The organism is Streptomyces sp. QH1-20 (assembly GCF_041283565.1).
GTDB lineage: Bacteria > Actinomycetota > Actinomycetes > Streptomycetales > Streptomycetaceae > Streptomyces > Streptomyces syringius.
This window is the reverse complement of record NZ_CP166299.1, coordinates 571230-684159: the sequence shown is the minus strand read 5'-3', so window position 1 is coordinate 684159 and position 112930 is coordinate 571230. Positions and strand designations below refer to the sequence as shown.

At 69.3% G+C, this 112930-nt stretch carries 101 protein-coding genes and 5 pseudogenes (2 of these 106 only partly in view); 62 read left to right on the top strand and 44 right to left on the bottom strand.

Going from position 1 to position 112930, the window contains the following annotated elements; translation table 11 throughout:
- The 6 genes from AB8O64_RS03210 to AB8O64_RS03185 form a co-directional block, all read left to right on the top strand.
- Positions 1 to 363, top strand: partial view of a PP2C family protein-serine/threonine phosphatase gene (locus AB8O64_RS03210; RefSeq protein ID WP_370417749.1) — the end only. It extends 777 nt beyond the left edge of the window; 363 of the gene's 1140 nt are visible here — the last part of the coding sequence; the start codon falls outside the window, past its left edge; its stop codon occupies positions 361 to 363.
- Positions 364 to 797: 434 nt separating this feature from the next.
- Positions 798 to 2786 (top strand): RICIN domain-containing protein, encoded by a 1989-nt coding sequence (locus tag AB8O64_RS03205; RefSeq protein ID WP_370417748.1) that lies wholly within the window; start codon positions 798 to 800, stop codon positions 2784 to 2786.
- A gap of 70 nt (positions 2787 to 2856) precedes the next feature.
- Positions 2857 to 3441, top strand: coding sequence for a hypothetical protein (locus tag AB8O64_RS03200; RefSeq protein ID WP_370417747.1), 585 nt, complete (start codon positions 2857 to 2859; stop codon positions 3439 to 3441).
- Positions 3442 to 3494: 53 nt separating this feature from the next.
- The gene (locus AB8O64_RS03195) at positions 3495 to 4349 is read left to right on the top strand and encodes a papain-like cysteine protease family protein (RefSeq protein WP_370417746.1); all 855 of its coding nucleotides are present in this window, start codon (positions 3495 to 3497) and stop codon (positions 4347 to 4349) included.
- A gap of 40 nt (positions 4350 to 4389) precedes the next feature.
- The gene (locus tag AB8O64_RS03190) at positions 4390 to 5262 is read left to right on the top strand and encodes a hypothetical protein (RefSeq protein WP_370417745.1); all 873 of its coding nucleotides are present in this window, start codon (positions 4390 to 4392) and stop codon (positions 5260 to 5262) included.
- Positions 5263 to 5456: 194 nt separating this feature from the next.
- Positions 5457 to 5999, top strand: a complete 543-nt coding sequence (locus AB8O64_RS03185) for a hypothetical protein (protein ID WP_370417744.1) — start codon at positions 5457 to 5459, stop codon at positions 5997 to 5999.
- Between the two features lie 31 nt (positions 6000 to 6030).
- On the opposite strand, the gene AB8O64_RS03180 is transcribed toward AB8O64_RS03185, so the two are convergent.
- A complete protein-coding gene (locus tag AB8O64_RS03180) occupies positions 6031 to 7164 on the bottom strand; it encodes a hypothetical protein (RefSeq protein ID WP_370417743.1) in 1134 nt (377 codons plus the stop codon).
- A 128-nt stretch (positions 7165 to 7292) separates the two neighbouring features.
- Here AB8O64_RS03180 and AB8O64_RS03175 point away from each other — a divergent pair, with 128 nt between their 5' ends.
- Entirely contained in the window at positions 7293 to 8144 is an 852-nt protein-coding gene (locus tag AB8O64_RS03175) for an alpha/beta fold hydrolase (RefSeq protein ID WP_370417742.1), read from the top strand.
- A gap of 59 nt (positions 8145 to 8203) precedes the next feature.
- On the opposite strand, the gene AB8O64_RS03170 is transcribed toward AB8O64_RS03175, so the two are convergent.
- Positions 8204 to 10315 (bottom strand): CHAT domain-containing protein, encoded by a 2112-nt coding sequence (locus AB8O64_RS03170; RefSeq protein ID WP_370417741.1) that lies wholly within the window; start codon positions 10313 to 10315, stop codon positions 8204 to 8206.
- 30 nt (positions 10316 to 10345) lie between these two features.
- Positions 10346 to 11044 carry a hypothetical protein gene (locus AB8O64_RS03165; RefSeq protein ID WP_370417740.1) on the bottom strand — a complete coding sequence of 233 codons (699 nt, stop codon included), beginning with the start codon at positions 11042 to 11044 and terminating at the stop codon, positions 10346 to 10348.
- A gap of 152 nt (positions 11045 to 11196) precedes the next feature.
- Here AB8O64_RS03165 and AB8O64_RS03160 point away from each other — a divergent pair, with 152 nt between their 5' ends.
- Positions 11197 to 11520, top strand: a complete 324-nt coding sequence (locus tag AB8O64_RS03160; RefSeq protein WP_370417739.1) for a CU044_2847 family protein — start codon at positions 11197 to 11199, stop codon at positions 11518 to 11520.
- Between the two features lie 105 nt (positions 11521 to 11625).
- Here the strand turns inward: AB8O64_RS03160 and AB8O64_RS03155 are convergent, their stop codons facing one another.
- Together AB8O64_RS03155 and AB8O64_RS03150 are read right to left on the bottom strand one after the other, a co-directional pair.
- Positions 11626 to 13080 (bottom strand): serine hydrolase domain-containing protein, encoded by a 1455-nt coding sequence (locus tag AB8O64_RS03155; protein ID WP_370417738.1) that lies wholly within the window; start codon positions 13078 to 13080, stop codon positions 11626 to 11628.
- 106 nt (positions 13081 to 13186) lie between these two features.
- Positions 13187 to 13648, bottom strand: coding sequence for a VOC family protein (locus AB8O64_RS03150; RefSeq protein WP_370417737.1), 462 nt, complete (start codon positions 13646 to 13648; stop codon positions 13187 to 13189).
- Positions 13649 to 13780: 132 nt separating this feature from the next.
- On the opposite strand from AB8O64_RS03150, the gene AB8O64_RS03145 reads away from it, so the two are divergent.
- From AB8O64_RS03145 to AB8O64_RS03135, 3 genes are read left to right on the top strand one after another with little or no spacing between them, the layout of a single operon-like run.
- Positions 13781 to 14641, top strand: a complete 861-nt coding sequence (locus AB8O64_RS03145; RefSeq protein WP_370417736.1) for an ABC transporter ATP-binding protein — start codon at positions 13781 to 13783, stop codon at positions 14639 to 14641.
- Positions 14638 to 15621, top strand: a complete 984-nt coding sequence (locus tag AB8O64_RS03140) for an iron-siderophore ABC transporter substrate-binding protein (RefSeq protein WP_356455801.1) — start codon at positions 14638 to 14640, stop codon at positions 15619 to 15621. The genes AB8O64_RS03145 and AB8O64_RS03140 overlap by 4 nt, the downstream gene beginning before the upstream one ends.
- 4 nt (positions 15622 to 15625) lie before the next feature.
- Positions 15626 to 17692 (top strand): iron ABC transporter permease, encoded by a 2067-nt coding sequence (locus AB8O64_RS03135; protein ID WP_370417735.1) that lies wholly within the window; start codon positions 15626 to 15628, stop codon positions 17690 to 17692.
- A gap of 220 nt (positions 17693 to 17912) precedes the next feature.
- Here AB8O64_RS03135 and AB8O64_RS03130 read toward each other — a convergent pair whose 3' ends face one another.
- A complete protein-coding gene (locus AB8O64_RS03130) occupies positions 17913 to 18494 on the bottom strand; it encodes a TetR/AcrR family transcriptional regulator (protein ID WP_370417734.1) in 582 nt (193 codons plus the stop codon).
- Between the two features lie 67 nt (positions 18495 to 18561).
- On the opposite strand from AB8O64_RS03130, the gene AB8O64_RS03125 reads away from it, so the two are divergent.
- Complete coding sequence (locus AB8O64_RS03125) at positions 18562 to 19044, top strand: SRPBCC family protein (RefSeq protein WP_370417733.1); 483 nt, start codon at positions 18562 to 18564, stop codon at positions 19042 to 19044.
- 217 nt (positions 19045 to 19261) lie between these two features.
- Positions 19262 to 19894 (top strand): carbonic anhydrase, encoded by a 633-nt coding sequence (locus AB8O64_RS03120; protein WP_370417732.1) that lies wholly within the window; start codon positions 19262 to 19264, stop codon positions 19892 to 19894.
- 110 nt (positions 19895 to 20004) lie between these two features.
- Here AB8O64_RS03120 and AB8O64_RS03115 read toward each other — a convergent pair whose 3' ends face one another.
- On the bottom strand, positions 20005 to 21084 hold the full coding sequence (locus AB8O64_RS03115; RefSeq protein ID WP_370417731.1) for an alpha/beta hydrolase family protein: 1080 nt from the start codon (positions 21082 to 21084) through the stop codon (positions 20005 to 20007).
- A gap of 115 nt (positions 21085 to 21199) precedes the next feature.
- On the opposite strand from AB8O64_RS03115, the gene AB8O64_RS03110 reads away from it, so the two are divergent.
- Both AB8O64_RS03110 and AB8O64_RS03105 read left to right on the top strand, forming a co-directional pair.
- Complete coding sequence (locus tag AB8O64_RS03110) at positions 21200 to 21793, top strand: GNAT family N-acetyltransferase (RefSeq protein WP_370417730.1); 594 nt, start codon at positions 21200 to 21202, stop codon at positions 21791 to 21793.
- Positions 21794 to 21875: 82 nt separating this feature from the next.
- On the top strand, positions 21876 to 22721 hold the full coding sequence (locus AB8O64_RS03105) for a PaaX family transcriptional regulator C-terminal domain-containing protein (RefSeq protein ID WP_370423777.1): 846 nt from the start codon (positions 21876 to 21878) through the stop codon (positions 22719 to 22721).
- 107 nt (positions 22722 to 22828) lie between these two features.
- Here AB8O64_RS03105 and AB8O64_RS03100 read toward each other — a convergent pair whose 3' ends face one another.
- Positions 22829 to 24073 carry a HEAT repeat domain-containing protein gene (locus AB8O64_RS03100; RefSeq protein WP_370417729.1) on the bottom strand — a complete coding sequence of 415 codons (1245 nt, stop codon included), beginning with the start codon at positions 24071 to 24073 and terminating at the stop codon, positions 22829 to 22831.
- Between the two features lie 211 nt (positions 24074 to 24284).
- Here AB8O64_RS03100 and AB8O64_RS03095 point away from each other — a divergent pair, with 211 nt between their 5' ends.
- The 5 genes from AB8O64_RS03095 to AB8O64_RS03075 all read left to right on the top strand — a co-directional run bounded on the left by AB8O64_RS03095 (position 24285) and on the right by AB8O64_RS03075 (position 29684).
- A complete protein-coding gene (locus AB8O64_RS03095; RefSeq protein WP_370417728.1) occupies positions 24285 to 26165 on the top strand; it encodes a right-handed parallel beta-helix repeat-containing protein in 1881 nt (626 codons plus the stop codon).
- A gap of 93 nt (positions 26166 to 26258) precedes the next feature.
- A complete protein-coding gene (locus tag AB8O64_RS03090; RefSeq protein ID WP_370417727.1) occupies positions 26259 to 26765 on the top strand; it encodes a hypothetical protein in 507 nt (168 codons plus the stop codon).
- 46 nt (positions 26766 to 26811) lie between these two features.
- Positions 26812 to 27663 carry a YwqG family protein gene (locus AB8O64_RS03085; protein ID WP_370417726.1) on the top strand — a complete coding sequence of 284 codons (852 nt, stop codon included), beginning with the start codon at positions 26812 to 26814 and terminating at the stop codon, positions 27661 to 27663.
- Positions 27664 to 28050: 387 nt separating this feature from the next.
- Positions 28051 to 28860, top strand: a complete 810-nt coding sequence (locus AB8O64_RS03080; RefSeq protein ID WP_370417725.1) for an SDR family NAD(P)-dependent oxidoreductase — start codon at positions 28051 to 28053, stop codon at positions 28858 to 28860.
- A gap of 191 nt (positions 28861 to 29051) precedes the next feature.
- Entirely contained in the window at positions 29052 to 29684 is a 633-nt protein-coding gene (locus AB8O64_RS03075) for a hypothetical protein (RefSeq protein ID WP_370417724.1), read from the top strand.
- On the opposite strand, the gene AB8O64_RS03070 is transcribed toward AB8O64_RS03075, so the two are convergent.
- From AB8O64_RS03070 to AB8O64_RS03060, 3 genes are read right to left on the bottom strand one after another with little or no spacing between them, the layout of a single operon-like run.
- Complete coding sequence (locus tag AB8O64_RS03070) at positions 29572 to 30924, bottom strand: MFS transporter (RefSeq protein WP_370417723.1); 1353 nt, start codon at positions 30922 to 30924, stop codon at positions 29572 to 29574. The genes AB8O64_RS03075 and AB8O64_RS03070 overlap by 113 nt on opposite strands.
- Positions 30921 to 32930 (bottom strand): PEP/pyruvate-binding domain-containing protein, encoded by a 2010-nt coding sequence (locus AB8O64_RS03065; protein ID WP_370417722.1) that lies wholly within the window; start codon positions 32928 to 32930, stop codon positions 30921 to 30923. Before AB8O64_RS03065 ends, AB8O64_RS03070 begins: the two co-directional genes overlap by 4 nt.
- Complete coding sequence (locus tag AB8O64_RS03060) at positions 32927 to 34300, bottom strand: acetyl-CoA carboxylase biotin carboxylase subunit family protein (RefSeq protein ID WP_370417721.1); 1374 nt, start codon at positions 34298 to 34300, stop codon at positions 32927 to 32929. The genes AB8O64_RS03065 and AB8O64_RS03060 overlap by 4 nt, the downstream gene beginning before the upstream one ends.
- 318 nt (positions 34301 to 34618) lie before the next feature.
- On the opposite strand from AB8O64_RS03060, the gene AB8O64_RS03055 reads away from it, so the two are divergent.
- The gene (locus tag AB8O64_RS03055; protein ID WP_370417720.1) at positions 34619 to 35911 is read left to right on the top strand and encodes a PAS domain-containing protein; all 1293 of its coding nucleotides are present in this window, start codon (positions 34619 to 34621) and stop codon (positions 35909 to 35911) included.
- Between the two features lie 226 nt (positions 35912 to 36137).
- Here AB8O64_RS03055 and AB8O64_RS03050 read toward each other — a convergent pair whose 3' ends face one another.
- The 3 genes from AB8O64_RS03050 to AB8O64_RS03040 all read right to left on the bottom strand — a co-directional run bounded on the left by AB8O64_RS03050 (position 36138) and on the right by AB8O64_RS03040 (position 39827).
- On the bottom strand, positions 36138 to 37265 hold the full coding sequence (locus tag AB8O64_RS03050; RefSeq protein WP_370417719.1) for a family 2 encapsulin nanocompartment cargo protein terpene cyclase: 1128 nt from the start codon (positions 37263 to 37265) through the stop codon (positions 36138 to 36140).
- Positions 37266 to 37627: 362 nt separating this feature from the next.
- Positions 37628 to 39139, bottom strand: a complete 1512-nt coding sequence (locus tag AB8O64_RS03045) for an MFS transporter (RefSeq protein WP_370417718.1) — start codon at positions 39137 to 39139, stop codon at positions 37628 to 37630.
- Positions 39140 to 39236: 97 nt separating this feature from the next.
- The gene (locus tag AB8O64_RS03040) at positions 39237 to 39827 is read right to left on the bottom strand and encodes an NADPH-dependent FMN reductase (protein WP_370417717.1); all 591 of its coding nucleotides are present in this window, start codon (positions 39825 to 39827) and stop codon (positions 39237 to 39239) included.
- Positions 39828 to 39999: 172 nt separating this feature from the next.
- On the opposite strand from AB8O64_RS03040, the gene AB8O64_RS03035 reads away from it, so the two are divergent.
- A complete protein-coding gene (locus tag AB8O64_RS03035) occupies positions 40000 to 40956 on the top strand; it encodes an Lrp/AsnC family transcriptional regulator (protein ID WP_370417716.1) in 957 nt (318 codons plus the stop codon).
- A gap of 404 nt (positions 40957 to 41360) precedes the next feature.
- On the opposite strand, the gene AB8O64_RS03030 is transcribed toward AB8O64_RS03035, so the two are convergent.
- Genes AB8O64_RS03030 through AB8O64_RS03020 form a run of 3 tightly spaced genes read right to left on the bottom strand, consistent with a single transcriptional unit; the run spans position 41361 to position 55353 of the window.
- On the bottom strand, positions 41361 to 42185 hold the full coding sequence (locus AB8O64_RS03030; RefSeq protein ID WP_370417715.1) for a hypothetical protein: 825 nt from the start codon (positions 42183 to 42185) through the stop codon (positions 41361 to 41363).
- Entirely contained in the window at positions 42182 to 44041 is a 1860-nt protein-coding gene (locus AB8O64_RS03025) for a class I adenylate-forming enzyme family protein (protein WP_370417714.1), read from the bottom strand. Before AB8O64_RS03025 ends, AB8O64_RS03030 begins: the two co-directional genes overlap by 4 nt.
- On the bottom strand, positions 44038 to 55353 hold the full coding sequence (locus tag AB8O64_RS03020) for an amino acid adenylation domain-containing protein (RefSeq protein ID WP_370417713.1): 11316 nt from the start codon (positions 55351 to 55353) through the stop codon (positions 44038 to 44040). The genes AB8O64_RS03025 and AB8O64_RS03020 overlap by 4 nt, the downstream gene beginning before the upstream one ends.
- A 425-nt stretch (positions 55354 to 55778) precedes the next feature.
- On the opposite strand from AB8O64_RS03020, the gene AB8O64_RS03015 reads away from it, so the two are divergent.
- Both AB8O64_RS03015 and AB8O64_RS03010 read left to right on the top strand, forming a co-directional pair.
- Positions 55779 to 56285 carry a hypothetical protein gene (locus AB8O64_RS03015; RefSeq protein ID WP_370417712.1) on the top strand — a complete coding sequence of 169 codons (507 nt, stop codon included), beginning with the start codon at positions 55779 to 55781 and terminating at the stop codon, positions 56283 to 56285.
- Entirely contained in the window at positions 56260 to 56412 is a 153-nt protein-coding gene (locus AB8O64_RS03010; protein ID WP_370417711.1) for a hypothetical protein, read from the top strand. The genes AB8O64_RS03015 and AB8O64_RS03010 overlap by 26 nt, the downstream gene beginning before the upstream one ends.
- On the opposite strand, the pseudogene AB8O64_RS03005 reads toward AB8O64_RS03010, so the two are convergent.
- The 4 genes and pseudogenes from AB8O64_RS03005 to AB8O64_RS02990 all read right to left on the bottom strand — a co-directional run.
- A pseudogene (locus AB8O64_RS03005) lies at positions 56357 to 56848 on the bottom strand (MFS transporter); the annotation flags it as partial. The gene AB8O64_RS03010 and the pseudogene AB8O64_RS03005 sit on opposite strands and share 56 nt — an antisense overlap.
- Before the next feature lie 221 nt (positions 56849 to 57069).
- Positions 57070 to 57870, bottom strand: coding sequence for a GNAT family N-acetyltransferase (locus AB8O64_RS03000; protein WP_370417710.1), 801 nt, complete (start codon positions 57868 to 57870; stop codon positions 57070 to 57072).
- A gap of 61 nt (positions 57871 to 57931) precedes the next feature.
- Positions 57932 to 59458, bottom strand: coding sequence for an amino acid permease (locus tag AB8O64_RS02995; RefSeq protein ID WP_370417709.1), 1527 nt, complete (start codon positions 59456 to 59458; stop codon positions 57932 to 57934).
- 79 nt (positions 59459 to 59537) lie between these two features.
- The gene (locus AB8O64_RS02990; protein WP_370417708.1) at positions 59538 to 60557 is read right to left on the bottom strand and encodes an asparaginase; all 1020 of its coding nucleotides are present in this window, start codon (positions 60555 to 60557) and stop codon (positions 59538 to 59540) included.
- 1047 nt (positions 60558 to 61604) lie between these two features.
- On the opposite strand from AB8O64_RS02990, the gene AB8O64_RS02985 reads away from it, so the two are divergent.
- The 5 genes from AB8O64_RS02985 (at position 61605) to AB8O64_RS02965 (ending at position 65061) form a co-directional block, all read left to right on the top strand.
- Positions 61605 to 62684 carry a TerC family protein gene (locus AB8O64_RS02985; RefSeq protein WP_370417707.1) on the top strand — a complete coding sequence of 360 codons (1080 nt, stop codon included), beginning with the start codon at positions 61605 to 61607 and terminating at the stop codon, positions 62682 to 62684.
- Between the two features lie 61 nt (positions 62685 to 62745).
- Entirely contained in the window at positions 62746 to 62958 is a 213-nt protein-coding gene (locus tag AB8O64_RS02980) for a hypothetical protein (RefSeq protein ID WP_370417706.1), read from the top strand.
- A 106-nt stretch (positions 62959 to 63064) separates the two neighbouring features.
- Positions 63065 to 63325 (top strand): DUF6256 family protein, encoded by a 261-nt coding sequence (locus AB8O64_RS02975; protein WP_370417705.1) that lies wholly within the window; start codon positions 63065 to 63067, stop codon positions 63323 to 63325.
- Positions 63322 to 63462: a DUF6256 family protein gene (locus AB8O64_RS02970; protein WP_370423776.1), complete on the top strand. Its 141-nt coding sequence runs from the start codon at positions 63322 to 63324 to the stop codon at positions 63460 to 63462. The genes AB8O64_RS02975 and AB8O64_RS02970 overlap by 4 nt, the downstream gene beginning before the upstream one ends.
- A gap of 612 nt (positions 63463 to 64074) precedes the next feature.
- Positions 64075 to 65061 carry an NAD-dependent epimerase/dehydratase family protein gene (locus AB8O64_RS02965; RefSeq protein ID WP_370417704.1) on the top strand — a complete coding sequence of 329 codons (987 nt, stop codon included), beginning with the start codon at positions 64075 to 64077 and terminating at the stop codon, positions 65059 to 65061.
- 135 nt (positions 65062 to 65196) lie between these two features.
- Here AB8O64_RS02965 and AB8O64_RS02960 read toward each other — a convergent pair whose 3' ends face one another.
- Together AB8O64_RS02960 and AB8O64_RS02955 are read right to left on the bottom strand one after the other, a co-directional pair.
- Entirely contained in the window at positions 65197 to 65490 is a 294-nt protein-coding gene (locus AB8O64_RS02960; protein ID WP_370417703.1) for a DUF1330 domain-containing protein, read from the bottom strand.
- 240 nt (positions 65491 to 65730) lie between these two features.
- Positions 65731 to 65874: a hypothetical protein gene (locus tag AB8O64_RS02955; RefSeq protein ID WP_370417702.1), complete on the bottom strand. Its 144-nt coding sequence runs from the start codon at positions 65872 to 65874 to the stop codon at positions 65731 to 65733.
- 139 nt (positions 65875 to 66013) lie between these two features.
- Between AB8O64_RS02955 and AB8O64_RS02950 the strand changes: the two genes are divergently transcribed.
- Both AB8O64_RS02950 and AB8O64_RS02945 read left to right on the top strand, forming a co-directional pair.
- The gene (locus AB8O64_RS02950; protein ID WP_370423775.1) at positions 66014 to 66310 is read left to right on the top strand and encodes a winged helix-turn-helix transcriptional regulator; all 297 of its coding nucleotides are present in this window, start codon (positions 66014 to 66016) and stop codon (positions 66308 to 66310) included.
- Positions 66311 to 66374: 64 nt separating this feature from the next.
- Positions 66375 to 67244, top strand: a complete 870-nt coding sequence (locus AB8O64_RS02945; RefSeq protein WP_370417701.1) for a PhzF family phenazine biosynthesis protein — start codon at positions 66375 to 66377, stop codon at positions 67242 to 67244.
- Between the two features lie 621 nt (positions 67245 to 67865).
- On the opposite strand, the gene AB8O64_RS02940 is transcribed toward AB8O64_RS02945, so the two are convergent.
- The 4 genes from AB8O64_RS02940 to AB8O64_RS02925 form a co-directional block, all read right to left on the bottom strand.
- On the bottom strand, positions 67866 to 68681 hold the full coding sequence (locus AB8O64_RS02940) for an aldo/keto reductase (protein WP_370417700.1): 816 nt from the start codon (positions 68679 to 68681) through the stop codon (positions 67866 to 67868).
- 16 nt (positions 68682 to 68697) lie between these two features.
- Positions 68698 to 69663, bottom strand: a complete 966-nt coding sequence (locus AB8O64_RS02935; protein WP_370417699.1) for a Gfo/Idh/MocA family protein — start codon at positions 69661 to 69663, stop codon at positions 68698 to 68700.
- Positions 69664 to 69748: 85 nt separating this feature from the next.
- The gene (locus tag AB8O64_RS02930; protein WP_370417698.1) at positions 69749 to 70570 is read right to left on the bottom strand and encodes a VOC family protein; all 822 of its coding nucleotides are present in this window, start codon (positions 70568 to 70570) and stop codon (positions 69749 to 69751) included.
- A 153-nt stretch (positions 70571 to 70723) separates the two neighbouring features.
- Entirely contained in the window at positions 70724 to 72235 is a 1512-nt protein-coding gene (locus tag AB8O64_RS02925; RefSeq protein WP_370417697.1) for an MFS transporter, read from the bottom strand.
- A 62-nt stretch (positions 72236 to 72297) separates the two neighbouring features.
- Between AB8O64_RS02925 and AB8O64_RS02920 the strand changes: the two genes are divergently transcribed.
- From AB8O64_RS02920 to AB8O64_RS02910, 3 genes are all read left to right on the top strand, one after another.
- Positions 72298 to 73278 carry a helix-turn-helix transcriptional regulator gene (locus AB8O64_RS02920; protein WP_370417696.1) on the top strand — a complete coding sequence of 327 codons (981 nt, stop codon included), beginning with the start codon at positions 72298 to 72300 and terminating at the stop codon, positions 73276 to 73278.
- 466 nt (positions 73279 to 73744) lie between these two features.
- Complete coding sequence (locus AB8O64_RS02915; RefSeq protein WP_370417695.1) at positions 73745 to 74149, top strand: VOC family protein; 405 nt, start codon at positions 73745 to 73747, stop codon at positions 74147 to 74149.
- Between the two features lie 64 nt (positions 74150 to 74213).
- A complete protein-coding gene (locus AB8O64_RS02910) occupies positions 74214 to 74621 on the top strand; it encodes a VOC family protein (protein WP_370417694.1) in 408 nt (135 codons plus the stop codon).
- Between the two features lie 327 nt (positions 74622 to 74948).
- On the opposite strand, the gene AB8O64_RS02905 is transcribed toward AB8O64_RS02910, so the two are convergent.
- A complete protein-coding gene (locus AB8O64_RS02905; protein WP_370417693.1) occupies positions 74949 to 76967 on the bottom strand; it encodes a hypothetical protein in 2019 nt (672 codons plus the stop codon).
- Positions 76968 to 78019: 1052 nt separating this feature from the next.
- Between AB8O64_RS02905 and AB8O64_RS02900 the strand changes: the two genes are divergently transcribed.
- Positions 78020 to 78619 (top strand): hypothetical protein, encoded by a 600-nt coding sequence (locus AB8O64_RS02900; RefSeq protein ID WP_370417692.1) that lies wholly within the window; start codon positions 78020 to 78022, stop codon positions 78617 to 78619.
- Between the two features lie 518 nt (positions 78620 to 79137).
- Here AB8O64_RS02900 and AB8O64_RS02895 read toward each other — a convergent pair.
- Entirely contained in the window at positions 79138 to 79305 is a 168-nt protein-coding gene (locus tag AB8O64_RS02895; protein WP_370423774.1) for a class I SAM-dependent methyltransferase, read from the bottom strand.
- A gap of 158 nt (positions 79306 to 79463) precedes the next feature.
- Between AB8O64_RS02895 and AB8O64_RS02890 the strand changes: the two genes are divergently transcribed.
- The 7 genes and pseudogenes from AB8O64_RS02890 (at position 79464) to AB8O64_RS02860 (ending at position 82949) form a co-directional block, all read left to right on the top strand.
- Complete coding sequence (locus AB8O64_RS02890; protein WP_370417691.1) at positions 79464 to 79805, top strand: hypothetical protein; 342 nt, start codon at positions 79464 to 79466, stop codon at positions 79803 to 79805.
- Positions 79739 to 80314: a hypothetical protein gene (locus AB8O64_RS02885; protein ID WP_370417690.1), complete on the top strand. Its 576-nt coding sequence runs from the start codon at positions 79739 to 79741 to the stop codon at positions 80312 to 80314. Before AB8O64_RS02890 ends, AB8O64_RS02885 begins: the two co-directional genes overlap by 67 nt.
- A gap of 103 nt (positions 80315 to 80417) precedes the next feature.
- Positions 80418 to 80831: a hypothetical protein gene (locus tag AB8O64_RS02880; RefSeq protein ID WP_370417689.1), complete on the top strand. Its 414-nt coding sequence runs from the start codon at positions 80418 to 80420 to the stop codon at positions 80829 to 80831.
- Between the two features lie 198 nt (positions 80832 to 81029).
- Positions 81030 to 81920: an RNA polymerase sigma factor SigJ gene (gene sigJ / locus AB8O64_RS02875; protein ID WP_370423773.1), complete on the top strand. Its 891-nt coding sequence runs from the start codon at positions 81030 to 81032 to the stop codon at positions 81918 to 81920.
- A 70-nt stretch (positions 81921 to 81990) separates the two neighbouring features.
- Positions 81991 to 82449: a carboxymuconolactone decarboxylase family protein gene (locus tag AB8O64_RS02870; protein WP_370417688.1), complete on the top strand. Its 459-nt coding sequence runs from the start codon at positions 81991 to 81993 to the stop codon at positions 82447 to 82449.
- Between the two features lie 80 nt (positions 82450 to 82529).
- Positions 82530 to 82657 (top strand): annotated as a pseudogene (locus AB8O64_RS02865) (IS5/IS1182 family transposase); the annotation flags it as partial.
- Positions 82658 to 82772: 115 nt separating this feature from the next.
- Complete coding sequence (locus tag AB8O64_RS02860; protein ID WP_370423772.1) at positions 82773 to 82949, top strand: hypothetical protein; 177 nt, start codon at positions 82773 to 82775, stop codon at positions 82947 to 82949.
- A 97-nt stretch (positions 82950 to 83046) separates the two neighbouring features.
- On the opposite strand, the gene AB8O64_RS02855 is transcribed toward AB8O64_RS02860, so the two are convergent.
- Positions 83047 to 83889, bottom strand: a complete 843-nt coding sequence (locus AB8O64_RS02855) for a hypothetical protein (RefSeq protein ID WP_370417687.1) — start codon at positions 83887 to 83889, stop codon at positions 83047 to 83049.
- A gap of 313 nt (positions 83890 to 84202) precedes the next feature.
- Here AB8O64_RS02855 and AB8O64_RS02850 point away from each other — a divergent pair, with 313 nt between their 5' ends.
- Positions 84203 to 84571 carry a hypothetical protein gene (locus AB8O64_RS02850; protein ID WP_370423771.1) on the top strand — a complete coding sequence of 123 codons (369 nt, stop codon included), beginning with the start codon at positions 84203 to 84205 and terminating at the stop codon, positions 84569 to 84571.
- On the opposite strand, the gene AB8O64_RS02845 is transcribed toward AB8O64_RS02850, so the two are convergent.
- The 3 genes from AB8O64_RS02845 to AB8O64_RS02835 form a co-directional block, all read right to left on the bottom strand.
- Entirely contained in the window at positions 84522 to 85052 is a 531-nt protein-coding gene (locus AB8O64_RS02845) for an IS630 family transposase (RefSeq protein ID WP_370417686.1), read from the bottom strand. The two genes, AB8O64_RS02850 and AB8O64_RS02845, sit on opposite strands and share 50 nt — an antisense overlap.
- Positions 85049 to 85588 carry a winged helix-turn-helix domain-containing protein gene (locus AB8O64_RS02840; protein WP_370417685.1) on the bottom strand — a complete coding sequence of 180 codons (540 nt, stop codon included), beginning with the start codon at positions 85586 to 85588 and terminating at the stop codon, positions 85049 to 85051. Before AB8O64_RS02840 ends, AB8O64_RS02845 begins: the two co-directional genes overlap by 4 nt.
- Positions 85589 to 86490: 902 nt before the next feature.
- The gene (locus AB8O64_RS02835; RefSeq protein ID WP_370423770.1) at positions 86491 to 87405 is read right to left on the bottom strand and encodes a polyprenyl synthetase family protein; all 915 of its coding nucleotides are present in this window, start codon (positions 87403 to 87405) and stop codon (positions 86491 to 86493) included.
- Positions 87406 to 87754: 349 nt separating this feature from the next.
- On the opposite strand from AB8O64_RS02835, the gene AB8O64_RS02830 reads away from it, so the two are divergent.
- A complete protein-coding gene (locus AB8O64_RS02830) occupies positions 87755 to 88714 on the top strand; it encodes an ROK family protein (RefSeq protein ID WP_370417684.1) in 960 nt (319 codons plus the stop codon).
- A 363-nt stretch (positions 88715 to 89077) separates the two neighbouring features.
- Positions 89078 to 89842, top strand: a complete 765-nt coding sequence (locus AB8O64_RS02825) for a glycosyltransferase (RefSeq protein WP_370417683.1) — start codon at positions 89078 to 89080, stop codon at positions 89840 to 89842.
- Here the strand turns inward: AB8O64_RS02825 and AB8O64_RS02820 are convergent.
- The 4 genes from AB8O64_RS02820 to AB8O64_RS02805 all read right to left on the bottom strand — a co-directional run bounded on the left by AB8O64_RS02820 (position 89823) and on the right by AB8O64_RS02805 (position 93421).
- Positions 89823 to 90698 carry a class I SAM-dependent methyltransferase gene (locus AB8O64_RS02820; RefSeq protein WP_370417682.1) on the bottom strand — a complete coding sequence of 292 codons (876 nt, stop codon included), beginning with the start codon at positions 90696 to 90698 and terminating at the stop codon, positions 89823 to 89825. The two genes, AB8O64_RS02825 and AB8O64_RS02820, sit on opposite strands and share 20 nt — an antisense overlap.
- Positions 90699 to 91147: 449 nt before the next feature.
- A complete protein-coding gene (locus tag AB8O64_RS02815; RefSeq protein ID WP_370417681.1) occupies positions 91148 to 92392 on the bottom strand; it encodes an NAD(P)-binding domain-containing protein in 1245 nt (414 codons plus the stop codon).
- Positions 92389 to 92676: a hypothetical protein gene (locus tag AB8O64_RS02810; protein ID WP_370417680.1), complete on the bottom strand. Its 288-nt coding sequence runs from the start codon at positions 92674 to 92676 to the stop codon at positions 92389 to 92391. The genes AB8O64_RS02815 and AB8O64_RS02810 overlap by 4 nt, the downstream gene beginning before the upstream one ends.
- A gap of 265 nt (positions 92677 to 92941) precedes the next feature.
- Positions 92942 to 93421, bottom strand: a complete 480-nt coding sequence (locus tag AB8O64_RS02805; RefSeq protein WP_370417679.1) for a hypothetical protein — start codon at positions 93419 to 93421, stop codon at positions 92942 to 92944.
- 249 nt (positions 93422 to 93670) lie between these two features.
- Between AB8O64_RS02805 and AB8O64_RS02800 the strand changes: the two genes are divergently transcribed.
- Positions 93671 to 94336, top strand: a complete 666-nt coding sequence (locus tag AB8O64_RS02800; RefSeq protein ID WP_370417678.1) for an IS5 family transposase — start codon at positions 93671 to 93673, stop codon at positions 94334 to 94336.
- A 333-nt stretch (positions 94337 to 94669) separates the two neighbouring features.
- Here the strand turns inward: AB8O64_RS02800 and idi are convergent, their stop codons facing one another.
- A complete protein-coding gene (gene idi, locus AB8O64_RS02795; RefSeq protein WP_370417677.1) occupies positions 94670 to 96070 on the bottom strand; it encodes an isopentenyl-diphosphate Delta-isomerase in 1401 nt (466 codons plus the stop codon).
- The gene (locus AB8O64_RS02790; protein ID WP_370417676.1) at positions 96063 to 97073 is read right to left on the bottom strand and encodes a polyprenyl synthetase family protein; all 1011 of its coding nucleotides are present in this window, start codon (positions 97071 to 97073) and stop codon (positions 96063 to 96065) included. Before AB8O64_RS02790 ends, idi begins: the two co-directional genes overlap by 8 nt.
- A 56-nt stretch (positions 97074 to 97129) precedes the next feature.
- Here AB8O64_RS02790 and AB8O64_RS02785 point away from each other — a divergent pair, with 56 nt between their 5' ends.
- Positions 97130 to 98140, top strand: coding sequence for a hypothetical protein (locus AB8O64_RS02785; protein ID WP_370417675.1), 1011 nt, complete (start codon positions 97130 to 97132; stop codon positions 98138 to 98140).
- Between the two features lie 192 nt (positions 98141 to 98332).
- Here AB8O64_RS02785 and AB8O64_RS02780 read toward each other — a convergent pair whose 3' ends face one another.
- Positions 98333 to 99685: an MFS transporter gene (locus AB8O64_RS02780; RefSeq protein WP_370417674.1), complete on the bottom strand. Its 1353-nt coding sequence runs from the start codon at positions 99683 to 99685 to the stop codon at positions 98333 to 98335.
- An 82-nt stretch (positions 99686 to 99767) separates the two neighbouring features.
- On the opposite strand from AB8O64_RS02780, the gene AB8O64_RS02775 reads away from it, so the two are divergent.
- A complete protein-coding gene (locus tag AB8O64_RS02775) occupies positions 99768 to 100703 on the top strand; it encodes a LysR family transcriptional regulator (RefSeq protein ID WP_370417673.1) in 936 nt (311 codons plus the stop codon).
- Between the two features lie 380 nt (positions 100704 to 101083).
- Complete coding sequence (locus AB8O64_RS02770) at positions 101084 to 101227, top strand: hypothetical protein (protein ID WP_370424070.1); 144 nt, start codon at positions 101084 to 101086, stop codon at positions 101225 to 101227.
- A 117-nt stretch (positions 101228 to 101344) separates the two neighbouring features.
- On the opposite strand, the pseudogene AB8O64_RS02765 reads toward AB8O64_RS02770, so the two are convergent.
- Positions 101345 to 101617 (bottom strand): annotated as a pseudogene (locus AB8O64_RS02765) (DUF4158 domain-containing protein); the annotation flags it as partial.
- A 218-nt stretch (positions 101618 to 101835) separates the two neighbouring features.
- Between AB8O64_RS02765 and AB8O64_RS02760 the strand changes: the two are divergent.
- The 3 genes and pseudogenes from AB8O64_RS02760 to AB8O64_RS02750 form a co-directional block, all read left to right on the top strand.
- Entirely contained in the window at positions 101836 to 102681 is an 846-nt protein-coding gene (locus tag AB8O64_RS02760) for an NAD(P)H-binding protein (RefSeq protein WP_370417672.1), read from the top strand.
- Positions 102682 to 102752: 71 nt separating this feature from the next.
- Positions 102753 to 103046 carry a hypothetical protein gene (locus AB8O64_RS02755; RefSeq protein ID WP_370424069.1) on the top strand — a complete coding sequence of 98 codons (294 nt, stop codon included), beginning with the start codon at positions 102753 to 102755 and terminating at the stop codon, positions 103044 to 103046.
- Positions 102965 to 103741, top strand: a pseudogene (locus tag AB8O64_RS02750) (transposase); the annotation flags it as partial. The gene AB8O64_RS02755 and the pseudogene AB8O64_RS02750, both read left to right, overlap by 82 nt.
- Before the next feature lie 66 nt (positions 103742 to 103807).
- Here the strand turns inward: AB8O64_RS02750 and AB8O64_RS02745 are convergent.
- Both AB8O64_RS02745 and AB8O64_RS02740 read right to left on the bottom strand, forming a co-directional pair.
- On the bottom strand, positions 103808 to 104023 hold the full coding sequence (locus AB8O64_RS02745; RefSeq protein ID WP_356451657.1) for a hypothetical protein: 216 nt from the start codon (positions 104021 to 104023) through the stop codon (positions 103808 to 103810).
- Between the two features lie 542 nt (positions 104024 to 104565).
- Positions 104566 to 105123, bottom strand: coding sequence for an IPT/TIG domain-containing protein (locus tag AB8O64_RS02740; RefSeq protein ID WP_370417671.1), 558 nt, complete (start codon positions 105121 to 105123; stop codon positions 104566 to 104568).
- 539 nt (positions 105124 to 105662) lie between these two features.
- Here AB8O64_RS02740 and AB8O64_RS02735 point away from each other — a divergent pair.
- From AB8O64_RS02735 to AB8O64_RS02720, 4 genes and pseudogenes are all read left to right on the top strand, one after another.
- Complete coding sequence (locus tag AB8O64_RS02735) at positions 105663 to 106265, top strand: hypothetical protein (protein WP_370417670.1); 603 nt, start codon at positions 105663 to 105665, stop codon at positions 106263 to 106265.
- Between the two features lie 49 nt (positions 106266 to 106314).
- The gene (locus AB8O64_RS02730; RefSeq protein ID WP_370417669.1) at positions 106315 to 106563 is read left to right on the top strand and encodes a hypothetical protein; all 249 of its coding nucleotides are present in this window, start codon (positions 106315 to 106317) and stop codon (positions 106561 to 106563) included.
- A 381-nt stretch (positions 106564 to 106944) separates the two neighbouring features.
- A pseudogene (locus tag AB8O64_RS02725) lies at positions 106945 to 107421 on the top strand (transposase family protein); the annotation flags it as partial.
- 31 nt (positions 107422 to 107452) lie between these two features.
- Positions 107453 to 108319: an RICIN domain-containing protein gene (locus AB8O64_RS02720; protein ID WP_370417668.1), complete on the top strand. Its 867-nt coding sequence runs from the start codon at positions 107453 to 107455 to the stop codon at positions 108317 to 108319.
- A gap of 583 nt (positions 108320 to 108902) precedes the next feature.
- On the opposite strand, the gene AB8O64_RS02715 is transcribed toward AB8O64_RS02720, so the two are convergent.
- Positions 108903 to 109475 (bottom strand): hypothetical protein, encoded by a 573-nt coding sequence (locus AB8O64_RS02715; protein ID WP_370417667.1) that lies wholly within the window; start codon positions 109473 to 109475, stop codon positions 108903 to 108905.
- Positions 109476 to 109523: 48 nt separating this feature from the next.
- Between AB8O64_RS02715 and rpmF the strand changes: the two genes are divergently transcribed.
- The 6 genes from rpmF to AB8O64_RS02685 form a co-directional block, all read left to right on the top strand.
- Entirely contained in the window at positions 109524 to 109694 is a 171-nt protein-coding gene (gene rpmF / locus AB8O64_RS02710; RefSeq protein WP_370417666.1) for a 50S ribosomal protein L32, read from the top strand.
- A gap of 5 nt (positions 109695 to 109699) precedes the next feature.
- Entirely contained in the window at positions 109700 to 110869 is a 1170-nt protein-coding gene (locus AB8O64_RS02705; RefSeq protein ID WP_370417665.1) for a GTP-binding protein, read from the top strand.
- A 399-nt stretch (positions 110870 to 111268) separates the two neighbouring features.
- Positions 111269 to 111733: an STAS domain-containing protein gene (locus AB8O64_RS02700; protein WP_370417664.1), complete on the top strand. Its 465-nt coding sequence runs from the start codon at positions 111269 to 111271 to the stop codon at positions 111731 to 111733.
- A 111-nt stretch (positions 111734 to 111844) separates the two neighbouring features.
- The gene (locus tag AB8O64_RS02695; protein WP_370417663.1) at positions 111845 to 112231 is read left to right on the top strand and encodes a hypothetical protein; all 387 of its coding nucleotides are present in this window, start codon (positions 111845 to 111847) and stop codon (positions 112229 to 112231) included.
- Positions 112232 to 112517: 286 nt separating this feature from the next.
- On the top strand, positions 112518 to 112727 hold the full coding sequence (locus tag AB8O64_RS02690; RefSeq protein ID WP_370417662.1) for a hypothetical protein: 210 nt from the start codon (positions 112518 to 112520) through the stop codon (positions 112725 to 112727).
- A 122-nt stretch (positions 112728 to 112849) separates the two neighbouring features.
- A protein-coding gene (locus AB8O64_RS02685) for a hydrophobic protein (RefSeq protein ID WP_370417661.1) crosses the window boundary here: on the top strand, positions 112850 to 112930 show its beginning. Its footprint extends 93 nt past the window's final position; the window shows 81 of its 174 coding nt (coding positions 1–81); its start codon is at positions 112850 to 112852; the stop codon falls past the right edge of the window.

Genomic DNA, 112930 nt, shown 5'->3' with positions numbered 1-112930 from the left:
AACCGTGGTCATCCTCCTCCGCTGGTGCTGCACCGGGGCAAGGTCCGGGCATTGATGCCCGCCTCCGCGCTGCCGCCGCTGGGCCTGGAGGACTTCATCACCGGCATTTCGGGCCAGGCGGAAAGCTATCCGTTCATGCCCGGTGACCGTCTGCTGTTGCACACCGACGGTGTCATCGAAGCCCGCAATCGCGACAATGCCTTCTTTCCCCTTCCCGAGGCCATGGAAGCGGTGCGCGCCCGCACTCCGCGGGAGTTTCTGGAACAGCTGCATCAAGCGTTGATCCGGCACACGGAGGGCGTGCTGGAGGACGATGTGGCGATGCTGTACATCGACCGGGACGAGGAAGAAGCCGGCGCGTAACGCGGCGACCGGATTGCCCGAGGTCGGCCGCAATTGCGGTCCGTGTGCCGTCCTTTGGGCCGACACCGCGGATTTCCCGGAAAGTTGATCAAGGGTGATAGAGCCGCCACGCTGCGCGAGCGCACACAAGCGGATCCAGTCGTTCCGTGGTAACGATCTTATTAACTAACGCTCATAAAGTCGCTGCGCATTGGAATAGACCTTTACCGCCGGTACGCGCAAGTCGCCTATGTGCACCGGAACTTGATTGTTTCCTGGATGACGCGCGTGTCCTCATAGGAATCCTGCTCAACATTTCACCCCGTCAAACGTCGCTGTTTGACGGGGTGTTCGTTCTGGCACACTTCCGGCCACCCACAACTCCCCCACGGAAATGAGGTGTGGCCTTGCCCGGTCGCAGAAGACAGGCGCAGCAACGACGACGAAAACGCGGCATGCTCATCGCCGCGATCGCCGTCACCACCGGAGCACTCATCGGCACGGCGGCCCTCGGTGGCGTCTTCGACAACGAACCGCCCCGGCCGCAGGCAGCCGCCGCCCAGGCGCTGGCCGACGGTCCGGCTCCGGCCCCCGCGCACGACAGGACACCGGAACCGGTCACCCGAATACCCGCCGACGACCCCACCCGCGGCCTGGTCCACAAGGGCCTGCGCCCCGCACCCAAGGGCGACCGCTGCGTCGGCGTCCTGCGGACCGCCGACGGTCGTTGCACCCACGGCCCCGACAAGCCGCCCAAGGGCGTGGACATCACCAAGGACACGCCACCCGCCGCGAAGACACAGGACGCGGCCGAAACCCCGGGCCGTCCCGACACCGCCAAGGCACCCCAAGAACAGCCGTCCGCCGGCACCACGGCCTCCGTCGACGCCCGCCAGGCGGGCACCGCCGCCACCAGGACACCTCCCGCCGCCCCCACCCGGCGCACCGCGAACGCGAAGGCGGCACCGGCCGGCCAGACGGTGCAGTGCGACGGCGACGGCAGCACCGGCAACCGCGTGCAGGTCGTGTACGTCCACGCCCCCGGCAACGACCGGTACGCCGAGTACCTGGCCTCGTTCCGCAAGTGGGCCGCCGACGCCGACACCATCTACTTCGCCAGCGCGCAGGAGACCGGCGGCGTACGGCACATCAGGTACGTGACCGGCGCCGACTGCGCCCCCTCCGTACTCAACGTCGAGGTGCCGAGCTCGGCACTGGCCGAGTTCGGCGCGATGAACTCCGCGCTCGCGGCGAAGGGGTTCGACCGGCGCGACCGCAAGTACATGATCTTCGCGGACGCCAAGGTCTACTGCGGTATCGGCACCTTCAGCGGCGACGAGCGGCCCGGTGCCGCCAACCTCAGCAACTTCGGCCCCTCCTACGGCCGTACGGACGCCGGATGCTGGGGCGGTTCGACCGCCGCGCACGAGCTGGGGCACAACCTCGGAGCGGTGAACAACAGCGCCCCGAACACCAGCCGCGCCGCGCACTGCACCGACGAGTGGGACGTCATGTGCTACTCGGACGCGCCGTACTACCCCGCCATGCGCGATGTCTGTCCCGAGCGGGGCCACGACGAACGCCTGGACTGCAAGCACGACGACTACTACCACACCAGTCCACAGCCGGGCAGTTACCTGGCCACCCACTGGAACGTCGCGAACAACCAGTTCCTGATGACCGGCGGCGGCACCCGGCCGGACCCCGATCCGAGCCCCACGCCGACACCGAAGCCGACCGGCAGCACCGGACCGTCGACGGGCCCCGTCCCGGTCGTCGGACAGCTGACATCCGACTCGGCCGTGGTCAGCTGGCCCGCCGCCCCCTCCGCCGCCTGGTACGGGCTGCTGCTGAACGGCAGCCACGCGGGATGGGTGCAGACCAACTCGGCGCGCATCCACCACCTGCGGCCCGACACCGACTACACGATCGCCGTCGCGGTCCGCGACCAGGCCGGACGCGACGCCCGGCCCGGCCGTACGGTCTCGTTCCACACCCCGCCCGTCGGCAGCACCACCACCAAGCCCGGCACGCGGTACACGCTGACCAACGGGCACACCGGACTGGCTGCCGAGATCTGGGGCGGCAAGACCGCGGACGGCACCGTGCTGGTCGCCTCCCAGCCCAACGGCTTCACACCGCAGCAGTGGTACCTGGACGACGCCGGTGGTGGTGTGCGGCTGCGTTCGGTCGCGTCCGGCAAGTGCCTGCAGCTCGGCGGGGACGCCAGCCCCGGCCAGTGGGTCGCCCAGCAGCCCTGCTCCGGCAGCGCCGCCCAGCAGTGGCAACTGACCAAGTCGGGCGACGGTCTTCGTCTCACGGCCCGTGACAGTTCCCTCGTCCTGGGCGTCGGCAAACGGCCCTACTACGGGGCCTGGCTGCTGGAACTCCAGAAGCCGGACAGCTCCGGCTACCAGGCATGGACCCTGCGGAAGTCCGCCTGAACCACCCCCGGGTGGCAGGGGTTCGTGCGGGCCCCTGCCACCCTCCCCACTCACACCGGAGCCATCCCTCATGCCCGATCGCCGCTTCACGGCAGCGGCCGCCGCTCTCACGGGTCTGTTGGTCCTGGGTCCTGCCGCAACGGCACACGCCCACGGCGACACCATCCATCTGACCGTCACCGGCGTGGCCGCCGGCCACCCCACCACCAAGGCGACCTGGGAGGACGACGGCCACCCCGTGAACGAGAAGGTCTCCGGCACCCTCACCGCGACCTCGGCCGACGGCACCACGCTCGGCCCCTGGCGGTTCGTACCCGTACCCGGACAGCCGGGAACGTTCACCACCGCCGAGGCACTGCCCGCCGGTGACTGGACCGTCACGGCACAGACGGCCTTCCCGGCGCTCGGCCGCACCGAATCGCGGGCCGAGGTGACCGCGGCGTCCCTGGCCCGCCCCACCGGCACACCGGCCGGACCGCCCGCCCCGTCGCGAGCGCCCTCCGCCGCGGCAGCCGAGGCGCCCGCATCCGCGTCCGCATCCGACGGCGGACGGGGGCCCGGCACCGTGACGCTCGGCGTCACCGCCCTGGCCCTCACCGCCGTCGGCGTATCAGTCGCGTTCTGGCTGCGGCGCCGCCGCTCCCACCACGCCTGACCGACACCCGACCACACACCTCACCGACACCTGAACGACAGAGGAACCCCCCCATGCTCGGATCCCGTAGGACCGCCCGCACACCGGGCCGCAGAAAGACTCTCCTCTCCACGATGGCCGCCGTTCTGTCCGGCGGACTCCTGCTGGGCGTCGCCCCCGAGGCCCAGGCCGCGACCACCGGCACCGTCACCGGCGGGCAGGGCAACTTCCAAACCGTCAACCAGCGCTCCCAGCCGTCCCTGTCCGCCAACGTCACCGGCACCTCACGGGTCGGCGACCGCGTCCCGATGTCCTGCCGCACCACCGGCGACGTCGTCGAGAACAACTCCCGCTGGATCTGGTCCGGCACCTTCTACATCGCCGACGCCTTCATCCGGGAGGACACCGGCGGGCTGCCGGTCTGCGCCACCAGCCGGCCCGCCGCACAGAAGCAACTGAACATCGGCATGCAGAAGCAGGTCCGCGACCAGTGGTGCTGGGACGCCTCCGGCCTGACCATCGCCAACTACTGGGGCTACACCAACTACAACCAGTACGACTTCTGCCGCCTGGCGGCCCAGGGCAACAGCGGACTGGACTGCAACAACCGGCCCGCCACCCTGGGCGACATGGCCAACGGCCTGCGCAACATGGGCTTCCGCAACAGCGGCACCGATCTGTACCGCAACGCCTCCTTCGGCGAGACCCAGAGCGAGATCGCAGGCGGGCGCCCGTTCGCCGTCCGCATCGGGTGGAACTCCGGCGGCGGCCACATGAACGTCATCTACGGCTACGACAGCACCAGCAACATGGTCGCGGTCGGCGATCCCTGGCCCAGCACGCAGACGTACACCTGGTGGAACTACTCCTCCTACTCCGGAAACAACTCCTTCCGGTGGACCCACTCGCGCATCGGCATCCACAGCTAATCGGCATCCACGGCCAGAGGAGAAAACCACCATGCACCGTATGACCGGACGCGCCGCCACCCTGTTCGCGGCCGCCGCCGTCACCACCCTCTGCGGAATCGTTCCCGCGCAGGCCGCCGACGGACCCACCACGACCGGCCGACCCGCCGCGAGCGACTACGCCGCCGCCCAGAAGGTACTGGGCTCCGGCAAGGTCCACGACACCGTCTCGCGCTTCCTGACGGCCGCCGAGCAGCGGACCCCGGCCACCGGCGCGGACGGCGGCACGGCCGGCGCCCCGCGCGGCCTGGCTCCCGCCGCCGCGCCCGGCTTCGACCTCAAGAAGCCGGTCCCTCTGTACGAACTCGCACCCGAGTTCGTCACCGGCAAGACCGAGCCCACGGCCGGGTCGGCCCTGCGGCTGTCCTACCTCGCCTCCCGCGTCTCGGCCGCCAACGGCCGCCAGGCCGCCGTCCTGCTCGCACCGGGGAAGCCGGCGGACTCGGGGAAGGGCTCCCAGGACTGGCAACTGGCCGGCATCCGCGACGGCGACACGGACATCAGCGCCGCCGAACGCGGCACCGACCAGGCGCGAACCTTCATGGAGCCGCAGATCCACGGCTGGTACCGGCTGACCGGCAACGGCTCCGTCGAGCCGCTCAACAAGGAGGCCCGCACAGCCCTCCAGGGCAAGCCGCGCGTCACCCTCGCCGCGTACCAGCGACTCGTCGCCAAGCGCTACGGCGACAAGCAGCCCGGCTCGTCCTACGACCGCAAGGGCCTCGCCGGCGGTTACGCCCTCGCCGGTGACCAGCCCGCCACCGAGCCCTCCCGCGCGTCCGCCCCGTGGCTCCCCGCCGCCTCCGGCGCGGCCGTGCTCGCGGCATCGGGCGCGGGCGTCCTCCACCTGCGCCGCCGCCGACGCTCGGCCTGACCCGCAACCCGCCCGGCGCTCCGGTCCCCTCAGCGGGGGGCCGGACCGCCGGGCGGTACGGGCGTGGGCGCGACCGGAGTTGCGCGCGCTCTCCCTCGGCCGTCCGCGTCCCTTCCGCACCTCCGCACGCTCGTATCGACGGCGGGGGAGCCGGGCATCGCATCCTTCACGTCACTCACCGCGAAGGAGCCCTCATGGCCGTCAGCAGATCATGGCTGTGTGCTGTCGCACTGGCAGCCCTCACCGCGTTCGGCACGACCTCGCCGGCCACGGCTTCGCCCTCCGGCGAGCCCTCCGACGAGTCGTTCGCGCAGGTGCAGTGCCACGGGACGGAGTCGGTCACCTATCATCCGGGAGTCACCCTCGCGCCCCGGAGGATCGACATCGCGACCGACGGCCGGTTCGGCTCGTGCGTCGACAGCCAGGGCAAGGTGACGAGCGGGTCCTATGGAGAGCGGTTCACCGTCTTCGCGGGCTGCAACAATCTCCTCGACGGATTCGAGCAGCAGCGGACCTTTACGTGGAACACCGGTGACACCAGCGTCGTGAAGGCCACCGGCAGCAGCACCGCCGTCGCCGGCCAGGTGATCACCACGATCAAGGGAACCGTGACGCAGGGCCGCTTCCACGGCCGCACGGTGGTGCAGGTCATCACCATTCCCCAGCCGGACCTGGCACGCTGCCTCACCACCGGACTCACCGGCGCGACGGGGGTGACGACGCTCGCCATCACCTGAGGCCGCTCGCGCGTGCCCTGGCCCCGGGCCGTCAACGACTGCGCTCGAACCACCGCACGATGGCCTCGGCGGCCTGGCGGGTACCGCCCTGGCCGAAGCGGTCCGTCAGCGCCCGGGCCCTGCCCGCCGTGACGCCGAGTCCGGCGGTCAGTTCCGCCAGCCGGCCTGCCAGCAGGGCTCGTAGCCGCCGCTCGTCGGACACCTCACGCACGACGCGGCTGATCGCCTGTGCGACCACGGGCGTGGGATCGCGGTAGTCGACTGGCCGGCCGACGTCTTCCCAGTCCAGGTACGCGTCACAGTAACCGTGCCGGCACAGGAGACGGGCCTGCGCGGGCTGACTGTCGTTGGCGGCCGGTAGCCACAGGGTGGGTACGCCGGTCGCCGCGGCGTCGTAGATGTTGCCGAGACCCGAGGTCATGCAGGCGTACGCGGCGGTGCCCATGAGCTCGAGCATCGTGGCGTGATCGTAGGTTCCGACGTCCGGGTCGTCGAGCCCGGCGGCGATGGTCCGGCTCGTCGCCACGATGAGGGACAGGTCGGAGGGCACGCTTGCGCGGACGGCCGAGAGCATGAGGCGTGCGTAGGCGACGGCGTCGTCCGGCAACCAGCACGGGTTGTGCAGGCCGCCCAGATTGACCAGGACGTGCCGACCGGGTCGCCAGTCGCGTCCGCGGGTGATGACGGGAGGAACGATCACGGCGCGTCCGCGCAGTGCCGGATCGGCGGCGACGCGCTCCCGTACCCCGAAGAAGTCCTGCGCGAGGTACAGCACCGCTTCATGAGCCACATCCGGCATGGCGGGCCAGTACCAGGTCAGCGCGTCGTAGACGGCCACGTCGAGCCCGGCGTCCCGGGCCAGCTCGGCCATCTCGAAATCCATGGCCGTGACGAACAAGTCATACCGCGGCGCCATAGCCCCCAGGATGGCGCGCAGTTCGTCGGGCGACCGGCCGGTCGTGTCGTGGACGGCGTGGTACGGCGGCTCCTTTTGCAGGTCCAGGGTGTGCCCGCCCCCGATGTAGGCCAGCCTTTCGCAGACGGGAGCGAGTTCCGCGGCGAGTATCGCCATGGCGGCCGCCGGCCCGAAGCCGAAGGGCTGGGCGTTGAAGAGCAACCGTGGTGCTGCGGCGGTGTGGTGACCGCCGTTCGGGCGAGCGGGCATGGCATCACGTCTCGGGATGTCGCGGAGCCTCGTGGCCCTACGATTCTGGCGCGCTCCGCTCCGGCTGGCTACGCTGTGGTGGCAAGCCGTGACTCGGCGGCGTCGCGTCGGCTCGACCCTGGAGGGTGATGAGCACGCCGGAGACGGGAACGCTGGCGGTAGCGGGCGCCAGGCTTCACTTCGAAGTACGAGGCGCGGGCCCGCTCCTGCTGCTCATCGCGGGTGGTAACTCCGACGCCGCCGTCTTCGATCCCATGGCCGCCGCACTCGCCGAGAACCACCGCGTCCTGACCTACGATCCACGCGGCAATTCGCGCAGCCCGCTCGACGGGCCGCCCGTCGACCAGCGGATCGACGTACACACCGACGACGCGTATCGCCTGCTCGGCCACGTGGCCGCGGCGGGGGAGTCCGTGCGGGTGTTCGGCAGTTGTTCGGGCGGGCTCGTCGCACTCGAACTCGCCGTCCGCCACCCGGACCGCATCCGGTCGGCCGTCGTGCACGAGCCGCCCGCGCTGGCGCTGCTGCCGGACGCCGAGGCCCACGCGCTGTTCATCGACGATGTCCACGAGACCTTCCGCCGTGACGGCGTCGCGTCGGCGATGCGCAAACTCAACGCCCTCTTCGGCGGCCGCCCCGCACCGGTCCTCCCTCAGGCCCACGACAACACCGCGTTCTTCCTCGCCCACACGATGCGGCCGTTCACGCGTGTCGTACCCGACTTCACGGCAGCGGCCGCGGCTGCGGCGGCGGGGCGGATCGTGGTGGCGGCGGGACGCGCGTCGAGCACGCAGATCATCCACCGCCCGGCAGCCGTACTCGCCGAGCGGATCGGCCAGGGACTGAAGGAATTCCCCGGCGGCCACATCGGCTACGCGAAATGGCCGATCCAATTCGCGGAGCGGCTCGTCGAGGTGTTCGCGGCCATGCCGGTTGCAGAGCTCCCGTGCGGCGAAGGGCGCGGTGGTGCCGCGACATGACCCCGGTCCCGCCCCAGGGAGCCCCTGTGGTCGGCGCGACCGCAGGGGGCGGGAGCGGATCACGCATTAGTTTCAGGAAGCCGCGTACTGTGCACCAGCTTGTCTTCGCCCGCGCTCGCGAGGTATTGACCGTCGGGATAGAAGGCGACTGCGTTCACTGAGCGCTTGTGTTTGATCTGCAGCAGTGAATCTCCCGTGTCGGCCAGCCACACGCATACGGCACCGTCCGCGCTCCCGGTGGCGATCAGGCTGCTGTCCGGGCTGAACGTCAGGGCCCGCACACCGCTGCGGTGCTCGATGCAGAAGAGCGGGGTGCACGTTTGTGCGTCCCATATCTGGACCGTGTGGTCTTCGCTGCAGGTCGCAATTCTCTGTCCATCGGGAGAGAACGCAACACCGAGTACCAAGTCCTCGTGGGGGATCCGTACCTTCTGCTCGCCCGTGCCCGTGTTCCAGACGTAGGAACTTCTGTCCTCGCATGCTGTGAGCAGGAGCTGTCCGTCAGGACTGAACTTGACGTCTCTGACCGCGCGGGCGTGAGGTAGTGACAATACTTTTGTCCCGGTAGTGAGATCCCATATATGGGCCGCGGCATCCGCACTTCCAGTGGCCAGGTGCCTTGCGCTGAAATCGAAGTCCACTGCATTGATGAAATGCCCGTGGGCCAGCTCGAGCGAGAGGTGCTTGGTGGCCGTGTCCCAGATGCGCGCGATGTTGTCCGTGCTTCCAGAGGCCAGTTTTCTGCCGTCGACGCTGAATGTGGTCGCGTTCACCATCGTGCTCCAACCGCCGAACCGATGGTCCCATGTCACCTGGCCAGTGATGACGTCCCAGATCCGCAGTGACTTACGGGCTCCAGTGGCAAGCAGCCGGCCTTCTGGATGGACCGCCATGCTCACAACCCAACGATCAGTGTCGATCTCTGGTCGTGGCGCGATACGGGCTGGGGGAGCTGTTGGTGAGGGGGTGGGGGTCGGAGGGACGGGTTTCCCAGGAGATTCCCCGCCCCGATTTCCCTTCTCTCGTGGAAGGTCGATATCCTCGACTATTTCCTCGGGGGGAGGAGTCCTCTTTCTCGGGCGGGTGAAGTCGAAGAGCCGGGCGTCGCTGCTGCGTTGGTACAGGACGGGTGTGAAGCACTCGAGGCTGTCGTCCTTGTTCGCCCGCAGTGCGATGCGGCCCGTGCGCACTGCCTCGTCGACCGGCCGGTTGGCCGCGAGGGCCAGGTAGAGGGATCTGGAGAACAGAACGGCCCCTTTGTCGGTGACAGGGAACTGCATGGCCACGACCGCCGGCACTGTGTGCTCCAGCTCGGCCGCCGTGCTGGAGAACAGCTCCTGGGTGTTCGATGTCCCGGTCTCGCAGCTGTTGAGCACGACGAGGCGTGGCGAGGGTTCGGCGACACTGATCAGCGAGCCGAGAGCGTCTGCGTGCAGCGGGTCTTCCCGCCCCAGCTCGTCGGCGAAGAGGATCATTCCCTGGCGGCGCCGTTCGTCGAAGCGCCCATGACCGATGAAGTGCAGAACATGGCAGCCGCCGAGGAGTGCCTGGAAGAGGTGTTCTTTGGTCTGGCCTGGCACCCAGTCGAGCTGGACCGTGCCCTCGTCGATGAGAGGCTTCAGCGCGGCAGTCAAGCCCTTCTGCTCGTCCTCTGCAGCCAGTGCGCCCAGAGAGCCGGGAAGAGCCACCATGCCCAGGATGCGAAGAGGTGGCTCCACGCGAAGTGGCGAAACCGGCTCCAGGACTTCGACATAACGAATGATCGGGTGATGTAGGCACAGGTAGCCACCCAGCTTCGGGTCGTGGAGAAACTCCCAGGGAAGTGCGGCGAGTTCGGGCGAGCGGACGCGAAGGACGATGCGCAGTCTCTGGTCCCGATCTTTCGCCTTCTGCCTGCTGGATAGGTAAAGCGCCTTGGTTGCGTTTTGGAATACCGCATCGAACAGAGCGCCGCCGACCTGCCGAACAGGCATCTCAAGTTCACTTCCCGCGCCTCGCGAGCGCGCTGCGGACCCGAGGACCGCCGCCTCCAGCGTGGGGAGCCGGCTCAGTAGCTCGTGAACATCGAGGTCGACGGTGGCAGAGTCCTCACCGCACGGCGACGACACCTCGATGCTGTAGCCGCCGGGCGCCTCGCTCATCTCGACCACGAAGTCGAAGTCCGCTGGCATTGCAGCCCTTCTCCCTCTGACCGGGTCAGTTCATTGCGCGGGGGTCTGGGTGGGTGTCACAGGTTTGGAGCCCTCCGGTCCTTTGGGTTGTGAGGTGTCGCTGGCCCAGGTAAGGAAGTGCTCGAAAGTCTGGGGGTCTTTGTGAGTGGCTTGTACGACGATATTGAATCGTCGGTCGGTGTAAGTGGCCACTGCGACGCCGTCAGGGGTTTCCCCGCAGGCTACGTCTCCGACTGTCTCGGATGGGTCACTCAGGGTGTAAGTCGTCTTGCCGCCTTCCCTGAATTGGTCCTTGCTGGCGCATTCGCTCTCAGGAAGGCTCCCTGCTTGGGTGTCCTTCATCCAGTAATCCTGCATGGCGTTTACGTCCGGGAACAAGATGTAGAAGACGGCTTGATCCGGGACGCCGTCCCTCGCCTCGGTGCACACCATTTGAACCGCTCCCTTGGGAGCTTCGCTGTGTTCGGTGCACTTGAGGTTGTCGGTCACTGCAGTGGGGATGTGGGACTTCAGGTCCGCCAGCGTTGGTCCGTGTTTCTCCCTTTCCAGCGCCAATTGCAACCCTCCGGTGACAAGTAGCAACACGCCGAGTACGGCGAGGATGATGCGAGGTGCCCGGTGCATCTTCGGGATGGTCATCAAACGCCGGGAGATGCCGCTGCCGATCAGCGCGAGCACCAGGAGAAGAATGCCGATGACGATGAGTATGATCTTGATGGCGAGAGGCATCGCTCAACTCCTTCGTGAGTGAAGCTGCCTACTTCGCGGGTCGAAGCCCGTCGGCCCTGCCCTCGCCCGGAGTCGTGGATGGCGAGTAGCAGAACCATCAACTACATCCGTTTACCTAGCGATTTCCGGCACTTCGTGCTAATTCATAGTCTATGAGCATCGTGGAGTTCGCGCTACGAGATGGTGGCACGCTGCTGGTCAGGGTCTCTGATGAGCAGGCTCAGAGCCCCCTCACTACTCGAGGTGCGTCGGCGTCCGCGGTCATTGAACGGGCGGAGGGGACCTTCGAGTCCGTCATGGGTGCGGTTCGGGCGGTGACCCGTGGTGTGGCCGCACAGGTAGAGGATTCCGTGCAGCGGCCGGATGCACTCACGGTGGAGTTCGGCATCGAGCTGAGTGCTCAAGCGGGGGCGGTCATCACGGCAGCTGGAGCCTCGGCTCACCTGAAGGTCAGTCTGACGTGGAACAAATCGTGAGCAGCAACCACCTGTGATGTGTGCGCCTTTAGTTTGGCTGGTCTTCCGGGTACCGGCCAGCGAGGGCGACTCGGGTGTGAGCTCCACAGGCGGTCGCGCAGCCGGTCACGCCGTCTTGGGCCCGCAGCGCATGCCGATGTAGACGCACGGCGTGCCGTCCCGCAGGGTGGAGAAGACGACGGGCGCGTAGTCCTCGCTGAACGCCGCACCCACCCCCGTACCGGCGAAGACCGTTTCCGTCACCGGCAACAGGTCGATGTGAAGGGGCTCGGAGAAGTCCTTCATGCCGTCGACGAACTCGTACATCATGTGCCCGGCGCCGTCCCGCTCGGTCACGGTGATGACCACGCCCTCGCGCCGGTACGTGCCGACGAGCGGAGCGAAGTCGACCACCGGCGGCTGGGCCGGTGGGGCGAAGGGCTCCGGCATCGTCACGCCGGCCAGCTCGGCGAGGAGTTCACGGTAGAGCGCCGCGTACAGCTCGCGCGCACCGCCGCCGTTGGTGAGCAGGGCGACCGCGACGCCCGCCGACGGCACGACGCGCAGGTATCCGTACTGCCCGATGGAGGCGCCGTCGTGGCCGTAACCCCTCACGCCGTTCCAGTCGTACAGGGTCCAGCCCAGGCCCCAGCCGTCCGAGCTGACCGTCCACTTGTCGGGACAGTCGACCACTTGCCGCTGCATCAACGCGACGGTCTCCTCGGACAGCACGCGCGTGCCGTCCTGTGCCACACCGCCGGTGAGGTGCAACCGTGCGAGCCGCGCGAGGTCCCCGGCCGTGGCGATGACCCTGCCGTACGGGCCCGCCGAGCGCGGCATCAGGTCCCAGGACGGCGCCGGGTCCGGGTCCTGGCCCGGCTCGCCCAGGTGTCCCATCGCCGCGCGGAACCGCAGTGCCTCCTCGGGCAGCGTCATGGTGTGCGTGAGGCCGAGCGGGGTGAGGAGCAGGTCCTTCAGTGCCTCGTCCCAGACCTTGCCGGTCAGCACCTCGATGATGCGGCCGAGCACGTTGTAGCCGACGCTGCTGTAGGAGATCGCGGTGCCGGGCGGGCAGTCGAGTGCCACGCCCCGCGCGGCCTCGACGTACTTGGCGAGGCAGTCGTCGCCGCGCCCGCTGTCGTGGGTGAAGTCGCAGGTGAGGCCGCTCGTGTGGCTGAGGAGCCGGCGCGCGGTGATTGTCCTGGTCGCCTCGGGGTCGGCGACCGAGAACTCCGGCAGTACGTCCACGACCGGTGCGTCCAGGTCCAGTTCGCCCGATTCGGCGAGACGCATGATCAGGGTGGCGGTGTAGATCTTGGCTATCGAGCCCATCTGGAAGACCGAGTCGGTCGTCGCCGCCACGCCCGTTCCCCGGTGCAGTACGCCACTGGCCAGTTCGTGGACGGTGCCGTCGACGAGAATCGCCAGCGACGCGGCCGGGACGTGGTGCTTGGCGCGCAGCTCGTCGAGGCGGGCCTGCCAGTGTGCGAGGTCCAGTGTGCGGCCCGCCGAGTCCCGGGTCCCCCATTCACCCTTGGCGTCCCAGTTGCCCTGCTCGTCCCAGCGCACGTTCTCCGTCATGCCTGCCCCCACTCGATGCGTACGACGTTTCCTCAGCGCGCACACTGTACGCATCGCGGAACGCTGTACGCAAGAGGAGTCGGCAGTCGCAGGGGCTGAGCTGTTGTCAGTCCAGGCAGAACTCGTTGCCCTCGGGGTCGGTCATCACGAGATAGCCGGTGCTCATCGGGGGAGCGGGCTCGTCGCGTCGTACCCGTTTCGCTCCCAGCGCGACGAGCCGCTCGCACTCGGCCTCCAGTGCCGCCATCCGCTCCTCTCCCCGCAGTCCGGGAGCCGCGCGGACATCGAGGTGGACGCGATTCTTGGCGACCTTGTCCTCCGGCACCTGCTGGAAGAACACTCGGGGGCCGTGCCCGTCGGGGTCCTCGATGGCCGATCTCGCGTTGCGCTGTTCCTCCGGTACGCCGGCCCGGGCGAGGAAGTCGTCCCACGCTGCCAGCGGGTCGGCCCCCTCGGGCAGGTCGACCCCGGGCGGGCCCGGGTGGACGTAGCCCAGTACGTCGCGCCAGAAGGACGACAGCGCTCGCGGGTCATGGGCGTCGAAGGTGATCTGGATCTGGCGGCCCATCGGTTGCTCCGTTCGTGGCGGCCATGCTCAGCGACACATCCAGAGTCTCCCCAAATATGGCGAGATTTCATCTTGCGGTTGGCCGGGAACCCTTGTTTCGGCGCGCTCTAAGGTTAGGCTAACCTTCGCTCCGTGAACGTTGCTGAAGAGACCTCCGACGCCAGGCGTGCCCACGGTCATGAGCTGTCGGCCATGGGCGTCACCGTGGCGTACGAGGGCGTCGACGTCGTGCACGACGCGTCGTTGACGCTGCGGCCCGGCCAGGTGACCGTCCTGGTGGGGCCGAACGGCAGCGGGAAGTCGACGCTTCTGCGGACGCTCGCGCGGCTGCAGCGACCCCGGACCGCCACCCTCGTCATCGACGCCGACACCGACGGCCTCGCACTGTCCCCTCGCGAGTTCTCACGCCGGGTGGCCCTGCTGACCCAAGGGCGCCCGACCCCCAGCGGGCTGACGGTGCGGGACGTCGTGGAGTTCGGCCGCTACCCGTACCAGGGTCGTTGGGGCAAATCTGACCCGGGAGGCCGGGCCGCTGTGGACCGTGCGCTCGCCATGACGGGCATCGAGGAACTCGCCGAACGCGGCGCCGAGCACCTCTCCGGAGGACAGCTCCAGCGCGTGTGGCTCGCGGGCTGCCTCGCGCAGGAGACCGGCGTGCTGCTTCTCGACGAGCCGACGACCTATCTCGACCTGCGGTACCAGGTCGAGCTCCTCGACCTCATGCGCGATCTGGCGGACGACCACGGGATCGCCGTCGGCGTCGTCCTGCACGACCTCGACCAGGCCGCGGCCGTCGCCGACCGGATCGCGCTGCTCCACAAGGGCCGGATCATCGCCGACGGCCTCCCCGAGGACGTCCTGACACCCCGGCAACTCACCGACACGTACGGCATCCGCATCGAGGTCGACCACGACCCCACCACGGGCCGGCTGCGCACCCGCGCGATCGGCCGTCACCACACGCGTAACGAAAGGCTCAGCACCACCTCATGAGACGCCTCCTCCTCACCGCGGCCGCCACCGCCGCTGCCCTCGCCCTGACCGCCTGCGGAACGACCGAGCCCGCCGCGGACGACGCGAAGAAGAAGACCGCCGAGCCCATCACCCTCACCGACGCGAAGGGCGCGAAGGTCGAGCTGGACGGCCCGGCCAAGAAGGTCGTCGGCACCGAGTGGAACGTCGTCGAGAGCCTGGTCTCGCTGGGCGTCGAGCCCGCCGGCGTCGCCGACGTCAAGGGCTACAAGACGTGGAACACCGCAGTCCCGCTCAAGAACGACCCCAAGGACATCGGCACCCGCGGTGAGCCGAGCACGGACACCATCGCCGCCATGTCGCCGGACCTCATCGTCGCCACCGACGACCTCAAGCCGGCCGTCGTCAAGCAGCTGCGCAAGGTCGCCCCGGTCCTGGAGGTGCACACCGCCGACGCCTCCGACCCGATCGGGCAGATGACCAAGAACCTCGACCTCATAGCCAAGGCCACCGGCACCACGCAGCAGGCCGAGAAGCTCAAGAAGGACTTCCAGGCGAAGCTGGGCGAGGGCAAGAAGGCGCTCGCCGACGCCGGTCACGCCGGGGCGAAGTACGCCTTCGCCGACGGCTACGTCGTCTCCAACCAGGTCACGATCAGGCCGTTCACCAGCGGTTCGCTCATCGGAGCGGTCAACGAGAAGCTCGGTCTGAAGAACGACTGGACCGTCGAGGGCGACAAGAGCTACGGGCTCGGCTCCACCGACGTCGAGGGCCTCACCAAGCTCGACGACGACGTGCAGTTCGCCTACATCGGCAGCGACGGCGACAAGAACAGCACCCCGTTCTCCGGCGTCCTGGCGAAGGACTCCGCGTGGACGTCGCTGCCGTTCGTGGAGAAGGGCAACGTCCACCGGCTGCCCGACGGCATCTGGATGTTCGGCGGCCCGCAGTCGATGGGCAAGTACGTCGACTCCGTCGTCGAGGCCCTGAAGAAGAAGTAGCACCATGACCGTCACCGCCTCACCTCCCGCAACCCGTCCGCCGGCGGCCGCCTCCCGGACGGGCGCGGCCACGGCGGTGGCCGTTCTGGTCCTCCTCCTGGTGGGCCTCGCGCTCGCCGACATCACGCAGGGCACCGCCGCGGTGGGCGCCCCCGAAGTCTGGAAGGCGCTCACCGGCCGGGCGGACCCGGGCGACGCGTCCGTCGTCATCTCCTCCCGGCTGCCGAGGGTGGCCGCGGGGCTGCTCGTCGGCGTCGTACTCGGCATGGCGGGCGCCGCCCTCCAGGCGGTCAGCCGCAACGTACTCGCCTCACCCGACACCCTCGCGGTCAACGCCGGTTCCTACCTGGCCCTCGGCCTGGTCTCGGTCGCCGGCGTGTCACTGCCCCTCGTCGCCCAGTCCGGCGTCGCGTTCGTCGGCGGCCTCGCGGCGGCGGCCGTCGTGCTCGGCCTGTCCGGCCTGGGCGCGGGCACCGTACGACTCGTCCTCGCCGGCAGTTCCCTCACCCTCGGCCTGACCGCCGTCACCGAGGGGCTGCTCCTGCTGTTCCCCCAGCAGACCGAGGGCCTCTTCCAGTGGAACCAGGGCAGCATCGCCCAGCACGGGTTCGACGCCGTGCTCCAGACGGCGCCGGTCGGCGTCGTCGGCCTCGTGGGGCTGCTGCTCGTCGCCCGTCGCGTCGACGCCCTGGCGCTCGGCGACGACGCCGCCCGGGGCCTGGGCGTCCCCGTCCGCGGTACCCGGATCACGGTGGTGGTGCTCGCGACGCTGCTCTCCGCGGCGGCCGTCACGCTCGCCGGCCCGATCGGTTTCGTCGGCCTGTGCGCCCCTGCCCTGGTCCGCCCCGTGGCCCGCAGGCTCCGCGCGTTCACCCGTGCGCGGGCGAGCATTCCGCTCGCGGGCCTGGCCGGTGCGGTGCTGGTCCTCGGCTCGGACGTGCTCCTGCGTGCCCTTGTGCCGGCGGACGTGGCCGTCTCCGTGCCGACGGGCGTCGCCACCAGCGTCGCGGGCGCCGTGCTCCTGATCGTGATGGCCACCCGGGTCAAGGACACCGCCGGCGCCACCGCGACCGAACGTCTTCGCATCAGGAGCAGGGCCGTCTTCCTGACCATCACGGCCGTACTGGCGGTGGCGCTCGTCGGCGTGATGATCGCCGCCGTACTGCTGGGCGACAGCAAACTGTTGCTGGGCGACGTGGTGAACTGGGCCCAGGGCAGGGCGGGCCGGACCGTCGGCTTCGTCCTCGACACCCGGGTGCCCCGGGTCCTCGCGGCGCTCCTCGCGGGCGCGGCGCTCGCCCTGGCCGGAACGCTCGTCCAGGCCGTGACCCGCAATCCGCTCGCGGAGCCCGCCACCCTGGGTGTCTCCGGCGGGGCTTCCCTCGGTGCCGTGCTCGTCGTGACGACGGTGCCGTCGGTCGGCTCGTGGGGAATCGCCGGAGCCGCGTTCGCGGGCGCCGCGGTCATCTCCCTCGTCGTCTTCGGACTCGCGGCGCGGGGCGGTTTCCAGCAGAACAGGCTCGTCCTCGTCGGGTTCGGCGCCGCCACCGGGACCTCCGCCCTGATCAGCCTGCTCATCGTCCTCACCGATCCGTTCAACGCGACGAAGGCCCTCACCTGGCTGTCGGGCTCGACCTACGGACGGACCCTGCCGGACGTGGCACCGCTCGCGGCCGTACTCGCCGTGGGGCTGCTCGTCGCGGTGCTGAACCGCACCGAACTCGACCTGCTGTCACTGGACGAGGACACCCCCCGGCTCCTGGGGCTCGACCTGGCACGGGGGCGCCTGGCCTTCCTCTCCCTGGGCGTCCTGCTCACCGCCACCGCCGTGGCGGCCGCGGGCCTGATCGGCTTCGTGGGTCTCGTCGCACCGCACGCGGCCCGGGCCCTGGTGGGCCGCCGGCACGCCCGGGTGGTCCCGGTCTCGGTGCTCCTGGGCGCGGTGCTCGTCTGCACCGCGGACCTGGTGGGCCGAACCGTGATCGCGCCGTCCCAGCTGGGCGCCGGCCTGATGACCGCGGTCATCGGCACGCCGTACTTCCTCTATCTGCTCATGCGCGGCCGCCGGTAGGACGTGTACGCCCTCGCCCGCGCCGACGACGCCGGGGAGCCCGAAAGGGGCTCCCCGGCGTTTGTGCGTGGCCTTGCAGGATCGCGACGCCGCTGGCGAAGACCTGCCCCGCGACGGCCTGGTATCGGACCGTACGGGGTACACGACCGCTTCCCGGCCAGGTTCCGCTTGCGTACTACCGAGGCTGCTCCCGGCCGACACCCCTGGACGCAGGGGCGTGTCAGGTGAGGAGTGCCGCCGTGCACTCCTCGGCGAGGTCCTCCGCGTGGGCGGGGAGGACCTCGCCCGCCCGTAGGTGGCGGCGGACGAGCGAGAGCGGCAGATCGATCACGGCGAGGGAGACACGTTCCCGGGCCGCGGTGTCCGTGGCGCCCAGGGCGGTCGCGAGGCCCGCGACCGCCTCCCGCACCCGCCGATGGCCGCGGTCGGCGCGGTCGGCCTGCTCGCCGGGCCACTCGGCGCGGCCGAAGTCCCGGGCGCCGTAGAGGAGGAGAGCGGCCTCCTGTGGATGCGCGCGGCTCCAGGCGACGACGTGGCGCGCTGCCGCGCTCCCCGCCCGCCGGGGGTCGGACTCACCTTCGAGGGCGGCGAACCAGCCCTCCTGGAAGTGTTCGACCGTCCGCAGCCACACCTCGGCCAGCAGGACGGTCCGCCCGGCGAAGCGGTGGTACACCGAACCGCTCGGAGCCCCCACCTCCTTGGCGACCGCGGACATCGTCACCCCGGCCGGCCCGGAGGCCGCGGCGAGCCGTACGGCGGCGTCGAGGAGCTGGTCGAGATCGAAGCGGGGTGGTCGGGCCATGAATCAGAGGGTACTCTCCACAATATTAGAGAGTGCCCTCTATATTGTGTGGTGAGACGGAGGAACCATGGACGTCCACAACGTGCACGAGCGCTTGTTGCCCGTGACGGAGCGTGAGGCGGGTGCGCTGATCGACGGCCTCGCGAGTGAAGGCGACCGGCTGTGGCCGCGCGGACCCTGGCCGCCGATGGAGTTCGACCGGCCTCTCGGACCGGGGGCGGCCGGCGGCCACGGCCCCGTCCGCTACAGCGTCGCCGCCTATGTCCCCGCCACGTGGGTCCGCTTCACCTTCACCGGGCCGCGCGGCTTCCACGGCTTCCACGAATACGCCGCCCTGCCCGCCGGCGACGGGCACACCGTGCTGCGCCACACCCTTTCCATGGCCGCCCGCGGCCCGGCCCGCCTCGCCTGGCCGCTCCTGTGGCGCCCGCTCCACGACGCGTGTCTGGAGGACAGCCTCGACCGGGCCGAACTCGCCTGCACCGGGGCGGTGGCGAGGCCCGCGCGCTGGAGCCCGTACGTCAGATTGCTGCGGGCCCTCGTCCGCTGACGCCGGCCGCAGGCCACCGGGAAGGGGCGCGTCCTTGCCCACGCCGCAGCGCAGGGGAGTGCGGCGCGGGCGCGGCCGCCCGGCCGTGGTCAGCGGAGTGCTCCGGGGGTGATTTCCGGCCATGGCAGGGCATTCCCCTTTCCCCTCCTTCCGGGGAGGGAGCGGGGGGCGGACCGGGTGATCCAGGCGCCCTGGGCCGCGTCGTATTCTTCCGCCCATGACTGATTCCCTCACTGCCCAGGGCGCTTTCGAGATGTTGATGGCCGGGAACAAGCGGTTCGTCGCCGGTTCCCCGGAGCATCCGAACCAGGATGCCGCGCGTCGCACCGAAGTCGCGCCGGGGCAGAATCCGTTCGCTGTGATGTTCGGATGTTCCGACTCCCGTCTGGCCGCCGAGATCGTTTTCGACCGTGGTCTTGGTGACTTGTTCGTCGTCCGTACGGCGGGGCATGTCACGGGTCCGGAGGTGCTCGGCAGTATCGAGTACGGGGTGAGCGTGCTGGGCTGCCCGTTGGTCGTGGTGCTGGGGCATGACTCCTGCGGTGCGGTCGCGGCGACCCGGTCCGCGGTGCAGGACGGTACGACCGCGGGCGGGTATGTGCGGGACGTCATCGAGCGGGTGACCACCAGTGTGCTCGCCGCCCACGCGGCCGGCCGTACCGAGGAGGAGGACTTCATCGCCGAGCACATACGGCACACCGTCGACCTGCTCCTGGACCGTTCCCGGACCCTGGCGGAGGCGGTCGCCGAGGGCCGGACGGCTGTGGTGGGCCTGTCCTACCGGCTGGCCGACGGCACTGCCCGCCTGGTCACCGCCAAAGGCATCGACATGAAGACCGACGCAGCCTGATACGGCTGGGCGAAGACGACCTGCCCGGTGTGTGCCCCCGCGGTGACTGCGGGGGCACACACCGGCCGACCTGGCGGCCCGGCCCACCCACCACGGTGCCACCGGTCAACTCACCGGCGGGTGAGAGGCAGTGCGGCGCCGCTGCCTCGGCCGAGTGCCATGAGGAAGCGTGGTTGGTCCTCCAGGAATCCGTCCGCGAAGAGTGAGCGGGGGGAGAGGAGCGCGGTGAGCGTGGTGTTGAGGTCCGACTCTTCGATGGACTGCTTGAGCAGCGAATGGGTCGCGTCCGGATAGCGCTTGACCGTCAATGCGCCGCCTGTGTCCAGCACCTCGCGGTAGACGCGCTCCGTGTCGGCGGTGTCCACGTTGATGTCGTGTCCCGCGAGGGTCAGCAGCACCGGTATGCCGCGCAGGGCGCGGAGGTCCCGCGTGGCGTCCGCGGTGTAGTTCTTGGAGATGAAGCCCCAGCGGCCGGCGGTCATGCCGCCCGCTTCCCCGCCCATGGCCTTGACGTATTCCTCGAAGGTCGCGCGGCGTGCCAGCAACCGGCGGGTGGTGTCGCTCTTGGCGACCTCGGCCCCGGTGCGGGCTGCCGACGCGCCGTCGGCGCGCAGCTCGGCGAGGAGGTGGTAGCGGCCCTGCCGGAGCCAGTTGATCGCGGGCGAGACGGCGATGACGAAGCTCACGGACGTCTTGGAGGCGATCTTCGGCAGGACCCAGCCTGCCTGGCTGGCGCCCCAGAGCCCGATCCGGTCACCGTCGATATCCGGGCGGGCGCGTGCCCAGGCGATGGCGGCGGTTGCCTCGTCGGCCCGGTCGTCCATGGACTGGTCGAGCCAGTCGCCGGGTGCGCCTGCGACGCCGGGCTTGTCCCAGGCCAGGGAGGCGTACCCGGCTTTGGCGTTCGCTTCCCACAGGGGCTTGTAACCATCGTCGTGGGTGGCGTCGAGGGGGCCGTCGCCGTGGACGTACACGACCAGGCCGTGGCGCTCGCGCCCGTTCTTGGGGGTGGCCAGTACGCCGTTGAGGGTGTGGCCGCCGTGACGGATCGAAACCCGCTGCTCGTCCATGTCGTAGGAGTTCTGCCACAGCACCACACCGAGGAGCCCGGCGGCCACGACCAGGACCGCGACGCATGACCACACGATGATGCGGAGCCCGCGCCGCCGGGGCTGGATCTTCCAAGACATGAGATCTGACCGCCTCTGGTGGGGTTGGGCAGGACATCAAAACTATCACTTCAAGCACGACCGTCGAGAGGGTGATAGTTTTGAGTCGAGGTTACAGCGAGAAGGGGGCACGGACATGGCACTCGACGCGACGGACACCGGCACGGGGCCGGTGACGATCCGGCGAGGGGTTCCGGCCGGAGCCGAGCGGCGGGCCGCCGAGCTGTACTGGGACGCGTTCGGCCGCAAACTCGGCCCCGCCCTGAACCCGCCGGACAAGGCGGTGGCCTTCATCGCCGCCCATCTGAACGCCGACCGGGCGGTGTGCGCGCTCCTCGACGGGCGGCTCGTCGGCCTCGCCGGCTACCAGCTCGGCGGCCGGGCCTTCACCGGGGGATCGGCCTCCGACGTGCTGCGCGCGTACGGACATCTGCGAGGGCTGCACCGACTTCCGCTCCTCGCCCTGTTCGAACGCCACCCGGCCCCCGGGCAATTGGTCATGGACGGCATCGCCGTGGACCCCGGCCTGCGCGGCCGCGGCGTCGGGAGCCTGCTCATCGAGGAAGTGGCCGCCGTGGCGGCGGAGCAGGGCCACCGGGAGATCAGACTGGATGTGATCGACACCAACCCGCGGGCCAGGGCCCTGTACGAGCGGCGCGGCTTCACGGCCGTGCGGACCGAGCGAACGCCCTACCTGCGCGGACTGCTGGGGTTCGGTTCGGCGCGGTGACCACCATGCGTCGCGCCGCCGGAACAAGAGGAGCGAGAGAGCTGTGAGCGCCGGGACGGACCACGTCGAGGTCCCCACCCGCATGCTCGTCCACGCGCTGATCCGCGAGGACGGCACCGTCGCCGCGGACGAGCTGTACACCGTCGCCAACACTCTGGGCATGAGCGACCAGCAGGTACGGCTGTGCGTCAAACGCCTCGTGGCCGAAGGTCGGTTCACCCACGAGGGCCGCGGCCGCAAGGCGGAACTGCACGCGACCGAGGACACCACGCGAGCCCTCGCCCCCGACGCGGACTTCCTCCGGCACGCATTCCGGCAGGACGCCGGACTCGCGCCCTGGGACGGTGTCTGGCACCTGGCCGCCTTCGCGGTACCGGAATCGGCGCGCGCTGCCCGGGACGCCCTGCGCGAGACGCTCGTCCACCTCGGGGGTGCCCCGCTCCAGGGGGGACTGTACGTCTGCGCCAACAGCTGGGAACCGTACGTCGAGGAAGCGGCCCACCGCCTCGGCGCCCATGGCGCGCTCACCCTGCTCACCACGACGGACCTGCGCAGGGGCGACACCCAACAGCCCGCCGAACTCGCCGGCCGTCTGTGGCCCTTGCAGGAGATCGCCGACCGCTACCACCGCCTCAGCCGCATCACCCGGCCCCGCCTCGACCGGCTCACCGGCCCCGACTCACTCTCCCCGTCCGAGCTCCTCACCATCGCGGTCGAGCTGGCCGCCGAACTCACCCGCGCCATGGAGCCCGACCCGCTGCTGCCGCCTGAGCTCCTTCCCCTGCCCTGGCCCGGCACCCAGGCCCGGGAGCTCATCGCCCGGTGCTGGGCGGCCCTGCGCGCACGAGACCGAAGCGAAGCCGGCCCGGTCCTCTTCCGTCTGTACGCCGATGTCACCCGAGAGGCAGCGGACCGGGCCACGCGCTGATGACGAGCCGACGGCTCAGATCGGGGACTGCTGGGCGCGATGGCCGGCGTGACGAAACATCAGGTCGCGGATGTGACCCCCTCGCCGGACCACCGGCCGTCGGACGTTCACTCGGCGGGGTGCAGCGCCCGATCGTGGTACCAGACTTTATGGAATTCCGCGAAGTAGGGCGAGTCGTGGTCGACGGTGCCGAGGTCACGTAGTACCTGGTCACCGCGTGGGTCGTCACGCAGGAACAGCGGGATCGCCGCCGCGACCCGTACGGCCTCGTCCTCGTCGTTCAGGCATGCGGCAAGTGCGTCCGAGGAGGCGGAGGAATCCTTGGGGGCCATGCTGAGTGTCCTGCATGCCCCCTCGCGTATCAGGGCATCCGCGTCCCGGGCGCACGCCATGACAGTGGCCAGTGCTTCGGGGTTCCCCTGTGCGACCAGCCGCTGGAGGCCGGAGATCGCCCAGCGCCGGACCTCCCGGTCGTGGTGCCGGGTGAGCGCCGGCAGTGGCTGCTCGGCCCGGGGATCCATGGCCTCGGCCAGGCCGGCGGTGAGTGCCCGCATCACCCGTGGATCCTCCTCCCGCGCTGCCCAGGGGAGGAAGAGGTCGACGAGCGGCACATCAAAGAGGTCGTCCTCGCTCTCGTCGAAGAGGTTGATGAGCCGCATCACCTCGGCGCCGCAGTACCGCTCCAAAGGGTTCGCGCGGTCGCGCAGGGCAGCGGCCTCCGCCCAGACGGCGGGGGCGTGCCGCCCCTGGAGCGTGAGCGTCGTCGCCGGCCACACCGGCTGGTCGACGTCCGGCTCGGTCAGGGCGCGGCCCATCAACTCCTCGAAGCCCGGTGCGATCCCGTACCGGGGCTCCAGCTCGGTGAGGATCGCAGTGTGGCCGTTGCGGACCGTCAGGCCACCGAGTGACAGTTCTTCACAGGGGTTCCCCCACCCGTCCAGGACGGCTCTGCGGACGACCGGATCCGACGTGCCGCTCCTGCGGCGCAGCTCGGCTTCGGTACCCGTGAGGTGCCAGTGCCGAGCCAGCTCCAGGGCATTGCGCCCCTCGGCGTCCGTGAGCCCCAGGTCTGCTTCGCCGCTGATGAGCACGGACGTGATCTCACAGGCGCCACGGTCGACCGCGCGCAGGAGAGGCGTATGGCCGTCCGCGGCGGTGCGGTTCAACCGGACCGGCCGGTCCGACATCCTCAGCTCTTCGACGACCGCAAGGTCGAAGGCGTCCACGGCCAGACACAACGCCGGAGTGCCGTACTCGTCAACCGCGTCGGGGTCGGCGCCCGCCGCCAGTGCGGCCGCCACCGCCTTGGCGTCCCCGCTCCGTACCGCCGCTATGAGCGGATCCTCACCCATGCAACCGCCTCTCTTCACCCGATGACGACGCGCCCTTCCAGTGCACCGGACCTGAGTGTCGCACCCGGCGAGACCTGCCCCGTCAGGCAGCCACACCGATCCCCTCACCTCACCTGCGTGGTCCCTCGTGCGACTCGCCACCCACCCCGCTCCTCGTCGCCGATGGAGCACCCCGGCATGCGAGAGACCACGGCCCGGCACACCATGGAGCATGGCTTCTGCTGATCCCGACCGCACGGTCTTTGTCACCCCCGAGTCGCACGCCAGCGGTGTCATGACCGTGCAGGCGGCGGTGGACTCGGTCGCGGAGGACGGCGGCACGGTCTGTCTCGCGCAGGGCGTCTACCACCTCGGCGCGGAACCCGTACGGATGCGGGCGGCACGGTCGGTGCGGGTCCACGGGCAGGGCCCCGGCACCCTGCTCATCGGTGCGAGGGGCGGCTTCGACATCACCCTCTCGGCCTTCGTCACCCTGGAGGACTTCGCGCTGATCTCGAGCGGCCACCGGCCCGGGATCAAGGTCTCCATCACGGCCGTGGTCACCGTCCGGCGGCTCACCGTGCTGATCACCGGCGGTGGAGAGGGCAGCGGACAGGGCTCCGCCATCCAGCTCTTCCACGCGTCCCTGCGCACCCGCATCCAGGACTGCGACATCGCGAGCCGTATCGGTATCGAGGCCCGGGAGTACCTGGACGACGAAGGCGGCGTTTTCAGGGCACACCTGCTGACCACCGATCTGGAGATCAGTGGCAACCTGCTGATGTGCTCGTGGTCGGGCGTGCAGTTCAGCGGCAGTGCGGCCCACATGCTCCGCAACACCATCCGCGGCAACACGGTGATGTTCGCGCAGGGCGCCGGTCTGCGGTTGCTGGGCGCCCTCTCGCCCTGGGCCTCCTTCGACATCACCGACAACCACGTGCAGAGCAAGGGGGTCGGCATCGAGGTGGGGGCGAGCGGATACACCGTCCGGGACAACACGGTCACCGGCGACCCGGACCCGGACTCGGACCCGGAGACCGGCTCGGGCCACGGGATCGTCCTGCGGAGCGGCGAGTCCGGCGTGCTGCGCGGCACCACCCGCATCGCGGGCAACCGCATCAGCCGGATCGGGGGCGTGGGCATTCTCGTGCGGGTGCCCACCGGCGACCTCGACGTCTCGCACAACACGATCGAAGGAGCCGGCGAGGGAGGGATCGTGGTCACGGAGCGGGGCCGGCTCGCCGACGCCGTGATCGTCGGCAACACGCTGCGGGACATCGTCACCCACCGGTGCGGCGAAACCGTCGGCACCAACGGCATCCGCGTCGTCGGCGCTACCCGCGCACTCGTCGGATCCAACACGGTCCGCAATCTCACCACCGAGTTCGACGACGGGGAAGAGGGCGAGGAGGCCGGCGGCCCGGACCACAGGACCGGGGTGGCCGTGCTGGCCTGCCGGGAGTCCCGGATCCACAGCAACACCGTCGAGCGGATCGGCCGGGCCGATCCCGACGAGGACGAGCGGTGCCTCGGCATCCACGTCTCCGTCTTCGCTCGCACCACGATCGAGGACAATGTCTGCCGACGGGTCCCTGAGGACGTCGACGACGACGGGCACACTCCGTGGAGCGGCCTGTTGGTGGGCGACGACCCCGGGGGCGACGAGGGGGACGAAGGGGGCCCCGGCACCCCGGACATCCGCACCGGCCACATCGGCCCGTACGTCTCCGTCGTCGGCGACCGGGTCTCGTACCTCATCGGCCGCCACACCGCGTTCGCCCACGCCTCGCAGGACGTCAGCGCGATCGTCTCCGCCAACACCTTCACCGGCGCAGCCCAACACCCCGCAGCGCGGATCGACGTGGCCGGAGACGCCGTCGTCTCCGCCAACCAGTTCCGCCAGCACGGCGACTCGGACCCGGCCGCGCTCACCGTGCGGGCCAGGACCGCGACCGTGACCGCCAACCGTGCCAGGGGCGGCCTTCCGTCGATCCACCTCGACGTCGACCCGCGATGGCTCGCGGTGCTCGGCAACATCACCAGCGGCGGCATCGACCCGGAGGGCGACATCGACTCCAAGTGGCTGAAGCTCAATGTCAAGGGTGTGCTCTGACGACGGGGCCGATACCCCGTCCGCCCCCCGAGGGACCGTCCGCTCCCTCCCGCCCACGACCTCCACGATGCAACCGCCGGAAGGACCGCACCGATGCCGATCGTCGTCGTCGAGCAGGAGAAGACCGTCGCCGCCCTGGCAGCCCGGCTCGTGGAGGCCACAGCATCCGAGGCGGCGAAGGAAGGAGCCGCTCAGGCGATCCGCGAGGCCAACCCGGGCCTCGACCTCGACCGTCTGCGACCGGGGATGATCGTGGTCGTGCCACGGCTGGCGGAGGCGCGCGACGACGTCCCCGACGTCGTGGACGGGACACTGGACGGCTACTTCGAGCAGATCCACAGGGAACTCGTCACGTTCATCCAGACCGCCCAGAGTGCCCTTGAAGCCGACAAGGCCGAACGCGCGGCGGCGGCCGAGGTGCTCGACGCCGAGGAGGTGCAGGCCGCGGCCCAGTACGACCCCGTGCTCCGGAACAACCTGGAGCAGGCCCGCCGGACGCTCGCCGCCGACGGACAGATCGCCGTCGAGATCACCGAAAGCCTGATCAACGGCACCGAGCAGTGGTTCACCGACCTCGACGACCTGAGCACGCTGTGGTGAGGACGCGATAGGGGCCGTTGTCAGTGGTCCCGTGCATGATCACCCCATGACACAGAACACCACCGACGCCTTCCACACGCTCGCCCGCGAACACCTGCCCGAGGAGATCGCCGAGCGGTGGATCGGACTGCTGCGGCCGGGGCTGGGGCTGACGAAGGCCACGGACCCGGAGGCGGACGCGCTCGTCGGCCGGCTCGGCGGGCTGCCGGAGCTCCCCGAGGGCGAGGAATGGCCCGTATGGGAGGGACACGGCCCCCTCACCTTCACCGCTTCGCTCGACTGTGCCGCGCTCCCCTCCACGGCCCTCGACATCGCCCTGCCGACCGACGGCACCTTGTTCTTCTTCTACTTCGACGGACAGCTCGATGACGGCCGTGCGGTGGTCTCGCCCTACGAGCCCGACAGTCAGGCGGGAGCGCGCGTGCTGTACATACCGGCGGGCGTCCCCCTCGTCGAACGGTCGGCGCCCGCGGGCATCCGGCCGTATACCGAAGTACGGCTGACGGCACGCATGGAGACGACGGCCCCCTACCCCTGGCACCCGGTGATCTACCGGGAGTTCGCGCCGATGCCCGACGAGCACCCGTTGTGGGACGACGACTTCCGGGAGGCCGTGTGGGACCTCCCAGGCGCGGAACACCTCGTCGGAGGCCACGCCGACCCGGTACAGGACGATGTGGAGTCCGAGGTCGCCCGAGCCGCCCTGGGCAACCCGCCGGCCGACGACCCCCGCATCAACGAGGAGGCGCTGCGCTGGACGCTGCTCGCCCAGATCGACTCGGACGACGACGCCGGAATGATGTGGGGCGACTGCGGTGCCCTGTACTGGCTCATACGCCCCGAAGACCTGGCCGCCCGCCGCTTCGACCGCACCCTGTTCACCTGGCAGTGCAGCTGAGGTTCGGGGGAGCATGCACCCACCCCCTGGCTGGACTTCCCGGTGCGACCGCCGTGGCCGACCCCGTATCAGGGCGGCGTCAGGAATGCGGAGGGTCGGTTGAACCCGGAGCTGTGGGCTCGTTGAATGAATGACGTGAACAGCTCTTTGCGCCATGACGACCGGCCGCCTCATACGGCGTCGCCGAGTCCTGCGCGCTGTTCGCTGCCGGTGCGGTGAACGCGGTGCTTCAGCACACCGCATTCCGTCGGCGGAAGCCGTCGCACCTCGTCAGTTACCTGCTCGCCGGCGTTCCCTGAGCGCTTGGCGACGCCTTCTCGTTCGCACGACGACCCCTCCCTCCAGTGGGGTGCTGTCGTCTTTGCCCATATCCCGGAGTGGATCACCATGTCTTCTGTCTTGCCCGCCCCCAGGACCGTGCTGGTCACCGGCGCCACCTCAGGAATCGGCTGGGAGACCGCCCGATTGCTCGCCGGGCAGGGCTGCACCGTCATCGCGCACGCGCCGGACGTGGCAACCGGGCAGAACGCCATGGACCGACTGGTGGCCTCCGGAGTCGACGCCTCGCGCCTGTGCCTTGCCGTCGCGGACTTCTCCCGCCTCGACGAGGTGCGGAGCATGGCCGCCCGGGTCGCCGACGGGCACCCCGTCCTGGACGTCCTGGTCAACAACGCGGCTGTCGTCGCTCCCGAGCGCCACACCATGACCGCCGACGGCAATGAACTCTCTCTCCAGGTCAACTTCCTGGCTGCCTACCTCCTCACCCACGAGCTGTCCGGCCCCCTGTCCGCCCGCCCCGGCAGCCGCGTCGTCAACGTCTCCTCCGCCATGCACCGCACGGCTTCCATCGCCTGGAACGACCCCCACCGCGCCAAGCGCTACTCCCGGCTCGCCGCCTACGCCCAGTCCCAGCTCGCCCTGACCGTCTCCGCCCGGGAAAAGGCTCCCTGGACCTCCGTCAGCGTGCACCCCGGTATCTGCGACACCGCTCTGCTCCCGCTCTACGCGCACGAGGGAGACTCCGCCGTCGAGGGCGCCGAGCGCGTGGTGCGCCTGTGCGACCCGGCCACCGAGGTCGTCCCCGGCGCCTACTACGACCGCACCGCGCTCTCCCCGGCAGCCCCGGTGGCCATGGAGGACCGCACGGTCCGCCGCCTGTGCAAGCTCGCCGACCAACTGGTCACCAAAGCCACCTGAAGGCCACAACCCGAAAGCCCGGAACCCGAAAGAAGATGGAGACCGCACAGTCGGCGACCGATTACGGATGGTCGCGGCCGGCTGCCCGCTGCCCCCGGCCTCCGAGGATGGCCCCGCGAGACCCGGGTGACACGCGGTGTGCACGGGTAAGTCGTCGTGGACCGGTGTGCACGACGAAAGGGCGACGACCTATGAACAGATCCGCCTCCAAGGGCTCCGTGCGGGCAGGCCTCGCGCTGAGCGCGGCTCTGGTGTGGGCCGTGCTCAGCGCCACGGTGAGCACGGCGCTGCCCGAAGACGCGAGCGGAGTCACGAGAACGGCTGCCGCCGAGCGTGACCGGGCCTGCCCCATCGTGTACTTCGACCTGGGCGAGACCCTCGTGCACACCGCCGGCGACGGCAGCACTGGCTATCAGCCCGGCGCGGCCTCTTACCTGCGTGCCCTGCGCCTACGCCGCATTCCCGTCGGCCTGATCACCAATGTGCCGCCCTCCTGGGGCACGACCGACGCCGAGCGCGCCGCCAGACTGCGGCAGGAGGTCGACGCCACCTGGCGGGGGCCCGCGCCCTTCGCCTGGGAGGACTTCGGCGACCGCGTCCTCACCCCGCGTACCGAGGCGGAACGCAAACCGGCCCCCGCTCTCTGGCAGCGGGCGAAGGCCGGCTCGGGCCGCTGCCGAGTGGTCTATCAGGCGGAGACGGCCGAGGAGGTCAGAGCGGCTTCCTCGCTCGGTTTCGTGCCGTACCAGGTCGGTCGGCCGCACCGGCCCGCGTTTCTCCCGGTCCGGCTGGTCGAACTCCTTGACCGGCGCCCTCCCGCTTGACCACCCCGCTGCGCAAAAGCAGTTGGAAGACCCCGAGCAGCACCGCCGTGGCGAGCGCGCTGTGCCACAGCAAGGCATCCAGGCGCCCGGCGGCGAGATAGGCGCCCGCGGCGATCGCGGCCAGTGCGCACACCGCGCGATCCACGATGCTCTCGACCGAGAGCAGCGTGGCGCGCGGGGCGTGCGCGGGCACCGCGTCGTTCACCAGCTTGCGTTGGATGGGGTACGCGAAGCCGGTCGCGGCGGCGAACAGGCACAGCAGCGCGACGACCGCCCACGGCCCGCCGAACGTCATGGCCGCCAGGCTGCCCGCCAGCGCGAGGCTGAGGACCGAGACCCAGGCGACCGGTGGCAGGCGGCGGCTCAGCCACTGCGGACGGGCCGATGCCACCGCCTCCGCCACCGTCATCGCCGCCATCACACTGCCGTGCGAGGCTTCCGCGATGCCGTGGTCCAGCAGGATCGGCTGGAAGAGGTTGACCTGGCAGATCCGGGAGAGCGTGAAGATCGCCACGCCCTGCACCATCACCAGGGTCAGCCATCGCGAGGAGACGACACAGCGCAGCGCGGCGCCCGCGTCCCGCAGGAACGCACCGCCCCCGCGCCCTCCGTCCGTCTTCCCCGTACCGGCGCCCGCCCCCGCAAGGCGGGGCAACGCGACGGCGCAGGCGAGGGAGCCCGCCGCGCTGGCGGCGCTGAGCACGTACGGGGTCGGATGCGCCACGGCCATCAGGGGCCCGACCAGTGGCCAGCACACGACCTTCGCGACGAGCCCCAGCGCCCGAGCGGTGCCCTCCGCCCTCAGGTAGTGCTCGTCGCACTTCTCGGCGCGCAGACCGTCGTACAGGTAGGCGCTGGCCGCTCCCGAGGTGAGTGAACGGCCCGCGGCGATGGCCAGGAAGTGGACGAGGAAGCCGGTGTAGGAGGCGCTGACCACCGGAGCCAGGTTCGCCGCGGTCATGACCACCGCGCCGGCGAGCAGGCAGTTGCGGGTGCCGATCCGGTCGGCGATCAGGCCCGTCGGGATCTCGAACAGGCAGAAGGCCACGTAGTAGATGCTCTGGATGCCGAAGATCTGCCCGTCCGACAGCCCGGCCGCCTTCTGGTAGGCGTAGAACACCGGCATCCACCACAGCAGGTTGAACAGCAGCTGGAAGCCGTAGTTGAGCCGGATGATCCGGCGGGCGGTGACGGTCAGGCCGGTGGTGCCCGCCCCCCGCCGGCTGGAGCGCGCCCTCACAGCGCGTACGGGCGGACCTGGACCAGCCGGAAGTCGCCCCGGTCGGTCATCAGCCACTCGATGTCCAACGGCCGGTCCACGTCGGACCCGCTGAAGTGGGACTGCAGGAGGCGCCCGGTCAGGCACAGGTCGGCGAGCCGGGCGCGGGTGGCGGCGGAGAGCCCGTCGCCCGAGGAACCCAGGGCGACGGTACGGCCGCCGCCCTCCACGGTGTTGTACAGGTACTGCTGCGGCAGGACCTGACCCTCGACCACCCGCTCCGGGGAGCCGGGGGAACAGTTGAGGTAGACGTTGCGGAAGTCCTCGCGACGGGTCGGGTCGCAGGTCACCAGAACGCCGCCGAGCGAGGCGGGGACGTACTCCTGGACGATGACGCCCATGTAGGTGTCGTCCAGGGAGATGCCGACCTGGTGGCGAAGGCGCACGCTGCGGGGCGAGAGCAGTGAGGCCCACACCTGGCGTACGGCGTCCAGGAGTTCGTCGGCTCCGTGGGCGGTGGTGACGGAGTCGTAGACGCCCGCCGCGGAGAACCCCGGAAGGTCCTCGGCGTTGGACGAGGAGCGCACCACCAGGCGGCCGCGCGGGTCGGCGGGGGCGGGAAAGGCCTGGCTGATCTGCCGGGTGACCGACTCGGGGACGGGTGTGTGCCGGATCAGGTGCTGGAGTTGCAGGCAGAGCGAGTCCAGGACGTCGGTGGCGTCGAGTTCGAGTGCCATCTTGAGCTTGCCGATGCCCTGCTGGAGGGCGGGGGAGGAGGCCAGGAAGTGCTGCTGGAGCGCGAAGGGCAGTGCGACGCCTTCGGGGGCGCCGACCGTCGTGGCCACGAAGGCGGCGGCAGCGGCGCGTAATTCGGCAAGGGAGGGCGCGTTCAGGCCGAGGCGGGCCGCGAGATGCCCGTAGAGGTCCTCGCGCGGCGGGCGGGGCCGCCCGTAGAAGGCGGTCAGGTCGGCCGTGCGGCTGTCGAGTACGTGGTGCAGCTCGCCGAGGTTGGCCGCCTTGGTGCCGTAGCGGTCGCGGTCGGCGCTGCGCAGCCGGTGCAGGGCCAGCACGGGAACGTCTTCGAGCAGCGGCGGTTCGAGGCGTATGCGCTGCTGGTGCCAGGCCGGAGCCCGCAGGTCGGGTGCGTGATCGAGCCGCTCGAGGGATATCTCGTCCTCGCGGACGCGATAGCGGACCCACGCGCCGTCCAGGCCGTCCTTGTCGACGAGCTGTTCCAGGTCGCGCACGATCGCGTTGGGAATGCCCCAGCCGGAGGCGAGGACGTTGGTGTGCGAGAGCGGGGTGATCGGGGCGGTGTTGAGGAATCCGGCCACCCGGGGAACGTCGTCCGGCAGACAGGGCATGGCCACGATGTCCGCCCAGCCGAGACCGGCCTCCGCCGCCGCGTACTCCTCGCGCGTACGGAAGAACCGCAGCCGCCCGGTGGCCTCGCCGGGATTGAGCGGGGCGCGGGTACGGGAACCGAAGAGCTCGTGGCTGAGGATGCGCGGCACGCGCAGTTCACTGATCGCAGCCAGCTCCTCCTCCTGCCCGTGGTTGGCGGGTTTGAGGAGCAGCGGCAGCCTGCCGTCGACCCGTGCGCGTACGAACTCGTAGAAGAACGCGAGGAGGTCGCCGTGCATGGTGTCGGCCTCGGTCGTCTCCAGGACGAGGAACGTGCGTTCGCGGCCGTCCGTGACCTGCTCGGTGTGCAGGGACAGCACACCGAGCAGGAAGCGACGTCCGGGGTCCATGTAGACGGAGGCGTTGAAGGCGTCGAGGTCCGCGTCGAGCGCGGTCAGGTCCATGCCCAGAATGCGGGTGGCGATGTAGTTGACGTGGAAGGGGTGCGCGGCGGTGTCGAGCAGGTGCCAGGTGTTCTCGGCACGGTCGACGACGACCTTGAGGTACGGGTGTCCCGCCAGGACCCCGGAGAGGGTGCGGAAGAGCGGCAGGGAGAGGTTCTCGCCGACGACCGTGCGGTCCGTGACCGGTTCGGCGGCACCGGTGAGCAGCTGGGCGGTCATGCCGAAACCTCCTCGGGCTGAGCGGCGGGCAGCACCCGGGGCAGGGCGTCCACCAGGGTCTCGAAGTCGCGGAGCACGGTCCGCGCGTCGGCGGCGGAGAGCAGGCACAGGGCCGCCATGGTGTTGGCACCGGCGGCCGGGTCGTACACGGGCACGACACTGCCGTCGGCGAGCGAACTCTCGTCGACCACCGACAGGCGGCTGCCTGGGCTGAGGGTGATGTCCGCCGAGACGGCGTGGAAGTCCCAGACCTTGCGGACGGGCCAGGCCCGGCCGTGGCCGTCGACCGCGAGGACGACGAGGGAGCCCGCCGCGCCGCGCGCCTGCGCCGGGGTGAGGACCTGCTCGGGCCACGCGACCGGGTGTCCGAGGAGGTGGTCGACGAGCATGCCGACGAGGTCGAGCCCGAAGACCTCCTCGATCTGCGGCACGGTCATCGCGCCGCCGAACCGGGCGGCCGTCTCGATCAGCCACATGCTGCCGTCGGCGCCGAGCTTGATCTCGGTGTGGGTCCCGCAGTCGCGCAGGCCGAGGGCGTCGACCGCGCGGCGGGCCAGGTCCACGATCCGGTCCTGGGCGTCCCGGGCCAGCAGGGCGGGGGTGATGCTCGCGCGTTCGGTGAACGGCTCGACCGTGGGCATCCGCCCGCTGAGGCACACCGGGTGGAAGGTGCCGTTCGCCACGACGCCCTCGACACTGACGTAGTCGCCCCAGCCGGGCTCGTCGAACCAGTCCGACGCGGTGCCGGTGACGATCTGCTCGACCACGTAGTCCGCGTCGGCCTCGGCCACATGCAGCTCCGCGTAGCCCAACTGGGCCGATTCGGCCATCACGTCACGGGAGCGGGCCCAGGCGGCCGACACCTCGTGCGGGGAGCGGATGATCTGGTGCGCGGTGGAACCGGCGCTCCAGGCCGCCTTGAGGAGCAGTGGGCCGGGCAGGGAGCGAGCTGCCGCGTGCAGGTCGGCCTCGGTGCCCACGGGACGGAACTCGGGCTGCGGCAGACCGTGTCGCTGCCAGGTGCGGCGCATCAGCCGCTTGTCGCGGGCGAGCGCGGAGGCGCCGCCCGCCCCCGCGAGACCGAGCGCCTCGCACGCCTCGGCGACGGCCACGACCGCGTACTCGGAGAAGGTGAGCACCGCGTCCGCGCCCACGGCCTCGGCTCGCGCGACGATCAGGGACACCAGGTCGGAGCGGTGTGCGCCGGCAGGCGTCACGACCGAGGCGCACAGTCTTCGGGCGGAGCCTGCCACGGCGGGAGGAAGAGCGCTGAGCGCCAGCAGGTGCACTTCCGCCTTCGCGGCCGTCCGCGACAGGACGTGACCGAGCGGCGGACCACCCTTGGCATGCACTAACAGCACCTTGCTCACTGAAGTTCGTCTCCAATCATCCGGTTTTCGACGGATCGCCGTATGCGGGGGAACGTGCGGTGAGTCCGGTGGCTCTCCGGCCCGCGTGGCGGGGCGTGTTCACCCGCTCACTCCAGGGGACCAGGCCAGGGCCGCCCGCGACGCCTCCGTGGACCCCCAAGACTCAGGCATTTGCCTGAGTTCCGGGGAACCTCCGCCTCCGCAGCAGCTTTCGGCGCGACGGCACCCGGCCGAGTACCGGGCATGTGCGGAGTGGGGGCGGGATATCCAACGTCATATGACTGCGCGTCAGCCAGTCGTATACGGACGGAGAGCGCTGTGGACGATTCCGGTCTCAAGGCACTGCTCGAGCACCTTCCCGTGTTCTGGTGGGAAGCCGACGAGACGTGGCAGGTGCTGGAACAGGGAGGCGGCGCCTTCACCGACACCGGCACGGCGCGGCGCTTCCTGGACCGGCTGCGTCGGGAACTCCCCGCCCCGGGGTACTCGCCGCAGGAGGGCCGCCGACGGATCCGGTTCGACGGCCGCGCCTTCGACGTCAGCCGACTCCCGGGCGAGGGCCGGGCGCGCGGCCTCGCGGTGGAGGCCGACACCGCCGACCCCCGCACCGAGGCCCCGCGCGGACACGCGGCCTTCGCGGACCTGGTGGACCTCGCCCCGGCCGCCGCCTTCATCCGCGACAAGGACGGACGCTATCTGTGGGCCAACCACGCCTACGGGCACCTCTACGGCACGGTCCCGGAACAGGTCGTCGGCAAGTACATAGAGGACCTCGATGAGCCCGCCGAGGCCGACCGGTTCCGCACCCTCGACCAGGAGGTCCTCAGCCGGGGTACGCCGTTACGGCACACCCTCGGCTACCGGCGCCAGGACGGCAGCGCGGGCCGGGTGGTGGGCCACCGCTTTCCCGTACGGGAGAACGCGCAGACCTGCGTCGCCGGAATCTACGTGGACGTCACGGACCACCTGCGCGCCACGGTCCAGTGGCAGGAGGCCGAGGAGAACCTGGAGGCCCTGCGCGACCACAGCGGCCTGCCCTGCGCGCTGCTCTCGGCGAACGGGCGCGTGGTCGAGGCGAGCGCGGCGGCGGCCGAACTGTTCCGGCTCAGCCCGCACGACCTGGTCGGCCGCCGCGCGCACACCCTGCTCGCCCCGGAACCCGATCTCGACCGGCTGCACCGGCGCTGGAACGGCCTGATAGCGCGCCGCACCAGAAGGTTCGAGACATCCGCGGTGCTCGTGGACGCCCAGGGGCTGCGGCGCCGCGCGCGGCTCCACCTGACGACGATCGGCCACTCCGGCACCCGGGCCCGGCACGTCTGGGCCGTCGTCACCCACCAGAGCCTCGCCCACGAGGCGCATGCGCCGCTCACCGCCGCGCAGGTCCGCATCCTCTCCCTCCTGGCGGAGGGCAGCAGCAACGGCGACATCGCCACTTCGCTGCAGTTGTCCCGGCAGACGGTCGACTACCACCTCAGCCGCCTGCGGCATGTCCTGGGGGCGGCGACCCGCCCGGCCCTCGTCGCCCGCGCCTACGTCCTCGGCATCCTGGCCCCGTGCGCCTGGCCGCCGCGCTCCGCGACGGCGGCCCATCCACTCAGCGCTGTCTGAGGGGCAGGGCAGGCAGCGGCGAGCCTTCCGCGGTGCGAGGTCGCGTGGGCCCTGCGTGTCGGGGGCTGTCGGGGTGTGCGTGTCCGGGACGCGGTCCGGGGCCGCCACCGGGATCTCCCGGTCGGTGTCTCGCACCGGCAGCCCTCGTAGGCCGACCATGTGGCGACCACGGTCCGCCACGTGGGCCGGCTTCTCGTCCGGTCCGCTGTACCGCCTGCGCGGACCCTTATGCGCTGGTGGCATAGCGGCCGGTTGTGGCGTGCCATTCGTGGTTGCCGCCGAGCCATGCGTGGAGTCCGTCGAGGTAGCGCCAGAGTTCCGGTGAGGGGATGGTGGCGGTGAGTTCCTTGTGTGCGGCTTCGAAGCTGTGGACGAGCCGGTCGTGATAGTCGGCGCTCAGGTGGACTGCTTCCCGCGTGGTGCAGCCACGCTCGGCGGCGATGACGTCGGGCAGGCCGCCGTCGCCGATGCCGGGTTCGGACTCCTTGGCCATCGAGTACAAGTCGTTGAGGACGATGCTGGCACTGGCCGCCAGCATGGTCGCCCGTCGTACCGGCGGGTGGGCGTAGAGCGTAGCGGGCAGCTCGTATCCGCCGATCACGTCGATCAGTGTCATGCACGGCAGGAAGCTGTTGACCTGCCGTGCCGCCAGGTACTCCCACACAGCGGGAGTCGTTTGGGTGGTTCGCCAGCCGGCTTCGCCGTTCATGGCCACGAACATGGCCACGGTCTCGTGGCGGACCCTGCCCACCTGTGCGGGGGTGGCGAAGCCGGCGACCCTGTCGATGTAGGACCGCAGCGCCACCAGGACGGGATCCGAGGTGAGCGTCTGCTCGAGCTGCTCCTGGTATCCCCAGCTGCCCACCAGGTAGGCGGGGTCCAGAGCCGTCTGAGCGAGCGTGAGACGGTTTCCGACCAATGCGGTGTCGGATCCGGTGCGTTCGTCATCGCAGTAGTAGTCGTCCACCGCGAACAGGGCCGCCATGCACTGCGCGGCCAGCAGGAGCCGGTCAGGGTCGTCGCAGTCGGGATGGATGAGCATGGCGTAGCGGCCGTAATCACAGGCGCGGACCCTGTCGAGTTGCCCTGGGAAAATCCCCACTCGTCGCACCCAGGCGAGCAGCCTTTCGTTGACCTCAGCCCCCAGAGGCTCGTCCACCCGCACCGGTCCCGGACAGTACAGAGCAGGCACGCCCGATCCCCGGGAAGGCTCCGAGGCCGGGGACGGGGATGGCCGGCCGATACGAGCCGCCGAGGTCCCCAACCCCTTGGGCCCCAGGGGGAACGGAGCCCGGCCCTGATCTGCCGCCCTCAGGACGTGTCCGGGAAGCAATGCCCGACCTACCGAATCCATCACGGCCTCCTCGCAGGCTTCGAGGGGTGATCACCCCGGACCGCAATGCAGAACGAGAGACCGGCGACGGAGCAGGGCGATAGTCACCTCGCCGGCCCGCGGGTCTCGCCGGCCGATCCTCAGCACAGCACACCGCCACGGTGCGCCTCAGGGATACCGTCGATCTCACCCCCCTGGAGTGAAGATCACCAACAGTGCTGCTCGGACGGCATACGCTGCCGGCTACGGGTGAAGTTGTTCGTCCCGGACCACGACCGCCTGGCCCTTCTCGTGGTGACCGGTGATGACACGGCGGATCGCCATAGCTTCTTTCCTTGCTTCGGTGGGTGGGCGGCGTGGGGCCGCACGCGGGGCGGCGGGGGTCAGGTGTGCTCGGCGGTGGCGCGGCTGCGCTTGTGCCGGGCCTGCTGGCCGTCTTCGGCGTGCGCGGCGCGGCGCGGGTGGTGGGTGATCAAGGCAGCGGCGGCCAGGGCGGCGAGGGTGAGGATGCCGACGGCCCACCACATGGCAGTGGTGTAGCCGTGGACCAGGGCCTCGTCGTGCAGGGGGCCGCCCGGCTGCGTGCCGGGGTGGCGGCGGGTGTAGGTGGCTGTGGCGTCGGTGGCGATGGTGTTGAGCAGGGCGGTGCCGATCGCGCCGCCGATCTGCTGGGAGGTGTTGACCATGGCCGAGGCGACGCCGGCGTCCTGGGGTGCGACGCCCTGGGCGGCCAGGCTGAAGGCGGGCATGAACGCGGTGCCCAGGCCCAGGCCGATGACGAGCAGGCCGGGCAGCACCACGGTGGCGTAGGAGCCGGCGGGGGTGATCTGGGTGAGCCAGGCCAGGCCGGCGGCGGCCAGCAGGAAGCCGGGGGCCATCAGCGCGCGCACCGCGATGTGTGGGGCCAGGCGGGGGCCGATCCGGGTGGAGCCGGCCACCATGCCCAAGGTCATGGGCAAGAAGGCGGCACCGCACTGCAGCGGGCTGAAGGCGAGCACGTTCTGCAGGTAGAAGGTGAGGAACAGCAGCAGGCCGAACATGCCGATCACGGCCAGGCCCATGGCGAGGTAGGCGCCGCCGCGGTTGCGGTCCCACACCACCCGCAGCGGCAGCAGCGGGGACTTGAGGCTGCTCTCCAGCACTACGAACGCGGCCAGCAGCACGACACCGGCGCCGATCAGGCCCAGGGTGGCGGCCGAGGCCCAGCCGTGCGTCTCGGCCGTGGACAGCCCGTACACCAGGGCGACCAGCCCGAGTGAGGCCAGCAGCACCCCGGGGACATCCAGACGGGCGCCGCGCGGGCGGTCGCTGCTGCGTCCGGGCAGGACGGCCAGCGCGCCGAGGGCGGCGACGGCGGCAAAGATGATGTTGACGAGCAGGGTCCAGCGCCAGTTCAGGTACTGGGTGAGCACCCCGCCCAGCAGCAGGCCGATCGCGGCGCCGCCGCCGGCCAGCGCGCCGTAGATCCCGAACGCCTTGGCGCGTTCCTTGGTCTGGGTGAACATCACCGAGATCAGCGACAGCGCGGCCGGGGCCAGCAGCGCGCCGAAGACGCCCTGCAGGGCCCGCGCCCCGATCAGCATCGCGGTGTTGAGTGCTATTCCGCCCAGTGCGGAGGCGGCGGCGAACCCGATCACGCCGGTGACGAAGGCCCGCTTGCGGCCCCACAGGTCTCCCAGCCTGCCGCCGAACAGCAGCAGCCCGCCGAAGGCGAGGGCGTAGGCGGTGACGACCCACTGCCTCGCGCCGTCGGAGAACCCCAGGTCGTGCTGGGCCGAGGGCAGGGCAATGTTCATGATCGTGCCGTCGAGAACGACCATCAGCTGGGCCAGGCAGACAAAGACCAGCGCCGTCCAGCGCCTGGGGTCCGCCTGCGCGGAGGTGGATACGGACACAGCAACGTCCTTGGTGGAGAGAGGTGACAGCAGGACGGCTCCGGGGCCCAAGGGAAGATCACGGAAGGCCGGGACCGTCCTGCGGCTTGGGCTCGGGTCAGGCGTAGGGGTGGGCCTCGCGGGCGGTGCGCAGCGCCCGGGCCCACCAGGTGAGCTGTTCCAGCAGGCCCTTGCTCGCGATGTTGCAGCCTTCGTCGGTGGGGCGGCCTTCGGCGTCGAAGCGCTCGGGGTAGTTGGCGAAGGTGACGACCTCGCGGATCGGGGCGGCGTGCAACTCGCCGAAGACCAGCCGCAGCTGCTCCGCGGCGCGCAGGCCGCCCGAGACGCCGCCGTAGGTGACGAAGCCGACGGGCTTGGCCTGCCATTCGGTCTGGTACCAGTCGATGGCCGCCTTCAGCGGGGCGGGGAAGGACCGGTTGTACTCCGGCGTGATGACCACGAAGCCGTCGGCCGCCGCCAGCCGTCCGGCCATCGCCGTGACTTCGGCGGGCCGCTCGGCGGTCAGGTGCATCGGCAGCCGGTCGACATCCAGATCGATCACATCGACGCTCAGATCGGTGTGCAGGGCGGCCTGGCCGGTGAACCAGGCGGTGATGGTCGGAGCGAAGCGCCCCTCGCGGGTGCTCGCCACCAGCACGGCGATACGCAGCGGACGCTCAGCAGTGGCAGGGGCGGGGGTCGACGTCATGGAAATGCCTTCCTGGATTCGGATCTGCACTCCGCACACCCCAGGGGCCCGACGGATCACTCCGTCGCCCCCCTGGGTGAGCGGGATGCCTCCACCCTTCAGGCCACCGGTGTGGATCCTCGCCCCATACCCTTGTTCACGCAAAGATCTGGCATACGACCGGGAGGAAACAATGGATTCCAGCATCCTTGACGAGGTCGATCAACGGATCGTCCAGGAACTCAGGCGCGACGGCCGCGCACCCTTCAGCCAGATCGCCCACGGCGCCGGAGTCTCCGAGCACACCGTCGCCCGCCGCTTCCGCCGCCTGCGCGAACGCGGCCTGCGCGTTTCCGGCCAGCTGGTACCTCAGTACGTCGGGCTGACCCGCTGGCTCCTGCGCCTGAACTGCACCCCGAACGCCTCAGCCAAGATCGCTGATGCGCTGGCCCGCCGCACCGACACGTCCTGGGTACAGATCGCGTCCGGAGGCACCGAGCTGAACTGCGCCGTCGACATCCGCTCCGCCCGCGAACGCGACGTCCTGCTGCTGGAGAAGCTCCCCAACACCCCTCGCGTGGTCTCCGTCAGCGCGCACTGCCTCCTGCACATCTTCGGTACCGCACCCGAGGACACCTCGCCCGCCCCCGAGACGCCCCCCGGCAGCACCCAGGCGCTGCCCACGCCGACCCACCCCGCTGCCGAGCCCGTCGAACTGGACTCCGTGGACAACAAACTGCTGTCCGCCCTCGCCCATGACGGCCGCGCCACCCTTCCCGAGCTGGCCGAGGCCACCGGCCGCTCAGCAGCAGGCGTCAGCCGCCGGCTGGAGCGGTTGCGCACGTCCGGGGCGCTGCGCTTCGTCACCGACATCGACCCTGAACTCCTGGGCCAGCAGATGCTGGTACGGCTCTGGCTCCGCATCGCGCCCGGAGCCCTGGGCGCCGTCGGCAGAGCCCTCGCGGCCCACCCCCAGATCCCCTTTGCCGCCGCGACCACCGGCCCTTCCAACCTGGTCGCCACCGGCCACTTCGCCGATGCCTACCAGCTCTACCACTACCTCGATCACGAGCTCGGCACCCTGGCCGGCGTGCAGGCCATCGAGACCGCACCCATCCTGCGCGATGTCAAACGCCTCACCCACGGCTGACCCCGACCCCGCCGCCCTCGCCGAGATGATGAGGTCCGAGCAGGAGCGGACCAGAAAACCGGTGTTGCTGTCAAAAGCCTTGACAGGCCGTGATTGGTAGTTCGCAGCCGGCCGAATCGACCCGACCTCCGAGGAGCTGCGCGAGAGGCTGCGGGCCTGGGGGGGGGGAGGTCCTTCCGGTCGGCGTCAGTGCTCAAGAGCGACATCGTCCACCACCTAGGCCTGACCTGCAGACGCAACGAGGCCCAAGCCGACGTCCTGCGCCGGTGCGTACCCTGCTGGCCGCTGCACGGGAGGCCGGAGCTGAGGGGCGGTCCGGGCTGAGCACCGAACAGCGTTACGCGGACAGGCATTCGGCGCCCACGTCCCGACTGGCCGGGCCGATCGTGTCGGCCCGGCCTTTCCTACCGTGGCGACTGTCGGTCTCCGCCCGTGCTACGACGAGTGAGTCCCGGCGGAGGCGCAGAGCCGGTCGATGGGGGTTCAATGATGTCGGCGCAGGTGGTGGCCGGGTTCTTGTCCTTGGCGAGGAAGATGGTCTGCGCCATCATCCGGTACCCGGACATCCCCTCGCGCAGCGTTTCGATGGATTCCTCCGGGTGCACCGAGTCGATGACCGCGTTCGGTCCGACCGCGTTGAACTGGTGTGATACTCCGCGCGGGATCTGCATGTCGACCCAGGAGTTCGGCGGCACGATCACATTGTGCCGGTCCCGGTGCACCCCGGCGGGGGTGCCGGGCAGCGCGTCGGTGAAGGTGGTCAGTGGGCCGGTCCAGCTCTCCGCTGCGGGGCGGACCGTGATCGGGGACAGGCTGGAGACCCGGATCGTGGTGTCCGGGCCCGTCATCATGCGGACGAACCGCAGACCGGTGTGGAGGTGCATGCGCGAACATATGTCGCGTTCGTTGGTGTCGTAGAAGTCCATCACGTAGCGGTCGGCGAAGAAGCCCTCGAAGGGGGGCTCCAGCATGAAGACGTCGCCTTCTTCGAACTCCTGAGCCCGTTTGAGCGCACCGGCCGGGGTCGGGCTCTTCTCCTCCGTGCGGTGCGCCGCCCGGACCAGGCCGGCGAGGGCGTCGACCACGGCCAGGGCGGCGTTCGGTGGCAGTTGCACCACGGGAGTCAGCTGGTTCTGGCCGGGATCCTGGTGCCGCTGGACGTCGAGGATCTCGTCCTCGTGGTCGGGGGATTCCTTCATGCGTCCGGTCGTTTCGATGCCGTGTGTCATCCAGTCGCTCCAGCGTGATCGTTCGGTCCGGAATCCGGCTGTCGTGCCCACAGCACGCCGCCCAGGTCGTGTCGCCCGGCGCGCAGGACCGAGCAGCCCGTGGTCGGGAATCCCCGGTCGCGCAGCCGGGTCAGCCACGTCCAGCGGTCCGTCCGGCCTCCCTCGGTGGATCCGTTCAGGAAGGACAGCAGTGGGCCCAGCGGCCACACCGGGCGGTCGGCCGCGGGCCCGTGCGGGAGGACGAGCAGCGAGCCGTCCCCGAAGCGGGCCTCGGCGCCCAGCGGCACGGGTGGGCCCTCGAAGCCATGGCGGGCCGCCACGTCCGCCGTCAGTTCCGCGTGCTCGGACAGGGGCCATTCGGTGAGGAGCGTCCTGTGCCAGCGGGCCTTGGCTCGGGACAGTTCCGCATCGTCCTCGTCGTGCCAGTGCTGCCGCATGAAGTCGAGGGCGTCGAAGACGACTTCGTCCTTTCCCTCTGAAGGGCGGTCTCCTGTCCAGGCGGCCAGCGCGCGCAGGCCGGGGTGGTCGGCCCCTGTGCGCAGCAGGTCGTGCGCGGTGGCCGCGGCGTGGCCCAGCAACCGTTCGTATCGTGCGGGAGCCAGGCGGCGCGCGGTGAGGCCACGGCTCATCGCCATGCGTCGGGGCTTGCCGGTGGAAGTCGCCAGGAACCCGCCGAACTGGATCGCTGACGGCCGCAGCGACGCCCGCTCGTACACGTCGCGCACGGCGGAGACCGGCTGTTCCGTGACGACCAGGCCGATGTCCTGGCCGAGTGTCGGTTCGTCCACCGCGACCGCTGCGAACCGGCCGGACAGACCGGCCTCGCGCCAGCCGTGCTCGAGGTCGAGCGGGTAGTGCTTCTCCCCACCCCGGTTGATCCGCTCCCCGGCGCGGCCCCGGAGGACCAGCAGGCCGTCCCGGAGTTCGCCCAGGTCGCCGGTGCGCAACCAGCCGTCGTCGGTGACCGTGGCCGCCGTGGCGGGCTTGTCCTGCCAGTAGCCGGTCATCAGATCCGGCGTCCTGACCCACACTTCACCGGACTCCAGGCGCAGTTCGGTGTCCGGCAGCGGTGCCCCGACCGGGGGCGTGTGCTCCAGGTACTGGTCGCGGAACTCGGGGTCGTCGAGCTGGGGCATGGTGAAGCTGAAGTTGACTGCCTCGGTCAGGCCGTAGCCCTGCCGTAGGCGTGGGCCGTAGCGGCGGTGGAACCGCCGGGCGAGGTCGCTGGTCAGCGGGGCGGCCGCGGTGATCAGGTATTCCAGGCCGTCCGGCCAGTCGGGACCGGCCTCCAGCAGGTCCGCCAGGAGGGCGGGCACGATCGAGGCGGTCCTGGCCCCGGCGGCGTCCAGGGCCGCGAAGTAGCCGGCCGGGTCGAAGGTGGCCTGCAAGGTGAGCGGCGCGCCGGTCAGGTGTGTGCCGAGGAGCGACATGACCAGTGCGTTGCAGTGGTACAGCGGAAGGCACGTCCCGTGGGGGCGCTGCGGTGTCAGTCCGTGCAGTGCCGCGGTCTTGGCGGCGTTGCCCAGGACGGCGCGCCGGCTGAGCATGACCCCTTTCCGCGGGCCGGTGGAGCCGGAGGTGAACATGATGAAGGCCAGGCCGTCCGGGGAGGTGTGGATATCGGGCAGGCCGGTGTGGTGCAGCCCGTGGGCATCCACCAGGGCCGCCGCGGAGACGCGCTCGGCGATGTCCGCGGCGGCCCGGTCGGTGGTGCGGGGGTGCAGGGGGACCGCGACGAGGCGCAGGTCGAAGCAGGCGAGCAGCGTGTCCGCGAGTTCGTGGCCGTTGGGCAGTCGGATCACCACCCGTGCACCGGCGGGGAGTTCGGCGAGGGCGCCGGAATCGGTGCGGATCAACGCTGCCTCCTGAGCAGGTCGCGGAGCTGGATCCCGACTTCGTGCACGTGCTGCGGCTGCATCGCCTTGTAGTGGCGCGCGCTGACGTACCCGACGGTGAGGTCGCCACCGACACGGGGCCGCCACAGTTCGTGGTTCGGGACGCGGCGCGGGCCGTCTCCCGTCGCTTCGATGTAGGTGGCGTCGCCGGGGTAGCGCGGGGGCCGGTAGGCCCGCGCGAGCTTGTCGTGGTGACGCGAGACGGCGATGACACGGCGAATGTCGTCCTCGGTGAACCGGGCGAACACGCTTCCTTCCCGGCGCAGCAGGGCCGAGACGGTGGCGAAGTCGAGAGCCGTCCTGGCGAAGCGTTCGTCGTCCAGGCCCGCGGCCGTCAGCAGCACCCGGTGGACGCGCTGCTCGTTGATGGGCTCTTCCGATGCGGCCGCGGCGTCGGCGGCCGTGTCCACCAGGCACAGCGAGCCGGCCGGCTCACCGAGCTCGTGCAGCCGGACTGCCATCGCGTAGGCCACCAGCCCGCCGAAGGACCAGCCGACAAGGTGGTACGGGCCGGGGTGGACCGCACGCATCAGGTCCACATAGCGCTCGGCCATCGCTTCGACGCTGCCGGGCAGGTCGCTCACGCCACCAGGGCCCTCGGCCTGGATGCCGTACACCGGGTGGTCCCGGTCGATGTGCCGCAGCAGCCCCGCGTAGAGCCAGCTGATCCCGCTGAGCGGGGGCGCGCAGAACACCGGCGCCGCCGACCCGCCCGTGCGGAACGGCACGAGGTGCGTGGCCTCCTTCTCCGGCGACGCCTGGTTCAGGAGACGGGTCAACGCGGCGGGGGTGGCCGCCTCGAAGACGTTCCGGATCGTCGGTTCCAGCCCGAGCACCGTCCGTATCCGGTCGGTCAGCCGCGCCGCCAGGAGCGAGTGTCCGCCCAGTTCGAAGAAGTTGTCACCGGGACCGACCCGGGGCAGGTCCAGCACATCGGCGAAGAGCCCGCACATGAAGTGCTCGTGCAGGTTCTCCGGAGGTGGCGAGTCTGCTGCGGGGGTCCAGTCCGGTTCGGGCAGCCGGTCGCGCAGCAGCTTGCCGTTGATGCTGAGGGGGAGCTCGTCCAGCCCGATCAGGCGGGCGGGCAGCATGTAGTCCGGCAGGTGCGCGGCCAGGTGGGCGCGCACCGAGCGCAGGTCGGCGTCGGCGGGGACGACGTAGCCGACCAGGCGGCGGTCGTCGGCCTTCCGGTCGTACACCGCCACCGCGGCGGCGTCGACGTCTTCGTGGCGGGCGAGCACGTCCTCGATCTCACCCAGCTCGACGCGATGGCCGCGGACCTTCACCTGATCGTCGGTCCGGCCGTGGAAGCGCAGGACCCCGTCGGCGGTCCACGACGCGAGATCGCCGGTGCGGTACATCCGGTGCCCCTCCGGTCCGAAGGGGTCCGCGACGAATCGGGTCGCCGTCAGCCCCGGCCGGTGCAGGTACCCCGTCGCCACACCGGCCCCGGCCAGGTAGAGCTCGCCGGTCGTGCCCGGGGGGACCGGCTGCAACCGGGTGTCGAGGACGTAGCACCGGGTGTTCCACAGGGGACGCCCGAGCGGCACCGTGGCGCCCGCCGCGCGGCCGACCGGGTGAGTGGTCGACCAGACGGTGGTTTCCGTCGGGCCGTAACAGGCCAGCAGCGACGCCGTGCGGTCGGCCAGCGCCCCGGCCAGCTCCGCGGGTACCGCTTCGCCGCCGATGACCGCGCGGATGTGGCGCAGCCGGCTCGGCCCCCGGGCCATGAGCGTCTGCCACAGTGACGGGGTCGCCTGCATCACGGTGACCTGGTGCCGGTCGAGCAGTGCGGACAGTTCGTCCGGCTCGCGCAGCGCGCCCTGGTCGGCGAGCACCATGGTGGCGCCGGTGACGAGGGGCAGCCACAGCTCGGGCTGGGACATGTCGAAGCCCGCGGGCGCGGCGGCCAGAACCCGGTCGGCCGCACCGACCGCCAGCTGCTCGCGCAGTGCGAGCACCAGGTTCGTCTGCGCGCGGTGGGGCACGACGACGCCCTTCGGCTGCCCGGTGGAGCCCGAGGTGTACATCACGTATGCCGTGTTGTCCGGCACGACGGCCGGTTCCCGGGCGCCTGCGGTGACGCTGAGCCCGTCGTCGTCGCGCATCACCAGCAAGGGGCGGGCGTCGGCCAGCAGCGCCGCTGTCCGCTGCGGCGGCAGCGCGGGGTCGAGGGGCAGCGAGGCGGCACCGACCGACTGGACCGCGAGGAGTGCGGCGGGCAGGTCGGGGTCACGCCCCAGCCGCAGTGCGATCAGACGGCCCGGACCGGCCCCGCGGGCACGCAGCTCCGCCGCGATGCGGGCCACCCGCTCGGACAGCTGCCGGTAGGTGTGCACGGTGTCCCCGTGCCGTACGGCCGGTGCGTCGGGAGTGCGGAGCACCTGTGCCGCGAACAGTTCGGCCACGGTGGTCTGGGGCACGTCGTGGGCGGTGGCGTTCCAGCGGCTGATCATCTGCTCCCGCTCGCCGGTGACGAGGACGGGGAGGTCGGCGATCGGGCGGTCGGGCTCCGCCGCCACCGCCCGCAGCAGCCGTTCCAGCCGTGCGATCAGCAGACGGGCGGAGGCGGGGGTGAACAGTTCGGTGTCGTACTCCAGCTCGCCGTCGACGCCGGCTTCCGCACCGTGGTCGCTGTGGTGCGGGCGCAGACTCCACAGCAGGTCCATCCGGGAGGCGCCGCCGGGCGCGGCGACCGGCTCCACGCGCAGCCCCGGCAGGTCGAACGCGACGGGCGGTGTGTCCTGGAAGGCCAGCATCACCTGGAAGACGGGGTGGCAGGCCAGCGAGCGCGGCGGGTTGACCGCCTCGACCACCGCCTCGAACGGCACGTCCTGATGGGCGAAGGCGTCGAGATCGGTGGTCCGTACCCGCTCCAGCAGTTCGGTGAACGTCGGTGTTCCGCTGAGGTCGGTGCGCAGCACCACCGTGTTGACGAAGCAGCCGACGGTCTCGTGCAGCGCCTCGTCGTGCCGCCCGGCCACGGGTGTGCCGATGGGGATGTCCGCACCGGCGCCGAGCCGTGACAGCAGCACGGCGATCGCGGCGTGCGTCACCATGAACAAGCTGGTGCCGGTGGACCGTGCGAGCCGGCCCAGCCGCGCGTGCAGGTCGGCGTCCAGGGTGAAGCCGACGGTCTCCCCGCGGTGCGCGGACACCTGGGGCCTGGCGTGGTCGAACGGCAGCGCAAGCGCTTGCGGGGCGCCGCGCAGTGTCTCCTTCCAGTACGCGATCCCGGCGCTGAGGTCGGTGTCGCGCTGCCAGAGGGTGTAGTCCGCGTACTGCACGGGGCGGCTGGTCCACTGGGGAACCTCGCCCGCGACGCGCGCCCGGTACGCGGTGGACAGGTCGCGGGACAGCGGGGCCAGTGACCAGCCGTCGGCGGCGATGTGGTGAAGAAGGATCAGCAGCACATACTGCTCGGGTGCGGTCTCGAAGAGCGTGGCCCGGACCGGGAGTTCGCTGCCCAGGTCGAAGACGTGCGCCGCCGCTCCGGCGAACAGGCCGGGCAGCTCGGCCTCCGACGTGGTCACCACCTCGAACGGCGGCTCCTGCGCGCTGCCGATGCGCTGGTGCGGCTCGCCGTCGGTCTCGGCGACGGTGGTGCGCAGGCTCTCGTAGCGGGCGAGCACGTCGCCGAGGGCCGCGCGCAGGTGCCCGGCCGCCAGGGGGCCGCTCAGCCGGATCGCGAAGGACATGTTGTAGACCGAATTGGGGCCGGCGAACCGGCTGAAGAACCACAGCCGGCGCTGCGCGGGGGAGAGCGGGATCAGCTCCGGCCGTACGGCCGGAGCGAGCCCGGCACGCGAGGTGCCGGCCGGCTCCGGCAGGCACCGCGCCAGGTCGGCGACGACCGGGGCGTCGAAGAGGGTACGGATGCTCAGCTCGGAGCCCGTCTCCGCCCGCACCCGGTTGATCAGGCGGGTGGCCAGCAGCGAATGCCCGCCCAGATCGAAGAAACTGTCCTCCGCACCGACCTCGGGGACACCCAGCGTCTCGGCGAACAGCGCGCACAGGAGCCTTTCCCGATCGGTCGACGGCGGGCGGCTCACCGGCAGCGCGGACTCCGGTCGCGGCAGGGCTCTGCGGTCCAGCTTGCCGTTGCCGGTCAGCGGGATCCCGTCGACCGGCAGGATGAACGCGGGCACCATGTGCGCGGGCAGGACCGTCCGGGCGTACTCGCGCAGCTCACCGGGTGCCGGCTCGCCCTTCGTCACGGCGTAGCAGAGCAGCCGGCCGCCGTCGGCATCCGCGTCCGCGAGCACCACGGCGCGCTCCACGGCGGGGTGCCGTTCGAGGACGCGTTCGACCTCCCCGGGCTCGATGCGGTAACCGCGGATCTTCACCTGATGATCCGTCCGGCCCAGATACTCCAGCGCGCCGTCGGCCCGGCGCCGCGCGAGGTCCCCGGAACGGTACATACGGGCACCGGGCGCGCCGAAGGGGTCGGCGACGAAACGGCTCGCGGTGAGCCCGGGACGCCCCAGGTACCCCCGCGCCACCCCGGGACCGGCCACGTAGATCTCACCGGGGCAGCCCGGCGGGACCGGCCGCAGCATGTGGTCCAGCAGGTGCAGCCGCAGGTCGGGCAGGGCGGTGCCGATGACGCCGGCGGTCTCGTCGGGGTCGATCAGCTCGGTGTAGGTCGCGTGCACGGTGGTCTCGGTGATCCCGTACATGTTGACGAGCTTCGGCCGGCCGGGGCCGTGCCAGGAGCGGATGCGCGTGACCTCCAGCGCCTCGCCGGCGAACACGACGACCCGCAGCGCGGGCAGTCGGCCCGGCTCCGCTTCCGCTTCGGCCCGCATGAGCTGGTAGAACGCCGACGGGGTCTGGCTCAGTGCGGTGACCTGCTCCCGGGCGAGCAGGGCCAGGAGCTCGCGTGGTGACTTGGCGACGTCGTCGGGCACCACCACCAGGCGGCCACCGCGGCCCAGCGCCGTCCACAGCTCCCACACCGAGACGTCGAAGGCGTAGGAGTGGAACAGCGTGTGCACGTCGTCGTCGCCGAAAGCGAACCGGGCGTCGGTCACCGCGAGCAGCCGCCCGACATTGTGGTGCGAGACCACGACACCCTTGGGCGCTCCGGTGGAGCCCGAGGTGTAGATCACGTAGGCGACGCTGTCGGGGTCCACGGCCAGGCCGAGATCGTCCGCCGGGTAGCGGGCGGCCGGATCGGTGTCGTCGAGCACGATCTGCGGATCCGGTACCGCGAGCGGCTCGGAGGTCACCACGAGGACGGGAGCGGCGTCGGCCAGCACCTGCCGAATCCGTTCCTCTGGGTGGGCGGGGTCCAGAGGCAGGTAGCCGGCTCCCGACTTCAGCACGGCGAGCACCGCGACCACGAGGTCCGTGGAGCGGCCGAGGACCAGGGCCACCAGGCGTTCGGGTCCGGCCCCGTGCGCGACGAGGAGCCGCGCGAGACGGTTCGCCCGCGCGTTGAGCTCCCCGTACGACAGGGTGGTGTCCCCGCAGGTGAGGGCGGGGGCGGCCGGCCTGCGGCGCACCTGCTCCTCGAACAGCGCGGGCAGGGCGACCGGTGTGGTCCGCGCCCCGGTGTCCGCTGGCTTCTCCTGTTCGTCCGGGAGCAGCAGACCGAGCTGCCCCAGCCGCGCCTCCGGATCCGCAGTGATCCGGCCGAGCAGTGCGCCGAGGCGATCGAGCAGGCGCTGGGCTCCCTCCTCGTCGAGCAGGTCGGCGCTGTGGTCGAGTCGGAGCCGCAGGCGGCCGCGGCCCGGCATGGCGATCAGCGTCAGGGGGTAGTGGGTGCCGTCCCTGCCCTGGACGTCCCGGATGTCGAGACCGGGCACGAGACCGCGCAGCGCGTCCTCGTCGATGGGGTAGTTCTCGAAGACCACGACGGTGTCGAAGAGTTCGGCGTGCCCGGCGATCGACTGCAGCCGCGTCAGATCGGCGTGCTGGTGCTCCAGCATGGACAGCTGCTGGGCGCGCAGCTCGGCGAGGCACTCGGCGACCGACCGGCGGGGATCGAGGCGGACCCGCACCGGAAGGGTGTTGATCAGCAGGCCGACGATGTGTTCCGCGCCGGGCAGTTCCGCCGGTCTGCCGGAGACCGTCGCGCCGAACACCACATCGTCCCGGCCGGTCAGGGCACCCAGCAGGACGGCCCACGCCAGCTGTACGACGACGTTGGCGGTCAGCCCGTACTGCCGGGCCATAACGTCGATCCGCGCGCTGGTGGCGTCGTCCAGCTCCGCTGTCCGCCGGTGGCGGGCCGCGGCCGAGCCGCGCCCTCCCGCGCTGCCGACCAGCGTCGGATCGTCCACGGAGGACAGCAGGGCGCGCCAGGCGGCCTCGTCCGCGCGGGCGTCCCTCGTCGACAGCCAGTCGAGGAAGTCGCGGTACGGCGTCGCGGGCGGGAGTGCGTGGCCGGCGTAGAGCGAGAACAACTCCTTGATCAGGATCGGCATGGACCAGCCGTCCAGCAGGAGGTGGTGGGTGGTCAGGACGAAGGTGTGCCGCGCGTCGGCGTGGTGCAGCAGGGCCGCGCGGACCAGTGGGGGAGTGGCCAGGTCGAACCGTCTCCTGCGGTCGGCGTCGAGGAAACGCTCCAAATCCTCGTGTGCGGGTATCTCCTGCCATTCCACGGAGAAGTCCGGGACGACCACCTGGACCGGACGCCCCGACGGACCCTGCCGTACGCCCGCCGAGAGCTGGGGATGGCGCAGCAGCAGGCGGTGGAGCGCGTCGCGCAGCGCGGCGGGGTCCAGGGCTCCGCCGAGCTCGAAGACGAACTGGACGAGGTACGGGTCGGTGCCGTCGTGGTCGTAGAGCGAGTGGAACAACAGTCCCTGGGCCAACGGCGGCAGGGGCAGCTCGCCCGTCGCCCGGGAGCGGCCCCGCCGCGCCAGGGCTTCGAGCACGTCGAACCACCGGCGCGCGAGTGCGGCGACCTGCTCTTCGGTGAGCAGTTCACCGGGCCAGGACCAGTGCGCCACGAGCCGGGGTCCGTCCGGATGATCGGTGATCAGCGCGTCGAGTTCCATGGTGTGGCCCATCGCCAGCTTGCCGCCGGTGGCCGGGCCGAGCACCGAGGAGTCGGCCGGCACCGCCCAGTCGCCGTCACCGCCGACGTCGAACCGGCCCAGGTAGTTGAACGCGAACTGCGGTGACGGCCGGGCGGCCAGCGCCGGAGCGGTCTGCGGGTTGAGGTAGCGCAGCAGACCGTAGGTCAGACCGGCACGCGCGGCGTCCCGTACGCAGGACCGCACCCTGGCCACCGCGCCGTCCAGCACGGCCGGATCGGTGCGGGCGTCCGCCCAGGAGCAGCCGGGATCGAGCACCACGGGGCTCAGGGTGGTGAACCAGCCGACGGTGCGGGACAGGTCCAGGTTGGCGGCGAATTCCTCGCGCCCGTGGCCTTCGAGGTCCACCAGCAGTGCGTCCGGGCCCTCCCGCCAGTCGGCGGCGGCCAGGGCGAACGCGGTCAGCAGCAGTTCGTGCACCGAGCAGTCGAAGGCCGCGGTCGCGTCGCTCACCACGCGCGCGGTGAGCGCGCCCGGCAGGGTGACGGAGTGCCGGCGCCGGGTGTCCTCGGTGTCCACCGCGCCGTCCAGTGCACGGGCGGCGACGGGGGGATCCTCGGGTACCGCCCGCCACCGGGAGAAATCCCCCAGGACGGAGGGGTGGTGCGCGTACTGGACCAGGGCCTTCGCCCACTGGGGGAAGGAGGTCCCCGTCGGTTGCAGCTGGGGCGTGCGCCCGTGCCGGACGGCCTCCCACGCGGAGCGGAGGTCGTCCTGGAGGATGCGCCAGGAGACACCGTCGACACCGAGATGGTGCACGGTGAGCGTCAGCTCGCCCGGTTCCGCCGGCCCGGGATCCCGCCAGCTCGCGCGGACCACATGCCCCTTGCCGGGGTCGGGCATGGTGCCCGGCCGGCTCAGCTCGACGGTGACGCGCGGCAGCACTTCCATGGACCACAGCCCGTCCACCGCCCTCAGCGACAGCCGCAGCATGCCGTGGTGATCGACCAGTGCCTGCACCACCGCGCGCACCTGCGCTTCGGTCATGCCCGCCGGAGTACGCACGGTCAGGGACTGGACGAAGCCGTCGACCGGGCCGCCGCGTTCGCGCAGCCAGTGCATGACGGGCGTCAGCGGCACCGTGGGGTCGTCCGCGTCACCCAGCGCGATCCGCTGCCCCGGTTCCGGCACCACTCCGATGCCGTCGGCGAGCGCGGAGACGGTGGGCGTACGGAACACGTCCGGGGTGCTGACGGCCAGACCGGCCCGCTGCGCCGCACCGGCGAGCTGGATCGCCTTGATGCTGTCGCCGCCGAGCTGGAAGAAGCCCTTGTCGAGCGGAACGCTCTCCAGACCGAGGACCTCGCCGAACAGCTGGGCCAGCCGGTGCTCGACGGCGGTGCGGGGAGCCCTGCCCACGTCGGTGCCGCCGGCCTCCGGGGCGGGCAGGGAGAGCCGGTCGAGCTTGCCGTTGCGGGTCAACGGCAGCCGGTCCACCGCCACCACGGCCGACGGCACCATGTACGGGGGCAGCCGGTCCGCCACGCTGCTGAGCAGCCGTGCCGTGTCACCCGACGGGGCCACGTAGGAGACCAGCCGACGCACTCCCGGACGGTCCTCGCGCAGGATCGTCGCGGCCTGCCGCACGCCGGGCTCGGCCAGTAACGCGGCGTCGATCTCTCCCGGTTCGATCCGGTAGCCGCGGAGCTTGATCTGGTCGTCGGCCCGCCCGGCGAACTCCAGCCGCCCGTCGCGGTTCCAGCGGGCCAGATCGCCCGTGCGGTAGACGCGGGCACCGGGCGGGCCCGACGGGTCCGCCACGAAACGCTCGGCGGTCGCGGCCGCCCGCCCGAGGTAGCCGCGCGCGACCCCCACACCCCCCAGGTACACCTCGCCCACCACGCCGGGCGGTACCGGCCGCAGCGCGTCGTCGAGCAGCAGCACCCGCTTGCCGTCCAGCGGCGTGCCGATGGGAACCGAGCCGGCGTCCTCCGGCAGCTCCCCGACGGCGAACCTGGTCCCGAACACCGTGGTCTCGGTGGGCCCGTAACCGTTGACGACGGTGAGGTCCGGCAGCGCGGACCGCACGGCGCGCACCGCCGCCGGGGACACCACGTCACCGCCGGTCCAGACCTGGCGCAGCCCGGCCAGGCAGGCGGGGTCCTCGGTGGCGAACGCGTTGAACAGCCCGGCGGTCAGCCACAGTCCGGTGATCCCGGTGGTGGCCGTGATCCGGGACAGTGCGGGCGGGTCCAGCCTCCCCGGCGGGGCGACGACCACCTCGCCACCGGTCAGCAACGGCACCCACAGTTCCAGGTTGAACGCGTCGAAGGCGTGCGGCGAGTGCAGCAGCACCCGGTCCGCGCCGCCCTCGGACCACCACCGGTCGGCGGCGAGCGCGGCCAGGTTGCCCTGCGTGATGGCGACCCCTTTGGGGCGCCCCGTGGATCCGGAGGTGAACATCACGCACGCCGGCGAATCCGGCGTCGCCCGGGGCTCCCCGGCCGTGGTTCCCCGCGCCTGTACGTCCAGCTGCCGGACGTCACGGTCGCGTGCCGACGCGACGATGCGATCGTTCTCGGTGTGCCGGTCGGTGAGCAGCACCCGTGCTCCCGCGTCGGACAGCACCGCTTCCTGCCGGGTGACCGCGTCGTCCCGTTGCAGGGGAACATAGGCCGCGCCCGCCTTCACCACCGCGAGCGCCGCGACGACCAGGTCCACCGATCGTTCGAGCAGCAGCGCGACGGTCTGCTCCGGGCCCGCACCGGCTTCGGTGATCGCGGCGGCCAGTGCGGAACTTCGCGCGTCCAGCTCGCGGTAGGTCAGCCGCTCCCCGGTCTCGGCCGAGCGGACCGCGATGGCGTCGGGCGTGCGGGACGCCTGTTCGGTGAACCGGCCGACGGCCGTGCCGGCGGGCGGTGCCGACGTGCGGGCCCCCGTGCCCAGAGCGGCCGCGCGCCGGCGCTCCTTCGCCGTGGTCGCCGCCACTCGCACCGGTGGTGTTGCGCGGTCGGCCCCCGCGACCTGCCACAGCACGTGCAGGAAGCGGTCGGCGACATCCTGCAGCAGCTCCTCGCTGTGATTGGCGGGATTGGCGTCGAAGTCGAGGCGCAGCACACCGTCGCCGCGGTCGTAGGCGACGATCGAGAGGTCCTCGGACGGCGGCGCCTGCAGGTTGTGGACGGTCGCCGTCGTCGGACCGAACCGCAACGGCCGGTCGAAGCGCTGGATGTTGAGCACCGGACCGAAGAACCTCCGGCCGTCCTCCGGATAGCCCAGCTCACGCCGCAGGTGCTCACCCCGGTACCGCTGGTGACGGCGCACCAGCCGCAGTTCGTCGCCGACCCGGTCGAGCAGAGCGCCGAGGGGGGCCGCCGGATCGACGGGCAACCGCAAGGGGAGGACGTTGGCCGACATCGCGGGCACGGCCTGGGTGAATTGGGCCGGACGGCCGGCGACCGGCAGGCTCAGGACGACGTCGCGGCTACCGGTCACCGCGTGCAGATAGACCGCGGTCGCCGCGGTCAGCAGCCGGGTCCAGCGGTGCCCGAGCCGTCGCGCACCGTCCCGCAGACCGGCGAACTCCTCCGCCGACAGCACCCTGGTCAGCCGCAGCGAGCGGTCCGTGGCCGCGGCCGCATGGGTGCCGAGGCTCAGGAAATCCGGCCGCCCGGCCAGTCGTTCCAGCCACCAGTCGCGGTCCGCGGTGCGTTCGGCGGCCTCCCGGTAGGCGGCCTCGGCGTGCACCAAGGGCCGCAGCCCGGCCCAGCCGCTCTCCGGGACGGCGCGCCCGTCGTGCAGAGAGCTGTAGATCTCAGCGACGCGCTCGGCGAACAGGGCCATGCCCGCCCCGTCCAGAGCGATGTGATGCACCCGGTGGAACACCATCGAGCGGTCGTCCGTCACCCGCAGCACGGCCCCCAGGAACAACGGCCCGGTGTCGCTGCCCCCGGCCTTGGCCATCTCGGCCCGCATCCACTCCAGGGCGGCGGCGTCCGGGGCGGACGCTCCCCGGAGGTCCACCACTTCGACGGTGTGGTCCGGGTCCCGGAGAAGCCGTTGCACCGGTGAAGAGGCCGTCGCTTCGATGAAGCGGACGTTGACCGCCTGGCAGTCGGCAGCCGCTCGGGTGACCGCGGTGGCCAGGAGGCCGGCGTCGACGTCGCCGTCCAGGACGAGGTATTCAGCCCATTGGTAGGCACCGGGACGGTTGAGCCCGGCACGCTCGGCCAGCCAGACCCCGAGTTGAGCCTCGGAAAGGTGTAATTCAGGGCAGTGATCGGGCATGAGTATGAGCATCCCTATCGGTCTTGCCGGCGCGACGCCGGCGACTGCCGTCGGATGGGGGTTGTTTGATCAAAGGTGGCCCGCTCCATCGAACACAGCAGGCAATGGGAGAGTAAAGACGCGGCAATATGGGCTATCTCACGTTTACTTGAGTCCTTCGCGGCGTGTGAAAGGGGGAGTGCTGAGCTCGCCGCCTCAGGAGACGGAGTACGCCGATTGCCGTCATGGGAACGTGCGTTGACTGGAGGAATGCGCGGCGCTCCGGTGAGACGTTCCGCGTAGGCCAGACAGGCCAGTTGAGCTGGTCCCGGGTCCGCCCGCGGCGTGAGCTTCAACAGAGCGAGGACGGTGCGCGGGCTCCGGCGGTCGGCACCGGTGGGTGCACTCGCCCACCGGGCCCGGCGGCTGCCCCCTACCCATGTGCCGTGCTGCCGGTGCGGCACCGGGCGCCCCTGGCCACCATGGCGGCCACGACCGCGTGCGGCGCGCTGGTACCACCCTCGGGCCTCCTGCTGAGCCCGCTCATCGTGGCCCCCGCCATGATCACCGCCTACTCCTACGCGCTCACCGTACGCAACGAACGGCGCGTGGTCGGCACGGTGTTGCTCACCTCCGCGGCCCTGCTGGTCGCCTCCCTCCCCTTCCTCGGTGCCCTCTCGTGGCAGGAGGCAAGCAGGCTGGGATCGGTGACGGCGTTCCCGCTGATGGCCGGCGTACTCGGACACTCGGTGCAGAACCGACGGGCCTACCTGGCGGCCGTGGAGGAGCGGGCCCGGCGTGCCGAGCAGAGCCGGGACAGCGAGGCGCGCCGGAGAGTGGCCGAAGGACGGGTGCGCATCGCCCGGGAACTGCACGACCTCGTGGCCCATCACCGCCTACCGCATCATCCAGGAGGCCCTGACCAACGTGACCAAACACGCCGGCACCCATAGCGCCCGGGTACGCCTCGCCTGGCACCGCGATCGCGTGACCATCACCGTCGCCGACGACGGAAGGGACGACACAGTCCTTCCGCGAGCGGCCCGGCAAACAGCGTCCCTACCATGCCGCCGCCCGTGAACAGTGCCATGACCAGCCCGATCGCCACCTGTGACTCCCGTGCGGGGAGGTGTGCGCGCACCAGGATGAAGGAGAGGGGCAGCGCACCCACCATGACGCCCTGCAATACCCGGCCGAGCAACAACACCGGCAGGTTCGGCGCCAGGCCGGCCAACAGGCCACCGGCCGACACCACGGCCATCAGCAAGACCAGCACCCGCTTCGCGCCGTAGCGGTCGCCGAGTCTGCCTGCGGCGGGTGCGACGACTGCGCCGGTGACGAGTAACGTGTTGCCGATCAACGCCCCTTCGGCGGGAGTGACCCCCAACTCACGTTGCAGCAGCGGGAGCGCAGGCTCCACCACTGACTGCGGGGTGCCGAGGGCGAGCGCCAGGGCACCGAGGGCACCGACCGACAGCCTCCCGATGCGAACCGGGGAAGGCACAGCAGCGGACATGGACAACTCCAGACACCGTGAGGCAAGGGGAAGGCGCGAGATCCACGCGCCTCCAACCCTTCCCTCCGGCGCCTCGCCGGGCGTCGTCCCCCGCTACCGTCTCCTCGTGGTGCCCCCGGACCAGCCGCTCACGTGTCCTGGTGTCTCTGCCCTACAGGCCGACTTGGCGGCCGGTCCGACCTTCCTCGGACCGGGCCCCTGACGAGATCCGCCTCACCGGATCAGCCTTTCAGGCCGTAGAAGTGGATTCGTGTGTTCGGCTGGAATCCGATGCGCGGGTATACGGGTGCTCCGGCGGCGGTGGCGTGCAGTGTGGCGCGGGTCAGTCCGGTGGCCCGCGCGCCTTCGTGCAGCGCTTTGCGTGTGACCGCTTCGCCGTAGCCCTTGCGCTGCCACTGCGGGTCCGTGGCGACGAATGCGACGAACAGGCGGCCTTGTGCCTCGATCGTGGCGGCGCACGCCACCGGTTCGTCGCCTCGCATGGCCAGGTAGGCGTGCACCTCGTTCTTCCAGAGTCTGGATCCCACGAGGCCGTCGCGGCCCTCGTCCAGAGGGAAGCCGTAGGCCCGTGATTGGAGGTCGGCGTAGGCCTGCAACTGCTCGTCGGTGCGAACGCGGGCGAATGTCAGATCGGGGTGGGACGGCTCGGGGATGGGGAGCAGATCGCCGGCCATGCCCGTGCCGGGGAAGGCGTACTGGAGGCCGGCCTGCTCGGCCGTCGTCTCCAGTGCGGTGCGGGCCTCGTCGTCGAGGAGGTCTTCGAAGAGCCATACGAGGCCCAGGTGTTTCTTTGTCCGCATGATGCCCGCGGCCTGGCTCAGACGGCGCCCGAGGAGGTCTGCTCCCGCTTCCGTCTCGGTCAAGGTGATGCAGTTGAAGAACCCGAACCGGCTGTCGGCCCAGCGGATAGCGATGCCTGGAAGGTCGCGTACGTCCGCGTCCGGGGCGCGGTCGAGCACCATGGTCCGCCAGACCGTGGTGAGCTGTTGTACCGATTCTATGGATTCCTCGGAAACGGTCACGGTGCCTCCATGACTTGTTGTGCCTGGCAAGCTCTACGTGCGGCGTGCGGTTCTGACGCCGTCAGATGATGTTTTCGGCCTCTTCGGTCTGGTCGTGGGCGTTCGCCGTGCCGGAGCGGGGGACACCGTAGGAGCGGCGTCCGAAGCGCCACCACAGGGCGGCCATGAGGAGGGCCACCAGCAAGGCGACGGGCGTGTAGTTGAAGCTCGTGGCGGTGACCGGGCTGGACTGCGGCAGCAGGAACAGCACCGTGACCCCGGCTGCCCAGAGCACTGCTACCCAGCCGATCGATCGGCTCCAGCGGCCCAGGTGCCAGGGCCCGGGGGTGAACCGGTCCGGGTGGCGCAGTCGCAGCAGCACCGGGATGGCGTAGGCCGGGGTGAAGCCCACGACGGAGATCGCGGTCACCGCCGCGAATGCCGTGGCGGAATACAGGGACGGCAGGGCCAGGACGAAGGCGATACCGACGGCGAGCCAGACAGCGTTCGCCGGGACGGCCGTACGGCGGCTGACCTTCTGCCAGTGCGCCGAGCCGGGCAGGGCGCCGTCCCGGGCGAAGGCGTAGATCATGCGGCTGGCGGAGGCCGTGACGGTGTAGCCGCACAGGAACTGCGCAACGATGATCACCAGCAGCAACGCCTTCGCCGTCGCCACACCCAGCGCGTCCAGGAAGATCTGTGCCACCGGCACCCCGGTCTCGCTGCCCAGCGTCGCGGCGTAGTCCTGGACGGCGAACAGCAAGGCGGCCAGCAGGATACCGCCGGCGACCCAGGAGACTGCCACCGAGCGGACGATCCCGCGCGCCGCGGCCACGGAAGCCCCACTGGTCTCCTCGCTCAGGTGGGCCGAGGTGTCGTAGCCGGCCAAAGCGAAGCACGGCAGCAGCATGCCCAGCAGGACCACGTACACGGGGCTCGACCAGCCGGTGTTGTTGGTGAACTCGGAGAACACGAAGCCGGCCGGCTGGTGGTGCGAGGGGACGAGGGTCAGGGCGCCGACGATGACGACGGCCCCGGCCAGGTGCCACCACGCGCTCAGGGAGGTCAGGACGTTCATCAGCCGGGTGCCGAAGAGATTCAGGACCGCGTGCAGCGCGAGGATGACCGCGAAAAGGACCAGTAGAGACCCTGGGGTCGCCACGAAGCCGAACTGCAGGTTCGCCCAGGCGGCGGTGAAGGTCGCGATGCCGTAGTCCTGGGCCGCGATCCCGCCGAGCAACCCCAGAAGGTTGAGCCAGCCGGTGTACCAGCTCCACCGCTCACCGCCGAGTTGGCGGGCCATGTAGTACAGACCACCGCTGGTGGGGTAGCGGGAGGTGATCTCGGCCAGTGCCGCGGCCAGGCACAACACCAGCGGTCCCACGGCGAGCCACCCCCACACCACCACCGCGGGCCCACCGCTGTTCAGGCCGTAGCCGAATAGCAGCAGCGTCCCGGACATGATGGAGATGACCGACAGAGAAGCGGAAAAATTGCCGAAGGCGCCCATGCGCCGGCGCAGTTGCTGGGTATAGCCGAGCTCCCTGAGTACGCGCTCGTCGTCCAGTAGCTCGGACCGCTGCGATCGTGCACGTGCTGATGAACGCATCGAGATCCTCCGCGCAGGGAAGAACAGAAGGGGGCAGGGTGGCTGCTGGGCCGTCAGAAGGTGAGCTCGGTGTGGCGCATCACCCGCGGCCCTCCGCTGTGGTGCCCAAGGGGGCGAAGGCCCGGCGGATCCCCGCATGGTGGGCGCCGGTGCGCAGCAAGATGGTGAGCAGCAGGCGGGCCTTGAGGGGGTCGAGGTGGCCGGCGCCGATCAGACCGCGCCCCAGCAGGTCCTTCTCGGACCCCGGGAATCCGTAGGTGCGGGTCAGGGTCGTGCCGCTGCCGGTGCGGGAGGCGAGTACAACCGGGATACACCGTGCTGTTTCCTCCAGGAGAGGTACCCATGCGGCGGGGACGTGTCCGGCTCCGAACGCGGCGATCACCAGACCGTCGGCGTGCTCGGCCATGGCACGCAGCATCACTCCGTCGTCACCGAGGCCGGCCACATACAGGCCGACCCGGGCCGGGATCCGCATCGGGGCGGTGACCGGAGGCGGGCGGTGGGCGGGCACGGCCAGAAGCCGCACCTGTCCCTCGACAACGGTGCCCAGCGGACCGGTGCCGGGGGCGGTGAACGCCGCGGTGCTGGTGCTGTGGGTCTTCCTGACGCGGGCGGCGTCGAAGATCTGATCGCTGAAGACGACCAGGACGCCCAGGCCACGGGCCTGGGGGCTGGCGGCGAGGGCGACCGCGGCCAGCAGGTTGGCGGGCCCGTCCGCCCCGGCCATCTCCGGATGCCGCATCGCCCCCGTCACGACCACGGGCGCGGTGCCGCCGTAGAGGAAGCTCAGCAGATAGGCGGTCTCCTCCAGGGTGTCGGTGCCCTGCGTGACGACGACCCCGTCGAGGGTGCCTTCGGCGTCCATCGCCCGTAGCGTGTCCGCCAGTTCGTTGATGTCGTCAATCGACAGGGACGCCCCAGGGGCGCTGCGGAATTCCAGGGTCTTCACTTGGGCGACGACGTCCTCGAGCTGGGGCACCGCGGCGAGGAGGTCGTGCGCGCCGAGAGCCGGGCGCACGCCACCCTCCGGTGCGGAGGTCATTGTGATGGTGCCGCCGAGCGTCACCACGAGCACCGTGGGAGGCAAAGAGGTGTTCACAAATGTCCTCGCAGAGCGGTCCGGACAGGGCGGCAGCGAGCCTAACGGGAGCCTTCCGCCCTGCCCAGGGCGCCTACGAAGCCCTGGGGCCGATCCAGTTCGAAGTGATCAACCTGCTGCGCGGCTGGAGCATGCTCGCGGTGCCGGGCCGAGGTGAGCTCGGCCGAGCGGGTGGTCAGTCACCCCCGGTTCAGGCAGAGGCAGCCGGCCGGCGCCTGCAGGCGCGCCGAGGGGGTGATCCCGTCGATGATGCTGTGCGCCCGGGCGCGACCGATCGCCTTCCTCGTAGGAGGCGCCATTTCCATCATGGCCACGGTCAGGAGCAGCAGGACCGTTCGGAGCCTGGCCCGCGAGGAAACGGCGGCGTGTGCGACGAGCCGCCGATCGAACCACCCGAGGAGCCCCCCCCGTGGAATCGCGGGCGCATGGTGACTCTGCGCTTCAAGGGCGCGCGCTGGGGGCGCGTGCTGGATCTATTGCACTAATTACCCATGTAAGAGCATGAGACGACTATCTTGCTGTCTGTATATGCAAGGTAATCTCTGAGTAAAGACGCTGCGGTCGGCGGGGCTCGCGCGCCCACCCCTGAGGCCGTGGCACGCATGACGTTTGGCCGACGGGCCTCGTCGGCCCTGCCAGTGGAAACGTTTGAGGGTCCTGCTCCGGGGCCGCCCGACAGAACTCGACTTCTCGCAGGCCTGCCACCTCAGCCACCCCTGGCGTGCCGCCCCGGAAACGTCGGCGGCGCGCCACCGCGTACAGGGAACGGAAGCTGTGACGGTCAGGCACCCGAAGGCGGTGACCACAGCATGACCCGCGAGACCCGCGAAGCCCATGCCTCGCCCCGCCCACGCAGTACACCGGCGCAACCGGTGCACTGCGGGCGGCACTGCTGGGCTCAGGCGCCGAAGAGTCGGCGGATGCGGTCCGGCCAAGGGGCGGCGGCGGAGTCAGGATCCCCGTTCCTGGATCGCCCAGTGGCGCAAAATACCGCAGACTCCTTATAAGGTCCGCGCGTGAGCGCGGGTCACCAGGGAAGTGATCAGCGTGCTTGACGTTCCGTTCTGGCTGTGGGCAGCGTTCGCCGCGACGGTGGTGATCTCGCTGACGGTGGACCTGCTGGCCCACCGCTCGGCGCACGTCATCGGCTTCAAGGAGGCCGCGGCCTGGAGCGGCCTGTGGGTGGGCCTCGCCCTGGTCTTCGGTGCCGTCGTCTTCCTCGTTCTCGGTGCGACGGCCGGGACGGAGTACACCACCGCGTGGCTGCTGGAGAAGAGCCTGTCGGTCGACAACCTGTTTGTCTTCGCCGTGATCTTCGCCTACTTCAAGGTGCCCCGCGCGTACCAGCACCGGGTGCTGTTCTTCGGCGTCATGGGCGCCTTGGTCTTCCGCGCGGTCTTCCTCTCCCTTGGTGTCGCTGTGGTCAGCCGTTTCACCGCGGTGCTGTTCGCTTTCGCCGCCGTCCTCTTCTACAGCACGTACAAGCTCCTCAAGGACGAGGAGGAGAGCTTCGACCCGGGCAAGAGCTTTGCCGTCCGGCTCCTGCGCAAGATCATGCCGGTGAGGGACGAGTACGCGGGGATGAAGTTCTTCGTCAGGGAAGGCGGTAAGCGGGTGGCCACCCCGCTGCTCGCGGTGGTCGCCGCGATCGAGGCTGCCGACCTGATCTTCGCCGTCGACAGCGTCCCCGCCGTCCTCGCCGTCAGCGACGACGCCTTCATCGTCTATACCAGCAACGCTTTCGCCATCCTCGGCCTGCGAGCCCTGTACTTCATGCTCGCCGGCCTCCTGGACCGCTTCCACTACCTGAGCAAGGGCCTGGCGATCATCCTCGCCTTCATCGGCGTCAAGCTCATCCTCCAGGCCTCCCACAAGACGATCAGCTCCAGCGTCCCGGAAATCCCCTCACCGATCAGCCTCGCGGTCATCGTCGTCGTCCTGGCCGCATCCGTGATCCTCAGCCTGCGCCGCCCCGCCACACCCCACGCCACCGGCGCGCCGGGCGAGGAGGGCGCCTCCAGGCCCGACGCGACAGCCTCCGAGAACTCCGGGAGCCCCCGGCCCGATGACAGCGCACACCCGCGCCAGGACCGGGGACCGGATGATCCGCCCCGCCCGACGAGCTGATCGACAGCCGCTGCCTCTGTGGCCTCTCCATGTGCCGACTACCAGGATCTATGGTTAAAGAATGAGTAAAGTCCAGCATGAGACCGGTCCTCAGGGAGAGCTTCTCTGCCCGGTCTGCAAGCAGCCCCTGACCAGGACGATCAAGAGGCGGCACAAGACCCTGGGCGTCTTCGTACCCGTCTGGACTCCCAGCCGCTGCCACAACGCCGACTGCTCCGAATACCTGGAGGATCCGGAACCCGGCCCGGAAGATGACCAGCCCCAGAACCGCTGACTCAGCCCCGCCCGGGCTCGGCCCCTGCTCGTCGTGGCTGATGATCGACCGACAGCTGTGGTGGTCGAGGACGAAAGCACGGGGAATCGCAAGGGCAGGGCACCCGGTGATCGGCCGTCTCGTCTGGGCCGTGCTCTTCGGCGCGATCTTCGCCTGGGAAGGCATCGGCCTGCCCATCATGCGCCGCCGCCCGGCCAGGCCCTGGTCCCCGGCACGACGGCCTACTCCCGCCCGGCCGGGGAAGGGCTGGGCCGCCGCCTTCGCCCGCCAGGTCCTCGGCACCGCGCTGGGCGGGTACGTCCCCCTGATGGCCGTAGCAGTCGGCTACTACCGCGGCGTCGCCCGCCTGGGAATACCGGCTTCCTGACCAGCGCGCTCACCGGCACCGCCCTCCTGGCCGGTACCACCCTGCCCGCGTTCCTCCTCGCCTCCTGGGCTGCCACACACCGGCGAAGCCGGGACCGCCCGAGCCCTGGACACCTGCCCGGCAAGCGCAACCGATGACGTGATCGCCACGCGAGGACCCGTCCCAGCGCGCAGAATTCTGGGCCGGAGAGCACCGTTCCACTGCCCGCGGGCCTGCCCAGCTCTTAGAGCGTGTCTGACGGGTCGCGTGACCGGGCTGCGCTGACGTCGTTCCGGGCGGTGTGGGGCGGGGCGATCTTTTGATTCCGGTGCTGGATCGCGTCCGCGACGCGTCCCCCCTGTGGGGGTGCTGAATCGATCCACCACCCTTCTGTTCGAAGGTGCCTCACTGCCAAGTGCCCCGCCGATCAAACCCGGAGACGCCAAGTCAATCGCACTGGCACGTCTTGGCACCTGACCCATCGGACACTGCCTAAGCCGACGTGTCCTTACGAAGCGATCTCTGTTCGCTCATCCCCATGAGTGGTCGTGTGCTCGAGGGACGCTGGGCGGCCCATCGGATCCCGATAGTACGAAGGACCGGAATCAACCCGCCAACACGGTAAGGAGCCCTTCACATGGCCAGTTGAGCAGCACAGTTGGCCACAGTGCCGGACCTGTGTGAACTGTTGGTATGGCGTCTGGCCTGGCCCCCTACGCCCTCGGCGAAGCAGTGACGCGCAGGCTCACAGTTCATGTTGAGTGAGCGTTATGAAGATTTTGGTATTGGGTGGAACGGCGTGGGTGGGCCGCGAGTTCTCGCGGCAGGCACTGGAGCATGGGCATCAGGTGACCTGTCTGGCCCGTGGGGAGAGCGGCGAGACAGCCGAGGGCGCGGTGTTGGTCGTCGCCGACAGGAACGAGCCGTCGGCGTACGAGAGCCTGGCGGGTCGGGACTGGGACGCCGTGGTCGAGGTGTCCTGGCAGCCAGGCTTCGTCCGCGCGGCGCTGGCGGCGCTCGGCGAGCGGGCGCGCCACTGGGCGTACGTGTCGTCGGTCAGCGCCTATGCCTCGCATGCGCAGTCGAACGCGGACGAGTCGGCGCAACTGCTCCCGGCGACCGAGCGGGACACAGTCGGCCACGGGGAGTTCGGGCAGGCCAAGGTGGCCTGCGAGGAAGCTGCGGCAGCCGCAGTGGGAGACCGGCTTCTCATTGCGCGTGCGGGACTGATCGGTGGTCCCGGCGACCACAGCGGCCGATCCGGGTACTGGGTCGCCCGCGCCGCCCGCGAGCCGCTGGCCCCGCTGCTGGTGCCGGCCTGCCCGGACAGGCCGACGCAGGTGATCGACGCGCGAGACCTCGCCGCCTGGCTGCTCGACTGTGCGGAGAAGGGGACGACCGGAACGTACAACGCGGTCGGCCCGATTGTGCCCTTCGGGGAGTGGGTCGCCCTGTCGCGCAAGATCGGCGGGCACACCGGGCCGGTGGTGGAGGCGGACGACGACTGGTTGCTCGGGCAGAAGGTGGTGCAGGCCATGGGCCCGGAGTCGCTCGCGCTATGGGTGGCCGACCCGGACTGGGCCGGCTTCTGTGCCCGCAACGGCGCTGCGGCGACGGCGGCCGGCCTGCGGCACCGCCCCCTGACAGAGCTGCTGGAGCAGACCCTGCGCTGGGAGCGGGAAGCGGGTCTGGACCGGCCCCGCCGGTCCGGCCTGAGTGCCGAACGCGAACGCCAGCTCCTGGAAGCACTGAGGTGAGGCGAGGCGCCGCGGGAGCCACACCACTCCTCACCAGGGGTAAGCCGCGGCGCCGGCGCAGTCGTCCGGGCGAAGGCAGTCGGGCGCAGGATGCTGACCTGCGGCGACTAAGTCGGGTGTCCGACTGGACCTCGGTCAGTCGATGCCTTCGACGATGCGGAAGTCGCGCTCGACGCCGTCGGACAGGGCGACCAGCGCCTCTTGGTAGGCCGCACTCACGTGCGCCGCGACGGCCTGCTCGAAGCTGTCGAACTCGACCAGGACGGTGCGCTCGGCGATTCCAGCGTCGTGTGCGACGACCCGACCACCACAAACGAAGGTTCGACCGCCCCCGGCCTGGACGGCCGGAGCGGCCAGTTTGTTGTAGGCGGCCAGCTTCTCAGGGTCTGAAATGGTGCGGTAGACGCTGACCCAGTAGCCCTTGGGCATGGAACCTCCAGTGTTGGGATGAGTGCATCTGACTTACGGGTTGGTCTCGGACGAGCGTCGGCGGGCGAGATCGAGGCTTGTCAGCGTCGTGATCGCCATGGTGCCGATGCCGACCAGCGCCGCGGTGGTGTAGGCGCTGTCATCGGGGAAGAGGTGGCCGGGGCCGGTGCCCGCGGCGAGGATCGGGCCGCCGATGGCGCTGCCCAGGGAGTACCCGACGCTGCGGACGGCGCCCCCCCATCAGTGCATGGCGCCGGCCATCGGGAGGTTTTTGGCGAACATCCGGAACAGTCCGATCGGCGGCACGTCCCCGGGCATCATGCGCGCGAGCAGCGCGCCGGCCGGGTCGGTGTACGGCGGTTCCAGCAGGGCTGTTCGCGACATCAGCGCTCCCGTTGAGTTTGTTTCGAAATTCGAAACACGGCACGGATGCTAGTGTTTCGAATAACGAAACACAAGGAGGGTCATGCCGACACCGCGCCCAGGAACGCCGGTTCGTGGATCGACGACCGGCCGTCCGATCATGGCCGCGATGGACCTCTTCGGCCGTCGGTGGGCGCTGCGCATTCTCTGGGAGCTGCGTGCGGGCCCGCTCGGCGCCCGCACGCTGCTGGCACGGTGCGAGGGACTGTCATCCAGCGTCCTCTACCAGCGGCTTCGCGAACTCACGACAAACGGGATCATCGCCCCCTCAGCCGACGGCTACGAACTCACTCGCCTGGGGGCGGCACTCGGTCACGCCCTGCAACCGCTCAACGAATGGGCGATCACCTGGGCGCAGGCGCAAGAGCAGAACGATCAGAATCCTGCGGAGGTATGAAGGTGGAGCCGGCGGTGGGCGGGGGAAGCGGACGCTGGTCCGGCGCAAGGATCACGGCACTGCGATGAGTCGGCACGGTCTGCCCGTCACGATCGTCCGCGCGTGTCTGCGCGACGGCCAAGGCGGTAGTCCCACCGCGGTGCTGGACGAGGCGCCGTTGAGTGACGATGAACGCCGTCGTGTGCCGGTTCGGATGGGAACCTCGCACGCCGTTTTCGTGTCGGTGCACGACAGCCGACGAGGCGGTCCGGTCGTATCCCTCCGCTTCTTCACCGCCGAGGGAGAACTGCCCGCGTGCGGTCATGGGACGGTTGCCGCTCTGGCCTTCCTGGCCGAGCGCGCCGGGGGCCGGGAATACCGAGCCACCATCCACGCGGCAGGGCGCGTATTCCCTGGTTGGTCCGTACGGGAGAACACACAGGTCAATGCCGCCTTCGATCCCGGTCCCGTAGACCTCCGCAGGCCCACAGCGACCGAGTGCGACCTTGTCCTGCCCGCACTCGGTGTCACCTCGGGCACACTCGCTCCTGGTATCCGCGCCGCCTCAGTGGGGCGGTCGCGGTTGCTGGTTCCCCTTACTACGCGGTCCGCTCTCACCACCCTCAGCCCGGACTTCGAACGGCTCCGTGCCGCCTGTGACCGTCTCGGTTTCCTGGGCTGCTACGCCTACTCGGTGCCCACGCCCACCGGCCGCGTCGCGGCCCGCATGTTCGCCCCGTCGATCGGCGTCGCGGAAGACATCGCCAACGCCAACAGCACCGCGTGCCTCGCTGCACACCTGGCCGGCCAGGGCATCAGCGACATCGCAGTCGACATGGGTGACTCCCTCGGCAGTCCCTCCACGATCACCGCCACCGCACGGCACGACGCGTCAGGGCTGCTGGTCCACTTGGGTGGCGCTGCGGAAGTCACACGCAGCATCCGCATGCCATAACCGGTCCGTAGCTCATCAGCGGCCGGCACGTCAGGCGATCGTCACCCGCCCTGTCCTCCCGCAGCAACGAGCGACGACAGCGGCTCCTGCCACCAAGTCCCCTGCTCCGCAGCCCCCTTCGTCGCCCGCCGCTTCCGCAGCTCGTCTCCGCGCCCGGCCGCCGACCTGAACGTGAGCCTGTCGCACGCCGGCCGACGTCATCGGCGTGCCGATCGGCTCGTTCGTCGGTCAGTACACCGGCTGGCGCGGCTCGTTCTGGGCACTGGTGCTCCTCTCCGCCCTCACCCGTCCGACTGGATTCACTGTCAGAAAGGCCGAAGCGACTGGGTTCGCTGTCAAACGCCCGTACCTGCAAGCAGGCTCGATCGGGCCTCGATTGGATGACGAGTTTGGCGCCTTCCAGAGTGCAGCAGCGGCGGCCTTCGGCCTGGCTGACAGCCACCATCACGCCGGGGTCGAAGACCACCGAGGACTTGCCGGAACGGGACACCCCGGTGAACACCGTGATCACCCCCTTGGGGATGCGCAGCGAGATGCCCGCCCTTGAGGCTGTGCGCGCGGGCAAGGATGATCACGATCTCACTGTGCGGGGGCCTGAGCAGGCCGACCATGGCGTTGATCCTATGGTCCGGGCGTGGCGGAGAGTGCGGCTGTGTGCTGGTCGAGAGTGTCGATGGTGTGGAGTTCGGCAGCGCTGAGGGTGAGCTGGGCGGCGGTCAGGTTGTCGCGGATGTGGTCGGGCCGGGTGGAGGACGGCAGGGTGGTCACCCGCCGGGCCAGGTGCCAGGCGAGGACCACCTGTGCTGGGGTCGCGCCGAGCCGGGCGGCCGGCGCGGTGAGCGCCGGATGGCTCAGATCGGTGTGGCGCAGCGGGCTGTAGCCCTGGACGGCCACGCGGCGTTCGGCATGCTCGACCAGGAGCTGGGGGTCGAAACGGGCGGGGCTGAAGGCGACCTGGTTGACGGCTGGGGTGCGGCCGGTTTCCCATATGAGGGTGTCGATCAGGGCGGTGGTGTGGTTGCTCACCCCCACGGCTCGGGCCGTGCCCTCGTCGGCCAGTTCCGCCATGGCCTGCCATACGGCGGGCAGCGGGTCCTGGCGGGGCGGGTGGCGCAGCAGCCACAGGTCCACGTATGCCACACCGAGCTGGTCCACGGCCCGTTCCAGTGCCTGGCGTTCTCGTCCTGCGCTGTTCGGCAGCAGTTTGGTGGTCACGAATACCTCGTGGCGCGGGATGCCGCTGTCCGCGAGGGCCCGGCCCACCTGGCGGTGGTTGACGTAGCCGACGGCTGTGTCGATGTGCCGGTAGCCGGCCTCCAGCGCGGTCGAAACCGCCCGGTAGGCGTCCTCACCGGACAGCTGCCAGGTGCCGAAGCCGATCATCGGCATGGCGGCGCCGCCGCTGATCGGCACGGTGGGAACGGGGGTGCTGCTCATGGGTTCGGTTCTCCGGTCAGGACTGCTGGGCCGCAGGCGGGTTGGTGAGCCGGTGGTGGACGTCGAGGGTCAGGCGCAGGGCCTTCAGCGCGGTGGCCGGTTCGATGCGGTTCTTCTCGCGGCCGGCGAGGCAGGCGAGCACGTGGTCGATCATCAAGGCGTAGGCGTGGCCGTCGGGCAGGTCGATGACGTGCTCGCCGTCGGCGGTGTAGGCGGTCAGGGTGCTGCTGCCCTGGCCGGTGAAGCCGGCGGCGGTGGTGTGTTCCAGGACGGCGCCGGTGAAGGTGGCGCGGTAGCCGCCGCGCATGGCGTACGGCTGGGGCATGAGGGAGGAGGCGCTGCACCGGGCGGAGGCGTGGGGGTAGCCGAGGGTGACGTCGGCCGCCGATCCGCGTCCGTCGGGTGCTTCGGTGCCGGTGACGTGGACGGTGTCGGGGGTGCCGAGGAGGCTGGTGATGAAGTCGAAGTCGCCGTGCATCGCGTCCATCGCCATCGAGTCCAGGCCCAGGTTGTAGCCGGGCCATAGCAGGGCGGTGCGGTTTTCCGTCTCCAGTGACAGCAGCGTGCCGTACCGCTGGTCGTCGGCGGCTTCGCGAAGGTAGGTGTTGGCGGGGCTGAAGCGGGAGAACATGTCCACGAACGCCTCTCGGCCCGTGGCCTGTTGGGTGTCGATGACGCGCTGGGCATCGTCCAGGGTGGTGGCCAGGGGCAGTTCGATCAGGACGTCCTTGCCCGCTTCCATCGCGCGCACGGCCACCTCGGCGTGCAGGTGGGTGGGCAGGCAGATGTCCACCAGGTCCACCGACGGATCGGTGATCAGGGCGTCCAGGTCGGTGGTGGTGGCGAAGCCGTACTCGTCGGCGAACTTCTTCAGCTTCGCGGGGGTGCGGCCGAAGACGACGACGTCGGTGACGTCGGGGCGGTGGGCGTAGACGGCGGCGTGGGCCTCGCCGAAGCCGGTGCCGAGCAGTGCGATCTTCATCAGGATCTCCTTGGGTGTCTTGCCGAGTGTCTTGGGGCGGCGGGCCGGGGCGGAGCAGCCGGAGGGCTGCTCCGCCCGGAGGGGGTCAGGAGGTGTGGGTGGGCTGGGAGAACAAGCCGAAGTGGTTGCCGTGCGGGTCCAGCAGGCGGGCGAAGACCAGGCCGTCGGGGTTGGATTCCGGGCCGGCTTCGATGCGGGCCCCCGCATCCGTCGCCGCGGCGGCGGTGGCGGGTACGTCGGTGACGAGGATCGACGGCATCATGTAGTCGCCGCCGTCCGCGCTGGAGCTGTGGTCCCACAGTCCGCCCGCGGGCCAGTCACCGCCGGTGAAGATGTTGAAGTACGGCTTGCCGCCCGCCGTTTCGTCCTTCTCGAAGCGCCAGCCGAACGCCTTGCCGTAGAAGTCCATGGTGGTCTGGGGGTCGGTGGTGCCGATCTCGAACCAGGCCATGGAGCCGGGCTGCGGCCGGTAGGCGGATGCTTCCATGTGTTCCTCGGTGGCCTGGGCCCGCTCGGCCAGGTCCTCGGAGGTGCCACGGGAGAAGAGGGAGAAGGTGTTTCCGCGCGGGTCCTTCAGGCGGGCGAAGACCGTCACGTCACCGACCGCGGTGGCTGGGACGACGATGTCGGCTCCGAGCTCGGTGAGCTTGTCGACGTCGGCGGCGACGTCGGTGGACAGGATGGAGAGGTTGATGACCTCCCCGCCGGTGTCACCCTGCTGGACGGCGCCCATCGGCCACGGTGCGCCGGGGGCGATGACGCGGGTGTAGGTGCGGCCGTCGACGGAGGAGTCCGGATCGACCTCGAAAGTCCAGCCGAGGAGGGGGCCGTAGAAGTCCTGCACCGTCTTGGGGGCGGCGGTGCCGATCTCGAACCAGACGACCGAACCGGGGGACATGAAGCTCATGGAAGTAGCCTTTCGCTGAGAGGGGCGGGACCGGCTGGGGCAGCCGCCGGCCCGGGGGGATGAGGGAGCTCTCGGGGATCTGAGGGCAGCGTGTCCCGGGCTGGGCCCGGGTGGGCCCTGGTGAGATCCGTACGGGTGGCAGGAATGGGGCTGTCAGGAGATGAGCTGTGGTTCCTGCTTCTTCTTCTCCGTGTGTTCCGGCGCGCCGTCCGCGGAGGACGCCCCGGCGTGGCGGGGCAGGGTGAACAGCAGGGCGAACGCGGCAGCGAAGGCTGCGGCGACGTACCACAGGGATCCGCTGAAGGCGTCGGGCATCTTGTGGGCCTGGGCGGCCGGGTCGCCGGGGCCGAGGTGGCCGAAGAAGACCACCGAGGACAGGGCGACGCCGACGGCCTGGCCGAGCTGCATGGTGGTGTTGGTCAGCCCGGAGGCGGAACCGGCGTGCTCGTGCGGCACCTCGGACAGCACCAGGTCGGTCAGCGGTGCGACGATCAGCCCCATGCCCAGGCCCATCGGGATCAGCGGCACCATGGTCTGCCACAGCGCGATGTCCTGCCCGTGACCGGAGGCGAAGGCGACGAAGAGCAGCATCCCGGCCACTGCGAGCAGCGCACCACCCTGCAGGGCGCGCCGGCCGAAGCGCGGCACCAGTACCTGCATGGACAGGCCCGCGCCGGCCATCATCGCCGCCGAGAGCGGCATCCCCGACAGCCCCGCCTTCAGCGGCGAGAAGCCCAGGCCGAGCTGCAGGTACAGCGTCCAGGCGAGGAAGAAGACCCCCGAGGCGAGCCCGAACAGCAGCTGCACGCTCTGCCCGCCGGCGAAGCTGCGGCGGGAGAACAGCGACAGCACCACCAGCGGCGAGCCGCCGCGTCGTGTCAGACGCCGCTCCCAGGCCACGAACAGCGCCAGGACCGGCAGCGAACCGGCCATCGACACGTACGTCCACACCGGCCAGCCCAGTTCACGGCCCTGGGTGAGCGGCAGCACCAGCATCAGCAGACCCACCGTGGCCAGCACGACACCGACGCCGTCCAGCCGCTGTGCCCGCTCGCCCTTCGACTCGCGGATGAGCAGGGCGCCGGCGATCAGGCCCGCGATGCCCAGGGGGAGGTTGACCAGGAAGATCGGCCGCCAGACGAGATCGACGAGGTTCCACTGCACCAGCAGCGCACCGACAAGGGGACCGGCCAGGGTGCCCAGCGCCATGACGGCGCCGTAGATGCCGAAGACCTTGCCGCGCTCGCTCTTGGGGAAGGTGACGTGGACGATCGACAGGACTTGCGGCACCATCAGCGCCGCCATCGCCCCCTGGGCGACGCGCCCCGCCAGCAGGACCTCGGGACTGCCCGCGGTGCCGCAGACCAAAGAGGTGAGCGTGAAGCCGGCCATCCCGAGCAGGAAGACCTTCTTGCGGCCGAACAGGTCACCGAGCCGTCCGCCGGTGATCAGTCCGAGGGCGTAGGCCAGCGCGTACCCGCCGGTGATCCACTGGATCTGCGACAGCGAGGCGCCGGTGTCGGCCTGGATGTCGGGGATCGCGATGTGCACGACGGTCACGTCGACCGCGTCCATGAACGCGGCGATCAGGACGACGGCCAGGGCTGCCCAACGACGCGGATCCACCGCTTCTGCGGGAGAAAGGAGAGGTTTGTTCTCGGACATGCCTCCACGCTAGGGGTCTTTTAGGACACCTCACGTCCTTCAAGTCCGGCACAGTGGACGGCATGACCACCGACATGCCCGCACGGATGCTGCGCCTGCTGTCCCTGCTGCAGACCCGCCGCGAGTGGTCCGGCCACGAACTCGCCGAACGGCTCGGCGTCACCGGCCGCACCGTCCGCCGCGACATCGACCGGCTGCGCGCCCTCGGCTACCCCGTCGAAGCCACCACCGGCCACGCCGGCGGCTACCGCCTCGCCTCCGGCACCGCCATGCCCCCACTGCTGCTCGACGACGACGAAGCGGTGGCCGTCGCGGTGGCCCTGCGCACCGCCGCCGGCGGGCTCGGCGGCATCGAGGAGACCGCCCTGCGGGCCCTGGTCAAACTCGAACAGGTCTTGCCCGCCCGGCTGCGCGGCCAGGTGGGCGCCCTGCAGGAGGCCACCAGCACCATCGCCTGGGAGAGCCGGGGCCCCCGCGTCGACGCCGCCACCCTGACCGTCCTCGCCGCCGCGTGCCGTGACCACGAGATCGTCACCTTCGACTACACCACCCGCGACGGCACCCCGGCCCGCCGCCGCGTCGAACCCCACAGCCTCGTCGCCTCCGGCGGCCTGTGGTACCTCCTCGCCTACGACACCGACCGCGACGACTGGCGCATCTACCGCCTCGACCGCCTCACCCAACCCTCACCCACCGGACGCCGCGTCCCACCCCGGGCACTGCCCGACCCCGGCCCGGACCCCGCCGCCTACGTGGCGGCGAAGATCGCCACGGCACCGGTCCGCTACCGCGCCGTCGCCATCGTGCACGCCTCCGCCGACAGCATCCGCGCCCGGACCTGGGCCCTCGCCGACCGCATCCGACCCCTCGACGAGAACACCTGCACCGTGGACTGCTCCGCCGACACCCTGCCCCGCATCGCCCAGACCCTCGCAGCCCTCGACGCCGACTACACCCTCGACGCCGACCCCGCCGTCCTCACACACCTCCGCACCACAGCCCGACGCACTCTGCACGCTGCCGGCAGCGGCTCCCGCGACTGAAGACGCACCGGCCCTGCCGTTGAGGAGTGCCCGGGCCCGCCCTTTCTGCCTTGGCCCCAAGCTGCCCGCACCCTCTCTACGCCCGCCCTTGCGGGCGGCCGTCCGTCATCCGCCCGAGTGCGGTGGCGACGGCCTCGTCGTCGCCCAGGCTGCCATCGGCCCCGGCCTGGACGGGGCAGCCCAGTGGGCGTAGGTGCTCGACGTCGCGTCTGATGGATGGATGGCGACCTCCAGGCGTCCGGCCGGCTCTGTGCCGGCCCAGGCGCCCAGGGCCTGCACATGCGAGAACAGCCGCAAGAGGCGGATGACGGGCGACGGGATCTCGCGTACCCGCCGCTGCCACGAGACTTTAGGACGTTTGGTGTCCTAAAGCGCTCCTATCGTCGGAGACATCGGGCGAGACGCCCGTTTCGTCCGCGGGCGGCCCGGCCGTCTGCCACTATCCAGCGTGAATGGAGAACCCGACATGACCAGCGCTTCCGCTGAGAAGAAGGGCCCGGGCGCCGGCTCGGTCGTCTCGTACGCGATCTGGGCCGACGACGGCAAGAAGCTCGCCGCCTTCTACGCCGCCGCCCTGGGACGGGAGCCCGGCCAGGCATACCCCGACGAGGACGGCAACGAGGTCGCCTTCCCCGTGAGGGACGGCAACGCGATGTACGTCTTCTACACCGCCAAGGGCTTCCAGGCGCCGAACTGGCCGGCCGAGGAGCTGGCCTTCCACCTCGACCTGGCCTTCGACGACGTCGCGGCGGCGGAGAAGCGGCTGCTGGAGCTCGGCGCGACCAAGCCCGACCACCAGCCCGGCGGGGAGCACTGGACCGTCCTGCTCGATCCCTCGGGCCAGCCCTTCTGCATCAGCGCCACCAGCTGAGACCGAAGCCATCGATTCCAACGACCGTCACGTTCGCACGGCTCGAAAGCACCGGGAGGAAATCATGCCGTTTGCCCCCTGTCTCAGTGTCAGGGACACCGCCGCCAGCAGCGCGTTCTACCAGAAGCTCGGATTCGACGTGGACTCCAGCACCGCCCGCCCCGGTGACGACATCCACATGCTCCTCTACGACGGCTCGTTCTGCGCCATGCTCTACAGCAACACGGACCTCAAGAACTGGCTGCCCGTCCTGGCCGACCGGCCGATCGGCTTCACCGGCATGTTCTACCTCGCCGTCGACCACTTCGATACGGTGCACGACCGCATCGCGCAACATGCCGAGATCGTCAAGGACACCGTCACCGACCACAATGGCCAGCGTGAGTTCTACTTCCGGGACCCGGACGGCTACATCATCGGTATCAACGACAATGCCGCCCTCCAGGCCAGCGACCTCGCCAAGTACGCCTGAGCCAGTGCAGCCGCGAGGACCACAGCTCCGGCTCGACGGGCAGAAACCCCTCCAGGCCGCGGGCCCGACCCGGGTACGGCAGGTGAGCCACGCGGGACGGGCGTGCTGGCGGTGATGGCTTGTGCTGGGGTACAAGTCGCCAGGAGCCTGCGGACTTTCTGCCAGACTGAGTGGGACGAGGCAAGATCCGTTTCTGCGGCCCCCTTTGCGTCTTGGTCTGGGCTTGCACGGCGGCACGGGCAGGGCGGCTCCGCCGTGGTTCGCTCGCGTGGTGGCGTGCGCGGGCCTCGGCGGAGCCTTGAGGCCGGCCCCGGTGACCTTCAGGGCTTAAGCCGGTTCGGCGCGGCGGTACATGACGTACATGCGGTTGCCAAGAGCGGCGAGGGAGGGCTCGTCCATGGTGCGGATGGTGTCCCAGCCCAGCCAGATGAACATCCACCAATAACGCTCATTGGCGAGTGCGCTGTTCACCTGCAGTTTGCCCTCGGTGTCGCGGATGGCGACGTAGACCCGCCCGCCGCCTTCGGCGGCCGCCGGCCCGTGATCGGTGTCGCCGTTCCAAAGGCCGGGGCCGTGCATATCGTTCTTCCAGCGGGGTTTATGATCAAAAAGCCCGGGTTCGACGGTGTCCAGAATGACCGTGGGGAACGTGGAGATGCGGTAAGCGACCTTGAGTTTGCCTTCGTGGACGAAGACGGCCGGCCCGCTTGTGGCTTCGTGCCCGTTGGCGATGGTGTAGGGCCAGTCGTCACCCGACAGCCCGAGCTTGCCTTCGCAGAAGGCCACCGCGGAACCGTCGGGGGAAAGACCCGGGCCGTACAGCCACGATTTACCGCCGGTCTTCTGGCGGGGACCCCAGGTGGTGCCGTCGTAGTCACTGATGACGACGGCACCGTCGTCGTCAAGGTCCGAGAAGGCGCACCGCAGTGTGCCGTTGTAGACGGCCGCGGACGGCTGGCGGACGGTGTGGAAGTCACCGACCGGAACGGGCTCGGTCCAGGTGGGGCCCTGCAGGTGGCTGAACATCAGGTGCTGGTCGTCGGGGCGGGAGAAGAAGGCGTACAGCGTGTCGCCGTGGGCCACCAGGCACGGAGCGCTTTCGCTGCGCCATCCCAGTGGCACCGGGATCGCGTCCATGGTCCCGTTCTCGTGATCTCCCAGGGGGAAGCGGGTGATCTCGATTGTGCCGACGGGCCAGGTGGGCCGATCCCCCTCGCTCCTGATCTTCAGGGTGTGACGGCCGTCCCCGTCGAAGGAAAAGGAGTGCCTGGGGGAGTCGCTGTGGTGCATCTTCGCCAGCTGATTGAGGTCCATCAGGATGCTGCGTTCGGCGGAGAGGTCGTCGTAGTTGCGGAGCTTCTCCGCGATGAGCAGGAACATCTTGCCGATCTCGAAGCTCATCCCGACCCAGACGGGCAGTACACCGAGAAAGCTGTCGATGAGCAGGAGCGTTTCCAGGGAGGCGGCTGCTTCCCTGAGCGCCTTGACCAGGGCCTTGTCCCATTCGCTGGTGCTCTGGTCGGCTTCCCAGCACTGGATCGACACGCCGACGAACTGGCCCATGGGGGCGTCGTAGAGGATGTTGTTGTAGATGTCGAAGTGGCGGGTCTGGCCCTTCTTCATCGCACCGAACTCTTCTGAGCGGTAGGCGCCCTGGCCGGCGGCGGCCGCGGTCCAGTAGATCTCGTCCTTGCCGCCGCCTTGGTCCCCGACCGCCCGTTCCACCTTGAAGCTGTCCAGCACCAGCTTCACCCGGAACGACGCGGCCACGCCCGGGTCCGCACCGGCCCCATCCGGCGTGTGTTCCTGGGCTGCCGGGGCGGCGGCCATGGGTTCGGCGGGCGGGGCGAACGCGGTGATCCCGAGCTTGCGCTCCTTGCACACCGCGATGAACGCCTCGCTGTCCGCACCCTCTTCCGAGGCCTCGAACGCATCCACCACACGGACGTTGGGAGCCGCCAGCGCCTCGTCGACGACATGGGAGAAATCCCGGCGCAGGTCCGCCACCGCGTATCCCTCAGCCACGCTCCGCCCCGTGATCACCTCGGGCACCAGCGCCGCCCGCCCCTGAGCGGTCACCACCTCCCGGTACACCCGGCCCCACTCGCGGATCTCGGCCTCCGGGATCGCCGGAGCGACCGCGTCCAGCAGCAACCGCTCCAGATCCGTGGGCGTGCGGCCCTGCCGCAGCCGGTCCGCGCCGTGCAGCAGCGCGCCGATCAGCACGTTGCCGTACGGGCCCGACTCCAGCGCCCGCACCAGCCGGTCCGGTTCACCCGTTCCCGTCAGCTGGGCCCGCAGCCGCTCCAGCCGCTCCTGCTCGGTCGACTTCACCCTGTCCGCCACCGCAGAACCTCCCGCGCACCCAGCCTGCCCGGAGCCGGAAAGCCGCCGACCAGCTGATGCTAGAGCTCCTGGCCGACCTTTCGCTACAGATAGGATGAATAAAACAAAAACTGATCTAAAGGGCCATGTGTGTCGCCCATTCCGTCTGTAATGAACCGGCGGTCCGGCGCAGGAAACAAGAACCACGGCAGTTACACAGCGCTCCACGTCACCTGGCGGAAGCCATACGAGACCAGGGCCGAGGCGGGACGGACGAGGCCAGGAGCGCGCGTGCCTCCCGCGGTTGACCGGTTCGCCGGCGTTCCGCCGTGGTCGGCGGGGTGGAGCCGGGCCATCTGTGCGTGAGGACGTCGCTGAGTGGGCTGAGGGTGAAGCGGTGGGGCGCCGCGCGGCGCAGGGCTTATGGGCTGCCGCGCTCGGGCGGCCCGGTCGCGGGCGGCGGCGACGCTGCTTGGCGGGCACCGGCTGACCATGAGCTCCACCGAACGAACCGGGCGCGGTCGTTGTCAGTTTCCGAGCTGGGTCACGACCTTGGCGTGGGCGAGGTTATCCCTCTGAGGCGAAGACCTCGGCATCGAAGTCCAGCACGACCATGCTCCATCGTTCGTTTGATCTACAGGTTTGCTTCAGGGGCGGGAACGCGCCGGCGGCACGGCCGAAGACGAGCACAGGTAGCGGGGCAGATCGTCCAGAACCTAGTCGAGCAGAGTCCGCAGGGCTAGGGCCTGTCCGATGGCTAATGTGCCGCGAAGTGCACACTTAGTCGGTTCTTCGCCTCATAGGGTGGAATCAGCGCTCAAGGCATTACGCCTCTGCGCTGCCCGTGCTCCTCTGGAGTCGCTTCCCATCGCTGCCCGGTGCCGCCGGGCTGCAAGGGTGCGAGGAGGGGACACGGAATGGTTCGGTCGGTAATCAGACGCCTCTGGAAGCCAATCGCCATGGCGACGGTAGGTCTGTGGGCGTTCACGTCCATGACAGCACCTGCCCCGGCATCCACGGCTGCTCGACAGGCAGCCGCTGCTCCTGCGGGCTACCTGAATCTGCACCAGTGCGTGTACGCGGCCAACGGCGCACAATTCACGAACGTCATGCCGAACACAGGCAACACACCTTTCAACACAGGCACCAACGTCTCCAACACAGCCGATACCTCACTGAGGTGCAGTCCCGGGGCCGGTGGCTGGCAGCTGAACACCTACAACTCCGCCGTTCGCGCCCTCGACCTCACAAGCGGCAGGTATCTGAACCTGCACCAGTGCGTGTACGCGGCCAACGGCGCACAATTCACGAACGTCATGCCGAACACAGGCAACACGCCCTTCAACACAGGCACCAACGTCTCCAACACAGCCGACACTTCACTGAGGTGCAGTCCCGGGGCCGGTGGCTGGCAGCTGAACACCTACAACTCCGCCGTTCGCGCCCTCGACCTCACAAGCGGCAGGTATCTGAATCTGCACCAGTGCGTGTACGCGGCCAACGGCGCACAATTCACGAACGTCATGCCGAACACAGGCAACACGCCCTTCAACACAGGCACCAACGTCTCCAACACAGCCGACACTTCACTGAGGTGCAGTCCCGGGGCCGGTGGCTGGCAGCTGAACACCTACAACTCCGCCGTCCGCGCCCTCGACCTCACAAGCACCTGACGTCAGGAAGTCGTCCCGGCACCCCCGACGGTTCAGGGGCCTGCTCGATGGGATATTCGCCAGACCCGTCGGACAGGCCCTAGCGATTGGCCCTCGGTAAGCTCCGGCCGGCCCACTCAGGCGGGCCCGGCCGGAGCGGTGCTGCCCGCAGCAGCTCACGTCGGCTGCCGGCGGGCGACGATCAGTGTGCAGGCGACGGGGTCGGTCTGCTCCGGTGCCCGCAGAACGGTGATCTGCTCCACGAGGAAGCCCGCCTAGACCAAGAGGTCCTCCCACAGCAACGGACTGAGGACCCACATGCGCACCGTCAGCTCACTCCCGCCGGCCAGGCGGAGTGTCTCGTCCCGCGGAGCGACTGTGACCTCCGGCTCGACCCCGTCCGAGTTCGTGTGCAACACGGAGAAGACGAGGCTCCCGCCCGCCCTCACACGCGGAGCCAGAACGTCCAAGAGCCGGTGCAGATCGATGTAGCCGAAGCAATGAACCGAGTACACAACGTCGTAGACCGGGGTCGTCTCCTACCGAAGGAAGTCCACGGCAGCCGCCTCCACAAACCGCACACCAGGGGTATCGCCATAGGTAGTCACAGCGCGCATGTGCTGGGTGGGCGAGGCTTCTACTGCGACGATGAGCGCACCGTGGTTGCGGGCTAGGTAGGCGGGGTAGCGGCCCGTGCCGGGGCCGATATCGAGAACACGCTTCCCGGCCAGGACGTCCAGTACCTCCGCCCCAGGCCCTGTGCCCCAGAACCAAGGTCCGCGACGCCTTCGGCAAGCTCGGCGAGCAGAACGCTGTCGCCGCTGACATTCGCCTGGATGCCACCGCAGATCAGGTCTACGCGGCCATGCGTGATCAGCCCGACTTCGAGCGCAGCGACGCCGACATACTGGCCGGGCTCCAGCTGTCCTACGCGGTGAGCTACGGCAAGCCGATCAAGGGCGTCTCCAAGGACGACGACAGCGGTGCCGGGTCCGTCGCGCTGAGCCGCAACGGCGGCAAGCCCCTGCTCGAGGCGCGCACCGACGCGAAGAAGGTCTACGCCCGCGCCGACTTCAAGGAACTCGGTGAACCGGCCCGCCTGGGGACGAGAGCGGCGACAGCATGGCAGGGGCGGCCGCTATGGAGAGCCTGGCCCGGAAGGCCGACGAGCTCCCGGCCTCCATGGGCAACGTCAAGAGCGGCCTGAAGGGCGAATGGGTCGTCATCGACCCCGAATCCTTCCCAGAAGGTGCCAGCGCGGAGGACGACAAAGTTGACGCGAAGGCCCAGAAGCAGGTCCTGGCCGCCATACAGAAGAGCCTGGGCACCAACGCCAAGTTCAAGGGCGCGGGCAAGAAGGAAGGCGCCGACCACGTCAAGGTCACCGTGTCGGCCAGGACGACCGCGAATGACCTCATCAACAGCCTCAAGCCGATAGCCGACCAGCTCGGCGACCGCTTCGACCGCATGTCCGACGACGTCAAGGACGTCCCGGACAAGGACATCACCGTCGACGTCGCGATCCGCGACGGCATGGTCTCCGGCCTCGCCGAGTTCGACGACAAGGTCAAGGCCGAGCTGCCGCTGACCCTGACCATCAAGGGCAACGACAGCAAGATCGCTTTTCCATCCGGCGCGAAGCCGCTCACGCCCCAAGACCTGATGGGCGCCGCCATGCTCGGCGCCGCCGCCAAACCCACCACCGTGCACGCCTGAACCACACTCCCCGGCCAGAGAACCGGCAACGAGGCCAGGAACAGCGCCGACCGCGCTGCCCCTGGCCTCCGTCGTACCCACACCCCACGCGAAAGAGACCAACGTGATCGTCCGCCTCAACACGTCATGGACCGCCGACCCCGAGAAGTGGGCAGACGCAGCCGGCATGGCCCCGGCACGCTGCCTGCCAGAGCTCCCCTGGTACATATCCGACGCCATCTGCTTCCTGCCGATGCTCGACGCCACTGACGCCCGCCTGCGTCACCCAGGCGGAGAGATGGACCTGCCGGCCGAACTTGACGGACTAGTCCGCTTCACCATGAACTGGACGATCCATGTCGATGCCGACACGTGGATCCGTACCAGGGCCAAGGGGTCCGGCCATCGGCCGCAGAAGACTGCGGCTCTACCCCGCCCGTTCCAGCACCCCACGGGCGGGCTCATTCCGATTGCGCACAGCACATCGCCGAAGAGCTGTACAACCTGCCCATGGTCATCGAGTCCGGCGCAACCATGACGGTCCTCGCCCCCTTCCAGCACACCTACCTGGCTCGCTGACTGGCTGGACCGCGATCTCACCTGGCACGCCGGGGCGGCTCCTTATGACCGGTCCCGCCCTTGCAGCCAGGGGTGCGGGACTGCGCTCGTTGTGTGCGCAAAGATAGGCCGGGTTCGGATGGCTACGCTGGACGAGCTGGAGGAGGTTGCGATCTGCATGGGTGACGGGCACGGGTCCGTGTGGTCTGAGCAGGAGGACTCGCTCGGAGCCGGATGGGAGAGTCACCGGCCCGCGGTCTTCGGTGCGGCGTACCGGCTGCTGGGGAGTGTGGCCGATGCCGAGGACGTGACCCAGGATGTGTGGTTGCGGGCCGCCGGAGCGGATCTGCGGGACATCGGTGACCTGCGGGCTTGGCTGGTGACGGTCGCCGCGCGGCGGTCGTATGACATTCTCAGGAGTGCGCGTGTCCGTCGGGAGAGCTATGTCGGGCCGTGGCTGCCGGAGCCGCTGCTGACGGGCCCGGACGCCTCGCAGCCGGTACTCGTCGATGAGTCCGTCAGCTCGGCGATGCTGCTGATCATGGAGGAGCTGAGCCCGCCGGAGCGGGTGGCTTTCGTCCTGCACGATGTCTTCGGTCTTGAGTTCGGCAAGATCGCCGAAGTGCTGGACGTCTCCGTGCCGGGCGCCCGGCAGCTCGCTTCGCGGGCGCGACGGCGGGTGGCCAAGGCGAAGCAGTCCATGCCGCAGGCGTCGAAGGCGGAGCGCGAACGTGTCCTTGAGGTTTTCCGCGCCGCGTACGAGGCCGGGGACCTGGCCGGCCTGGTCAGGCTCCTGCACCCGGACGCCGTCTTCGTCACCGACGGTGGCGGCAACGTGGCCGCGGCACGCAAGCTCATCCACGGCGGTGAGCGCATCGCCGAGGTCATGGTGCGCGTCGGGCGCCAGTGGCATCCGGACCGTATCGACTTCGCTGAGGTCGGCGGCGAGCTCGCCCTGGTGTTCCACCGCGAAGGCCGGGTTCACTCCGTGGACACGGTCCAGATCACAGACGGTCTGATCACCGCGTACCGCCGGGTCGTCAATCCCGACAAACTCGTGCGCGTCTGAGCTGTCACACCCGCAGGGGCTATCTCGTCTCCCTGATGAGACAGCAAACGAGCGACGAATCGAAGGAACCATGAACGACCCCCAGCGGATCAACATCGGCAAGCAGCACCCGGCCGCCTACAAGGCCCTCATCGCCCTGTCGTCCGAGGTGGAAAAGGCCGCTGCCGCAGCGGTCCTCGACCCGCTCCTGGTCGAGCTGCTCAAGATCCGTATCTCCCAGATCAACGGGTGCGCGTTCTGCTTGCGCATGCACACCCGCGACGCCCTGAAGAAGGGCGAAAACCCCGACCGGATCGCCGTACTGCCCGGATGGGAAGAGACCGGCTACTTCTCCGAGACCGACCGCGCTGCCCTCCGCCTGGCCGAGGCGGTGACACGCGTGTCGGACGGACACGTCAGCGACGAGGACTACAACGCTGCCACGGCCGTACTCACCGCAGACCAGGTCTCGGCCATCTCCTGGCTCGCAATCCTGATGAACGCATTCAACCGCGTCGCGATCACCAGCCGGTACCCAGTCGAGAGCTGACCTCGACAGTGACACCAACGACGAGAACAGGTCACGGGGCCTAGCGCGTGTCTCTAGGTCGGCAAGTCAGTTGATCGGATGTGTCCGTCCGATTAGTGATCACTGGTGCGATGTGGGACCTGACCGAGCCGTTGATGCCCACCGCGACCCGGTCCGTGGGCCGCGGTGGGCTGACCACCGTAGAACGCTTGAGGCCATCGCGTGGAGGACGACAGACCGCTATCGGGGTGATTGAGTCGCCGCATCCGCGCGCCCGACCGTCATCGTGGCTGGCAGGCCCTGACCGTGGCCGTGTGCCCGATGAATTCGACGTCCCCAAGCCGATGCTGGCGGCTCCGGTGAAGGTCCTGCCACCCCTGGAGGGGTACGCGGCTGAGATCAAGTGGGACGGAGTACGTGCCTGCCTCCTCCGGGCGTCCGAATCGGTGCAGCTCGTCTCCCGACACGGCACCCCTTTGGCCACATCTTTCCCCGACATCGTCGCATGCCCTCCACCCTAGCCAAAGCCGGAGCGAACAAAAAGCGGCCCTCTCCGGCACGATGTCTGATACGTGCCGGAGAGGGCTTACGCCATTGAGGAGAGATACGTTTCCTGCGTCAGGCGCCGGTGTCCACAATCTTCGTCCGGCCGGAGCCGTAAACCTTCACCTTGGCCCAGGGGTAGACGATCGCGTATTCACCGTAGACCGGGATCTTGAACGTGACTTTGCGCTTCATGATGGAAGTGGCAGAGGAGGCCGGGACCTTTGACTTGCGGTTCATCACTCTGCCGCCGACGTCGACCCCGCTGTCCTCATTGCTGGTGTTGTCGTACCGCTTGCCCCAGGCGCGCACCTTGCCGCCCTTGTAATTGAAGCGCGCATACGTGTGGTACTTGAAGATCGTGTTACCGAAATAGCTGCGATGGGTGTAGGTGATATGGGTCATTTTCCACTTGCCACCCCGGACGGCGGCCGCCGCGAGCGCGGCATCGCCCTCCGCGGGGGCGTTCGGATCGGCATCCGTCTCCTCGGGCGTCTCCTGCTCCTCGGAGGGCTCGCTCGCCTGGGCGTCGGCAGGAGGCTCGATCGCCGCAAGTTCGTCCTTGCCGAGCGGCTTTCCGGTTTCCGGAGACACGATCTCCCCGTCCTCGGTGACGACCGCCTCCTTCGCGGTCACCTCCAACTGCCGAGGATCGGACACCTTCCGGGCCACCTCGGGGAATTGCTGCCGGAGGAGGTCGAGGAGGGCGTAGTGTCTGCTAATCGCGGATTCCTGGCCCGAATCCAGGGCCGAACCCGTCACATCGATCGCCGCCAGCAGCGCATGCAGCTGGGCCTTCTTGGCGGCATCCTGCGCCGGATTATCCGCCGCCACGGCCGGAGTGAGTGTGGCCAGCAGCGCGGTAGCAGATACCACCGTACCGGCAAGCAGTTTTCGACTGCGGCCCAGTGAACGCATTGTTCCCCCATATAAAGTTCAGTGTATTTCGGGAAGTCACCCCGATCCCCTGCCGGATCATAGGGGGAATGATCGAGCACGTGCAACCTACAAACACGCTGACCCGCAGGCGCCATAGGGATAAAAAGGGAGCTTCCGGGCGGTTCGCGCTCCGCATCGAGAAATTCAAAGGCTTGTTGTTTATATAGCGGCGAGAATCTCTAATTCCGCTTCCGCGGCAGCCGTCCGGGGCCTGCCCGTGGGGCTGCTATTGGATGGCGAGCTGGTCGTGTGGGCCGGTCAGAGGCTTGCGTTCGACCGGCTTCAGTAGCGGATAGGCAGCGGTGCTGCGGCTGCGGCCCGACTGGCATCAGGAGAACCCGCCCACTATGTGGTTTTCGATGTGATTCACACTGGTTCGGGAGACGTTACTGCTCTGCCCTACCGGGAGCGCCGGGCCATCTTGGAACAGCTCTTTCGGGACCTTCAGCTCGGCCCGCCGTGGACGTTGTGCCCCATGACGACGTCAGCAGAGCAGATCGAGGAGTGGCTGTCGGATCCGTGGGCGGAGAGAGGCATCGAAGGAGTTGTCCTCAAGCCCATGAGCAGCTCCTACCGACCTACTGACCTTTCCGTTGGGTTGTCGGCTCGTGTCATGTGGCCGGGAGTGCGAGGCCGGTGCCTGCCAGGCAGCCGTCGATGAGGTGCGGGGCGCGTTGGATTCGCCGCTTGCCACGGCGGACTGCCTGGACAAGCTGGTCGCGGTCGCTGAAGACGACATTCGCGGTCACGGCCCGTCTCAGCAGGGACCAGATGCCCTCGACCGGGTTGAGGTCGGGCGAGTAGGTGGGCAGATAGACGATGGTCAGCCAGTCGTGCTCGGCGGCGTATGCGCGGATACCGGCACTGCGGTGAACATTGAGATTGTCCCAGATCACCACAAGGGGCCCGCCGAGCTGGATATGAGCCCGGACCAGCAGGTCACGGTAGTCCTGCCAGGTGAAACCCCGCTGACTGCCCAGGTGATGGCCCTGGATCCGTGGCCGGTAGATGAGCTGGCTGCGCTCGCCCGGCTTGTAGCAGGCGAGCGCAGCCAGGGACACCCGCCCGCGGGAGGCTCCGTTGAACCGGACCACCGGAGTCCTGCCTTTGGGAGCCCAGGTGCGTGCACGGTGCGACGTCATCGAGACAGCGGCTTCGTCCTCAAACACGAGCCAGGCCCCGAGCGCCGCCGCAGTTGCTTTGCCGACGGCCGGGTCTCCTTCACCCAGCCCACGACGGCCGTTTCGTCACGCTCGACGGCCCGCCGGGCAGGCCGCTGGCACGACCAACCGTGACGCCGCAGCACTTCCCACACTCCGCGGAGAGACAACCCCACCCCGAGCTTCGAGCCGATGAGCGCCCTCACCCGGGACAGGGTCCACCGCTCGTCCGGCCATCCGTGCGCTACCGCTCCCTGGGGCAGTTCCGCCTCCAGCAGGGCGAACTCCTCCGGGCCGACCTTCGGGACCTTGGACGGCCCTGAACAACGCAGGCCAGCGGTTCCCTTCTCCCGCCATGCCTGCCGCCACCGCTCGACCGAACGCACACTCACCCGCAGGTCCTTCTCGATGGCCGTGTTCTTCTCGCCCCGCACCAAGCCCTTCGCTGCCAGCATGCGTATCCGTTCCCGGGCAGCTTGTTCATGGGGCCTGAGCCCTCCCCCTTGCGCGTATCGCATACCAACGGCATACCGCAACGACCTTCCAACATCACCCCCGACAACCCAACGGAAAGGCCAGTAACGCCGAGGCCGAGTAGCGGAGTTCGCGCAGCAGGTTTGTTTCCGCAGAGACCGTGTCCCTCGCAGGTCGTGTCGCTTTGGGCCAGGGCCGAGTCTCTGGCGCGTGTCCTGTTACAACGGACCATCGTGTCCGATTCCCCGCTGCGGGTGTGGCGGACATCACGCCTTGTCGAACTCGGCGGCCGAGGAGAACTCTACGGGTGGGAGGCGCCCAGGCGGTTGATCTCAGTGCCGCCCGTCGAGGTGGTGTTTTGTATGGGGAGGGTGCGGCAGGTGTCGCAGCTGCTCTGCATCCAGGTTGGCGGTCCGTCGCCGCGGAGGCGTACGCGGCCGGGGTTGCCGCAGGTTTGTTCGGAGGCGGTCTCAGCGGCGTGGGTGAGGGCGGCCGCCCGGTCGGCGAACTCGCCAAACGGTCGGCGACCGTAACACGCAAGCCTCCGAGGTTTGTGCCGAATCGTTCGATGCGGTATTCGGGGTCGAGTACACGCAGGTCTTCATGTAGCTGGGAGAGCGAGGCGGTCCAGTCGGTGCCGATGGTGGGGGCCCACGCGGGGATCTACCGGTCGGCGTGGATGGTCGGATCCGTGGTCATGGCGTCATCGTCTCGTGGGGCACTGACAGTCGAGCCCAAGGCGGCGATCGGCCAGCCTTATGGGTGGGTGGTCTGGGAAGATTACGGAGGTGGTCGGCCCCACTACGTTTGGGGCCGACCGCTTTTCTGCGTCTCTCCGGCCGTCGAGATGGCCGGTGCTGGCGCTATGCCAGGCGCGACCTGCTGGCCGTCACGTCGGAGGAGCCATTCGCAGCCACACTCACACCCGCACGCCCCGGTACTTTTCTCAGGCGCTGCGCGATCGGCTGATGACGGCCTGGTGAGCCAGTTCCCATAACGCTCGGGCTTTCGGGTTGTCCCCGATCAGGTCCTCTACCCGATGCCGCTCGTCACGCAGCTTCTGGTACGCCTCGCTGCGGCTCGCTTCCACAGCGCCGCACGCCCGCAGTGCGTCTGCCGCCGTAGCGACCTGGCGTCTGCTCGCACGGCCCGCGCGAAGTCCTTTCCACAGTCGGGTCATGTGGGCCTGCCGAAGCAGGTCGACCGCGTGGGCGAGCGGCATGGTGACCTTTCCGTTGAACAGGTCCTCCCCGGCCCGCTTTGTCGCGGTTCCGCCGCTCGTCACGCCGTCAAGGTCGAGGACGTCGTCGATGACCTGGTACGAGACTCCCAAGACCTCTCCGAATGCTCCGAGGGCGGTCTGCACTTGCGGGTCGGCGCCAACGAGCAGGGCCCCGGTCTCCAGGCTTGCGCGGACCGGCGCACCCCTCTTCAGCCGGTGGGTGAGGCGGACCATCTGCTGCACCTGGCGGCCACAGCCGGCGGCCACCGCGGCGTCCATCTCTGCGCGGTGGCCCGCCAGGTCAAGGCCCTGCCCGGCGTGGCCCGCGCGCAGCACGCGCAGGCAGGCTTCGGTGACGGCGGCCCGCAGCGCCTGGTCGAAGGTGAAGTACGCGGCGGTGCCGGCGTTCACGGCGGCAGCCAGTCCGGAGACGGCGTGCGACGGTGCCCGGCCGCGTCGGCGGGTGGCCCGGTCCTGGATGTCGTCCACGATGAGCGAGCCGGTGTGCATGAGTTCCATCGCCGCCGCGAGGGGCACGTACCGAGCCGTGTCCCCGCCGAGGAGGTCGATCACCGCCAGCAGCAGACGGGGGCGCAGCCGTGCACCACCGGCCTCGACGAGATGCCGCACGGGGCGGATGAGCGCACTGTGTCACCGGGAACGGAGTTACACCACTCGCCATACATGATCGGTGCGGCAGGTCGAGACCGACTACGGGACAAAGGCATCGGGGATGTGAACCGGCTGGTGCGGCTGGAACTTGACTCTTTCCCGCGCTGGTCAGGCGTCCTAACGTCAAAACCGGCTCGATGCCCCGGCGGAAGGTTCGGGGTGCGGCGTCTGCGAGGGGCTGGTCTGTCTTGGGCGAGTACTTCTACTTCTTCCACGTGGCCCACACGGGATAGGGCAGAGACGGGGCGAAGGGGAATGGGGGAACCAGCCGGCGGGGGGAACTGCGGGTCACGCAGCCGACGGGAGGGCGCGCAGCGTGGAAGAGCATGACGCGGCCCAGGGCCAGGTTTTGGCCTTGGACATCGGCGGTACCACGATCAAGGCGGCCACCGTCGCTGCTGACGGTACGGCCACCCACCACGCCCGTTGTCCGTCCCGCCGCGAGGACGGGCCCGAGGCGGTTGTGGCCACCGTGCTGAAATTCGCCACCCAGCAGCTGGAACGGCGACGCGCTGCCAGCGCAATCCCGCAGGCCGTAGGAGTGTGTTGCCCCGGGATTGTGGACGAGGTGGCGGGGGTGGGGGTGGAGTCTCTGTCCTTGGGATGGCGACAGCTGCCGTTGCGTCAACTGCTGTGTGAGCGGCTGCAAATGCCGGTAGCGCTCGTGCACGACGTCCGAGCAGGTGGAGTTGCCGAGGCCCGGCTCGGTGCCGGACGAGGCGTGTCGAACTTCCTGTTCATGCCAGTCGGTACCGGTGTCGGCGCTGCCCTCATGTTCGATGGAAGGCCGTTTCCGGGCGTGCACTGGAGCAGTGGCGAGTTGATTCACCTGGTCGTCCGGCCAGAAGCGGGCGATCTGTGCCGGTGCGGGAGGCGAGGCTGTCTGGCCACCGTGGGCTCCGCAGCGGCCGTCAGCTCACAATATGGGCGGGCCACCGGAGAGTTCGGGGTACCGGCCGAGGAGGTACTGCGCCGAGCCATCAGCGGCGAGAGCGCCGCGGCCGAGGTATGGGACGAGGCGATCGAGGCCCTCGCCGAGGGGGTGGCGATCTGCGCCGCCGTTGTGGACCCGGCCCTGGTCGTCGTCGGAGGCGGCCTCGCACTCGCCGGTGACCTGCTGCTCACTCCGCTCGCCGAGGCCGTGGCACGTCGGTGCTCCTTCGGCCGGCCGGAGCTAGCCGTAGCTCAGCTGGGTGATCAGGCGGCGTGCGTCGGTGCCGGTCTGCTCGCCTGGGACGACCACTCGGCCACCGGGCACTTCATGCGCTCCGGCTGATGAGGGTTGCCCCGCAGGAGACGAATGATGCGGCAATTCCCACGGGACGTAGGGATGATCTCGGCCATCGCATCCGGTGCCTGCGTAAGCGTGAGCGTGCCGCAGGCGGTGTCATCGACCACGCCTGCGCACCTCTGCCGGACGTTGGGTAACGGTACCGAGCCGCGGCATACCGCGAGCGTTCGCGCCAAGCGCCTAGCCGGCCGCGGCATCCTCGCCGAGCCCGAAACCGGGCTTCTGCTTCCTCGCCCCCCAGACACGCAACGGGCCTGAACCGGACGATCCATTCAACGCTCACTTAGGACTTACATGACTCGTGTGATCTCCATCCTCACCGCCGCTCACGCTCCCTACTCAAGGTTCATGAGTGAGGTGTCCGCGTCCATAATCGAACAGTTCATGCCCCATGGATGGGACTGGCAGTGGGTCGTCCAAGAGGACGGCGAAACAGGCAGCATCGCGACTGCCCTTCCCCGTGACCCACGGATCAGCCTAGGGTCCGGGCGTGCCGGAGGCCCGGCTGTTGCCCGCACGCTGGCCCTGGCCCGAACGACGGGTGAGCTGGTGCGGACCCTGGATGCCGACGACACCCTCCTTCCCGGGGCATTGGCCAGGGACATCGAAATTCTCACCACTTACCCAGATTTGGGCTGGGTGACCTCACAGGCACTTTCGCTGCTACCCGATGGTTCGGCAAGGCCATGGGAACCTCCTGCGGAAGGCCCCATCAAGAAGGACGAGGTGTTGTCGCACTGGGTGGAGACCGGCGGATTCCCCCCGGTGGTGCCGGGAACGCTGTGTATACGCCGTTCCCTGCTCCTAGCCCTGGGTGGCTGGATGGCACTCCCCGGTGCTGAGGACACGGGACTGCTCATGGCCGCCAACACCGTCTCCGATGGATACTTCATGCGCACACCCAGCCTGCTCTACCGCCAGCACACAGAGCAGACAACAGCGCAGCCGTACCACACGGACCTGGGACGGCGGGAGGAACGCGGGCGCCTGATCGTCGCCCGCGCAGAGGCACTGCGCCAGCTCATGATGCAACACGCCTCGGCCCATCCTGGAGACGGCGATCGCCCGTACAACGGGCGCTCAACCGACCGCTCTACGCACGCTCTCCGATGACCACCTGACGCAGCGTGCGCACATGGACGTCGTCACGTGTCCCCAGCCAGGCCGAATCGTCGGGGTCGAGCAACCGACCCCACGTCACGGCGTCAGCTTCGTCCAACAGATCACTCTCGGTCAGCTTGGCTATCTGCGCACTGAGAGTATCGAGCACATCGATCATTACGTCGCTACCGGGAGGCGCCGGGTTATCGATGACGTAAGGAATCGACATGACGTTGCGCAGCCCCGCCCTTCGCAACGCCTCGCACCAGCCGTAGGGCATCGGCACCGCCCCCGGTAGATCATCGCGCCGCCGCGCGAACCGGCGATCCTGCGCCACTTCCATCCGGGCTTCCAAGCCGGGCCGGCCAAGGCCGACGTCCCACGGGAGGAACCGCATCGGCAATCCGCCCTCGCAGATCGCCAGCTGACCGCCGGGGGCGAGGGCCGTGGCCAGCATATTGAGAGTCTCCTGCTGGTCGGTGGTGTGATGGACCACGTGAGAAGCCCAGATCAGGTCCGGGACGCAACCGACCGCCTCGTGGAACGCTTTCACCCCGTCCTCCAGGCGAAAGCTGACAAACTGGATACCAATGAACCCGCGCTCGGCCGCCAGCCGCCGAGCATGCGCTAACAGCAGTTCCTCACCGTCCAGACCCACCACCCGCGCGTCCGAACCAGCAGCCTCGCTCAAGGCCAGCGCCATACCCCCGGCGCCGCACCCCACGTCAACCAGACGTCGACGGCCGGGCGTTAGCCGTACGGCCACCTCTTCCAGCCAAGCTGCGTCTCGCCGTAACGCTCTGACCAGCGATGCGACCTCCTTAGGCCAGTCCCCACTCACCTCTCGGGCCTTGCTGGCACCACTCATCGCGCTTCCCCAGAATCGGTTGATAAGCCAATAGGAGACCAAGGACGGTCGGATGCGAACGCGCCTCTGCCCAGCCGCTGACAGTGATGGGAGGCTACTCGACCTGGATCCACTGAAGCCGTTTCCTTTCGAATTTGCTGGCCAACTGAGCTGAGCCGACTGGACATGGCTTGGTCGCTCCGCGTCACTTTCTGTCAGACATCGCGTTGGTTATGGAGGATCCACCCGTCTTGAAGGAGAAGCTTCCATGAAGCGTATGACTGGCCTGCTGTCCGCCTCCGTGCTTGCGCTGGGAGGTCTCGCGAGTGGCGGCATGCTGGCGCCCGCGACTGCATCCGCCGCGCCCGTCTGTGGCGGCTCCAGAGCACCTGACCGCTGGCTGTGCTGTCGGAGGCATGGCCGTACCGTCCATATGTTGGCGACATTAGCCTTCTCGACATATGAAATCTTCATCGGTATGCCCCGTAAACTTTCTCCAAAGTGCGGACTGTGATGCGAGAAGTCACCGGGCTGGCCGGACCAGGGGGTGACGAACGCGTGCCGAACCGTGGCCGACACACCGCGCGGGCTACGGCTGCCGCCTGAATCTCGGCGCACCGAACTGCTGCCTCACCGCACCGAAATCGAACCATGAGGAACAGGCCGTCGCCTCCGGGCGGCTGCAGTGCCAAACCCAGACGACCCTCCCGCAGCACCTGCTGGACGTCGGCCGGTAAGTGCGGCGAGCTATCCCGGAACCCCGTGGCGGCGATCACCGCGTCGAACCTCGCCGCTGTCCCGTCGCCGAACTGCACCGTCTCCTTCCCCAGGGCCGTGACGCGCTGATACATGCGGATCCGGCCATGGACCAGGTGCGAGAGGAAGTGGTCGCTCAGCACGGGGAACGAGGAGGCCAGTGGTCTATCGGGAGTAGGCAGTCCGTAGTGGGTGTAGGAGTCCGTGAGCCGCCGCTGCACTGTCGAGTCCGCGATCCGCGCGACGATGCGGCCGACGAGGGGAGTCCGTTGCAGCCAGCCCTGCACGGGATGGTCGACCGGCCTTTCCGGAGCAACCTTCGGCAGGTGCCACCTCGGTGTCCGGATGCTGATGCCGACGCTGGCGGATGTAGCGACGAGGTCACTGGCGATATCGACGGCGGAGGAGCCATTTCCCACCACGAGAACGTGCGCCTTGCGGTAGGGCTCCGGGGTGCGGTATGCCGATGAGTGCGTATACGCGTATGTGCGATTGGTCGCCACCGGAACCGTCGGGCCACGGGGTTCGCTAGTGTGGCCGGACGCGTCGACGACTGCGTCGAACTCTGCGCCAGAGACCGAACCATCGGGGTTTACCCAGTGGACTGCCCAGCCGCCCTGGGGATGCCGGGCGACCGAGGTCACCTGGCACTCCCAGTGTCGCTCGGCGCCTTGGCACTCAGCTGCGATCTCCTTCAAGTACGCCGCATAGTGTGAGTGGTGGAGATAGTGGACCGGAGTTTTGGCAGGAATGGGGCGCCCCGTGAAGGCACTTTGCTCCCGAGTGGTGTTCAGGTACAAGGCGTCATATGCCCTGCTGTTCCGTGAGGAGGGGCTCCACAAGCCTCCGGCCTCCGGATCCTCGGAGATCCAGTGAAGGGCGTGGGCCGGCAGGTGGGGTTGGAGTGCGCGTACGGCGGCTATACCGCTGATACCTGAACCGATGACGCAGACCTTCACTGCGTCCGTCCTGTGCCGGGACCGGAGGCCGCGACCAATTCAGAGCACTGCTGCTGCCCCACGGTCGGGTGGGGCACGACCATTGCAGCCAGGTGCTCCGTGTGCTCGGCCAGGTGGAGGAGTGGGTCGAGCAGGATGGGTTCGGCGCTTGCGTCCGCTACTTCGCGCAGGCCGTGTACACGCTGCTGGGGGGTGCCTGCGGCGGGTACCGCGGCCAGGTGGCCGTGCTGGGAGGAGATCATCGTCGGGGCGAGTGCCGGAAGAAACCCTTGCTCAAGCACCATCGGCCACCTTCACGGTCGGAGACGACAGCGGACATGGGATCGTTCCTGCGAGGGCAAGCAGCGCAGGCATAGTCCCTCTGAACAGGGTAGAGGCCTCGCAGCGAGCTGATGCCTACACGAATAGTCGTCTCGGGCCCGGATGCCGGAGCAGGGGGGCCGACGACGTCATCCTCAAGCTCGACGCAGACGACCTGCCCGACGAGCCCGCCCTCACCCAGGCCCTCAGTCATCCCGCCCGTGAGCAGTGGACCGGCATCGAGGTCCGTCACGACGAACCCGCCGCCCACCTCGATCTCTGGCTCGCCACCATGAGTAGCCACCTCGGCTTCGGCCGGCCGACTTCCCTGACGGCCTTCTCCAGGTGGCCGCGCAGCGTGGGCAGCCACGTGTAGTGGAAGGCGTGCCGTCCGGTCTCGTGGGCAAGGGAGATCAGGTTCACCCGCAGCAGCGGATCGTCCGGACCCCAGCCGTCCGCCAGCCGCTCGGCTACGACGTGATCGAGTGCGACATCGAACGGATCGGCCTCCTGTATGTGGCGGTCGATGGCCTGCGCGACCTCGACCCTCCAGTCCGGACGCTCCCGGTTGTTGCGGCCCGGTCGATTCGGCACCATCTCCTGCAACTCCTGCTGCAGCTCCGTGACGTGCGGCGCCAGCACCTCCACCACGTACAGGGCCGCCGCGACAAGCGGTTGGAAGACGTCGTTGCTCAGCGGCGGTGTCGTGTTTCCCGTCTGACGGGCCATCCGGCGACGGAGTACGCCGTGCGTCGCCCCCACGGACGGAAGGCCGACATATAGCCGTCGGCTGAGAACAATTCCTTGTAGTAGCCCAGCTCCTGGATGACTGCCACAACGTCCATGCGGTAGCCGGGACTGCTGTCGCGGATCACGACGCCGTGCTTGTCCCGCTTACGGGTGGGTGACGAGGATCCACCGGCCGGTGGCGGCCTCGATGCCCGTGTTGCGGGCGTAGGACAGTCCCGGCCGGGGCTCGTGCACGACCCGCGTCGGCACCCACCACCTGCGGCCGACGGCACCTGGGAACGACTGCTCCAGCAGGTCCAGGCCGCAGCCGACGCAGCAGGCAAGATCGACTGGGACATCTCGGTCGACTCCACCATCGTCCGCGCGCATCACCATGCGGCCGGCGCTCGCACCGAACCGCCGCCTGCTCCTGCGTCAAAAGGGGACGCAGCGGCAGAACACCAGCACGAGAGGCCGTGGCGAAGTCTCGTCGCCCGCCCTGGTGGAGGTGGTGCAGGAGGTGAGGGCCTGGGCCGCTCGCGCGGCGGGTTCACCACCAAACTGCACCTGAGCGCGGACGGCCGCTGCCGCCCGCTGTCTCTGATCGTCACCCCAGGTCAGCGGGCGGACTGCACGCAGTTCATCGCCGTGATGGAGAAGATCCGAGTGCCCAGACTCGGGCCGGGAAGACCGCGTGGGAAGCCGGAAAGCCTGGCTGCCGACAAGGCTTACAGCAACGGGCTCCTCCGCGAATACCTGCGGCGTCGAGGAATCCGCCACGCGATCCCGGAGAAGACCGACAGCCAGGCCGCCCGCCTACGCAAGGGTTCTCGCGGCGGACGGGCACCCGGTTTCGACGGGGAGCGTTACAAGAAGCGCAACACCGTCGAGCGGACCATCAACCGTCTGAAATAGTCCCGGGTGGCTGCCACCCGCTACGACAAGCGCCGTTACGTCTACCTCGGCACCGCGACCGCCGCAGCACTCGTCATCTGGCTTCGAACATGATCGGCCGGACACGTCCTAGACGGGGCCCTGGTCGTTCACGTAGTGCGCGCCTGAGCATTCCACCCGTACCGGAGCCGTACACTGCCGTGCCTAACGAGCCGAGCGGCGCCGCGGATCTGGCATTGCGGGAGAGGGAGGCCGGCGGCCAGCCCGAAGCTGTCACTGGGCTCGGCCGGCAACCCTGTTCTCCATCGCAACGCACGAGGCTCCCAAACCCGCAGTCGGATAATCTGCAAGGGCCTAGGGCTGTTTGTCGCACACAATCCGCAGGTAGTTGAGGATTCCGTTCTGGAATGCGGTGTAGAAGGGGCTTTCCACTCCTGTGCGGTGCTTCGATGCCTGCCGCAGCTCCCAATACGGCAGCACGTCGTGTGCTCGGTCTTCCAGATGGCGGGGATACAGGCCGTTTCCTGTCATCGCCTTGAGTACCGTGGGGCGGGAGGGGATCTGTGTGTAGTAGTTCCGGTCGATCCACTTCACCTCGGGTGTGTGGCGGGCGTTTTCGCTGTCGGCGATCCACTCGACGAACACGAACACCCCGCCCGGCTTGAGGACCCGGGAGACTTCGCGGCACAGGTCGTCCACCGAGTCCAAGTGCGGGGCAACTTCGTTGATGTACACCGCGTCGTAGTAGCCGTCCGGTTTGCCCGTGGCGTTGACGTTGCCGACTTCGAACGTCACGCGGTCGGCGATGCCATGCTGTCGGGCGACCTTCTGGGCGTACTCGATGCGGTAGGGGGAGAAGTCGATGCCTTCGACGAAGCAGCCGAACCGCTCGTAGGCGAAGAACGAGGTGCCGCCCCTGCCGCACGCCACATCGAGGACCCTCGCCGTGGGGGGAAGGTCACCGAGCAGGTCGACCAGGGCCTGCGCCTGGAGGTTCTCGATCCGGTGCAGCTCTCGCATCACCGCCTTCTCCCGGTGGGGCTCCGCTACCTTCAGCGCGGCCCGGTTGTAGGGAAAGATCGAGAAGTGCGAGTGGACGTAGTCGTCCTCGCCGGCATCGGTGTTGATGACGTCTGCGCGCTTGAACTCGTAGTACGCGTAGACGTCCTTCTCGCGTTCGCTGCGCAGCATGTCCTTGCCGACGCTCACCATTCCGGACGCCTGCGCCGCGGGGAGCGCCACCTCCCACACGGGCTTCAGCCACTGCGCGTACAGCGAGGGGTGGTCTTTCAGCTCGCGGGTGAGATCGTCGACCGCCATCCAGCGGACCTCACCCACCTCCTGGGGGTCCGGGTTCAGTTCGCCGTGGCTGAAGCCGATCAGGACATGGCTGTACTCGTCCTCGGTGTAGTCCCCGTAGCCGAGCCGGTACTGGGTGATGCCGGCTTCGTGGACCTCGACACCGGAGACCCCGAGCTCTTCGAAGATGCGCCGCTGCCCGCAGCTGGTGAGCGTTACGCCGCTGGCCGGGTGGCCGCAGGTGGACGGGCCCCAGACGCCGGGGAACCGCAGTTTGGACGTGCTCCTGCGGGCGATCAAGGCATGTCCGCGGCCGTCGAAGAGCATCACCGAGAACGCCCGGTGCTTGTGAACGTCCGTGCGGTGCGCGGCGTCGACGGTGGCCGTACCGACGCTGATTCCCTCGTCGTCCACGAGATCCACCAGGAGTTCCTCGCGTGCGCTCTGGTCAGCCATGGGATTGCCCCCTCGTCGTGATGTAGAGCAGCAGGTCGGTGATCTTCGTTTGCAGGTCCGGACGGAGGTCTGAGGAGTCCACGGCCTGGAAGGCGCGGGACATGGCGGCGGCTGCCAGGTCCGTGCACATCTGCTTCGCACTCGAGGCGGTGATCTGCCCGGCCAGCTCCGCCAGGACGACCTCGTCGGTGCGACGCGGCCACAGCTCCTCGATTTTCTTCCGGCACGAGGGTGAGGAGACGGCTGCGAAGACCACCGGCAGGGTGATCCGCCCTTGCCGGAGATCCGCCAGTGATTGCTTGCCCGAAGCACCGGTGTCCCAGTAGTTCTCCGCGTCGTTGGCCGTCTTCCATGCCTGCCCGGCATGGCCCACGGCCTCGATCAGTCCAGGCAGTGCGTCGGGTTGCCCTCCGCACAGCACGCTCGCCACGCGCACCGAGGAGTGCAGCAGCAGGGGGCCCAGGGTGTAGCCGACACCGCAGAGAATTTCCTGGACGTCGGTATCCAGGTCTGCCGCTGCGGCCATCGCCTCGTCCTGCGACCAGCCGCCGACCACGTCGATGACCGTACCCGTGAGCATCCGAGCAGCCTGGCGGCCGTTGTCCTCGCGCAGGAGGACGCCGCAGGCGAGCGGGATCGCCGCGTCCCCGGCGATGATCGCCATCGAGGGACCGAACACCGTATGCGCCGCAGGGCGCCCGCGCCGCTCGTCGTCGTCATCGATGATGTCGTCGTGCAGCAGCGACAGATTGTGCACCAACTCGTGTGCGACGGCTGAGGCGAGAGCGGAATCCCGACGGCCCAGCTGGTCCCCGGTGATCATCGCGAGTGCTGCGTGCAGATACCGGCTCCCCCGGGCCTGCACCGGCGCTCCCTGCTCGTCGCGCCAGCCGAAGACGTAGCCGCACACTTTCGCCAGTTCCGGATGCAGGGAGCCGACCTCTTCCTGCAGGGCGCCCTCCGCCCACTGTCTCGCCTCAAAGATCACCGAAGGTACCTTCATGTTCCTCCTTGCGTAAGAGGAAAAACGTGCGGCATCGTGGTGCGAGGGAGGCATAGATGTTAATTCCACCAGCCTACGAGCCCGTTCCGATTCGCATCAACCCTCATGTCGATATGGCGAAAAGTGACCTGCTCGGGCATTTGGACACCGTGCTGGACTTTGGCGGAAAGTCGCCGATGCTGGTGCGCGAGGTCATCACCAAAGGGCAACCATGGCTATCGCTCGCCATGAATATGCCCCGAGCGAAACCCGACGTCCTGTGCACCGTCACGCGGCTGATCACTCTTATATACATCGCCGACCTGCTGGACGAATCACCTGACGTGACCTCACAAGCTTTCGCCCGGCACGCCCGGACGTCCATGCACGCACTGACCACCGGCCGCCCCGCAGGAGGCGCCCTGGACGCACAGGCCGCGCTTCACGGGAAAAAACTCCGGTCGCTCGTCACGCCGCTTCAATTCGAACGTTTCGTATCGGCGGCAACCTCCTGGGCCCTTGCGACAACGGCAGAATTCGACATCAGGGACTCCACTCCGTCCCTGAATGACTACTTCATCATCCGCACGGAAAGCAAAGCATCAGGAGATGTTTGCGCATCCCTTCTGGAGCTTCAGTACGACGAAGAAATCGATCCCCTCCTGTGGAATTCCCCGGCCTGTAGAGCCGCCCGGGAAGCCTCGAAGATCGCTCTCGTCATCGACAATGACATCTACAGCAGGCCACGCGAAAAAAACGACCCGCATGCGATGCCCACGTGTGTGGACATCCTGATCGCTGAGGGATTGAGCGAAGATGACGCGGTGGACGTCCTGATCGCCTGGCGGGACAGCGCAGTACGGCTCATCGAATCCATCCGGGACACAGCCGAAGGCACCGCGAAGAACCTGTATGAAGATCTCCTCAACCAGGTGCTGATGGCACCCCGTTACTACGCGATCGTCGGCCTGTACGCCGGCCTGGAATCACTTCGCTTCACCCCCACTTCCTCCCACTCGATGACACCGATGGAGCTTCCTGGCTTCTCCTGGGTCTGGGGCTGCCTGCGAAATCCTGAAGATCCGTGAGGGAACTCGCCACCGCTCTGCTCAACTGCACGCCCTGTAACGAGCGGCGCGGACGGCGAGTTCGGCGAGGTTGCCGCCCTGAGCTGATCACATCTCGCCGTACGAGCGCGGTGGCCGGCTCCACGGTGGGCCGACCTCGGCTGTCTTGTCTCCGGCACGGTGTGAGTGTGTGAGTTTTCGATGCATGCCCGATCAGGACTCTGTGCGCGCAGGCCAGGACAAGGCTGCGGTAGTCCTGTCCTTTGGCAGCGAAGATAGTCGGGCGCAGGATGCTGACCTGCGGCGACCAGGCGCTGCCGCGCGGCGGGGGAGCAGTAGTGGAGTGGCTAGCAGGAGCACGCCGGCCAGGCCGATGGCCGTACGCGGGCCGAGCAGGCCGCCCAGCACGCCCCAGGCGGCTGTCAGGAGTGCGGTCGAGGCCTTGGTTGTGACCGCCCAGGCGGACAGGGTGCGGGTGACCCGGTCGGTCGCGGTGCGCTGGAGTCGGTAGGTGGCGGAGACGGGGTTGAAGACCGCGCAGCAGAAGATGAGCCCCAGTTCGACGCCTATCACCAGCAGCAGCCCGCCGGTGCCCGGCCCCACGAAGGCCAGGCCGGCCGGCCAGATCGCGCGCAGCGCCCCGGCGGCGACCAGGACCTGGTGCCGGCCGAACCGGGTGACGAGCGGTCGGGTCAGCCGCGAACCGAGCAGCCCGCCGATCGCGGGGACGGCGAAGGCGAGGCCGTACTGCCACGGTGCGAACCCGAGCCGGCCGAGCATCAGGACGGCCAGCAGCGGCGAGGCTGCCATCACCAGGCCGTTGAAGAGCGCGGTGTTGAAGAACAGCGGACGCAGCGTCGGGTCGGCGAGGATGTACCGCCAGCCGTCGAGCAGGTCCCCGGCCTTCGTGTGCGCCGTCTCCCGGCGCCCGGGTGGCGGCTCGTGGTTGCTGCCCGTCGCGCGGATGCCGAGGGCCGAGAGCAGGTAGCTGACCGCGTCGGCCATCACCGTCGCCACGGGGCCGAGCAGCCCGATCGCGGCGCCGCCCAGCGGTGGTCCGACGATCGTGGTCGTCCAGGTCGTGGATTCGAACCGGGCGTTGGCGACGAGCAGGTCCTCGGTCGGGAGCAGTGTCTTCAGATAGGCGCCGGAGGCGGCACGGAAGGTGATGTCGGCCGCCGCGACGACGGCCGTGACCAGCAGCAGCTGGAGAAAGGTGAGCGCGCCGAGGGCTGACGCCGCGGGGATCGTCAGCAGGGCGACGCACCGCACCAGGTCCATCGTGATCAGCACCGGCCGCTTGCGGCGGAACTCCACCCACGGTCCGATCGGCACCGCCGCGGCGGCGCCCACGGCGGCCCCGATGGAGGAGAGGGCGGCGACCTGGGCCGGTCCGGCGTCCAGTACCTCGATGGCAATCAACGGGAACGCACCGAAGGCGAGCCACGTGCCCAGCGCGCTGGTCCCGTACGCCGCCCAAAGCCACCCGAACCGCCGCCCCAGCCGGTGCCCGTTCCACACGCCGCGCCCTCCCTCGCCGCACAACCAATCCGCTACACAAGTCATCCAAGCGAGCACCATCGCCACTGGTCAAACAACCGCAAGACCCTTCACTCACAACCATCAGTTGTGCAAGTACGGTGTCGGCATGGAGCTCAACGCCGTCCGGACCTTTGTCGCCGCCGCCGACGCGGGGCAGTTCCAAGCAGCCGCCGCCGAGCTGGCCGTCACCCAGCAGGCCGTCTCCAAGCGCATCGCCGCGCTCGAGCGCGACCTCGGCGTGCGGCTGTTCACCCGCACCGCACGCGGCGCCGAGCTCACCATCGACGGCCAGGCCTTCCTGCCGCACGCACGCGAACTGCTGCGCGTGGCCGAACGCGCGGCCGAGTCCGTGCACGCCGGACGCCGGCCGCTGCGCGTCGACGTGATCGCTTCGCGCAGCGCGCAGTCAGCGCTGATGCGCGACTTCCACCGCGCGCACCCCGAGACCGACCTCGACGTGGTGATGCTCTTCGACATCGACAGGGCCGTCGCCGCCATCCGGTCCGGTGCGATCGACGCGTCCTTCCGCGCTGTCGCCGCGCCGGGGTATCCCCTTCCCGAGGACATCCAGTCCGTCCGGGTCCTCGACGAGAACCTCCACCTCCTCACCGGACCCGCTCACGCGCTGGCGGGCGCCCGCTCGGTGACTGTCGCGCAGCTCGCCGGGCACCGGATCTGGATGCCCGGCATCGTCCCCGGCACCGAATGGGCCGCCTACTACGACGACCTCGTCGCCGAGTTCGGCCTCACCATCGAGGCGACAGGCCCCAACTTCGGCTCCGACGCGCTCCTCGACACCATCGCCGACACCCCCGCCCTGGCCACCTTCATGGGTGCGGACTCCCGCCTCGTCTGGCCCGCCGGCCACGGCCTGCGCCGCATCCCGGTGACCGACCCGACGCCCGTCTACCCGCACTCGGTCCTCTGGCACCGCGACAACCCCCACCCGGCGCTGGCCACCCTCCGCACCCACCTCGCCGCCACAGCGGCCGGCCACGACGCCGCCGGGACCTGGACGCCGGACTGGGTGAATCCGCGCTGAACGCCGCCGCGTCTCCGGTCATCGTGTCCGGATCGACGGACGACGACTCGGGGGTAGGCGTGGCCACCGGCACACGGCGGCTCGCCCCCTCCGTACCTCATACGCCTGGCCCGCGTCGCGCTGCGGGCCGCGAGGGAGGCGGCCCGGAAGAATGGCGGTGGCCAGAAGGCGAGGTCAAGGCCGCGCCCGGTCCGTACGGTGGGCCGGGACGGGCGCGAGCCGATGGGTCTCGAGCGACGATCGGCGCGCTGATCACCGAGCGGCCCTGGGAACTCCCGGCCGCCGGCGCGACGCTGCGGGACCGGAGGGCAGCTAGCGCCCCGGGCTCGCCGGGCACGTCGCCGCCGTCGGCTTCGATGCGGGCTGAGAAGTGGCAGCGGGTGTCGCTGGAGAACTGCGGCCGCAGCCTGGAGATTGCCGAGCTCGTACGCCAAGCGATGCTGATCGACGAAGACCTTGCCACCGAGTCCCTGGCGAGCATCCTCGATGGTCAGGTCTACCCAGAAAAGCCGTTCCACCTGTAGGGCCCCACCCTCAGCGACGACGAGGACGAGGCGCCCGGTCGAACAAGGCCCGCGGACCCTCCATGCCCGCACCCGCGCCGCCGGGAACGCCCGCACCTCGTCCTCGGCGTCCCGGATCTCCCACACGTGCTCGTACCGGTTCTGCCGCCTGGCCCCGTACGCGGCGAACTCGTCCGGCCCGACGTCGAACTGCTCGGCCGCGAACCGCACCACCACGGTCGGCACGACGGACAGGTCCTCGGTCGGGAACACCCCGAACATCCGCACACGGCCCCACTGCACTGCCCACCCCAGCCGGTCCGCCGGGGCCCGCTTCGCTCGGGCCAGGCCGAGCGCCTGCGCATCCAGGCGGAAGAACTGCTCCAGCTCACCGATCAAGAGATCCCACACAGGCACTTAGCTTGTCGTTTATCCGTTGAGGTCGAAGCGCCCTTCGAAGTGGGTCGCTTACCTGGGCATTTGCCGGACGTGCGGGCGGCCTCGGCTTGATCATGTGTGTCCTTGGTCGGAGAGCCCCAGCACACGCTCGCGGCCGTGCTCGTCCTCACCTTCGAGCCCCGTGCCCGGCAGGACGGAATACTCCGAGCACGGCCGAAGCTGACCTGATCATGAGTGAGATTCTCGTGACCGGCGCTACTGGCAATGTCGGCCGACAAGTTGTTGTTCAGCTCCTGGCCAGAGGCACCGCTGTGCGTGCATTGGTGCGTGAGCCCGAATCGGCCGGGCTACCGGAGGGAGTCAAGGTCGTAGGCGGGGACCTGTCCGAGTCGGACACGCTGGAGGGGGCACTGACCGGGACCGGCACAGTGTTTCTGATCTGGCCTTTCCTTACGGCCGAGGGCGCCCCCGCCGTACTGGAGGCGATTGCACGACATGCCCGCCGCATCGTCTATCTCTCATCGTCGGGTGTGAACGAGGACGCCGAACGGCAGACCGACCCGATCAATCAGCTCCACGCCGACATGGAGCGCCTGATCGAAAAATCCGGCCTGGAGTGGACCGTCCTGCGTTCGAACACGATCGCCTCCAACGCGCGAGGGTGGGCCGAGCAAATCCGCACCACGCACGTCGTTCGCGGTCCCGACATCGCGGCCACGGCGGTGATCCACGAGCGCGATATCGCGGCCGTGGCGGTACACGCGCTGACTGATGACGGGCATGCGGGCGCGATACACGTCCTGACCGGCCCGCAGGTACTGAGCAGAGCCGAGCAGGTACACACGATCGGGGAAGCGATCGGCCGCCCGACGCGCTTCGAGAAGGTCCCCGTGCAGGTCGCACGGCAGCAGATGCTCGCCGACGGCAGGCCACCCGCCCTCGTCGAGGCCCTGTTGGCCAGCGCTGAAACGCGGTCCGAATCGAACTTGATCACCTCCACGGTGGAAGAGATCACCGGAGCGCCGGCGCGCATGTTCCGCTCGTGGGCGGAAGACCACGCGGACGATTTCCGTTAGGTTCGCCTTTCGGGGTCCCGGCCCGAAATGGTCCTCGAACTGGGTCGCTCACCTGGGCATTCGCCGGACGTGTGGACGGTCTCGGCCTGATCATGTGCTCCGACCAAGGACGCACGAACCAGGCCGAGACCGCGGAGACGAGTGAGCTGCAGCAGTACGACGGACGGGAGGCGTTCACAGCGCTGTCACGCTTCCGGGGCGCCTTCTATGACTGCCTGACCGCACGCCAGAATGCACTCTTCGAGCTGACTGACGCACTGCTGTGCACGGACGGGCCGGTGCGGACGCTGGTCGACCTCGCGACGCCCCGCGCATCGCGCACCTGCCAGTGCAGATCCTCGGCCGGCTTCGCTCCGACCGCGTGATGCGGCGGCCGACACCGCCGCGGGTCTACGACCCCAAGGGCGGCCGGCCGCCTGAGCACGGCGGCGAGTTCGTCTTCGGAGACCCGGCCACCTGGGGCACTGAGCAGGCCGTGACGACCACGGACACCTGCCTCTACGGGAAGGCGACCGCGCAGGCGTGGGACCGGCTACACCCGCGGCTGACCCGTCGGGCGGCCTGGCTCGGCCACGTCGGACCGTTGCCCATCACCGAGGGCACCGTCATTCGCCTGGTCGTGGAGAAGCTGCCCAGTGGCGGGGTGAACAAGCCGGTGTGGCTGTGGTGGTCGGGCACCGGCGCCACCGAGGCGGATGTCGACCGACGCCGGCAGTCCTTCCTCCGCCGCTTCGACCTGGAGCACATGTTTCGCTTGTTCAAGCAGACGCTCGGGTGGACGAAGCCCCGGCTTCGCAGCTCGGAGGCAGCCGACCGGTGGACGTGGGTGGTGATCGCCGCCTATGCGCAGCTCCGACTCGCCCGCCCGTTGGCGATCGACCTGAGGCGGTCAGTTTGTTCGGCGAGGCTGGCTTCTCCAAGGGGCCCCGGTCGGCCACCGGGTTCGAGGAACCGCCGCCCGGCCACCCGTCATGACGTGGGCCGGGTCCTTGCAAGCGGCGAGGCGTTCAGCCGCCCTGCCCACCACAAGGTGGGCACGAAGCCGCGTCGAACTGGATGAATGACAAGCTTAGGCAGTGTCCGACGGCTCCGGAGCCTGACCGGTCGGACACTGCCTCCCGCTGGATCAATCCCGCTCGTATTGCGAGAGGGCGAGACCGAGGCCGAAGAAGGTGGGTGCCCACTCACCGACGAAGATCCCCCAACGGTCAGCGCGGTCAGTGCCGGCAGATTCCGCTTTGAGTGAGGTTGCCCAGGACAGGACGGAGAGACCGATCGAGGCCAGCGCGGCGGTGTAAGCGTGCTCGCTTCGCAGTCCAGCGTCATGAAGCTTCCTGATCATGCCAGCCTCCTTCGAATGGGTGTTCCTCATAGCACCGTGACGCAGTCCTCCGCCAGATGCGACCGCACGCGCCCAAACGGGTGAAGCGAAACCCGAAACGATTAACCACCCACAAGGCCACCCGATCCGTCGGGCACCCCCTAGCCCCCAGGTGAGGGGCGGCATGCGGGGGCGGGAGTGCTGGACCGACGCCCACTACCGTGGCGTCCTGGCCCTGGGGGCACAGCAGTGCTGACTCGAGCGGCGGCCACCGATCAGCGTCCAGTACCTGGCCTGCGTACGCCTCGGACCGGATTCTGAGCAGTAGGAGAAGGGGAGCCCGCTGTTGTCTGCTGCTGGATCACCCGGGTGGGCCACGGGGGGGCGTACCCGGCGCGGCAGGGGTCGAGTCAGCCTTGATGGGTTTCGGTCCCGGGGCGACTGCCGGGGTTTCCTCAGAGGCCGTCTTGGCGGCGGCCTTGCGGGTGCGGGCGGTGGTGGCCATGGATGGCTCCTCGAGCGGTGTCAGTCCGAAGGTGCGCACCCTGCACAAGGGGTTCCGCTTATGTCGCGCGGTGCGGCAGGTTTTCAGCTCCGGGCTCGGTGGCTCGGGCCGCAGGCGCAGAGAAAGCGGGAGCCGGGCAACGGGAATGGTGTCCCTGACTCGGCAGAGGCCTTGCTTCGTGCGGGGCCTCTGCCCGTCGGGTCAGCCTCCGGCCGGGGGCCTCGTAGGTGAAGCCGTCGGCCTTGGCGACGGTGCCGCTGTCGTCGACGAGTTCGACAGCCACGGCCCCAGCGGCGCCAGGCGGCGTCTTCACGGTCGGCTCGGTGGCCGAGCGGACGTGCAGGCCGGTGGTGGCTGCGTCGCCGAAGGCGATGGCGGAAATACCGTCGAGGTGGGCGCCCGTTACCGTCACGGTGGTGCCGCCCGCGACCGGGCCTTTGGTGGGGCTGATGCCGGCGACCGTCGCTGCGGTGAACAGGTGATCGACGGCAGAGCGCAGGACGATCGTCCCAGCCTGGTAGAGCAGAAAACGCTTGGAGCCTTCGGGCTGCCCGTCTCCGCGCCCATACGGCTCTGAGACATAGACGTCTCCGTGTGACCCGAACGGGCAGATCATCGAGCGCGGCCGCTGCGAAAGCCGCCTTCGTGATGCGGGTGCCGTCCTGGCGATACAGGCCCATGGGGTCCTTCCTCCGGATGCGGTCGTCGGCGGAGGATGCGCCCCGGTAGGCGCTTGGGTCGCGCGCTACAGGAAGGCAAGGTATCCCTCGATACAGCAACCAGAGGTGGTCCCAGCCATCCCGGTCGACGCTGAAGTGAGCAAGCCGGCGGACGAGATTCGGCTCCAGTACGGGCACCATCGCCTGCGCCAGCACCGTCTCCGGCCGAACGTCCGGGACGGTACGCAGTATGGAGGCGGTCATGCCCCCTGCCGTAGTCCGGGCAGGGCCCGGCACGGTTCAGTGAGGGCTGGCCGGGCGCCTCATAGCGATTCCTTCCACCTTTGCTCGCCCTCGCCGGGTAATGAACGTGTCATGACTTGCAAACCTTTGGTAAACGGTGCCTCAAGTCGGTCAATGCACTTTGCGGGAAGCCAGCAAAAGATGTTGATCTCGATGTGCACGCATCCGGCAGAGGCTCACGTGTCCTCTTCCGATGGACTTGAACAGAGAAATGGATTGCTTAATGCGTATGACGGCACGTCATCGGACGGGCTTAGCGGCGGCGCTTGCGGCGGGTGCCGCGCTCATCGCGGCTGCACCGGCCACCGCTGCGGACTCCTCAGGGCAGACGCTGGATAAGGTCCTGGCCGAGTCGGGCAAGACCACCACCTTTGCCCGCGACACCGCTTGGTCTTTCACCAAGTTGCAGGGGGACCACCACCTCGCCGCTGACAAGGAAGGTGGCGTGTCCATCGAGGACGGCAAGGGCGAGAAGCTCCTCACCATGACGCCGAAGCCCATCAAGGACATGGATGGTCATCTGCACAAGGTGACTTGGACGGTCAAGGGCAACACCCTTTACCAGCACGTCGATACCCCGCAAGCCACGCTCAAGGGTGTTGTAGCCCCCACTGTGACGACGTACGGGTTCTGGGACTGGGCCAAGTGCCTAGGCAAGAAGAGCCTGGACACGGCCGAACTCGGCGGCGTAGCAGGCTGTGTTACAGGCCTGGAGACCGGCTGCGTGGGCGGCGCCGCCGTGGGCGGCTTCGGAGGCGCCGTGGCCGGCGCGGTCCAGGGCGCTCACAAATGCTGACCGACTCGTCGGGAGACAGGCTGTGGGGGTGTCCCTAGGTGGTGCTGCAATGAATCGGGACGAACTGCGTCCGCCGAATGACGGGGTGTTCTTCTCAGGCACGATCGCCGTGGCCATCTGCGTCGGGACGGCCATCATGGCTTCCACGTCCGGGTGGCTGTCGAACGTGGCAGGTGTTGCCGGCGCTGCCGCCGTCGCCCTCGTGGGTCGGCTGTGGTACCGGCAGGCCGACCTGAGGTACCGAAAGGCACGCTTCCTCGCGGAAGAGCAGGACGACACCGGCAACGGGGCGTCGTAGAACGCCCGCAGGAATTGCGGTCGCTCGGCACTCCGGTGGTGCCCGCTGGCGCGCAGTGGGCACCCCGCCTCCCTCTTCATCAGCACGTCGGCACTTCGATTGGTGAGTGATGAATGCGCGAAGGGTCATCCCCGATGAGAATGACCCTTCGACGGCGCGCTATTCCCGCTAAAAGCCAGCCTTCAGCGGCCTCGCCTCGCCTCACGGTGATGATCCGGAGTATCCGTCGTTGTATGTCTCCGGACATTAAGCAGTGCTGAGTGACTGAGCTTCTTCGATGCGGCCACCGATCGGGTGACGGCCCGTGAAGCGAAACGAGCGAGGCCCCCGGGCTGTTGATCGAGATGTCTGACGTCTCAATCACGTTGCTCGGGGGCCTCGTTGGTCGTCCATCCTGCCGCAATCGACCTGTCGCACGCACTCGTGGAGTCGGTCACCATGCTGATCGTCACCCGTGAGGGCGACCGGCGCTGCAAGCTCCGTCTGTCACAGCGCGCGATGGTGGCACTGGTGTACCTGCGCGAGCCCACCGCTTTGGCGAAGATCGCCGCCGGGTTCGGGATCAGCGAGTCCACCGCCCATGCCTGCACCAGCACGGTCGTCGACCTGCTCGCCGCGCGTGCGCCGGGTCTGCTGAGGACGCTGCGCGAGCATGATCCCGACTTCGTCCTGCTCGACGGAACTCTCGCCGAGTGCGGCCGGGTCGGCGACGGCCGGGCCGACTACTCCCACAAGTACCGGCGCCACGGCGTGAACGTGCAGGTCGTCACCGATCCTGGCGCCCGGCTGCTGTGGCTCTCGCCCGCCCTGCCGGGCCGCACTCACGACCTGCCCGCCGCCCGCACCCACCGACGGCTGGATCGCTTCATGCGCGAGGACGGCTTTGGCCATGGTCACGCATCAGGCTGCCGATAACGTCCTGGTTGCTCCAGGCGCTGACAATGGTGGCGTTCGGGGCCGTCCTGCGCTGGGCCTGGTCTTCGGTAACAACGCCTACTTCAACGTGCACGCGCTCGCCAGCGGGGGTGGGGACGTTGCGGTGTTGCTGAACAGCATTCGGACCGAGGCGTCGATAGCTCATGTCTCGGCGTGGCATGCAATGGGCGACTTCAACCGGAGCCCGGATACGGATTCGTTCGGCAGAGTGCTCCGTGACTTCAATGCGCATGTCTATCGCAGTGGAAACCCTACGCACCAAAGCGGTAACGAACTGGACTACCTGGTTTCATCGCAGACTATCGGAGGCAATTACTCCGCTGAACGGATGGGGGGCAGGGGGTCGGACCATTATCCAGTGCAGTTTTTTGCTCGCAGGTCCTCGGACGCCGTTGCTGTGACCAGCATCAGTAATAACGGACGCGTATTGGATGTGGCTGGCCAGTCGAGTGCCAACGGAACACATATCATCACCTACGATGACCATCACGGCGGGAATCAGCAGTGGCGAATCGGTCAGGGCTCGGTATCCAGGTCGATGAAGTTCGTCAACAAGCAGACCGGCAAGTGCATTGACGCTTATGGCGGGCCCGATGCCGTAAGCGGTACTTACCTCAACGAATGGGACTGCCAGGGCCAGAAGACCCAGGACTGGCGACCCGTCCCCGACCCTGTCCAGGTAGGCGTCTACTCGTACGTACATCTCGCCACCGGCTTGTGCATGGACGTACTCAACTACGCGATGAGCAACGGTGCCTGGCTCGGCCTGTACAAGTGCAGCGGAGCCCCGAACCAGAAGTTCCTGCTTCAGTGGCGCTGACCGTGGCGTTCAGCACCGAGCCGGCGTAGCGGGTCGAAGTAGGAGTCGGGCTCGCGCAGGACCTGCAGCAGGGCTGGTGTGCGGTCGGCGAGCAGATCAAGCAAGGCAGGGTAGTTGACCAACGAGGCCCCCGAGCAGCGAGATTGAGACGTCCGGCATCTCGATCGACAGCCCGGGAGCCTCGTGCGTTCCGTCTCACCGCCCGCCGCTCGATCGGCGGACAACTCGAAGAAGCTCAATGATCGGCGGGCTGAGGCGCAGATCGCCGCTCTGCCTTCGTCGGCAGATCGGCGTTACGCTGAATTGTGGACAGTCGATGAATCCCTGAACCGGGGGTGCGGCTGAGAAGCTGAAGGCCGTGGGGACCACTTGGGGACCACACGCTGCGCGCGTAAGCGGGCAACCCGCCTGATGTTGTGTCGGCTGTGTGCGGCGAGGGCCGCTGACCCGCTTACCGCAGGTCAGCGGCCCTTTCTCCACCCGCGCAGAGGTGCTCTGTGGCGGTGAGGCATGCCGAACTGGTGTCGGGGCCACTACTGGCGGGCTCATGAGGGACGTCGAATTGCCCTGCCCAAAGCCCGGCTCAGGAGGTCTCCTCAGAGACCTCCTGAGAGGCAAACTCCCGAGGGGCAAACTGCTCCTGGAGGGGCTCGTTGAGCACAACGAACTCCGGCTGGGGTCGCTTGCTCGTGCGGACGAGTCCATCGATCACGTCGAGGTCGCCGTTGAGGGCACCGTTCTTGATGCTCTTGGGCAGCTTGCCGTGGCCTCCGCCTCCCGAGGGCGGAATGGCCGCGAACGGAAGGAAGCCGCCGGAGCCGCCGAGGCCGCCCGCGTTTTCGTTGTTGAAGCTCGCTTGGTTCATTCCGTTCTGTCCGTTGGTGCTTTTGTCGCCGGTGTACCAGAACACGCTGGAGTCGTCGTTCAAGCCGACCCCGGCCTCAGCGGGTGCTGCAACGCCGCCGATGAGGGTTGCTGCGAGGGTGGCACCGACCGCCAGTGATGACTTCCTGAAGAGGCTCATGTGTCGTAAACGATCACGGGTGGTGCGGGTTGCCCTCGGGGCGTCGCACCCGGAGTGGATGGTCTTCGCGATCGGCGGACACTTGAACGCGAGCAACGCCCCCACAGTCACAGGGTTGGTAATGGGATCCATTTTCATATAGCGTCGGGTCCCGCACCGACCGGAGAGGACCCCGAACCCATGGCCGTTCCCAAGCGGAAGATGTCCCGCAGCAACACCCGCCACCGCCGGGCCCAGTGGAAGGCCGTCACGCCGCAGCTCGTGCCGGTAACCCTCGACGGCGTCGCCCATCTGGTGCCGCAGCACCTGGTCAAGGCCTACGAGCGCGGTCTGCTGCGCCCCGAAGGCTGACGGGCATGCGCGGACGACTGCCCGTCACCGTCCTGTCCGGCTTCCTCGGCGCAGGCAAGACCACCCTGCTCAACCACGTGCTGAGCAACCGCGAGGGCCTGCGCGTCGCAGTCATCGTCAATGACATGAGCGAGATCAACATCGACGCCGCGCTCGTGCGCGGCGGCGAGGCCGCCTTGTCGCGGACCGAGGAGCGCCTGGTCGAGATGACCAACGGATGCATCTGCTGCACCCTGCGCGACGATCTGCTCGAGGAGGTCGACCGCCTCGCCCGCGAGGACCGCTTCGACCACCTCCTCATCGAGTCCAGTGGCATCTCCGAACCGATGCCCGTGGCGGCGACCTTCGCCTTCCCCCGCGACGACGGGGCCACCCTGGGCGACCTGGCGCGGCTCGACACCATGGTGACGGTCGTCGACGCCGCCAACTTCCTGCCGGAGCTGGAAGGCGGGGACGGGCTCGCCGAGCGCGGGCTCGACCAGTACGAGGACGACGAACGCACCGTCAGCGACCTGCTGATGGACCAGATCGAATTCGCCGACGTCATCGTGCTCAACAAACTCGACCTCGTCGACGCGGACAGCGCCGAACGGCTGCGCGCCACCCTCACCCGGCTCAATCCACCGGCCCGTATCGTGACCACCACCCGCGGGCGCGTGGCCCTCGGCGACGTCCTCGGGACCGGCCTGTTCGACCTGGAACGGGCGCAGCAGGCTCCGGGCTGGGTCATGGAACTCAACGGGGACCACGTTCCGGAGACGGAGGAGTACGGCATCTCCAGCACGGTTTTCCGCTCCGACGTCCCGTTCCACCCGGCCCGCCTGTGGGAGTTCATCACCGAAGGCCTGGACAGCGGGGCCTACGGCCGGGTCCTTCGCTCCAAGGGCTTCTTCTGGCTGGCGAGCCGCCCCCGGGTGACCGGCCTGTGGTCGCAGGCCGGTTCCGTCGCCCGCTTCGAACCCTCCGGAGCCCGGGGCGCGGGCAGCGCACAGGGCCAGGAACTGGTCTTCATCGGCACCGGCCTGCGCAGCGAGGAACTCCGGATCGCCCTGGCGCGCTGCCTCATGCAGGACGGCGAAAGCCTCCCGGCCGCCGACCCGTTCCCTGCGTGGGACACCTACGGAATCGACGACACCTGCGAGCACGAGCACCCCGCACTCGTACCGCAGAACTGAAGACCCCCGGGCCGGGCAGTGGTCGCAGCCACGGCACTGCCCGGCCCGGTACATCCCGCTCGCCGGCACCGGTGCCGGCCCTGATGACGGTGGAAAACTTGTCGGCTTGCGGACGTCTCCTGGGACCGGACCGGGGGCTATGCTGCTAGGTGGACGTCCCGGACCCCGACGGCATGCTGTTTCTTGGCCCATGGTGCCTGTGGCGAGCGGGCTGTTCGTCCCTTCGCTCAGCGCATCCCCGGGGTGAGCCAGCGGGGTCCTCGGCCCTGGAACTCGGGCCACTGGGCCCGCTGTTCGCCTGCTTGCCCGAACGTCACGAACCGGGAGCACAGCAGGATGTGCCGAAGTCCGGCACTCTCACCTGGCGCTGCCCCGGCTGGTCTTCTGAACCGAGGCGCTATGCCTGTCCTTGAGATGTTGAACGTCTACCGGCGCGACAGGAAGAACCGGGTGCTGATCACCCTGGCCGGTGAGATCGACCAGGTCTCGGCGCCCCTGGTGAGCGCGGCGCTGGAGCGGTGCCTGCGCGAGGGCATCCGCACCATCGACGTCGACCTCACCCCCGTCACCTTCTGCGACTGCAGTGGCCTCAACGCCTTCCTCGACGCTGCACACCGCACCATCGCGGCCAACGGATCTCTGCGCCTGCACCACCCGCCTTCCACGCTGACCCGGATCCTCACCCTCACCGGCACCGGCCCCTTGCTCCTCGGCCCCACGGACCCTGCCATGTCACCTCCTCGCCCGGAAAGGCCCGCCGGCAGCCCTCCGGCACCACAGCTTTCCCTCGTGCACGGGGGCATCGGGTGGCCGGGTGCTCGAGCACCGCAGCCGCGAGAGCTTCCTGCGGCGCCTTGCCGATGACGTCCGACGGCCCGGGTTCGACATGACGATCGCCGAAGCCACGGAGGCAGGGCAGGCACCGGCCTTGGCCGGGTGCGCATTCGGGTTCCCCGTGCGGCGTGACGGCTCCTGGTGGCAGGGGTTCTCCGGAGCACTCCCGCAGGACGTCGAGCAGCTCACCGCGTCCGGCACGTCTTCGCGATCACCGAGATCCTGGTCCATCCGCACGAGCGCGACCGCGGGCTCGCCGGTCACCTTCAGGAGCGGCTGCTCACCAGCCGTCAGGCGTCCCTCGGTGCCACCTTGATGGCTCAGGCCGACCGTGTGGCCTGTGCTGCCTTCCGGTCCTGGGGGTGGCAGGACATCGGAGAGATCCGCCGGCAGCCCGGCCGAACCGTACTGCGGGTACTGGTCCTTCCGCTCGGCGAGCGGGGCGTGGCGAAGCCGGACGGCCTGGCGCACAACGCGGACACCGAGCGGCCCCGTGGAGCAGACGGAGTGGACCCCGGGGTGAGGTGAGGAGGACCAGCCGGCCAGAGGCCGGAATGCCCCCAGAAGCCTGTTCGGATGAAGCGGGGAGGACTAGCCTGCACAGTGCCGCCCGGGCCCCCGGCAGCAGTGAGCACTGACCGCGCCCCTGCGGGGCGCACGCTGCGCATCGGTGCCGGAAGCCTCCCCCTGCACGCTCGGGGCCGGCCCGCGCTCGCCGTCGCCACACGATCCCGGCACGGCCTCGGTGCGCCCCTCGCGGGCAGCATTTCCGCCGCTCGTCCGCGTCACGCGCATCCGATGGCAGGCGGCACTCATGTACGTGCTGATCATCCCCGCTTCAGTTCCCTTCGTCCTGCTCGCGACCGTCATGGGCCTGTCCTGGTGGGAGGACCACGTCCTGCCGCCTGCCGACCCGGCGGAGACTGCCGCCGAAGGGCCCTCGCGAACCCCGCCGGTCGCGTTTCCGGAGCCGGAACGCGCCAGTATCGCCAGCTCGTTGACAGGCAGTGGCAGCGGGCGTTGACTGAGCACCACGGCGTAGGGCTACGACGCTCCGGCATCCTCCGGGCGGCGCCCCCCGCCCGGCTTCGCCCGGACCCCGCGGAACTCAGGGAATCCTCCCTGGCTTCATCTGGAGGCCCGGCCATGATCATTTTGATCGCCCTTCTCCTGCTGGCCCTGGCTCTGTTCGGGTTCGGCTTCGTCATGCCCCTGCTGTGGATCGCT

Bases quoted from the DNA above. Each gene is read 5' to 3' on its own strand.
- AB8O64_RS03130 (WP_370417734.1), bottom strand. From the start codon at position 18,494: ATGGCCCGACCACCCCGCTTCGATCTCGACCAGCTCCTCGACGCCGCC.
- sigJ (WP_370423773.1), top strand. From the start codon at position 81,030: ATGGGTGACGGGCACGGGTCCGTGTGGTCTGAGCAGGAGGACTCGCTC.
- AB8O64_RS02760 (WP_370417672.1), top strand. From the start codon at position 101,836: ATGAGTGAGATTCTCGTGACCGGCGCTACTGGCAATGTCGGCCGACAA.
- AB8O64_RS02885 (WP_370417690.1), top strand. From the start codon at position 79,739: ATGGAGAGCCTGGCCCGGAAGGCCGACGAGCTCCCGGCCTCCATGGGC.
- AB8O64_RS02845 (WP_370417686.1), bottom strand. From the start codon at position 85,052: ATGACGTCGCACCGTGCACGCACCTGGGCTCCCAAAGGCAGGACTCCG.
- AB8O64_RS03160 (WP_370417739.1), top strand. From the start codon at position 11,197: ATGAGCATCGTGGAGTTCGCGCTACGAGATGGTGGCACGCTGCTGGTC.
- AB8O64_RS03100 (WP_370417729.1), bottom strand. From the start codon at position 24,073: ATGGGTGAGGATCCGCTCATAGCGGCGGTACGGAGCGGGGACGCCAAG.
- AB8O64_RS02700 (WP_370417664.1), top strand. From the start codon at position 111,269: ATGCCTGTCCTTGAGATGTTGAACGTCTACCGGCGCGACAGGAAGAAC.
- AB8O64_RS03085 (WP_370417726.1), top strand. From the start codon at position 26,812: ATGACACAGAACACCACCGACGCCTTCCACACGCTCGCCCGCGAACAC.
- AB8O64_RS03125 (WP_370417733.1), top strand. From the start codon at position 18,562: ATGGACGTCCACAACGTGCACGAGCGCTTGTTGCCCGTGACGGAGCGT.
- AB8O64_RS02860 (WP_370423772.1), top strand. From the start codon at position 82,773: ATGCTGGCGGCTCCGGTGAAGGTCCTGCCACCCCTGGAGGGGTACGCG.
- AB8O64_RS02910 (WP_370417694.1), top strand. From the start codon at position 74,214: ATGCCGTTTGCCCCCTGTCTCAGTGTCAGGGACACCGCCGCCAGCAGC.
- AB8O64_RS03095 (WP_370417728.1), top strand. From the start codon at position 24,285: ATGGCTTCTGCTGATCCCGACCGCACGGTCTTTGTCACCCCCGAGTCG.
- AB8O64_RS03030 (WP_370417715.1), bottom strand. From the start codon at position 42,185: ATGACACACGGCATCGAAACGACCGGACGCATGAAGGAATCCCCCGAC.
- AB8O64_RS02890 (WP_370417691.1), top strand. From the start codon at position 79,464: ATGCGTGATCAGCCCGACTTCGAGCGCAGCGACGCCGACATACTGGCC.
- AB8O64_RS02735 (WP_370417670.1), top strand. From the start codon at position 105,663: ATGGACTTGAACAGAGAAATGGATTGCTTAATGCGTATGACGGCACGT.
- AB8O64_RS02740 (WP_370417671.1), bottom strand. From the start codon at position 105,123: ATGATCTGCCCGTTCGGGTCACACGGAGACGTCTATGTCTCAGAGCCG.
- AB8O64_RS02745 (WP_356451657.1), bottom strand. From the start codon at position 104,023: ATGATCAGGAAGCTTCATGACGCTGGACTGCGAAGCGAGCACGCTTAC.
- AB8O64_RS02775 (WP_370417673.1), top strand. From the start codon at position 99,768: ATGGAGCTCAACGCCGTCCGGACCTTTGTCGCCGCCGCCGACGCGGGG.
- AB8O64_RS03180 (WP_370417743.1), bottom strand. From the start codon at position 7,164: ATGCCCGCTCGCCCGAACGGCGGTCACCACACCGCCGCAGCACCACGG.
- AB8O64_RS03175 (WP_370417742.1), top strand. From the start codon at position 7,293: ATGAGCACGCCGGAGACGGGAACGCTGGCGGTAGCGGGCGCCAGGCTT.
- AB8O64_RS02790 (WP_370417676.1), bottom strand. From the start codon at position 97,073: ATGAAGGTACCTTCGGTGATCTTTGAGGCGAGACAGTGGGCGGAGGGC.
- AB8O64_RS02950 (WP_370423775.1), top strand. From the start codon at position 66,014: ATGGCCGCGATGGACCTCTTCGGCCGTCGGTGGGCGCTGCGCATTCTC.
- AB8O64_RS02820 (WP_370417682.1), bottom strand. From the start codon at position 90,698: ATGAGTGGTGCCAGCAAGGCCCGAGAGGTGAGTGGGGACTGGCCTAAG.
- AB8O64_RS03075 (WP_370417724.1), top strand. From the start codon at position 29,052: ATGAACAGATCCGCCTCCAAGGGCTCCGTGCGGGCAGGCCTCGCGCTG.
- AB8O64_RS03065 (WP_370417722.1), bottom strand. From the start codon at position 32,930: ATGACCGCCCAGCTGCTCACCGGTGCCGCCGAACCGGTCACGGACCGC.
- AB8O64_RS03105 (WP_370423777.1), top strand. From the start codon at position 21,876: ATGCTCGTCCACGCGCTGATCCGCGAGGACGGCACCGTCGCCGCGGAC.
- AB8O64_RS02690 (WP_370417662.1), top strand. From the start codon at position 112,518: ATGTACGTGCTGATCATCCCCGCTTCAGTTCCCTTCGTCCTGCTCGCG.
- AB8O64_RS03185 (WP_370417744.1), top strand. From the start codon at position 5,457: ATGGCCGTCAGCAGATCATGGCTGTGTGCTGTCGCACTGGCAGCCCTC.
- AB8O64_RS03040 (WP_370417717.1), bottom strand. From the start codon at position 39,827: ATGACGTCGACCCCCGCCCCTGCCACTGCTGAGCGTCCGCTGCGTATC.
- AB8O64_RS02915 (WP_370417695.1), top strand. From the start codon at position 73,745: ATGACCAGCGCTTCCGCTGAGAAGAAGGGCCCGGGCGCCGGCTCGGTC.
- AB8O64_RS02920 (WP_370417696.1), top strand. From the start codon at position 72,298: ATGACCACCGACATGCCCGCACGGATGCTGCGCCTGCTGTCCCTGCTG.
- AB8O64_RS02945 (WP_370417701.1), top strand. From the start codon at position 66,375: ATGAGTCGGCACGGTCTGCCCGTCACGATCGTCCGCGCGTGTCTGCGC.
- AB8O64_RS02810 (WP_370417680.1), bottom strand. From the start codon at position 92,676: ATGGTGCTTGAGCAAGGGTTTCTTCCGGCACTCGCCCCGACGATGATC.
- AB8O64_RS03080 (WP_370417725.1), top strand. From the start codon at position 28,051: ATGTCTTCTGTCTTGCCCGCCCCCAGGACCGTGCTGGTCACCGGCGCC.
- AB8O64_RS03110 (WP_370417730.1), top strand. From the start codon at position 21,200: ATGGCACTCGACGCGACGGACACCGGCACGGGGCCGGTGACGATCCGG.
- AB8O64_RS02855 (WP_370417687.1), bottom strand. From the start codon at position 83,889: ATGCGTTCACTGGGCCGCAGTCGAAAACTGCTTGCCGGTACGGTGGTA.
- AB8O64_RS03115 (WP_370417731.1), bottom strand. From the start codon at position 21,084: ATGTCTTGGAAGATCCAGCCCCGGCGGCGCGGGCTCCGCATCATCGTG.
- AB8O64_RS03150 (WP_370417737.1), bottom strand. From the start codon at position 13,648: ATGGGCCGCCAGATCCAGATCACCTTCGACGCCCATGACCCGCGAGCG.
- AB8O64_RS02955 (WP_370417702.1), bottom strand. From the start codon at position 65,874: ATGTCGCGAACAGCCCTGCTGGAACCGCCGTACACCGACCCGGCCGGC.
- AB8O64_RS03090 (WP_370417727.1), top strand. From the start codon at position 26,259: ATGCCGATCGTCGTCGTCGAGCAGGAGAAGACCGTCGCCGCCCTGGCA.
- AB8O64_RS03155 (WP_370417738.1), bottom strand. From the start codon at position 13,080: ATGACGGAGAACGTGCGCTGGGACGAGCAGGGCAACTGGGACGCCAAG.
- AB8O64_RS02930 (WP_370417698.1), bottom strand. From the start codon at position 70,570: ATGAGCTTCATGTCCCCCGGTTCGGTCGTCTGGTTCGAGATCGGCACC.
- idi (WP_370417677.1), bottom strand. From the start codon at position 96,070: ATGGCTGACCAGAGCGCACGCGAGGAACTCCTGGTGGATCTCGTGGAC.
- AB8O64_RS03120 (WP_370417732.1), top strand. From the start codon at position 19,262: ATGACTGATTCCCTCACTGCCCAGGGCGCTTTCGAGATGTTGATGGCC.
- AB8O64_RS03140 (WP_356455801.1), top strand. From the start codon at position 14,638: ATGAGACGCCTCCTCCTCACCGCGGCCGCCACCGCCGCTGCCCTCGCC.
- AB8O64_RS03200 (WP_370417747.1), top strand. From the start codon at position 2,857: ATGCCCGATCGCCGCTTCACGGCAGCGGCCGCCGCTCTCACGGGTCTG.
- AB8O64_RS03205 (WP_370417748.1), top strand. From the start codon at position 798: ATGCTCATCGCCGCGATCGCCGTCACCACCGGAGCACTCATCGGCACG.
- AB8O64_RS02705 (WP_370417665.1), top strand. From the start codon at position 109,700: ATGCGCGGACGACTGCCCGTCACCGTCCTGTCCGGCTTCCTCGGCGCA.
- AB8O64_RS02720 (WP_370417668.1), top strand. From the start codon at position 107,453: ATGGTCACGCATCAGGCTGCCGATAACGTCCTGGTTGCTCCAGGCGCT.
- AB8O64_RS02980 (WP_370417706.1), top strand. From the start codon at position 62,746: ATGAGTAAAGTCCAGCATGAGACCGGTCCTCAGGGAGAGCTTCTCTGC.
- AB8O64_RS02840 (WP_370417685.1), bottom strand. From the start codon at position 85,588: ATGCGATACGCGCAAGGGGGAGGGCTCAGGCCCCATGAACAAGCTGCC.
- AB8O64_RS02870 (WP_370417688.1), top strand. From the start codon at position 81,991: ATGAACGACCCCCAGCGGATCAACATCGGCAAGCAGCACCCGGCCGCC.
- rpmF (WP_370417666.1), top strand. From the start codon at position 109,524: ATGGCCGTTCCCAAGCGGAAGATGTCCCGCAGCAACACCCGCCACCGC.
- AB8O64_RS02785 (WP_370417675.1), top strand. From the start codon at position 97,130: ATGTTAATTCCACCAGCCTACGAGCCCGTTCCGATTCGCATCAACCCT.
- AB8O64_RS03165 (WP_370417740.1), bottom strand. From the start codon at position 11,044: ATGCCTCTCGCCATCAAGATCATACTCATCGTCATCGGCATTCTTCTC.
- AB8O64_RS02940 (WP_370417700.1), bottom strand. From the start codon at position 68,681: ATGAGCAGCACCCCCGTTCCCACCGTGCCGATCAGCGGCGGCGCCGCC.
- AB8O64_RS03135 (WP_370417735.1), top strand. From the start codon at position 15,626: ATGACCGTCACCGCCTCACCTCCCGCAACCCGTCCGCCGGCGGCCGCC.
- AB8O64_RS03190 (WP_370417745.1), top strand. From the start codon at position 4,390: ATGACCGGACGCGCCGCCACCCTGTTCGCGGCCGCCGCCGTCACCACC.
- AB8O64_RS02825 (WP_370417683.1), top strand. From the start codon at position 89,078: ATGAGTGAGGTGTCCGCGTCCATAATCGAACAGTTCATGCCCCATGGA.
- AB8O64_RS02805 (WP_370417679.1), bottom strand. From the start codon at position 93,421: ATGGCCCGTCAGACGGGAAACACGACACCGCCGCTGAGCAACGACGTC.
- AB8O64_RS03020 (WP_370417713.1), bottom strand. From the start codon at position 55,353: ATGCCCGATCACTGCCCTGAATTACACCTTTCCGAGGCTCAACTCGGG.
- AB8O64_RS02995 (WP_370417709.1), bottom strand. From the start codon at position 59,458: ATGCGTTCATCAGCACGTGCACGATCGCAGCGGTCCGAGCTACTGGAC.
- AB8O64_RS02715 (WP_370417667.1), bottom strand. From the start codon at position 109,475: ATGGATCCCATTACCAACCCTGTGACTGTGGGGGCGTTGCTCGCGTTC.
- AB8O64_RS03195 (WP_370417746.1), top strand. From the start codon at position 3,495: ATGCTCGGATCCCGTAGGACCGCCCGCACACCGGGCCGCAGAAAGACT.
- AB8O64_RS02965 (WP_370417704.1), top strand. From the start codon at position 64,075: ATGAAGATTTTGGTATTGGGTGGAACGGCGTGGGTGGGCCGCGAGTTC.
- AB8O64_RS02925 (WP_370417697.1), bottom strand. From the start codon at position 72,235: ATGTCCGAGAACAAACCTCTCCTTTCTCCCGCAGAAGCGGTGGATCCG.
- AB8O64_RS03035 (WP_370417716.1), top strand. From the start codon at position 40,000: ATGGATTCCAGCATCCTTGACGAGGTCGATCAACGGATCGTCCAGGAA.
- AB8O64_RS03170 (WP_370417741.1), bottom strand. From the start codon at position 10,315: ATGCCAGCGGACTTCGACTTCGTGGTCGAGATGAGCGAGGCGCCCGGC.
- AB8O64_RS02935 (WP_370417699.1), bottom strand. From the start codon at position 69,663: ATGAAGATCGCACTGCTCGGCACCGGCTTCGGCGAGGCCCACGCCGCC.
- AB8O64_RS02960 (WP_370417703.1), bottom strand. From the start codon at position 65,490: ATGCCCAAGGGCTACTGGGTCAGCGTCTACCGCACCATTTCAGACCCT.
- AB8O64_RS02730 (WP_370417669.1), top strand. From the start codon at position 106,315: ATGAATCGGGACGAACTGCGTCCGCCGAATGACGGGGTGTTCTTCTCA.
- AB8O64_RS03050 (WP_370417719.1), bottom strand. From the start codon at position 37,265: ATGGATTCGGTAGGTCGGGCATTGCTTCCCGGACACGTCCTGAGGGCG.
- AB8O64_RS02780 (WP_370417674.1), bottom strand. From the start codon at position 99,685: ATGACTTGTGTAGCGGATTGGTTGTGCGGCGAGGGAGGGCGCGGCGTG.